74 protein-coding genes, 3 tRNA genes and 5 pseudogenes (1 of these 82 only partly in view) are annotated in these 85,323 nt (G+C 67.0%); 46 read left to right on the forward strand and 36 right to left on the reverse strand.

What is annotated here, in order from left to right; genetic code table 11:
* From J2X36_RS14810 to J2X36_RS14830, 5 genes are all read left to right on the forward strand, one after another.
* On the forward strand, positions 1-1,030 hold the 3' portion of the coding sequence (locus J2X36_RS14810; RefSeq protein ID WP_132255226.1) for a carbon starvation CstA family protein. Its footprint begins 1,028 nt before the window's first position; 1,030 of the gene's 2,058 nt are visible here — the last part of the coding sequence; its start codon lies off the left edge, out of view; the stop codon is at positions 1,028-1,030.
* 4 nt (positions 1,031-1,034) lie between these two features.
* On the forward strand, positions 1,035-1,259 hold the full coding sequence (locus tag J2X36_RS14815) for a YbdD/YjiX family protein (protein WP_132255227.1): 225 nt from the start codon (positions 1,035-1,037) through the stop codon (positions 1,257-1,259).
* A gap of 83 nt (positions 1,260-1,342) precedes the next feature.
* The gene (locus J2X36_RS14820; protein ID WP_310350982.1) at positions 1,343-1,540 is read left to right on the forward strand and encodes a DUF3606 domain-containing protein; all 198 of its coding nucleotides are present in this window, start codon (positions 1,343-1,345) and stop codon (positions 1,538-1,540) included.
* A gap of 80 nt (positions 1,541-1,620) precedes the next feature.
* Positions 1,621-2,082, forward strand: coding sequence for a Tellurite resistance protein TerB (locus J2X36_RS14825; RefSeq protein ID WP_132255229.1), 462 nt, complete (start codon positions 1,621-1,623; stop codon positions 2,080-2,082).
* A 222-nt stretch (positions 2,083-2,304) separates the two neighbouring features.
* Complete coding sequence (locus tag J2X36_RS14830) at positions 2,305-5,529, forward strand: efflux RND transporter permease subunit (RefSeq protein WP_310350986.1); 3,225 nt, start codon at positions 2,305-2,307, stop codon at positions 5,527-5,529.
* Between the two features lie 107 nt (positions 5,530-5,636).
* Here J2X36_RS14830 and J2X36_RS14835 read toward each other — a convergent pair whose 3' ends face one another.
* Entirely contained in the window at positions 5,637-6,332 is a 696-nt protein-coding gene (locus J2X36_RS14835; RefSeq protein ID WP_310350988.1) for an HAD family hydrolase, read from the reverse strand.
* A gap of 258 nt (positions 6,333-6,590) precedes the next feature.
* On the opposite strand from J2X36_RS14835, the gene J2X36_RS14840 reads away from it, so the two are divergent.
* The 9 genes from J2X36_RS14840 to J2X36_RS14880 all read left to right on the forward strand — a co-directional run bounded on the left by J2X36_RS14840 (position 6,591) and on the right by J2X36_RS14880 (position 14,294).
* A complete protein-coding gene (locus J2X36_RS14840; RefSeq protein WP_132255232.1) occupies positions 6,591-6,884 on the forward strand; it encodes a hypothetical protein in 294 nt (97 codons plus the stop codon).
* Between the two features lie 201 nt (positions 6,885-7,085).
* Complete coding sequence (locus tag J2X36_RS14845; protein ID WP_245516630.1) at positions 7,086-7,559, forward strand: hypothetical protein; 474 nt, start codon at positions 7,086-7,088, stop codon at positions 7,557-7,559.
* A 134-nt stretch (positions 7,560-7,693) separates the two neighbouring features.
* A complete protein-coding gene (rpiA, locus tag J2X36_RS14850) occupies positions 7,694-8,407 on the forward strand; it encodes a ribose-5-phosphate isomerase RpiA (protein WP_310350990.1) in 714 nt (237 codons plus the stop codon).
* A 50-nt stretch (positions 8,408-8,457) separates the two neighbouring features.
* The gene (locus J2X36_RS14855) at positions 8,458-9,021 is read left to right on the forward strand and encodes a DUF2059 domain-containing protein (RefSeq protein ID WP_132256048.1); all 564 of its coding nucleotides are present in this window, start codon (positions 8,458-8,460) and stop codon (positions 9,019-9,021) included.
* Between the two features lie 100 nt (positions 9,022-9,121).
* A complete protein-coding gene (gor, locus tag J2X36_RS14860; protein ID WP_310350993.1) occupies positions 9,122-10,507 on the forward strand; it encodes a glutathione-disulfide reductase in 1,386 nt (461 codons plus the stop codon).
* 56 nt (positions 10,508-10,563) lie between these two features.
* Complete coding sequence (locus tag J2X36_RS14865) at positions 10,564-10,863, forward strand: RNA polymerase sigma factor region1.1 domain-containing protein (RefSeq protein WP_132256046.1); 300 nt, start codon at positions 10,564-10,566, stop codon at positions 10,861-10,863.
* Between the two features lie 242 nt (positions 10,864-11,105).
* Positions 11,106-11,360 carry a hypothetical protein gene (locus tag J2X36_RS14870; protein WP_310350995.1) on the forward strand — a complete coding sequence of 85 codons (255 nt, stop codon included), beginning with the start codon at positions 11,106-11,108 and terminating at the stop codon, positions 11,358-11,360.
* A gap of 51 nt (positions 11,361-11,411) precedes the next feature.
* Positions 11,412-12,803: a HAMP domain-containing methyl-accepting chemotaxis protein gene (locus tag J2X36_RS14875; RefSeq protein ID WP_310350997.1), complete on the forward strand. Its 1,392-nt coding sequence runs from the start codon at positions 11,412-11,414 to the stop codon at positions 12,801-12,803.
* 108 nt (positions 12,804-12,911) lie between these two features.
* The gene (locus J2X36_RS14880; protein ID WP_132256044.1) at positions 12,912-14,294 is read left to right on the forward strand and encodes a class II 3-deoxy-7-phosphoheptulonate synthase; all 1,383 of its coding nucleotides are present in this window, start codon (positions 12,912-12,914) and stop codon (positions 14,292-14,294) included.
* A gap of 250 nt (positions 14,295-14,544) precedes the next feature.
* Here the strand turns inward: J2X36_RS14880 and J2X36_RS14885 are convergent, their stop codons facing one another.
* Complete coding sequence (locus J2X36_RS14885) at positions 14,545-17,355, reverse strand: EAL domain-containing protein (protein ID WP_310351000.1); 2,811 nt, start codon at positions 17,353-17,355, stop codon at positions 14,545-14,547.
* Positions 17,356-17,615: 260 nt separating this feature from the next.
* Between J2X36_RS14885 and J2X36_RS14890 the strand changes: the two genes are divergently transcribed.
* A complete protein-coding gene (locus tag J2X36_RS14890; RefSeq protein WP_310351003.1) occupies positions 17,616-17,996 on the forward strand; it encodes a plastocyanin in 381 nt (126 codons plus the stop codon).
* A gap of 9 nt (positions 17,997-18,005) precedes the next feature.
* Here the strand turns inward: J2X36_RS14890 and J2X36_RS14895 are convergent, their stop codons facing one another.
* On the reverse strand, positions 18,006-19,274 hold the full coding sequence (locus J2X36_RS14895) for an efflux RND transporter periplasmic adaptor subunit (RefSeq protein ID WP_310351006.1): 1,269 nt from the start codon (positions 19,272-19,274) through the stop codon (positions 18,006-18,008).
* Positions 19,275-19,407: 133 nt separating this feature from the next.
* Positions 19,408-19,482: transfer RNA gene (locus tag J2X36_RS14900), tRNA-Val, on the reverse strand.
* Positions 19,483-19,620: 138 nt separating this feature from the next.
* Between J2X36_RS14900 and gltX the strand changes: the two genes are divergently transcribed.
* The gene (gene gltX / locus J2X36_RS14905) at positions 19,621-20,961 is read left to right on the forward strand and encodes a glutamate--tRNA ligase (RefSeq protein WP_310351008.1); all 1,341 of its coding nucleotides are present in this window, start codon (positions 19,621-19,623) and stop codon (positions 20,959-20,961) included.
* Between the two features lie 84 nt (positions 20,962-21,045).
* On the opposite strand, the gene J2X36_RS14910 is transcribed toward gltX, so the two are convergent.
* The 4 genes from J2X36_RS14910 to J2X36_RS14925 form a co-directional block, all read right to left on the reverse strand.
* Entirely contained in the window at positions 21,046-22,335 is a 1,290-nt protein-coding gene (locus J2X36_RS14910) for a hemolysin family protein (RefSeq protein ID WP_310351010.1), read from the reverse strand.
* A gap of 154 nt (positions 22,336-22,489) precedes the next feature.
* A complete protein-coding gene (locus J2X36_RS14915; protein ID WP_310351012.1) occupies positions 22,490-23,698 on the reverse strand; it encodes an MFS transporter in 1,209 nt (402 codons plus the stop codon).
* Positions 23,699-23,911: 213 nt separating this feature from the next.
* Complete coding sequence (locus J2X36_RS14920) at positions 23,912-26,137, reverse strand: OmpA family protein (protein ID WP_310351014.1); 2,226 nt, start codon at positions 26,135-26,137, stop codon at positions 23,912-23,914.
* Between the two features lie 173 nt (positions 26,138-26,310).
* Positions 26,311-27,321, reverse strand: a complete 1,011-nt coding sequence (locus tag J2X36_RS14925; protein ID WP_310351017.1) for a DUF2865 domain-containing protein — start codon at positions 27,319-27,321, stop codon at positions 26,311-26,313.
* A 143-nt stretch (positions 27,322-27,464) separates the two neighbouring features.
* Between J2X36_RS14925 and J2X36_RS14930 the strand changes: the two genes are divergently transcribed.
* The gene (locus J2X36_RS14930) at positions 27,465-27,986 is read left to right on the forward strand and encodes a CreA family protein (protein WP_310351019.1); all 522 of its coding nucleotides are present in this window, start codon (positions 27,465-27,467) and stop codon (positions 27,984-27,986) included.
* Between the two features lie 19 nt (positions 27,987-28,005).
* On the opposite strand, the gene J2X36_RS14935 is transcribed toward J2X36_RS14930, so the two are convergent.
* Positions 28,006-28,341 (reverse strand): hypothetical protein, encoded by a 336-nt coding sequence (locus tag J2X36_RS14935; protein WP_310351021.1) that lies wholly within the window; start codon positions 28,339-28,341, stop codon positions 28,006-28,008.
* Positions 28,342-28,574: 233 nt separating this feature from the next.
* Between J2X36_RS14935 and cysS the strand changes: the two genes are divergently transcribed.
* Together cysS and J2X36_RS14945 are read left to right on the forward strand one after the other, a co-directional pair.
* Positions 28,575-29,957 carry a cysteine--tRNA ligase gene (cysS, locus tag J2X36_RS14940; protein ID WP_310351023.1) on the forward strand — a complete coding sequence of 461 codons (1,383 nt, stop codon included), beginning with the start codon at positions 28,575-28,577 and terminating at the stop codon, positions 29,955-29,957.
* On the forward strand, positions 29,954-30,130 hold the full coding sequence (locus tag J2X36_RS14945; RefSeq protein WP_165937819.1) for a hypothetical protein: 177 nt from the start codon (positions 29,954-29,956) through the stop codon (positions 30,128-30,130). The genes cysS and J2X36_RS14945 overlap by 4 nt, the downstream gene beginning before the upstream one ends.
* A gap of 67 nt (positions 30,131-30,197) precedes the next feature.
* Here the strand turns inward: J2X36_RS14945 and J2X36_RS14950 are convergent, their stop codons facing one another.
* A complete protein-coding gene (locus J2X36_RS14950) occupies positions 30,198-30,800 on the reverse strand; it encodes a TIGR00730 family Rossman fold protein (protein WP_132252327.1) in 603 nt (200 codons plus the stop codon).
* Between the two features lie 231 nt (positions 30,801-31,031).
* On the opposite strand from J2X36_RS14950, the gene J2X36_RS14955 reads away from it, so the two are divergent.
* From J2X36_RS14955 to mscL, 5 genes are all read left to right on the forward strand, one after another.
* Positions 31,032-32,660 carry a LysM peptidoglycan-binding domain-containing protein gene (locus J2X36_RS14955; RefSeq protein WP_310351028.1) on the forward strand — a complete coding sequence of 543 codons (1,629 nt, stop codon included), beginning with the start codon at positions 31,032-31,034 and terminating at the stop codon, positions 32,658-32,660.
* A gap of 119 nt (positions 32,661-32,779) precedes the next feature.
* Positions 32,780-34,699 carry an ABC transporter ATP-binding protein/permease gene (locus J2X36_RS14960; protein WP_310351031.1) on the forward strand — a complete coding sequence of 640 codons (1,920 nt, stop codon included), beginning with the start codon at positions 32,780-32,782 and terminating at the stop codon, positions 34,697-34,699.
* 105 nt (positions 34,700-34,804) lie between these two features.
* Positions 34,805-35,515: a phosphatidylserine decarboxylase gene (locus J2X36_RS14965; protein WP_132252333.1), complete on the forward strand. Its 711-nt coding sequence runs from the start codon at positions 34,805-34,807 to the stop codon at positions 35,513-35,515.
* Positions 35,516-35,528: 13 nt separating this feature from the next.
* Positions 35,529-36,368 carry a phosphatidylcholine/phosphatidylserine synthase gene (locus tag J2X36_RS14970; protein ID WP_310351035.1) on the forward strand — a complete coding sequence of 280 codons (840 nt, stop codon included), beginning with the start codon at positions 35,529-35,531 and terminating at the stop codon, positions 36,366-36,368.
* Positions 36,369-36,508: 140 nt separating this feature from the next.
* Positions 36,509-36,937 carry a large conductance mechanosensitive channel protein MscL gene (gene mscL, locus J2X36_RS14975; RefSeq protein ID WP_132252337.1) on the forward strand — a complete coding sequence of 143 codons (429 nt, stop codon included), beginning with the start codon at positions 36,509-36,511 and terminating at the stop codon, positions 36,935-36,937.
* On the opposite strand, the gene J2X36_RS14980 is transcribed toward mscL, so the two are convergent.
* From J2X36_RS14980 to J2X36_RS14995, 4 genes are all read right to left on the reverse strand, one after another.
* Positions 36,911-37,198 carry a hypothetical protein gene (locus tag J2X36_RS14980; protein WP_132252339.1) on the reverse strand — a complete coding sequence of 96 codons (288 nt, stop codon included), beginning with the start codon at positions 37,196-37,198 and terminating at the stop codon, positions 36,911-36,913. The genes mscL and J2X36_RS14980 overlap by 27 nt on opposite strands.
* Before the next feature lie 177 nt (positions 37,199-37,375).
* A complete protein-coding gene (locus J2X36_RS14985) occupies positions 37,376-37,789 on the reverse strand; it encodes a DUF1236 domain-containing protein (protein WP_132252341.1) in 414 nt (137 codons plus the stop codon).
* Positions 37,790-37,928: 139 nt separating this feature from the next.
* Positions 37,929-38,669 (reverse strand): NepR family anti-sigma factor, encoded by a 741-nt coding sequence (locus J2X36_RS14990; protein ID WP_132252344.1) that lies wholly within the window; start codon positions 38,667-38,669, stop codon positions 37,929-37,931.
* Between the two features lie 126 nt (positions 38,670-38,795).
* Positions 38,796-39,620, reverse strand: coding sequence for a class II glutamine amidotransferase (locus J2X36_RS14995; protein WP_132252346.1), 825 nt, complete (start codon positions 39,618-39,620; stop codon positions 38,796-38,798).
* A gap of 314 nt (positions 39,621-39,934) precedes the next feature.
* On the opposite strand from J2X36_RS14995, the gene J2X36_RS15000 reads away from it, so the two are divergent.
* The 3 genes from J2X36_RS15000 (at position 39,935) to J2X36_RS15010 (ending at position 44,959) form a co-directional block, all read left to right on the forward strand.
* Entirely contained in the window at positions 39,935-42,496 is a 2,562-nt protein-coding gene (locus tag J2X36_RS15000; protein WP_310351043.1) for an ABC transporter ATP-binding protein, read from the forward strand.
* A 128-nt stretch (positions 42,497-42,624) separates the two neighbouring features.
* Entirely contained in the window at positions 42,625-43,851 is a 1,227-nt protein-coding gene (locus J2X36_RS15005; RefSeq protein WP_310351044.1) for a murein L,D-transpeptidase family protein, read from the forward strand.
* Positions 43,852-44,059: 208 nt separating this feature from the next.
* Positions 44,060-44,959: an MBL fold metallo-hydrolase gene (locus J2X36_RS15010; protein WP_405029792.1), complete on the forward strand. Its 900-nt coding sequence runs from the start codon at positions 44,060-44,062 to the stop codon at positions 44,957-44,959.
* Positions 44,960-44,975: 16 nt separating this feature from the next.
* Here the strand turns inward: J2X36_RS15010 and J2X36_RS15015 are convergent, their stop codons facing one another.
* The 4 genes from J2X36_RS15015 to J2X36_RS15030 all read right to left on the reverse strand — a co-directional run bounded on the left by J2X36_RS15015 (position 44,976) and on the right by J2X36_RS15030 (position 49,474).
* Positions 44,976-46,454: an amino acid permease gene (locus tag J2X36_RS15015; RefSeq protein WP_132252351.1), complete on the reverse strand. Its 1,479-nt coding sequence runs from the start codon at positions 46,452-46,454 to the stop codon at positions 44,976-44,978.
* Between the two features lie 152 nt (positions 46,455-46,606).
* On the reverse strand, positions 46,607-47,290 hold the full coding sequence (gene tenA / locus J2X36_RS15020; protein ID WP_310351048.1) for a thiaminase II: 684 nt from the start codon (positions 47,288-47,290) through the stop codon (positions 46,607-46,609).
* A 76-nt stretch (positions 47,291-47,366) separates the two neighbouring features.
* Positions 47,367-48,041, reverse strand: coding sequence for a response regulator transcription factor (locus tag J2X36_RS15025; RefSeq protein WP_132252353.1), 675 nt, complete (start codon positions 48,039-48,041; stop codon positions 47,367-47,369).
* Positions 48,038-49,474: an ATP-binding protein gene (locus J2X36_RS15030; protein ID WP_310351051.1), complete on the reverse strand. Its 1,437-nt coding sequence runs from the start codon at positions 49,472-49,474 to the stop codon at positions 48,038-48,040. The genes J2X36_RS15025 and J2X36_RS15030 overlap by 4 nt, the downstream gene beginning before the upstream one ends.
* A 146-nt stretch (positions 49,475-49,620) precedes the next feature.
* Between J2X36_RS15030 and J2X36_RS15035 the strand changes: the two genes are divergently transcribed.
* A complete protein-coding gene (locus J2X36_RS15035) occupies positions 49,621-50,523 on the forward strand; it encodes a DUF6925 family protein (RefSeq protein ID WP_310351053.1) in 903 nt (300 codons plus the stop codon).
* A gap of 289 nt (positions 50,524-50,812) precedes the next feature.
* Positions 50,813-51,667 (forward strand): hypothetical protein, encoded by an 855-nt coding sequence (locus J2X36_RS15040; RefSeq protein WP_310351056.1) that lies wholly within the window; start codon positions 50,813-50,815, stop codon positions 51,665-51,667.
* Between the two features lie 42 nt (positions 51,668-51,709).
* Here the strand turns inward: J2X36_RS15040 and J2X36_RS15045 are convergent, their stop codons facing one another.
* Positions 51,710-53,419 (reverse strand): DEAD/DEAH box helicase, encoded by a 1,710-nt coding sequence (locus J2X36_RS15045; protein ID WP_310351059.1) that lies wholly within the window; start codon positions 53,417-53,419, stop codon positions 51,710-51,712.
* Between the two features lie 294 nt (positions 53,420-53,713).
* Here J2X36_RS15045 and J2X36_RS15050 point away from each other — a divergent pair, with 294 nt between their 5' ends.
* Positions 53,714-54,817, forward strand: coding sequence for a calcium:proton antiporter (locus J2X36_RS15050; RefSeq protein WP_132252365.1), 1,104 nt, complete (start codon positions 53,714-53,716; stop codon positions 54,815-54,817).
* Here the strand turns inward: J2X36_RS15050 and J2X36_RS15055 are convergent.
* Together J2X36_RS15055 and J2X36_RS15060 are read right to left on the reverse strand one after the other, a co-directional pair.
* Positions 54,807-55,538, reverse strand: coding sequence for an FAD-binding oxidoreductase (locus J2X36_RS15055; protein WP_310351063.1), 732 nt, complete (start codon positions 55,536-55,538; stop codon positions 54,807-54,809). The genes J2X36_RS15050 and J2X36_RS15055 overlap by 11 nt on opposite strands.
* A complete protein-coding gene (locus tag J2X36_RS15060) occupies positions 55,531-56,136 on the reverse strand; it encodes a sulfite oxidase-like oxidoreductase (RefSeq protein ID WP_310351066.1) in 606 nt (201 codons plus the stop codon). The genes J2X36_RS15055 and J2X36_RS15060 overlap by 8 nt, the downstream gene beginning before the upstream one ends.
* A gap of 161 nt (positions 56,137-56,297) precedes the next feature.
* Between J2X36_RS15060 and J2X36_RS15065 the strand changes: the two genes are divergently transcribed.
* The 5 genes from J2X36_RS15065 to J2X36_RS15085 all read left to right on the forward strand — a co-directional run bounded on the left by J2X36_RS15065 (position 56,298) and on the right by J2X36_RS15085 (position 60,719).
* Entirely contained in the window at positions 56,298-57,050 is a 753-nt protein-coding gene (locus tag J2X36_RS15065; protein WP_310351069.1) for a class I SAM-dependent methyltransferase, read from the forward strand.
* Between the two features lie 154 nt (positions 57,051-57,204).
* A complete protein-coding gene (locus J2X36_RS15070; RefSeq protein WP_132252374.1) occupies positions 57,205-57,507 on the forward strand; it encodes a hypothetical protein in 303 nt (100 codons plus the stop codon).
* A 185-nt stretch (positions 57,508-57,692) separates the two neighbouring features.
* Entirely contained in the window at positions 57,693-58,865 is a 1,173-nt protein-coding gene (locus J2X36_RS15075; protein ID WP_310351072.1) for a glycosyltransferase family 61 protein, read from the forward strand.
* Entirely contained in the window at positions 58,862-60,106 is a 1,245-nt protein-coding gene (locus tag J2X36_RS15080; RefSeq protein WP_310351074.1) for a lytic murein transglycosylase, read from the forward strand. Before J2X36_RS15075 ends, J2X36_RS15080 begins: the two co-directional genes overlap by 4 nt.
* Before the next feature lie 25 nt (positions 60,107-60,131).
* Positions 60,132-60,719 (forward strand): NAD(P)H-dependent oxidoreductase, encoded by a 588-nt coding sequence (locus J2X36_RS15085; protein WP_310351077.1) that lies wholly within the window; start codon positions 60,132-60,134, stop codon positions 60,717-60,719.
* A gap of 182 nt (positions 60,720-60,901) precedes the next feature.
* Here J2X36_RS15085 and J2X36_RS15090 read toward each other — a convergent pair whose 3' ends face one another.
* Positions 60,902-62,041: a glycosyltransferase family 61 protein gene (locus tag J2X36_RS15090; RefSeq protein ID WP_310351080.1), complete on the reverse strand. Its 1,140-nt coding sequence runs from the start codon at positions 62,039-62,041 to the stop codon at positions 60,902-60,904.
* Between the two features lie 94 nt (positions 62,042-62,135).
* Positions 62,136-63,206 (reverse strand): methyltransferase domain-containing protein, encoded by a 1,071-nt coding sequence (locus J2X36_RS15095; protein WP_310351085.1) that lies wholly within the window; start codon positions 63,204-63,206, stop codon positions 62,136-62,138.
* A 329-nt stretch (positions 63,207-63,535) separates the two neighbouring features.
* Between J2X36_RS15095 and J2X36_RS15100 the strand changes: the two genes are divergently transcribed.
* Complete coding sequence (locus tag J2X36_RS15100) at positions 63,536-64,099, forward strand: MucR family transcriptional regulator (RefSeq protein ID WP_310351088.1); 564 nt, start codon at positions 63,536-63,538, stop codon at positions 64,097-64,099.
* Between the two features lie 702 nt (positions 64,100-64,801).
* On the opposite strand, the gene J2X36_RS15105 is transcribed toward J2X36_RS15100, so the two are convergent.
* Positions 64,802-65,257 carry a hypothetical protein gene (locus J2X36_RS15105; protein WP_310351090.1) on the reverse strand — a complete coding sequence of 152 codons (456 nt, stop codon included), beginning with the start codon at positions 65,255-65,257 and terminating at the stop codon, positions 64,802-64,804.
* Positions 65,258-65,911: 654 nt separating this feature from the next.
* On the opposite strand from J2X36_RS15105, the gene J2X36_RS15110 reads away from it, so the two are divergent.
* A complete protein-coding gene (locus tag J2X36_RS15110) occupies positions 65,912-66,628 on the forward strand; it encodes a class I SAM-dependent methyltransferase (RefSeq protein WP_310351092.1) in 717 nt (238 codons plus the stop codon).
* Between the two features lie 293 nt (positions 66,629-66,921).
* On the opposite strand, the pseudogene J2X36_RS15115 reads toward J2X36_RS15110, so the two are convergent.
* The 7 genes and pseudogenes from J2X36_RS15115 to J2X36_RS15145 form a co-directional block, all read right to left on the reverse strand.
* A pseudogene (locus J2X36_RS15115) lies at positions 66,922-67,036 on the reverse strand (IS5/IS1182 family transposase); the annotation flags it as partial.
* A gap of 105 nt (positions 67,037-67,141) precedes the next feature.
* A pseudogene (locus tag J2X36_RS15120) lies at positions 67,142-67,951 on the reverse strand (IS3 family transposase); the annotation flags it as partial.
* The gene (locus tag J2X36_RS15125; RefSeq protein WP_310351094.1) at positions 67,939-68,289 is read right to left on the reverse strand and encodes a transposase; all 351 of its coding nucleotides are present in this window, start codon (positions 68,287-68,289) and stop codon (positions 67,939-67,941) included. The pseudogene J2X36_RS15120 and the gene J2X36_RS15125, both read right to left, overlap by 13 nt.
* Positions 68,290-68,425: 136 nt before the next feature.
* On the reverse strand, positions 68,426-69,157 hold the full coding sequence (istB, locus tag J2X36_RS15130; RefSeq protein WP_310351097.1) for an IS21-like element helper ATPase IstB: 732 nt from the start codon (positions 69,155-69,157) through the stop codon (positions 68,426-68,428).
* Positions 69,157-70,458 (reverse strand): annotated as a pseudogene (gene istA / locus J2X36_RS15135) (IS21 family transposase); the annotation flags it as partial. The gene istB and the pseudogene istA, both read right to left, overlap by 1 nt.
* A gap of 154 nt (positions 70,459-70,612) precedes the next feature.
* Positions 70,613-71,407 (reverse strand): ABC transporter permease, encoded by a 795-nt coding sequence (locus J2X36_RS15140; RefSeq protein WP_310351098.1) that lies wholly within the window; start codon positions 71,405-71,407, stop codon positions 70,613-70,615.
* Positions 71,408-71,663: 256 nt separating this feature from the next.
* Positions 71,664-72,158, reverse strand: a pseudogene (locus J2X36_RS15145) (integrase core domain-containing protein); the annotation flags it as partial.
* Positions 72,159-72,865: 707 nt separating this feature from the next.
* Here J2X36_RS15145 and J2X36_RS15155 point away from each other — a divergent pair.
* The 5 genes and pseudogenes from J2X36_RS15155 (at position 72,866) to J2X36_RS15175 (ending at position 78,978) form a co-directional block, all read left to right on the forward strand.
* Positions 72,866-73,336 carry a hypothetical protein gene (locus tag J2X36_RS15155; RefSeq protein WP_310351104.1) on the forward strand — a complete coding sequence of 157 codons (471 nt, stop codon included), beginning with the start codon at positions 72,866-72,868 and terminating at the stop codon, positions 73,334-73,336.
* 71 nt (positions 73,337-73,407) lie between these two features.
* Positions 73,408-74,514 carry a hypothetical protein gene (locus J2X36_RS15160; RefSeq protein WP_310351106.1) on the forward strand — a complete coding sequence of 369 codons (1,107 nt, stop codon included), beginning with the start codon at positions 73,408-73,410 and terminating at the stop codon, positions 74,512-74,514.
* Positions 74,515-74,525: 11 nt separating this feature from the next.
* Positions 74,526-76,790 (forward strand): glycosyltransferase, encoded by a 2,265-nt coding sequence (locus J2X36_RS15165; protein WP_310351107.1) that lies wholly within the window; start codon positions 74,526-74,528, stop codon positions 76,788-76,790.
* The gene (locus J2X36_RS15170) at positions 76,787-77,839 is read left to right on the forward strand and encodes a class I SAM-dependent methyltransferase (protein WP_310351109.1); all 1,053 of its coding nucleotides are present in this window, start codon (positions 76,787-76,789) and stop codon (positions 77,837-77,839) included. Before J2X36_RS15165 ends, J2X36_RS15170 begins: the two co-directional genes overlap by 4 nt.
* A gap of 190 nt (positions 77,840-78,029) precedes the next feature.
* Positions 78,030-78,978 (forward strand): annotated as a pseudogene (locus J2X36_RS15175) (IS481 family transposase).
* A gap of 136 nt (positions 78,979-79,114) precedes the next feature.
* On the opposite strand, the gene J2X36_RS15180 reads toward J2X36_RS15175, so the two are convergent.
* The 5 genes from J2X36_RS15180 to J2X36_RS15200 form a co-directional block, all read right to left on the reverse strand.
* On the reverse strand, positions 79,115-79,609 hold the full coding sequence (locus tag J2X36_RS15180) for an acyltransferase (protein WP_310351111.1): 495 nt from the start codon (positions 79,607-79,609) through the stop codon (positions 79,115-79,117).
* Between the two features lie 172 nt (positions 79,610-79,781).
* Positions 79,782-80,054: a hypothetical protein gene (locus tag J2X36_RS15185; protein WP_310351113.1), complete on the reverse strand. Its 273-nt coding sequence runs from the start codon at positions 80,052-80,054 to the stop codon at positions 79,782-79,784.
* Positions 80,055-80,717: 663 nt separating this feature from the next.
* Positions 80,718-80,793: transfer RNA gene (locus tag J2X36_RS15190), tRNA-Phe, on the reverse strand.
* Between the two features lie 112 nt (positions 80,794-80,905).
* Complete coding sequence (gene yacG / locus J2X36_RS15195; RefSeq protein ID WP_310351116.1) at positions 80,906-81,106, reverse strand: DNA gyrase inhibitor YacG; 201 nt, start codon at positions 81,104-81,106, stop codon at positions 80,906-80,908.
* A complete protein-coding gene (locus J2X36_RS15200; RefSeq protein ID WP_310351119.1) occupies positions 81,088-81,762 on the reverse strand; it encodes a Maf-like protein in 675 nt (224 codons plus the stop codon). The genes yacG and J2X36_RS15200 overlap by 19 nt, the downstream gene beginning before the upstream one ends.
* A 201-nt stretch (positions 81,763-81,963) precedes the next feature.
* On the opposite strand from J2X36_RS15200, the gene J2X36_RS15205 reads away from it, so the two are divergent.
* The 4 genes from J2X36_RS15205 to J2X36_RS15220 all read left to right on the forward strand — a co-directional run.
* Positions 81,964-82,038 (forward strand) — tRNA-Gly (locus tag J2X36_RS15205).
* A 497-nt stretch (positions 82,039-82,535) separates the two neighbouring features.
* Positions 82,536-83,525, forward strand: a complete 990-nt coding sequence (gmd, locus tag J2X36_RS15210) for a GDP-mannose 4,6-dehydratase (RefSeq protein WP_310351127.1) — start codon at positions 82,536-82,538, stop codon at positions 83,523-83,525.
* Entirely contained in the window at positions 83,525-84,499 is a 975-nt protein-coding gene (locus tag J2X36_RS15215; RefSeq protein WP_310351121.1) for an NAD-dependent epimerase/dehydratase family protein, read from the forward strand. The genes gmd and J2X36_RS15215 overlap by 1 nt, the downstream gene beginning before the upstream one ends.
* 6 nt (positions 84,500-84,505) lie before the next feature.
* On the forward strand, positions 84,506-85,323 hold an 818-nt coding region (locus J2X36_RS15220), incomplete at its 3' end, for a sugar phosphate nucleotidyltransferase (RefSeq protein ID WP_310351125.1).

The raw sequence follows: 85,323 nt of genomic DNA on the forward strand, positions 1-85,323 counted from the left end.
CCTGATCTCGTCGGGCACCACGCCGAAGCTGATCGCGAACGAGGCGGACGCGCGCATGATCGGCTACGGCGGCATGCTCATGGAGAGCTTCGTCGCCGTGATGGCGCTGGTCTCGGCCTGCGTGATCGATCCGGGCGTGTACTTCACCATGAACTCGCCGGCGGCCCTCCTCGGCACCTCGCCGGAGACGGCCGCGGCGGCGGTGACGAAGCTCGGCTTCGCCATCACGCCCGACGCCATCACCGCGGCGGCCAAGGACGTCGGCGAGACGACGATCATCTCGCGGGCGGGCGGCGCCCCGACGCTCGCAGTCGGCATGGCGCACATCATCTCCTCCGCCATCGGCGGCAAGGCGATGATGGCCTTCTGGTACCATTTCGCGATCCTGTTCGAGGCCCTGTTCATCCTCACCGCCGTGGACGCGGGCACCCGCGCCTGCCGCTTCATGGTGCAGGACCTCGTCGGCCTCGCGGTGCCCGCCTTCAAGGACACCACCTCGTGGGCGGCCAACATCGTGGCGACCGCGCTCTGCGTCTCGGCCTGGGGCTACTTCCTCTACCAGGGCGTCACCGACCCGCTCGGCGGCATCAACACCCTGTGGCCGCTCTTCGGCATCTCGAACCAGATGCTGGCCGCGGTGGCGCTGACGCTCTGCACGGTGGTGATCTTCAAGATGAAGCGCGAGCGCTACGCCTTCGTCACGATCATCCCGACCGTGTGGCTCTGCATCTGCACGCTGACCGCCGGCTGGCAGAAGATCTTCCACGCCGACCCGCGGATCGGCTTCCTCTCGCACGCGGACCGCTACAGCACCGCGCTCGCCGAGGGGAAGGTGCTGCCGCCGGCCAAGAACGTCGAGCAGATGAGCCAGATCATCTTCAACGACCGCATCGACGCGGCGCTGGCCGTGGTCTTCGTCGGGCTCGTCGTCTCGATCGCCGTGTTCGGCGTCATCGCCTGCATCCGCGCCTTCCGCACCGACCGCTGGACGGCGCTGGAATCGGATGCCCGCGCCGTTCCGGCGGAGTGAGGCGATGGCCGTGTCGTCGCAGAATCTCCGCGAGCGCTGGCAGACGCTCACGAAATGCGTCTGCGACGGCGCGCGGCTGATGGTGGGGCAGGGCGATTACGAGGCCTATGCCAGCCACATCCGCAAGACGCATCCGGACCAGGCGCCGATGACGGAGCTGGAATTCTTCCGCAACCGGGAGAATGCCCGCTTCGGCGTCGGCAACCGCAACGGCTTCCGCTGCTGCTGACGCTCCGGGCACGAAGCGTCGGCTCGGGCGTTCTCGCTGGGTCGCGGCTCTCCGTTTCGGGCCGCCCCAGCCGAGGAGCCGCCATGGCCGAGGACAGCGCCGCCCCGCCCGAGCCGAGGATCGTCAACGTCGCCGAGCCCTGGGAGCGGGCCTACTGGGCCCGCCGCTTCATGGTGCCGGTGGAGAAGGTGCAGGCGGCCGTCGAGGCGGTGGGCGACGATCCCGCCCGCGTGGCGGCCCATCTCGGCCGCGACTGGCCGGGCCACGAGCCGATCGTCTGAGGATCAGACCCGGTGTGTTGCCGCGAAACCCTTGACTGGACGAGGGGATTTCGAGCCTCCTTGAGGTTCAGGAGGCAGGCATGAGCATCTTTCAGGACGCGATCCTTCGCTTCGGCCGGACCATCATGTCCTATGCGGGCGACGCCGTGTTCCTCGAATCCGCCGTCTCGGCCGCCGCCAACGTGACGCTGGCGGATGGCGAGATCGACGAGGAGGAGATCGAATCGGCGATCACCGGCATGCGCGCGAACCCCATCCTGGAGAAATCCTACGACACCCTGCGCATCGAGCAGGCGCTCTACGAGGCCATCGCCCGCGCCAAGACCCGGGCCGGCCGCGTCGAGAACATCCGCCTCGTCCAGGCCGTCGCCGAGCGGCCCCTCGACCAGCGGGAGGACATCTTCCTGATCGCTGCGGACGTGGCCGATTTCGGCGGCATCAGCGAGGTCGAGCACCGGGCGCTGGAAGAGATCGCCCGCGCCCTGGTGGTCGACAAGGACGCGCTCCTCGGCGCCGGGAACGCGAGACCTTCCGGCCACTGAACCGATCCCCTGCGGCGATGCGCCAGCGGACGACGGATCGCGCGGACACAATCCGGAAACGTTGATCGCGACTTGTGGCCGGACGGGTGCGGCCATGCGGGTGGACGGGCGACCTCCTCCCACCCCATCTCTCCTTCCGAACGAGGAGGGGATCCGCGCCGGACGACCCATCGGCATCGGTCGCGATGCGCGGTGCCCTGATCGACCCGAGCCGACGACGATATGGGCCTTGTCCTCTACGCTCTGAAATACCGGGTCACGGTCTACGTCCTGGCCGTGCTGATGACGCTCGCCGGCGTCGCGGCGATCGTGACGACGCCGAAGGACGTGCTGCCGACCGTCGACATCCCGGTCGTCGTGATCGTCTGGACCTATAACGGCCTGTCCGCGCCGGAGATGGAGCGGCGCATCACGACCTATTCCGAGTACGGAATCTCGAACAACGTCAATAACATCGCCCGGATGGAATCGACGAGCCTGCAGGGCACGTCGGTGATGAAGGTCTATTTCGACCCGAGCGTCAGCATCGATCTCGCCATCGCGCAGGTGGTTTCGTCCACGAACTCGATCCGCGCCACGATGCCCCCCGGCGTACAGCCGCCGGTGATCCTGCGCTTCTCGGCCTCGTCCGTGCCGGTGATCCAGCTCTCGCTGGCCTCCACGAAGGAGAGCCTCACCAAGGTCTACGATTATGCGCAGTACCGCATCCGCCAGCGGCTCGTGCAGGTGCCGGGCTCGACGCTGCCCTCGCCCTTCGGCGGCACGCCCCGGCAGATCATGGTCGATCTCGACCTGCACGCCCTGCAGGCGCTGGGCCTGACGCCCGTCGACGTGACGAACGCGATGTCGGCCCAGAACCTGACGGTCCCCTCCGGCCTCGCCAAGATCGGCGAGCAGCAATACCCAATCCGCCTGAACGCCACGCCCGAGGCGATCGAGGCGCTCAACGAGATCCCGATCAAGACCGTGAACGGCCAGCCCGTGCTCGTGCGCGACGTCGCCTACGTGCGCGACGGCGGCCCGCCGCAGGTCAACATCGTGCGCGCCGACGGCCTGCACTCGGTGCTGATGCGGATCTTCAAGAACGGCACCGCCTCGACCCTCGACGTCGTCAACAACGTCAAGAAGGCGCTGCCCGACATCCGCGCCGCCGCGCCCGAGGGCATGTCGCTGAAGCCGCTCTTCGACCAGTCGGTCTTCGTCTCGGCGGCGATCGAGGGGGTGATGCACGAGGCGGCCATCGCCGCCTGCCTCACCGGCCTGACGATCCTGCTCTTTCTCGGCTCGTGGCGCTCCACCATCGTGGTGCTGATCTCGATCCCGCTCTCGATCCTCACCTCGCTCGCGGTGCTGGGGGCGCTCGGCGAGACCATCAACGTGATGACGCTGGGCGGTCTTGCGCTCGCCGTCGGCATCCTCGTCGACGACGCGACGGTCGCGATCGAGAACACCTATCGGCTCTTCGAGGAGGGCGAGCCCTTCCGCAAGTCGGTGGCGGAGGGCGCGGCCAGCATCGCCAAGCCGACGCTGATCTCGACGCTCTCGATCTGCGCGGCCTTCACCTCGGTCTTCGCGCTCACCGACACCCCGAAATACCTGTTCACCCCGCAGGCGCTCGCGGTCGTCTTCGCGATGCTGGCCTCCTACCTGCTGTCGCGCACCCTGGTCCCGGTGCTGATCGACGTGCTGGTGGCTCGCGAATACGCCCTGCATCACGGCGAGGCGCCGCCGGCCCGGCAGGGGCGCGTCGCCCGCGCGCTCGCCCTCCTCGGCCGCCCGTTCTTCTCGGTGGCCGGCCGGTTCCGGCACGGCTTCGAGGCGCGCTTCGCCCGCTTCCACCGGGGCTATCTCGGGCTCCTCCATGCCGTGATCCGCCATCCCGTGGCGACGGTCGGCGTCGTCGCCATGGTCTTCGCGGGCACCGCCGGGCTGTTCAGCTTCGTCGGGCAGGATTACTTCCCGCAGGTCGCCTCGAGCCAGATGACGCTCCACCTGCGCACCCGCCCCGGCATGCGCATCGAGACCGCGGAGCAGGTCTTCGCGGAGGTCGAGAAGACCGTCCGCGAGGTCATCCCCGAGCACGAGATCGACCAGATCCTCGACAATATCGGCCTGCCCTCGAACAACTACAATTTCGCGTTCTCGGACGGCTCCTTCGTCGCCTACAACGACGGCCAGATGCTCATCAACCTGAAGGAGGGGCACGGCTCGGTCGCGGCCTACACGAAGCGGCTGCGCGAGGTGCTGCGCGAGCGCTTCCCCGACGTGACCTTCTATTTCCAGCCCTCGGACATCATCACCCAGATCCTGAATTTCGGCACGCTCGCGCAGATCGACATCCAGGTGTCGGGCCGGAACGCCGAGAAGGACCTCGCGGTCGCGCAGACCATCGTCCGGCGGGTGAGCGAGATCCGCGGCGCGGTCGACGTGCATCTCCACCAGATCGTCAACACGCCGCAATTCTTCGTGGACGTCGACCGCCGCCTCGCCTCCGAATTCGGCCTGACGCAGCTGCAGGTGGCGCAGGGCCTCAACGTCTCGCTCTCGGGCTCCTTCCAGGTCACGCCGAACTTCTGGACGGACCCGAAGACCGGCATCCCCTACCAGCTCTGGGTGCAGACGCCGGAATACCGCAACGATTCGCTCACCGCCCTCCAGAACACGCCGCTCCTCGTGCAGGGCGGATCCGACCAGCCCGGCGTCCTGACGCTCCTCTCCAGCGTCTCGTCATTCCGGCGGGAGGGCACGCAAACGGTGATCAACCACGTCAACACGACGCCGACCTACAACATCTACGCGGCGGTGCAGGATTCCGACCTCGGCTCGGTGGCCCGCGAGATCCGCAGGATCGTGGACGAGGAGCAGAAGACGCTGCCCGCGCCGGACAAGATCACCCTGCGGGGCCAGATCGAGAACATGGATTCGGCCTTCTTGCGCCTCGGCATCGGCCTCGCCATCGCGCTCGTGGCCGTCTACCTCCTGATGGCGGTGAACTATCAGAGCTGGGGAGACCCGTTCGTCGTCCTGGCTGCCCTGCCGCTCGCGTTCTGCGGCATCGTCGCGAGCCTGTTCATCACGGGCACGACCTTCTCGATCCCCTCGCTCTTCGGCGCGATCATGTCGGTCGGCATCGCCTCGGCGAACTCGATCCTGCTCGTCACCTTCGCCAAGGAGCACCGGGAGGCCACGGGCTGCAGCGCCGTCGAGGCGGCGGTGCTGGCCGGCGAGACCCGGCTGCGGCCGGTGCTGATGACGGCGGGCGCCATGTTCCTCGGCCTGATCCCGATGGCGCTCGGCACGGGCGAGGGCGGCGAGCAGAACGCGGCCCTCGCGCGCGCCGTGATGGGCGGCATCGCCTTCGGCACGCCCTCGACGCTGCTCTTCGTGCCCTTCCTCTACACGCTGCTGCGGCGCGGCGCCGTCAGGCCGCCGCAGGATTACGTGTGAGCGGCAGCCGCCGTGCCTCTCCACCTCTCCCGTTCGGGAGAGGGGGCGCGGCGCGCCGAGGCGGCGTTCGAGGAAACGCGGAGCTTAGCGTGACGGAGCGAGCGCGCTCACTCCGCCGCGCGGACCCGGGCTCCGGGGACCAGCGCCTCGACGGCGCCGGGAAGCTCGCTGAAATGGGAGATCACCCGGTCGGGCCCGAGATCCTGCACCGGCGTGTCGGTGTAGCCGAAGGTGACCGCGACGACGGGGATGCCCGCGGCCTTCGCCGCGTCGACGTCGGAGCGGGAATCACCGACCATCACCGAGCGCGCGGGATCGCCCTTCGCCCGCTCGATCGTCGAGGTGATGTGGCGCGGGTCGGGCTTGAAGTAGGGGAAGGTCGCGCGCCCGCAGATCGCGGCGAATCGATCGCCGATGCCGAGCCTGTCGAGGAGGTCGACCGCGTGCTCCTCCACCTTGTTCGTGCAGACCGCGAGGAGGAAGCCATCGGATTGCAGGCTGTCCAGCGCCTCGACGAGGCCTTCGTAGAGGTGCGAGTGGTCGCAGAGATGCGCCCCGTAATGCTCCAGGAACTCGCCGAACAGGCGCTCCAGGCGCTCGGCCGAGAGCGGTTCTCCGGCCGCCGTGAAGCCCCGCTGGATCAGTGCCTTGGCGCCGGCGCCGATCATGTCGCGGGCCTCCTCCAGAGGCAGCGGCGGCAGGCCCTCCCGCCCGAGGAGCACGTTGAGCGTGCCGACGAGGTCGCCCGCGGTCTCGGCGAGCGTGCCGTCGAGGTCGAATACGGCGATCGGCGGCAGGGACATCGGCTCTCTCGTCTTCCTTGCAAGGACGCACCTCGCTAGCGGCCCCGGCTCTGAGCCGCAACCCGACGCGGCGGCGCAGGATCTTTGCGGCACCTCCCCAGAAGTGAGGAAGCGGACGAGGTGCGGGCATGCGACGGTGCGCCGGCAAACGGAGGGATGCGCGGCAGCCGGGGCGCCCCGCCATGCCGATTGCCGACGGACGAGGCGGCTTCCCGCGACATCGACCGGCGTCCTCCCACGTCACCAGGAGCGATCGTCATGCGGACCCGTCTCAGCGTCTCTCGCCTTGCCGCCGGTGCGGCGCTCGCGTCCGGTGTCCTGCTCCTGCCGGTTGCGGCGCAGGCGGCCTGCGTCGGCTTCGCGAGCTGCCAGACCTCAGGCAACAAGTTCGCTGCCGGGGGCGCGGCTCAGAAGGTCGGCACGCCCGCCTTCAAGCCCGCGACCGGGGTGAACCCGCAGAAGCTGATCGGCAACGACGGCAGCACCCTCATGGGCAAGGGCGGCAACATCCTCAGTCCCGGCAACGTGAATCCGGGCTTCAGGGCGCGCTGAATCAAGCGGATGACGGGCGTTCCCCGTCGTCCCTTTCTGCCCAACGCAGCGACGCGGGCCGTATCCCCCGCGCTGGCCCTGGGGCACGGCAGAGAGGCGGAGGCGGGCCGCGAAGCGCGCGTCGGCGAGCCGCTCCGCCCAAGACTCGCCTGAAAGCTCGCGGATGGGACGTGCGACACCCATCCGCGAGAGCGAGCCCCCATGCTTCGGCGCTTCCCGTTTCTTCGTCCGGCCTGCCTCACGCTCGGCGTCCTCGCCGCTGGCCCTGTGCTCGCCGCCTCCTTCGAGTTCGTGCCGGCCCCCCAGATCGACCTGAACCGCGTCTACCGGGTCGACCGGGTGACGGGCGAGGTCACCTCCTGCCAGTACGGCCTGCGTGAGGGCGGCGGCATCGGCCAGACCCTCTGCTTCGGGCCGGGCGAGGGCGCGACGGCGCAGGCGCCTGGCGAGTACGGGCTCGTCGCCTCCCGCCATACCCGTGAGGCCGGTGTGTTCCGGGTGAATTACCGCAGCGGCGAGATGAGCATCTGCTACGTGCAGGTGAAGGAAGAGGTGGTCGTCTGCACGCAACAGGCGAATCCGACCGTCGGCGGCGCGGGCGAGGCCCCGACCACCGGGCCGGCGCCGGGCCGCGCGGGCCCGAGCGTGACGCCGCCGCAGGGCGGCCGGCCCTGAAGGATCGGGGCGTCGCGACCGAACATCGTCTTTTGCCCGGGCGGCGCGCGTGCTAACGGCGCCTCCGTTCCCGCCGAGGTCGACCCCGTGGCAAACATGCGTTCCCCTCATCTCCCGCTTCCCCGAGGCTCCCGGTGAGCGCGCCGGATCTCCGCAGGGCGGCGGCCGCGCGCGCGCTCGAACTCGTCGAGCCCGGCATGCGCCTCGGCATCGGCACCGGCTCGACCGCGAATGCCTTCGTGGAGCTTCTGGGCGAGCGCGTTCGGGCGGGGCTCGATCTCGTCGGGGTGCCGACCTCCGAGGCGACGCATGCAGCCGCCACGCGCGCCGGCATCCGCCTCGCGACCCTTGAGGAGGTTCCCGAGCTCGATCTGACGATCGACGGGGCCGACGAGGTCGACGACAGGCTGCGCCTCATCAAGGGCGGCGGCGCGGCCCTTTTGCGCGAGAAGATCGTGGCCTTCGCGAGCCGCCGGATGGTGGTGATCGCGGACGCGGCCAAGCGCGTCGAGACGCTCGGGGCTTTCCCGCTGCCGATCGAGGTGAACCCGTTCGGGCTCGCCGCGACGCGCCGCGCCGTCGAGGCGGCAATCCTGCGCGCCGGATGCGCAGGCGAGGTCGCCCTGCGCCGGACGGCCGAGTGCGCCCCGCTCCTGACGGATGGCGGCCACCACATCCTCGACGCCTGCCTCGGCCGGATCCCCGATCCGGAAAGCCTGTCCGCCGCGCTTTGGGCCGTGCCCGGCGTGGTCGAGCACGGCCTGTTCCTCGGCATCGCCTCCGCCGCGATCCTCGCGGCCGACGTGGACGGGACGGCCGAGGTGACCCTCCTCGGCAGCCTGGATTGATCCCGCCTCTCCCTCATCGCCGCAGACAGACGAATCCCGGAGCGCCCGCCATGTCCCGCCCCATCCTCGCCTACGCCCTGGCGAGCCTCCTCCTCGCCGGCCCGAGCGCGGCCCTCGCGCAGGCGAACAAGCCCGCGCCCGCGCCGCAGCAGAAGCCCCCGGCGAAGCCCGCCGCCGCCCCTGCGGCCCCCGCGATCTCGCCGAATCACCTCGCGCTCGCGCGGGAGGTGATGCTGGGCTCCGGCATCGCCCGCTCGTTCGACTCGATCATCCCGGCCTTCGCCGAGCAGATCCGCAAGCAGGCGGTGACCCGGCCGGAGCTGCAGAAGGATCTGGAAGAGGTGCTCGCGAGCCTCGAGCCCGAGATGGAGCTGCAGAAGCAGCGGATGATCAGCACCGCCGCGGGCATCTACGCCAAGCAGCTCAACGAGGCGGAGCTACAGGAGATCGCGAACTTCTTCCGCTCGCCCGCCGGCAAGCGCTACGTGCAGACGCAGCCGCAGGTGCTCGACGACATGGTCGCCGCGATGCAGACCTGGACGCAGGACGTCTCGGAATACGTGATGGTCCGGGTCCGGGCCGAGATGGGCAAGCGCGGCCACCAGTTGCAGTGAGGCGGGCGCAGCGCCCGCGCGGGCGCGGTGGACCTCACGCGCCCGCGACGCCATCTCCCCTCGCGAGGCCGATCGATCCGGCCGGCCACAGGATGAGCGCATGAGCGAACATTTCGACGTCGACCTCTTCGTGATCGGCGGCGGCTCGGGCGGCGTGCGCGCGGCGCGGATCGCGGCGGGCTACGGGGCGCGCGTCACGCTCGCGGAGGAGTACCGGGTCGGCGGCACCTGCGTCATCCGCGGCTGCGTGCCGAAGAAGCTGATGGTCTATGCCGGCCGCTTCGCCGACGAGTTCGAGGACGCGGCGGGCTTCGGCTGGTCGGTGCCCGAGCCCCGCTTCGACTGGTCCGTGCTGAAGCGCCGCCGCGACGCCGAGGTGGCGCGGCTGGAGGGCATCTACGACACCAACCTGATGCGCGCGGGCGTCGAGATCGTGCCGCAGCGCGCCGTGATCGAGGACGCGCACACGGTCCGGCTCGTCGGCAGCGGCGAGCGGGTCCGTGCCCGCTTCATCCTCGTGGCGGTCGGCGCCTCGCCGGTGAAGGAGCCGGTGATCCCGGGCGCCGATCTCGCCATCACCTCGAACGAGGTGTTCGATCTGGAGGCGCTGCCCGAGCGGATCCTCGTCGTCGGCGGCGGCTACATCGCCGTCGAGTTCGCGGGCGTCTTTGCCGCCCTCGGCTCGCGCACGACGCTGCTCCACCGGGGCGACCGGCTGCTGCGCGGCTTCGACGACGAGATCCGCGACGCGCTGGGGGACGCCTACGCCAAGCGCATGGACCTGCGGCTCGGCCGCACGGTTCAGAGCCTGGAGCGGCGAGGGGAGGGCATCGCGGCCCGGCTCGACGACGGCTCGGAGATCGAGGTCGACCAAGTTCTCGTCGCGACGGGGCGCCGCCCGAACGTCGCCGGGCTCGGGCTGGAGCGCGTCGGCATCGCCCTCGACCGCGCGGGCGCCATTCCTGTCGACGCCACCTCCCGCACTACCATCCCCTCGATCTACGCGGTCGGCGACGTCACGAACCGGGCGAACCTCACGCCCATCGCCATCCGAGAGGGGCACGCCTTCGCCGACACGGTGTTCGGCAACAAGCCCTGGTGCGTCGATCACCGCCTGATCCCGACCGCCGTGTTCTCGACGCCGGAGATCGGCGTCGTCGGCCACAACGAGGACGTGGCCCGGGAGATCTACGGCGCGATCGACGTCTACAAGGCGAGCTTCCGGCCCATGAAGGCGACGCTCTCCGGCCGCGACGAGAAGGTGCTGATGAAGGTCGTCGTCGATTGCGCGAGCGACAAGGTGGTCGGCGTGCACCTGTTCGGCCACGACGCGGGCGAGATCATCCAGGCCGTGGGCATCGCCGTGACCATGGGCGCCACGAAGGCCGATTTCGACCGGACCATCGCGGTCCACCCCACGGCGAGCGAGGAACTCGTGACCATGCGCGTGCCCGCGGTCACGAAACGCCCGGTCGCGGTCGGGTGATCGCGGGAACGCTTTCGCACCCTCGACGGCGGAGCGGCCCGGTCCATATTGCCCTTATGGGCAAGCGAGACGACGCGCAGGCGAGGCGGCAGGCCATCATTGACGGGATGCTGGCCGACGCCCTGCGTCCCGCCTTCACCTACCGGCTCCCCAGCCACCACGCCCTGCCGCCGGATATCCGCCAAGCGGTCGACCGGCTGCTCGCCAAGGCCGAGACGCAGCGCACCCGCTGCCTGACCTACGACGACCTCGAAGAGGCGCTTCCGCCGCGCGACGTCACAGCCGAGGATCTGGAGGCGATCTTCTGGATCCTGGCCGAGCACGGGATCGAGGTCGAGGACGGGGAGACAGGCTGAGTCGGCAGGGCTTCGGGCGGCCAATTCCGCTGAGCGAGAGCCGGTCACAGGGCCGTTCGCGGAGGCGCGTGACCGCTGGCAATTGGCCGAAATTCTTTCAAATCCGATCCAGAGGCTGATTAATCGACAGTTTTCATTCCAATATGAAAATTGAGGCCGTTCGCTGATATTACAATTTAACTGATTATTAACTGTAAGAGCCAATACTAAATCGGAATTCATCGAGATTTCCGAGGCCGACCATGCGCAAATTCAATAATCTGAGGTTCATTACAAAAATCTGCATTCCGGTGTCGATCATGATCGTGATCGCCGTCTCCCTCGTCACCTACGCGCGTTCGCAGATGACGGGACTGGCCTCCGATATGCGCACGATCGTCGACGTGGAGGCCGCACGTCTCGAATCGGTTCTCAAGGTTGGTCTCAATATCAACGAGGCGGCGGTTCAGATCCGCAACATGATCGTCGATGAACGCCGTGGTGAGATCGACAAGTAGAGGCGCCGCTACGACGCCGCGACCAAGGCGACCATCGAGGCCGCCGATCGGATGATCGCACTCGCCGACACGGCTGAGCGGCGGGAGGCTGGCCAATTGCTGAGGCAGAAGATCGCCGACTATTTCGTCAGTGCTGAGGAATCCATTGCGTTCACCATGCGCGACGAGCTCGCCGCCGGATCCCGCGTCGTCATGACGACGAGCACGGCCATCCGCACCAAGGTCAACGAGATCGTCAAGGCGCAGGTTGATCAGCACACCCGGGAGTTTCAGGGGGCGCGCGATGCTGCGGATGCGCGGGCTCGTGACGCAACCACGCTGCTGATCGCTGCCGCGGCCGGCGGATTGTCGGTGGCGGTGTTGCTGACCGTTGCCATCGTCGTGTTCGGCGTCACGCGCCCGCTCTCGAGCCTCGTCGCCGTCCTGGAGCGCATGGCGCGGGGCGAGACGGACGCCGCCATCCGCGAGATCGCCCGCGGCGACGAGATCGGCGCCGTCGCGCGCGCTGTGGACGGGATCAAGGACATGGTCGCCCGGAAGGCCGCCGACGAGGCGGAGCAGCGCCGCCACACCGACGAGGCCGCTGCCGCCGAGCGCAAGCGCACCATGGTGGACTTGGCGGGCCGTTTCGAGGCGGCCGTGGGAGGGATCGTCAGCCTCGTATCATCGTCCGCGACGCAGCTTCAGGCCACCGCACAGCAAATGACCGCGACGGCCACCGAGACCGCCAGCCAGTCGACGACCGTCGCGGCCGCAGCCGAGCAGGCGGCGACCAATGTCGGCACCGTCGCGGCAGCCGCGGAGGAGCTCGGGACGTCGGTCGGCGAGATCGGGCGTCAGGTCGCCGGGTCCGCGGATCTCGCCGCCACCGCCGTTCGCGAGGCGGACGCCACCGCGCATCTCGTGCAGGACCTCAGCGAGGCGGCAGGGCGCATCGGAAACATCGTCAGCCTGATCTCGAACATCGCCGACCAGACCAATCTGCTGGCGCTGAACGCGACGATCGAGGCGGCTCGCGCCGGCGAGGCGGGCCGCGGCTTCGCGGTGGTCGCGAGCGAGGTCAAGGCGCTCGCTGCACAGACCGGCAAAGCGACCAGTGAGATCGACGGTCAGGTCTCGCAGATCCAGAGCTCGATGCAGGAAGCCGTTCGGGCGATCGGGGCGATCTCCGGCCGCATCCAGGAGATCAGCACGGTCGCGACGTCGATCTCGGCCGCCGTCGAGGAGCAGGGCGCCGCCACCCGCGAGATCGTCCGCAATGTGGCGCAGGCCGCCACCGGCACGAAGGAGGTGACGAGAAACATCGCGGGCGTCGCCGGCGCGGCGGATGAGACCGGAGCGGCGGCAAGCCAGGTTCTCGCTTCCGCCTCCGAGCTATCGCGCCAATCCGAGCGCCTCGGCTCGGAAGTCGGTACATTCCTCGCCACGGTCCGCGCCGCCTGAGCACGGCCCGGCCTCTCGCTTCTGCGGGCAAACCCTCCTATAAGCCGCGCTCGCGCGCGGCTTTTTCGCGCGCGCAATCAGGCGGACGAGGTGCCTGGGAGACGGGACATGGGCGAGCGTTGGACACCGAAGACATGGCGCGACCTGCCGATCCAGCAGGTGCCGTCCTATCCGGATGCCGCCGCGCTCCAGGGCGTGGAGGCGCAGCTCGCGAGCTTCCCGCCCCTCGTCTTCGCCGGTGAGGCGCGCAAGCTGAAGGCATCGCTCGCCCGCGTCGCGGCCGGCGAGGCGTTTCTCCTCCAGGGCGGCGACTGCGCCGAGAGCTTCGACGAGCATTCCGCCGACAACATCCGCGACTTCTTCCGCGTCTTCCTGCAGATGGCGCTCGTCCTCACCTTCGCGGGCGGATCGCCCGTGGTGAAGGTCGGCCGCATCGCGGGTCAGTTCGCCAAGCCCCGCTCCTCGCCGACCGAGACGATGGACGGGGTGGCCCTGCCGAGCTACCGCGGCGACATCATCAACGGGCTGACCTTCTCGGAGGAGGCGCGCGTTCCCGATCCGCGCCGGCAGCTCGAGGCCTATCGGCAATCGGCCGCGACGCTGAACCTGCTGCGCGCCTTCGCGACCGGCGGCTACGCAAATCTCGAGAACGCGCACCGCTGGATGCTGGGCTTCGTGAAGGATTCGCCGCAATCCTCCCGCTACCAGGACGTGGCGGAGCGGATGGGCGACGCGCTCGACTTCATGCGGGCGATCGGCATCAATCCGGAGACGCACCAGGAGGTGCGCACCACAGATTTCTTTACGAGCCACGAGGCCCTGCTCCTCGGCTACGAGGAGGCGCTGACACGCGTCGATTCGACGAGCGGCGACTGGTACGCGACCTCGGGGCACATGCTCTGGGTCGGGGACCGCACCCGCCAGCCGGACCACGCCCATATCGAGTACGCCCGCGGGATCAAGAACCCGATCGGCCTGAAATGCGGGCCCTCGATGAGCGCCGACGGGCTGATCCGCCTCGCCGACCTCCTCAATCCCGACAACGAGGCCGGGCGCCTGACCCTGATCTGCCGCTTCGGCGCGGACAAGGTGGGCGAGCACCTGCCGGGGCTGATCCGGGCGGTCGAGCGGGAAGGCCGCAAGGTGGTGTGGGCCTGCGATCCGATGCACGGCAACACCGTCGCCGCCGGGCGCTACAAGACGCGCCCCTTCGAGCGGGTGATGCAGGAGATCGAGGGCTTCTTCGGCGTTCACCGTGCCGAGGGGACGATCGCCGGTGGCATCCACCTCGAGATGACGGGCAAGGACGTCACGGAATGCACGGGCGGCGCGCGCGCGCTGACCGCGGACGACCTGCAGGACCGCTACCACACCTACTGCGACCCGCGCCTCAACGCGGAGCAGGCGCTGGAGGTGGCTTTCCTGACGGCCGAGCTCGTCAAGCGCGAGCGCGCGGCGTTCGAGCGTCCGCACCTCGACGCGGCCGAGTGAGACACGGTTTTGCGCGCCGCGGAGGAAACCGCGACGCGCTCCGCTTCTAGTGAAGCCAGTTCGTGAAGAAGTAGATCAGCAGGATGATCGGAAGCGGGATACCGATCAGCCAGAGCAAGCCGCCTTTCAGCATTACAACTCTCCGTTGAAACTCAGCACGCTTCAACGATTGGGAGAGATTTCGGGTTCCTGAGAGACCTCGCGCATCCTGTGGAATGCGCGCGAGCGCGGCGGTGACGCTTGAGACCGACTACGCGATGGCGCGCTGTGCGCCGTTGAAGCGCCGCAGCAGGGCCGCGAGCTCGGCGCCGGGAACGGGCCGGCTGATCAGGTAGCCCTGCACCTCGTCGCAGCCCTCGTCCCGCAGCCGCTGCAGCTGATCCACCGTCTCGACGCCTTCCGCGGTCGTCGTCATGCCGAGGCTCGCGCCGAGGCCGATGACGGCCCGTACGATGAAGCCGGATCCGTCCGAATCGCCGAGGCCGCGGACGAAGGACTGGTCGATCTTGATCTTGTCGAAGGGGAAGGAGCGCAGGTAGCTCAGCGAGGAATACCCCGTGCCGAAATCGTCCATCGAGACGCGGACGCCCATGCTCTTGAGGCTGTGCAGGATCGCCGTGGTCGAGCCGGGATTGGCGACGAGGACGGATTCGGTGATCTCCAGTTCGAGCCGGCGCCCCGGCAGGCCCGCCGCGTGCAGCGCGTCGCGGACCGCGTTGATGAGGCGCGCGGAGGTGAACTGGACCGCCGAGACGTTCACCGCGACCTTGATGTCGCCCGGCCAGCCGCTCGCCTCGCGGCAGGCCTGCCGGATCACCCACTCGCCGAGCGGCACGATGAGGCCGAGTTCCTCCGCGAGCGGGATGAACTCCACGGGGGACACGGAGCCTCGCTTCGGGTGTCGCCAGCGCAGCAGCGCCTCGAAACCGGAGATCCGCTCGGCGTTGAGGTCGTAGATCGGCTGGTAGTGCAGCTCGAAGGCTTCCTCGGCGACGGCCTCGCGCAGATCGCGCTCGAGCTCCCGCCGCGCCTGCAGGCGGGCATCCATCTCCGGCTCGAAGAAGCGGAACGAGCCGCGCGCCTCGGCCTTCGCGCGGTCGAGGGCGACATCGGCGTGCTTGAGCAGCTTCTCGCAGCTCATCCCGTCCCCGGGTGCGAGCGAGATGCCGATGCTGACGCCGATCTCGACGGAATGGTCGGTGAGCGCGTAGGGCGCGCTCAGCACGTCGGCGATCCGGCGCGCCAGCACGGCCACGTCCTCGGGCCGCTCGATCCCGCGCTGAACGACGGCGAACTCGTCCCCGCCCAGGCGGGCCACGCTGTCGATCTCGCGGACGCAGGCCGAGAGGCGGTTGGCGACGGCGCGGATCAGTTCGTCGCCGACCGCGTGACCCAGCGCGTCGTTGACCGGCTTGAAGTCGTCGAGGTCGAGGCAGAGCACCGCGAAGCCGCCCTCGCGCCCGGCCTGGGCGATGGCGGCCTCGATCTGCTCGCCGAGGAGGACCCGGTTCGGCAATTCCGTCAGCGCGTCGTGCCGCGCCATGAAGGCGATGCGCTCCTCCGCCATCCGCCGTTCCGTGACGTCCTCGTAGGTGGCGACGAGGCCGCCATTGGCGGTGGGGCAGGTCTCGATCGCGATGAGGCGGCCGTCGCCGAGTTCCTGCAGCAGGCGGTTGCGCAGCTGCCCGTAGGCGTCGGCACTCTCGGCGATCAGGTCCGCGACGCTGCGGCCCGGGTGATTGCCGGCGGCGATGCAGGCGCCGAGGACCTCCGTCGCGCTCATCCCGACCGTCAGGGAGCCCGGAGCGAGGCCGTAGATCTCGCCATAGCGCCGGTTCGCCACCATCAGGCGCTGCTCGGCATCGTAGAGGCAGAGACCCTGGGACATGTTGTCGAGGGCCGCATCGAGGCGCAGGTTCGTCTGCGTCAGGCGGGTCTCCTGCTCCTTCGTGACGCTGATGTCGCTGCACACGGCGACGAAACCGCCCTCCCGCGTCGCGCTGCGGCTGACCCGGAGCCAGCGGTCGTCGGCGAGGCGGATCTCGCCGTCGCGGGCAAGGCTCAGGGCGGGGTCGAGCACGGAGGAGGCCGGGTCGGCGCCGGCAGCCGCCAGACCTGCGACGGGGCGGCCGCAGGCGATCTGACCGGAGCCTGCGTCGAAGAAATCCACGGCCTGCGCGTTGGCGAGGGCGATCCGGCCCTCGGGATCCACCACGACCACGCCCTCGTGCGAGCTCTCCAGAGCGTCCGCGAGCAGGGCCTGAGCCGAGCGGCGCTGGCTCACCTCGCGCTCCATCATGGCGCGGATGTTGTCGCGCATGGTCGCCATCGCGCGCAGGAGGGCCCCGAGCTCGTCGCGCCCGCCCACGGGCACCGCGTCGTCGAGCCGGCCCGCCGCGATCCGCTCGGCCACCGCCGAGGCCGCCGCGACCGGGCCGATGATGCGCCGGTTGAGAAGCCACGCGACGAGCGCCGAGAGCAGCAGGGCGACCACCGTCGCGACGGCGTAGAATCGGATCTCCTCGGCGACGATGGTGCGGGCGGTCTGCCGGTAGGTGAAGCCGTCGCCCGCCGTGTAGTTCACGAGCATGTCGATCTGCCCGTCGACGATCCCGGCCTGCCGGTCGAGACCCTCCCAGGCCGAGCCCGAAGCGGCCGCCGTCTCGAGGCTTCGGCGCATCTCGTCCCAGGCCTGCACGGCCGCCTGGACGCCGACGCCGGCACGGATCGCCCGGTCCGATTGCGAGCGCTCGACCGCGATGGTGAGGTCCTCGAGCAGCGTCGTGGCGAGCTCGGCGATCTCCTCGTCGAGCTTCGTCCGCGCTGCGGCATCGGCCGTGAGGGACCGGCGCGCGAAGGCCGCCCGCATCTTCGCGAAGTCCGCCGCCGCGGCCCGCGCGTAGTTGATCGACATCAGGGACTGGTCGTAGGTGCGCTGGACGAGATCGCCCGCCTTGCGGATCCCCAACGTCGCGTAGAGCCCGAGCGCGCCGGTGATCAGGCTCATGATCAGGAACGCGACGAAGATGCGCCCGCGGATCGTCGCGACCTCGGCTGACATGCGCCGCGGCAGATTCGCCGTCGCGGATGACGGCTCCTGCCACGGAAATGTGCGGTCCCGTCGCATCGGATCGAAAACGCTCTCCCTCGAACGAACCCTAAGTTAGGGCTGCACATGTTAAGAGCCGCTTAGCCCGGCCTTGGGTCCGCGGCCCGAAACCTCGGCCCAGGCTCGACAAATCGACCCGTCTCCTGCGGTGCCCGAAGATTCGTTAAGTTTTTTGAGGCTCTCTTCTCCGACGGCTCGCGCCGGAGATCGTGATGCTCGCCACCCTTGCACTGCCCTGCCGCCTCGCCGTTCCGCGGCGCCTTGCTGCAACTCTCGGTTTAATTTTGGGGGCGGCCCTCGTCGGCGGCATCCTCGACGTGGGCGGGGTCCAGGCCACCGGGCACCTCGTCTCGCAGAAGGGCCGCGCCTTCCAGCCGGGCAGCGTGGCGATCCAGCGCGGCGAGACGATCGTGATCGTCAACGACGACAGCGACCTCCTGCACCACCTCTACGTCGAGTCGGAGATCTTCAGTTTCGATTCCGGCGATCAGGCGCCCGGCAGCCGCACGGCGGTCACCTTTCCGGCCGCCGGCACGTTCCAGGTCCTGTGCGGCATCCACCCCAAGATGAAGCTCAACGTGCGGGTGAACTGAGCGCCGCGCTCAGCGCGCGGCCGCCTGCACCGGCGTGCGCCCCTCCGGCTCGCGCTCGATCGCCTGTCCGTCGCGCAGGTCGGCGGGCGGGCTCAGCACGACCCGCTCGTCGCCGGACAAGCCTTGGTCCAGCTCGACGCTGCGCCCGAAATCGCGGCGGATATGCACCTTGCGCCACTCGGCCCGGCCGTCGTCGCGGGCGACCGCCACCTGCGTCCCGCCCTGGTTGAACACGAGGGCCTCGGCGGGCACGGTCATCGCCGGCTCCAGCCGCGGGATCTTCAGGGTCACGTAGACGTAGAGGCCGGCCCGCAGCGCCCCTTCCGGATTCGGCACGTCCACCTGTGTCGTCAGGGTGCGCGAGGCGCTGAGCAGCGCGACGGAACTGCGCTCGACGCGGCCGACGAAGGTCCGCTCGGGCATCTGAGGCACGCGGATCGCGGCCTCGACGCCGGGACCGACCCCGACGGCCGCGTTCTGCGGCACGTTCACCGAGATGCGCAGGATGTCGTCCCGGTCCATCGTCAGGAGAGGCGTGCCGCCGCCATCGGCCTTCACGAGGTCGCCGACATCGACGCTGCGGGTGGTGACGACGCCGTCGAAGGGCGCGACCACGTCCTTGAAGCCCGTGAGCGCCTTGAGACGGTCGACGGTGGCGCCCTGCGCCTTGATGTTGGCCTCCGCCACCTTCACGCCCGCCTCCGCCGAGGCGAGGTTCGCGCCCTGACTGAGCACGCCGGCCTGCGAGGTGTCCGCGTTCTGCTTCGAGGCCCAGCCCTGGACAGCGAGGGTCGAGGTGCGGCTGTTGGTGACGTTGGCGAGGTTCACGTTGGCGCGGGCCTGATCCCCCATCGCGCGGGCCTGGAGAAGCTGGGCCTGCAGCTGGCCGAGCTGCGCCTCGGCCTGGGCGAGCTGCTGGTCGAGGTCTGGCGCGGCGACCCGGAGCAGGATGTCGCCGGCCTTCACGCTCGTCCCGATATCCACCCGGCGCTCGGCGATGTACCCGGTCGCGCGCGCCGAGATCGCCGCCTTCGCGAAGGCCTGCGTCTCGCCGGGCAGCGTCAGATCGATGGGCTTGTCGGTGCGTTCCACCGCGATGGTGCGCAGGCGCGGCACGAAATCCTTCGTCCGGCGCTGCGTCTCCGTGGCGGCGGCCCGCTGCTGGCAGTGCCCGTAGCCGCCCCAGCCGAGAAGGCCGAGACCCACCAACCCGACCAGCAGGAACGGGCCCTTGCGCGGCGGCGGCGGGATCTCGTTCGCGTCACCGTGCGCCTTCATGGGACCCGTACTCTCCGGCCGGCACCGAAATCTGGCAGACCATATACCGCGGGACTGCGCGCGTCACAGGCCACCGAAACGACGCAGGGCGACGCGGGGGGAACAGGTGTGCAGCGATGTTCGTGAGGTGGGATGGTGGGCGCGACAGGGATCGAACCTGTGACCCTTCGCGTGTGAAGCGAATGCTCTCCCGCTGAGCTACGCACCCGGACCGAGGGCCTTCTAGGGCGGCGCGCGCCGTCGCGTCAAGGCCCCTCGCATGGAGGCGGCGGCCGGCACCGGAAAACACGGGCGCCCGGTCCCTCATCGTTCACAAGAGCCGGCATTATCCATTAGGAGGGCGGTCATGTCTCCACTCGTCCGCTTCGCGCCGTCCCCGACCGGCTACCTCCACATCGGCAATGCCCGGCCCGCGCTCCTCAACGCGCTCTTCGCCCGCGCGCGGGGCGGGCGCTTCCTGCTGCGCCTCGACGACACCGACCGCGAGCGCTCGACGCCGGAATTCGCCGCGGCGATCGAGGAGGATCTCGCCTGGCTCGGCATCGTGCCGGACCTGTTCGCCCGCCAGTCGGATCGCGCGGAGCGACACAATGCTGCCGCGGAACGGCTCCGGGGCCTGGGGCGCCTCTATCCCTGCTACGAGACGCCCGAGGAGCTGGAGCGGCGGCGCAAGCGCCAGCTCGGCCGGGGTCTTCCGCCGATCTACGACCGGGCGGCGCTGAGCCTGACGGCCGAGCAGCGGGCGTCCCTCGAGGCGGAAGGGCGGCGTCCGCACTGGCGCTTCAAGCTCGACCATCGCACGGTGAGCTGGAACGACCTCGTCCGCGGAGAGGCGCATGTCGATTGCGCCTCCCTCTCGGACCCCGTGCTGGTGCGGGCCGACGGGACCTACCTCTACACGCTGCCCTCCGTCGTCGACGATGCGGAGCTCGGCGTCACCCACGTCATCCGGGGCGAGGACCACGTCACCAACACCGGCGTGCAGGTGCAGATCTTCGAGGCTCTGGGGCACCCGCTGCCCGTCTTCGGGCATCACAACCTCCTCACCACGGCGGACGGGGAGGGGCTCTCGAAGCGCCTCGGACACCTCTCGCTGCGGGGCCTTCGCGAGGCGGGCTACGAGCCGGCTTCCGTCCGCTCGCTCGCGGTGCTGACCGGCTCGGCGGAAGCGGTGCGGGCCATCGCCGGCCTCGACGAGCTCGCAGCCCTCGTGGATCTCGCCCACATCTCTCGGGCGCCGGCGAAGTTCGACCCGCACGAACTCGACGGCCTCAACGCCCGCCTCGTCCACGAGATGCCGGCGGTCGCGGTGCTGGATCGCCTCGCGGGCCTCGGCGTCCCTGCGGAGGCGGCGGAGGCGTTCTGGCTCGCGGTGCGCGCAAACCTCGTGAAGGTCGAGGATGCCCGGGATTGGTGGCACGTCGTGACGGGTCCCATCGAGCCCGTCACCACCGACGCGAGCCTCGTCTCGGCGGCCATCGCGACGCTGCCGGCCGAGCCCTGGGGGCCGGAGACCTGGAAGGCGTGGACCACGGCCGTGAAGGACCGCACGGGCGCCAAGGGCAAGGCCCTCTTCATGCCGCTGCGCCTCGCGCTCACCGGCCTCGACCATGGGCCGGACCTCTCCGCGTTGCTGCCGCTGATCGGCCGGGAGCGGGCGGCCGAGCGGTTGCGGGCGGTGGCCTGACAAGGCTCCCGAAAGCGGCTGGCCCGGGACGGGCTCGCCGCTCCGCAAGGGCGTCGGGGGACGCGCCAGAACTCCCGGAGCCGGTCACGCCGCCGGGACGTCCTCCGTCAGGCGCGTCACCAGGATCTTGTCGACGCGCCGACCGTCGAGATCCACCACCTCGAAGCGCCAGCCCGAGATGTCGCAGGTCTCGCCCGTCTCGGGCAGGCGCTGCAGGCGCTCGATGACGAGGCCGGCCGCGGTCTCGTAGTCGCGGGAGGCTTCGAGCTTGATGCCGAGCTGGTCGGCCATCTCGTCCACGGGCATCCAGCCGGCGATCAGCCAGGACCCGTCCGCCCGCTGCACCGCCTCGGGCTCGGGATCCTCGGAGTGGAAGGCGCCCGCGATGGCATCGAGGATGTCGGCCGGCGTCACGAGCCCGTCGAAATGCCCGTACTCGTCGTGGACGAGAGCCATCGGCACCTCCGCCGCCTGCAGCGCGTTCAACGCATCGAGTGCGTCGAGGGTGTCGGGCAGGACGGGTGCACGGCGCACGTGACGGCGCAGGTCGATGCCTTCGCCCGCCATCAGCGGCTTCACGAGGTCGCGCACCTGCACCACGCCGATCATGTTGTCCGCGCCGCCCTCCGCGACCGGAAGGCGCGAGTGCGGGCTGGCCAGAATGGCGGCCCGGATCTCCTCCTCGTCCCGGTGCAGGTCGATCCAGTCGACGTCGGTGCGCGGGGTCATGACGCCGCGCACGGCGCGGTCGCCCAGGCGGAGAACGCCCGCGATCATCTTGCGCTCGCCGGTCTCGATCACGCCCGCCGTCTCGGCCTCGGCGACGAGGTGGCGGATCTCCTCCTCGGTCACGGCGCTCGCGCTCTCGGTCTCCTGTCCGATCAGGCGGAACACCGCCCGCGTCGAGGCGTCGAGGAGCCAGACAGCGGGCTTCGCCACCCGGGAGACGAGGCGCATCGAGGGGCTGACGAGGCAGGCGACGCCTTCGGGATCCCGCAGGGCGAGGTGCTTCGGCACCAATTCGCCGATGATCACCGACAGGTAGGTGATGATCGCGATCACGAGGCCGTAGCCGATGGTGTCGGCCCAGACCTTGGCGAGCCCCACATCGACCAGGATGCCGGTCAGCCGCTCGCCGAGCGCCGCGCCGGACACGGCGCCGGAGAGGATGCCGACGAGGGTGATGCCGATCTGGACGGTGGAGAGGAAGCGGCCCGGCTCCTCCGCCAGCGCGAGGGCGGCGTGGGCGCCGCGGCGGCGTTCCTCCACCATCGAGCGCAGGCGGCTCTTGCGGGACGAGACGACGGCGAGTTCGGAGAGAGCGAACACGCCGTTGAGGGCGATCAGGGCAACGGCGACGGCGAGCTCGAGCACGGCTGCGGAACATCAAGCCGGAGCCGCCGATCGGGCGCGCCGGGCTTCCTCTGATGATGACGGGCGGCGCTCTTGATGGAGGTCGCGCCCTGCCGGGTCAACCGGCCGAGCCGCGTTCCGATCCGCGGCGGAGCCGGAAACCGGATGCGCCCGCTCAGGGGCGCGTCAGCGGAGGCAGGCGCGCGAGGCGGATCGCGATGGCCAGGGCGATGCCGTAGAGCGCACCGAAATAGGCGACGACGCCCGGCCAGCCCGCATGGGCGAAGAACCACCCGCCGGCCGTGCCGAGCACCGAGGAGCCGAGATAGTAGAGGGAGAGATACACCGAGGACGCCTGGGCGCGGTCGCGCAGCGCGCGCCGGCCGATCCAGCTGCTGGCGACGGAATGGGCGCCGAAGAAGCCGATCGTGACCACCGCGATGCCGCCGATGATGACGACGAGGTTGTCCGACAGCGTCATCACGATCCCGACGAGACCCAGCGTGATGGCGAGCCACAGCACCTTGCGCCGCCCCAGCCGGCTCGCGATCTCGCCCGTCGCCGCCGAGCTCGCGGTACCCGCGAGATAGACGGCGAAGATCGCGCCGATCGCCGCCTGGCTGAGGGAGAAGGGCGGATCGAGCAGGCGGAAGCCGATATAATTGTAGACGCAAACGAAGCCGCCCATGAGCAGGAAGGCTTCCGCGAACAGCCAGGGCAGCCCCGCGTCGCGGAAATGCTGGGTGAAGGTGCCGGGCACCTCCCGCCATCGCATCCGATGCGCGGTGAAATGCCGGGATTCGGGCAGTGCCCGCCAGAAGGTGACGGCGGCAAGCAGCGCCAGCACGCCGATCGTCCCGAGGCCGAGCCGCCAGGAGCCGTAATCGGCGATCACGCCCGCGATCAGCCGCCCGACCATGCCGCCGAGCGCGTTTCCGCCGATCAGAAGCCCCATCGACAGGCCGATCGCGCGCCCGTGCATCTCCTCGCTGAGATAGGCCATCGCGACGGCCGGGAGGCCGCTCGCGGTCAACCCGGTCAGCGCCCGCAAGGCCAGGAAGCCGTGCCAGCTCGGAACGAGGCAGGCGACGATGGTGAGGATCGCCGATGCGAACAGCGAGATCGTCATCGCGGGCTTGCGCCCCCAGACCTCCGAGAGCGGGCTGACGACGAGGAGCGCGATGGCGAGCGTCGCGCAGGGAAGCGAGAGGGCGAGGCTGCTCTCGGCCGGCGAGACGTGGAAATCGTCGGCGTAGACCGGCAGCAGGGGCTGCACGCCGTAGAGCACGGCGAAGGTCGAGAAGCCGGCGGCCGCGAGGGCGACAGTCGTGCGGCGAAAGACCGGCGTGCCGGCCTCGATCAACCGGTCATCCGCCTCCGACATGAATCCTCGCTGCGGCCGTCCTGATAGCCGCCCGTTTGGCCGCGGTGGACCGGGGCGTCAACACCGGCGACGGTACGCTGAGTGATCTCCATGCCCCGTGCGTGGATCGTTTCGGGGATGATCGCTGGGGCCGAGGCGCGAGCGCCGCGGCGCGAACGCCCGCAACACCACCCCGGGCCCTCCCCCCGGGGAGGGGGGAGGGCGGTCGCTTCCTCAGCGCGGGGGCTCGCCCTGGGCCTGACCCTGCTGGATGAGCGGCGTGATCCGGCGGACCGTCACGCGCCGGTTCTCCCGCGAGGGACCTTGCGTGTTCACCTTCAGGTACTGCTCGCCGTAGCCTTGCGTCGTCAGGTTCTCCGGCGGCACCTGGAATTGCTGGGTGAGCACGGTCGCCACCGACTGGGCCCGACGATCCGACAGGGAGAGGTTGTCGACGTCGGCCCCCACCGCGTCGGTGTAACCCTCGATCAGGAACACCTCCTGCGGATTGTTGCGGATCGCCTGGTTGATCGCCTGGGCGATGGTGGAGAGCCGCGCCGCCTGATCCGGCGTGACCGTGAACGAGCCCGTGTCGAAGTTGATCGTGTCGATGTCGACGCTGCGCATGCGGGCCCGCAATTGCGGGCTGTAGCGCACCTGATCGAGCGTGTAGCGGCCCTCGATCGGCACCACCGGCGGCGCGGTCAGCGCCTCGTAGACGGTGCGCTCGTCGGCGCCCTCGTAATCCACGACGTAGCGGTCGCGCGGGATGCGGATATCCGGCGGCGGCAGCACGACCACGTCCTCGTAGATCGGGCGCGGGCGCCCGCCGAAGGCATTGTCGATGATCACGACCTCGCGGCCGTCGCGGAAGCGGCGGGAGCGGCGCAGGAGCCGCCCGTCGTCGTCGACGACCGTGACGATCTGCTCGCCGCCGGGCCGGTCGAGATAGGTCACCGTTTCGCTGCCGCGCCGCTCGCTGCGATAGCGCCCGCGGTCGAGATCGCGGAAGCGCTCGTTCTCGTCGTGGCGGATGAAGTAGCCGTCCCGATCGCGCACGATGATGCGGCCGGGCTCGCGGATGTAGGTGCGACCGCCCTCGCTGAACTCGCGCCGGTCGCGCCGGATGCGCTCGTAGTCGCGGACGTCCTCGTCCTCCTGGCGGAAGCCGCCGGGCACGTAGCCGGGGCGGCCCGGCGTATTGAAGCTGTCGCGGCGGTCGCGGTCGCGGTCACGGTCGCGCTCGTCGAAACGACCATTCGGCCGTTGATCGGGCGCCGCGCCCTGGGGCTCGACGGGCCGGCCCGGAACGCCCGGCTGGGCGTTCGGAGCCGTGGCGGGCGCGCCCTGGTTCCGCGTGCCGGCCGGTTGCGGGGCGCCGGGTTGCGCGTTGGGGGCCGGGGGCTGCGCACCGGCGGGCGGTCCGCCCGGTTGGCCGGGCGCCGGTTGGACGGGCCGGCCCGGGACGCCGGGCTGGGCGTTCGGCGCCGCGCCTGGACCGCCGGGAGGCGGTGCACCGGGCTGTCCGGGTGCCGGGGCTGCGGTCCCGGGCTGAACCGGGCGTCCCGGCACGCCGGGCTGGGCATTGGGCGCGGCGCCCGGCCCACCTTCGCGGCGTCCGCCGGGCTGAGCCGGCGCATCCGGCGCGGCGTTCGGCTGAACCGGCCGGCCGGGCACGCCGGGCTGCGCGATCGGCGCGGCCGCCGGCGGCTGGCCGGGCGCGGTGCGCTGCGTCGGCGGCGTCTCGGCCCCCGGCGCGCGGCGACCGGGCTCCGGGGCCTCGCGCCGCTCCTCGTTCCTGTCCTGGCGACGCTCCGCGGGGGCGGCCGGGCGCTCCGGCGCCCGCTCGCGGGATGCGGGCGGCGCGGCGCGCTCGGCGGGCTGGCGGTCCGGCGTTCTCTCGGGAGCGCGCTCGCGGGCGCCGGGCGCCTCGCGCGGCTCGGACCTCTCCGGGCGCGGCTGCTCGCGCGGCTCCGGCTTCTCCTGGCGCTGTGCCGGCTCTTGGCGCTGTGCCGGCCGTTCCGGCCGCTCGGCCGGGGCTCGCTCGGGCGCGCGCTGAGGAGCCCGCTCCTCGCGCGGCTCGGGCCGCGGCTGCGGCCGCTCCGGCGCGGCCCGTTCCGGCCGCTCGGGGCGCTCCGGCCGTTCCGGACGGGGTTCGGGGCGTTCCGGCCGCTCGCGTGCGGAGGGGGGAGGGGCGGCGCGCTCGGGAGGCCCGCGCTCGGGCCGGCTGCCGCCGGGCGGGCCGCCGCGCGGTCCCTCACCGCCGCCGCGGGGGCCTCCCTCACCGCCGCCGCGGGGACCGCCCTCGCCGCCGCCGCGCGGGCCGCCCTCGCCGAGGCCGGGCGGGCCGCCCTGGGCGAGCAGAAGGATCCCGTCCGCCGCCCGCGAGACTTCCGGACCCGACAGGAGCAGGCCCGGCAAAACGGTGCCGGTCAGGAGCAGGAGTCGGGTCTTCCGCATCGGAACAATCTCGCGCTTCGGGTTCGGACGGGGCCGAACGGGGTCGGGCGCGATATGGTTCCCGAGCGCGCGAGGTCAAATTTCCGAGGCGCGCGGGCGCGGCTTGAAACAGGCCTTTCGCCTGTGATCACAATGTCTTGTGTAAGGCTGAATCCGCCTCCCGCGCCGCAACGCTACGGCGTCCCGGTCCGGGTCGGAACCGCGATCACGTTCGGGGCGATCACCCGGATGGCGGGCTTGGAATCCGCACCGGCCGCATCCGTCGAGGCGGTGGTCGCGGGCACCCCTTCGGCGGCGCTCGCCTCGGCGCCGGTGCGCCCGGCCGCATCCGCTGCGAGGCCGGCCGCGGTCTTGTCGGCGCGGCCGACCAGTGTGAGGCGAACCTTCGGCCGGGAGAGAGCCTCGGCCTGCATCGGGGTGACGAAGATGTCGCCCTTGTGCCGCACGAGCATGCTCTCGGCCTTCACGAGGCTCTGTGCCCAGCTCTGCCCCTCCTTCTTGCAGGAGCAGTTCGGCACGAAGGCCTTCTGGAACTTGAAGGCGTTCGGCAGCGAGGCGTAGGAGCGCCGGCCCTGGACGGTGGCGGCATGCTTCAGGGCATCGTCACCGTGGGGCATCGAGTAGGCGGCCGATTCGGTGCCGGGGCAGAGCGCCTGGCACATCTCGTTCGCGCCCTCGCGGCCGTCCGGCAGGTTCGGCATCGGGAAATAGGCGCCGTCGCAGGTGCGCACGCAGATCACCTGCGCGCCGCCGCGGGCAAACTGCCCGGTGGGCGAGCCGTCCGGATTCGTCGGCAGGTCGCCGCAGGAACTCGCCACCGCCGCCTGGAGCTGGCGCCGCCGCGCGGCCACGACCTCGCCGTTCTCGCTGCCGTAGCCGGCATTGAGCGCGCGGATGCGCTGCTCGACGGCGCCGCATTGCGGGGGGCGCGTGTCGAAGAACAGGAACCGGCCGCCCTCGCAGTTCAGGGTGCGGTAATAGGCTTCGAGCCGTGAGATCTCGCCCTGCAGGGCGCGCGCGACGTTGGCATTGTTGCTCAGGCTCGACAGCTCGGCGCGGTAGCGCTGGCAGGCCGGATTCGGCGTCTGCTGCTGCGCGAGCGCGGCCGGCGCGAGCAGCACGGCGAGGGCGCCGGCCGCGAGCGTGCGGGCGAGCTGACGAATCTGAGATCGGATCAGCGGCATGGCTCTGTCGATGACGGGTCCGGCCTGAACGCGGGATACGGAACGCGGGCGGTCGAGGCTTAACTTATTTTTACGCGGCCTCGCGCCTCAGGGACACCCTCCCTACATGCGCCACGTCGCATCAGCGGGGGAAAGGTTGAACTATGTGGCTTCGGAGTCTCACAGGAGCGGTCGGCGCGGGCCTCGTCGCGCTCGCGGCGCTCTCCGCGCCGGCCGCTGCGGCCGACGATCCGGACCGGATCTTCGACAAGTCGACGGTGTGGCGGCCGCTGACGCCGAACGACAAGCTCGTCGTTTACGGCATCGACGATCCGATCGTGGGCGGCGTCGCCTGCCACTACACGCAACCCGAGAAGGGCGGCATCAAGGGTACGCTCGGCCTCGCCGAGGACGTCTCGGACATCTCGCTCGCGTGCCGGCAGGTCGGCCCTGTCCAGTTCAAGGACAAGTTCAAGCAGGGCGAGGTCGTGTTCAGCGAGCGGCGCTCGCTGATCTTCAAGTCGATGCAGATCGTGCGCGGCTGCGACGCGAAGCGCAACACGCTGATCTACATGGTCTACTCGGACAAGGTGATCCAGGGATCGCCGAAGAACTCGACCTCGACGGTCCCGCTGATGCCCTGGGGCACGGAGCCGCCGCCGAAATGCGCCGACTTCCTGAAGTGAGGCGCCGCCTCGCGAATCCTCAATCCTGGCAGGTGATGCGGATCGGGCGCTCGTCGCGCTTCGGAGAGGGCACGGTGTCGATGGCGCCGGTGTAGTCCTCCTGCGCGGCGATGCCATAGGAGGCGGCCGAGGCGAAGCCCTGCGACTCGCACCACGCGTTGGCGACCACTTGCCCGCACTCGCTCTGGCCGCCGGTCAGGCAGTCGCCGACGCCGTAGCCCTCGCTCGAGGGGATCAGGAAGGTGCGCTCGATCGCGGCGGGCGCCGCCTCGGTTCCGGCGCGGGTGGGCTGCACGGCAGCGGTGAGAAGTAGAACGCCGAGAAAAGCGCTGAGGCCGGCAGCCGTACGACGCATGAAGGTCTCTCCTGACCAAACCATTGACGATTGCGCTGAAGGTCCGACGCGACGGTAAACAAAGGCTTTAGAACGTCGGACGCGCACCTCTTCGAGCGGTCGGGCGCATGGCCCGTCGTCGTTCTCGAAAAGCTCACCGTTTTGGGTTAGCGCAGGAGAGCCGGCGGGGCCGTCGCCTCCGCGCAACAGGGGCTGGAGACCGGCCGGCAGCCAAAGGGACGAGAGTGGGTTTCATGGCGCCAATGTTGCGGCTCTACAACACGCTGACCCGGGAGAAGGCGCCCTTCGTGCCGATCGACCCCAGCCATGTGCGCATGTACGCCTGCGGACCCACGGTCTACGACGCGGCCCATATCGGCAACGCGCGCCCGATCATCGTCTTCGATCTGCTCTTCCGCCTGCTGCGCCACCTCTACGGCGCGGCGCAGGTCACCTACGCCCGCAACGTCACGGACGTGGACGACAAGATCAACGCGCGCGCGCTTGAGCGCGGCATCACCATCCGCGAGCTGACGGACGGCACGCTCGCTGCCTTCCACGCGGACATCCGTGCCCTCGGCGTCCTGATGCCGGAGGACGTGAACCGGCCGGGCGAGCGCCCGCGCTTCGTCGAGCCGCGCGCGACCGATCACATCGTCGAGATGGTGAACTTGATCGAGGGGCTGGTCGCGGCCGGCCACGCCTACGTGGCGGAGGATCACGTCCTGTTCGACGTACCCTCGATGCCCGATTACGGTGCTCTCTCGAAGCGCCCCCTCGACGAGATGGAGGCCGGGGCCCGCGTCGAGGTCGCGCCCTACAAGCGCTCACCCCTCGACTTCGTTCTCTGGAAGCCGTCGAAGCCCGGCGAGCCGTCCTGGCCCTCGCCCTCGGGCATCGCGGCGCCGGGCCGGCCCGGCTGGCACATCGAGTGCTCAGCGATGTCGTGGAAGCATCTCGGCACCACGTTCGACATCCATGCCGGCGGCATCGACCTCATCTTCCCGCACCATGAGAACGAGGTCGCGCAGTCCCGCTGCTGCTTCGGCACGGAGGTGATGGCCAACGTCTGGCTGCACAACGGCTTCCTGCAGGTCGAGGGCGAGAAGATGTCGAAGTCGCTCGGCAACTTCGTGACGCTCCGCGAGGTGCTGAACGACTGGCCCGGCGACGTCGTGCGGCTCGCCATGCTCAAGACGCATTACCGCCAGCCGATCGACTGGACGCTGCGGGGATTGGACGACGCGAGCCGCATGCTGGAGCGCTGGTACGGCCATGTCGGCGACGCGGCCCCGTCCGCCGATGCGCCGGAGAGTGTCCTCGAGCCGCTGCTGGACGATCTGAACACCGCCGCGGCGCTCGCCGAGATCCACCGGCTCGACGATCCGGCTGCCCTGAAGGCTGGCGCGAACCTCCTCGGCTTTCTCTGCCAGACGCGCTCGGAGCGGGACGCCGCGAGCGTGCGGGCCTCCGGCGTCGATGTCGCCGCGGTCGAGGCGCTGATCGAAGCGCGCCGCGTCGCCCGCGCGGCCAAGGACTGGCCGGAATCCGACCGCGTGCGCGCCGCGCTCGCGGCCATCGGCGTGACCGTCAAGGACAACAAGGACGGCACGACGACATGGAGCGTCGCGCCGTGACGGACGCGGCCGGTTGCCAGCCCGTCGTCGTGATCGATGCCGGCCGTTACGAGCTGAAACCGGCCCTGGTCGGCACGATCGATCCGTCGGTGGGCGCCGATTCGCGCCAACATCCGCAGGCGCTGCAGGAGATTCGACAGGGTCAGGGACAGGGGCGCGAGCGCACAGGATAAGCCTGACCCTCCGGCCCGGTTCGCGGACCCGAACGAGGACGCTTGGCGGAGGGCGCGTTGCCGGCCCTCAGAACCGCTCCTTGATGAACTCGTCCGCCTCCGGCGCCGGCTCCCGGTGGGAGGCTTCACGGCGCAGCATCGGCACGACCTCGGATGCGTCCCGGGCCACGAGGTAGTTCAGGTCGAGGCCGTCGCGGATGAAGCCGTGGCCGCGCATGTGGTCGAACAGGGTCAGAAGCGGGCGCCAGAAATCCGCGACCGAGACGAGCAGGATCGGCTTGGCATGCTGGCCGAGCTGAGCCCACGTCAATTGCTCGACGAGCTCCTCCAGCGTGCCGATGCCGCCGGGCAGCGCCACGAAGGCATCCGAGCGATCGAACATCATGCGCTTGCGGGTGTGCATGTCACCCACCACGACCGTCTCCTGGATGTCGTCGAGCATGCGCTCGCGCGACTTCAGGAAGTCCGGGATGATGCCGGTGACGTGGCCTCCGCCGTCGAGGACGGCGCGCGCCACCGTTCCCATCAGGCCGACATTCCCGCCGCCGTAGACGAGCCCGATTCCGGCCGCGGCCAGCGAGCGCCCGAGGGTCTCGGCGGCTTGGCGGAACGCCGGATTCTCCCCGAACCCGGAGCCGCAATACACGCAGACCGTCTTCACCGGCGCCATCCGGCGTCCTCCTGTCTCGCTTCGCCGCACCGCCGCGGGTCCGGGCGCATGCACCGCGTCGGACTGTGCCAAACTGCTGAATTCGCGCGGGATTCGCCCCAACGAGGGCGTCGGCGGCTTGGTGTCTCGGTCATGTACGTTAATATGCCGGGACCAGTCGACGGTTTTATCCGCGGACCGGCCGCTTCGGAGGGCGGTCCGGCCCCGTCGACATGCGGGGAGTAGGACGCCATGACGGCGGAGTTGCGGCGGAGCCTCGGACTAGCCGGCATCGGCCTGCTGTGCGGGTTCCTGCTCGTGGTCGGGCTGTTCGGTGCCGGCGAGTACATGAAGCGCGCTTCCGAGCCCGCGCGACCGGGCGAGGCGCGCGCGCCTGCAGGCGTCCTCGACGCGCCTTCAGGGCGCGGGACGGACGCGCGGCCCGAATCCTCGGCCGGCGATCCGGGCAAGGCCCGGGCCGGGTCGGATCCCTCACCCGCGGAGAAGCCGCAGGCGACTCTCGCACCCGCACCGGGCCAGCCTGCGGCGCGGCCGAGCGCCGAGCCCGAGGCCAGGCCGCCCGCCGCTCTTCCCGAGGCCGGGCCGACCTTCGACGTGATCCGCGTGGAGCCGGACGGCGAGTCCGTGATCGCGGGGCGCGGCGCGCCCAACACGACCGTCGAGCTGCTGGTGAACGGCAAGCCCGTCGCCCGCGCGCTTGCCGACCCATCGGGACAATTCGCCATCGTGCCGCCGACCCTGGCGCCGGGCAGCAGCGACATCGTGCTGCGCTCGGCCGGCCCCGACGGGCGCGAGCAGCGCTCGAAGCAGAGCGTTGCGGTCGTGATCGCGCCGAAGCGGGATGCGAAGCCCCTCGTCGCCCTGACCTCTCCCGATCAGCCCACCGTCGTCCTCTCCCAGCCGGAATCGGGCCCGCAGATGGCTGGGATGCGCCCCGGCGCGACAGCGACCGGAGAGCCCCAAGCGGGTGGCCCTGGTGCGCCCTCGAAGGCCGAGGCCGGTGCGAAGCCCGAGGCGCAGGCGGCGGCTCCGGTGAAGATCGTCAGCGTGGACGCGCAGGAGGGCGGCCGCCTTTACATCACGAGCCAGGCCGCGCCCGGCGCGACGGTGCGCCTCTACCTCAACGACACGCTGGTGGCGCCGGGCAGCGTCGGCGCCGACGGCAAGGTGACCTTCACGATCGGCCGGGGCGTGCGCCCAGGCGACTACAAGGTCCGCGTCGATCAGGTGGACCCGGTCTCCGGCAAGGTGCGAGCGCGCTCCGAGGTCCCGTTCAGCTACCCGACGCCCGCACGGGTGGCGAGCCGCGAGCGTCCGGAGGCCCCTCCTTCACCCACGAGCCGCGCCGAGGGTCAGGCGCCAGCCCAGGCGCCACGGCCTTCCTCCGCCTCACCGATGCCCGGGGCGGCTCAGGCGAGACCGCACCCCGCGCCCGAGGGCGCCCCGCTTGCGGCGCCCGCGCAGCCTGAGGCGAGGCCCGAGATCGCGCCCCGTTCGCCGCCGACCCGGCCGCCCGAGATCGCGAGCGAGGGCACGAAGCCGGCGGCTGCTGCGGCACCGCCCGAGGTCGCCCTCGAGGCTTCGGCGAGGGCCGAGACGCCGGCGGCCCAGACCAGCGCGGCCCCTGCGCCGGGCGAGGGGAAGGGCGTCTTCGTCGCCGAGATCAACACCGCCAAGATCACGCGCGGCGACAGCCTGTGGCAGATCAGCCGGCGCACCTACGGCAAGGGCGACCGCTACACGGTGATCTACGACGCCAACCAGGGGCAGATCCGCGATCCCGACCTGATCTATCCCGGCCAGATCTTCGTGCTCCCGACTGACGAGGGCGCGGCGCAGCGGCAGAAGAAGCGCGGCTGATCGCGGGCGGGATGCTGCCCCCGCCTGCTCGCAGGGCCGCCCTGCCCGGGCCGGGCGTGCACGCGGGACCCGCCGCGCCTATATGCGGGCCCGAACCCGCATTCCCGGACACGTCGCCCATGAGTTCCGAACCCGGCCCGGCCGCGCCCACCGAGCGCCCCGGCCTCGTCGCCACCTATCGCCGGCTCTGGCCCTACCTCTGGCCCCACGGCCGGCCGGACCTGCAGCGGCGCGTCTTCCTGGCCTTCGGTCTCCTGCTCGTCGCCAAGGTCGCGACGATGGTGACGCCGTTCACCTTCAAATGGGCCACGGACGCCCTCGTCGCGGCCGTCAGCGCGAAGCCCGGCGAGAGCCTCCCCACCGGCCTCTTCGCGGCGCCGATGCTGATGATCGCGCTCTACGGATTGTCGCGCATCATCATGAGCGCACTCACCCAAGTACGCGACGGGCTCTTCGCCAAGGTCGCGATGCACGCCGTGCGCCGCCTCGCGCTCCGGACCTTCGAGCACATGCACCGCCTGTCGCTGCGCTTCCACCTGGAGCGCAAGACCGGCGGCCTCACCCGCGTCCTGGAGCGGGGCCGGGCCGGCATCGAGGAATTGTCGCGCCTGATGGTGCTGACCCTGGTGCCAACGATCGTCGAGTTCGCACTCGTCATCGGCGTCCTCGCCTACGAATTCGACTGGATCTACTCGGTCGTCGTGCTGCTGACGGTGCTCGCCTATCTCGCCTTCACCTACAAGGCGACGGAGTGGCGGATCGCGATCCGGCGCCGGATGAACAATTCCGACACCGAGGCCAACACCAAGGCCGTCGACTCGCTGTTGAACTACGAGACGGTCAAGTATTTCGGTGCGGAAGGGCGCGAGACCGAGCGCTACGACGCCTCGATGGCGAAGTACGAGAAGGCGTCGACCCAGACTTACGTCTCGCTCGCCGTGCTGAACGCCGGGCAGGCCGTGATCTTCACCATCGGCATGACGATCGTGATGTGGCTGTCCGCGCGCGACATCCTGGCGGGCCGAACCACGATCGGCGGCTTCGTGCTCGTGAACACGATGCTGATCCAACTCTCGATGCCGCTGAACTTCATGGGCATGATCTACCGCGAGATCAAACAGGCGTTGATCGACATCGACGACATGTTCCGCATCCTCCACCGCAACCCGGAGATCGCGGACAGGCCGGGCGCCGCGCCGTTGCGCGTCGAGCAGGCGGCCTTGCGCTTCGAGGATGTCCGCTTCGCCTACAATCCGGATCGGCCGATCCTGCGGGGCGTCTCCTTCGCGGTGCCTCCCGGCCGGACGGTGGCGATCGTCGGTCCCTCGGGCGCTGGCAAGTCGACCCTGTCGCGCCTGTTGTTCCGCTTCTACGAGCCGCAGGCCGGCCGCATCACGATCGACGGGCAGGACATCGCGCAGGTTCGCCAGGACAGCCTGCGGGCCGCGATCGGCATGGTCCCTCAGGACACGGTGCTGTTCAACGACACGATCGGCTACAACATCCGCTATGGCCGCTGGGACGCCAGCCCGGAGGAGATCCGCGAGGCGGCCCGCCTTGCCCAGATCGACCGCTTCATTTCGAGCCTGCCGGAGGGATACGACACGCCGGTTGGCGAGCGTGGCCTGAAGCTGTCGGGAGGCGAGAAGCAGCGCGTGGCGATCGCCCGGACCATCCTGAAGGGGCCGCCGATCCTCGTCCTCGACGAGGCAACCTCCGCCCTCGATTCCTTCACCGAGCGCGAGATCCAGGACGCCCTCGACCGCGTGTCGCGGGGCCGCACCACCCTCGTCATCGCGCACCGTCTCTCGACCGTCGTCAACGCCGACGAGATCCTCGTGCTCGACCGCGGGCTCATCGCGGAGCGGGGCGACCATGCGAGCCTGCTCGCGCAGGACGGCATCTACGCGGCGATGTGGAACCGCCAGCGCGAGGCGGATGAGGCCCGCGAGGCCCTGAAGCGCGCGGAGGACGAAGACGATCTCCCGGCCGTCGCGCCGCCCCGCCGGGGCGCCGCCGAGCCGGTACCGGCCGAGTGAGGCGGCCCCTCCCGGCCCGACGACTGTTGACGGAAATCCCTAGGACTGCCATCCGGCCCCGCCGGAGCGCGTGAAGCGGCCGACCGCAGGAGTGCCTGAACCTCCATGACCGACCTCTTCGAGACAATCCGCCGCGTTCTGGTCCCGATTCACAAGGAGGGCTACCCCTTCATCCTGATCGGCATCGTGCTGACGGTGGTGGCGGGCTACTTCTCGCAGTTCTTCGGCTGGATCTTCCTGATCCTCACACTCTGGGTCTGCTACTTCTTCCGCGATCCCGAGCGCATCACCCCGGTGGGGGAGGGCCTCGTCGTCTCGCCGGCGGACGGCCGCGTCAACCTCATCGCCACGGTGCTGCCGCCTCCGGAACTCGACCTGCCGCAGGTGCCGATGACGCGCATCTCGGTCTTCATGAACGTGTTCGACTGTCACGTGAACCGCGTGCCGGTGACGGGCCGGATCGGGCAGATCCATTACACGCCGGGCCTGTTCCTCAACGCCGAGCTCGACAAGGCGAGCGAGGACAACGAGCGCAACGGTCTCGTGATGGAGACGCTGCACAAGGGCGCCCCCCTTCGTGTCGGCGTCGTGCAGATCGCCGGTCTCGTCGCGCGCCGCATCGTCGGCTTCGTGGCGGCGGGCGACTCCCTGCAGGTCGGCGAGCGGTTCGGCCTGATCCGCTTCGGCTCCCGCGTCGACGTATACCTGCCGGCGGGCACCCGCGTCCTCGTCGGCCTCGGACAGAAGGCCGTGGCCGGCGAGACGGTGCTTGCCGACCTCTCGGGCGGTCCCGAGCGCAGCTTCCGCCGGATCTGAGGGGAGGGGATCGATGGACGAGCTCTTCCCACCCTTCGCCCCGGACCCGAACGAGCCGAAGCCGCGCCGCTTCAAGCCGGTGCCGTTCCGGGTAATCGCCCCGAACATGATCACCCTGATGGCCCTGTGCCTCGGGCTCACCGCGATCCGTCTCGCCTTCGAGGGCAAGTTCGAGCCTGCGGTGATCGCGATCGTCGTGGCCGCCCTCCTCGACGGCGTCGACGGGCGGGTTGCGCGCCTCCTCAAAGGCACCTCCCGCTTCGGGGCGGAGCTCGATTCGCTGGCCGATTTCGTGAATTTCGGCTGCGCGCCGGCCCTCATCCTCTACGGCTTCGCGCTGTTCCATCTGCGCTCGGTCGGGTGGATCGTGGCCCTCATCTTCGCCATCGCGATGGGCCTGCGCCTTGCCCGCTTCAACGCGATGCTGGACGACCCCAACCGGCCCGAGTGGAAGAAGGACTTCTTCGTCGGGATGCCCGCACCCGCCGGGGCGCTCACGGCGATGCTGCCGCTCTACCTCCACTTTCTCGGCTTCTCCTTCGAGAAATGGGCGGCGCCCCTGGTGTTGGTCTACGTCCTCTGCATCGCGCTCCTCGTCGTCTCGACCGTACCCACCTTCTCGGGCAAGACGATCGGGAAGCGGGTGCCGCGTGCCTGGGTGCTGCCGATCTTTCTCCTCGGCGTCGCGATCTTCGGCGTGGCGATCAGCTTCCCGTTCGAGGTCATGGTCGCGATCAGCCTCGCCTATCTGGCTGTGATTCCGATCGGCGCGATGCAGTACCGACGCCGCGTGAGGCGGGAGGCCGCGGTTCGGGCGCCTCTGACGGACGAGCCCGGAGCACCGCGGACCTGACGCCCCGGGGCCGGTGCTCTCCGCGATCCCGGAGCCCGCTTCCGCCGTGGATAGGTGCCGCCCGGTCTGTCTCGGCGCAACGTCTTTCCCTAAGCTTCGCGGGGGCCGCGTGCGGCGGCCTGTCCTAGCGGAGGGCTGCGATGCTCGAGGAATTCAAAAAATTCGCGCTGCGCGGCAACGTGGTCGACCTCGCCGTCGGCGTCATCATCGGCGCGGCCTTCGGCGCCATCGTGACCTCGGCGGTGCAGGACGTCTTCATGCCGATGATTGGCGCCGTGACCGGCGGCCTCGACTTCTCAAATTACTACATCCCCCTCTCGTCGAAGGTGCAGACCGGCCTCGCCTACGCGGAGGCCAAGAAGCAGGGCGCCGTGCTCGGTTACGGGCAGTTCATCACCGTGGCGCTGAATTTCATGATCGTCGCCTTCGTGCTCTTCCTCGTGATCCGCGCCATGAACAAGCTGCAGACCCGCGAGGAAAAGAAGCCCGAGGCCGTGGCCGAGGTGCCGGCGGACGTGAGGATCCTGGGAGAGATCCGCGACCTACTTGCCGTTCGCCCGCGCGTCTGACGGGCCCTCGCCCGGCTCCAGACCGAAGGCGTCGAGAATGCGGTCCAGCGCATCTCCCACGGCGGCGGTGCCCTCCTCGTGCGTCTTCAGGCGCGTCTCAAGGCGTTTGATCTGCGGCTCGAAGGCCTTAGGCACCGCCTCGTCGCCGAGGAATTCCGGCTTGCCGGCGTCCACATGGTAGACGGTTCGAAGCTGCTGGCCGAGATGGTCCCGGACCGGCTCGGGGAGGACAGGATCGGACTCGGTGTCGTCGTTCTGCATTGTCGCGATCTCCGTTACTCGATCACGCTAACGTGTCGGCAAGGTCAGCGTTGCGCGGCAATGGCAGAGAAAAGGTGAGGTTCCGAACGCGCTCACCGTCTTGTGTAAACGACGAAGGCCCCGACGCGGCGCGTCGGGGCCTTGTCCTGTACGGCGCCGCAGGGCGCCGCGCCGAGCTTAGTCGATCACTTCGACGATGCGGTGGCTACGGTCGACCAGCACCGGGCGATCGTTCACCACCGTGTAGCGGTAGCCGGGCTTCACGCGGTAATCGTCCGGCACCTCGTAGTAGGTCACGCCGCTGCTCGGCAGCGTGGTGCCGACGGCGACGCGGCCGTCGTAATCGTAGGAGCGCACGCGACGCTCGGTGACGTAGCTGCGGAAGCGCGGGCGATCATCGACGCCGAGGATGCCGCCGACCGTGCCCGTGGCCGCGCCGACCGCGCCGCCGACGATCGCGCCGACCGGGCCCGCCGCATCGGCGCCGTCGCGAGCGCCCTGCTCGGCACCGCGCACGAGGCCCTGGGCCTGGGCGGCCATCGGGAGGGCGAGAGCGATCGCGGAAGCCGCGAGGAGGGTCTTGATCTTCATAGAGAAATCTCCGGTTTCAAGGGACCGATGCGCTCAAGGTGCACAGCGGAGCTTGGGCCGGTAACGCGCGATATCCCGAAAGGGATGCGTCGAAATTTCCTATGCCTATAATTTGTTCAACGCCGATTCGACGGTGCGATCAGGCCTCCTTCGGCATGGCCGACTGGATGAAGCGGTCCGAGCCGAGATCCTCCTCGTCATAGCCGAGAAGCTCGGCGAGGCGCCCGCGGGCGCGGCTGACGCGGCTCTTCACGGTGCCGACCTTGCAGCCCATGATCGTGGCGGCCTCCTCGTAGGACACGCCTTCGGCGCCCACGAGAACGAGGGCCTCGCGCTGGTCCGGCGGCAGCTTGGCGAGGGCGCTCTGCAGGTCCTCGACGTCGAGGCGGTCGCCCTGATGGGGAGCGGTGGCGAGGCGGGCCGCGTAGGAGCCGTCCTGATCCTCGACCTCGCGGACGCGCTTGCGGTGGTCCGAGTAGAAGATGTTCCGCAGGATCGTGAACAGCCAGGCATTGAGGTTGGTGCCCGGCTGGAAGCGGGCTCGGTGCTGCCAGCCCTTCAGGAGCGTGTCCTGCACGAGGTCGTCGGAGCGGGCGGGATTGGAGGTCAGCGAGAGGGCGAAGGCGCGCAGGCTGGGTACGGCCGCGAGCAGACCGTCACGGAAATCCGGCTCGACGGCCTCGCCCTGTGCGCGCAGGGCCGCTTCCAGCTTCTCGATCAGCTCGGCGAAACGGTTCGGCATCTCGGCCTGGCCGATCGCCTCGTAGGCGTTGCGAAGGTGATCGCCGAGATGCGTGCGGATACTGGCGCTCAGGTTCGGCCGCGCGTCCGAATCGCCGTCGTGGCGGTCTGGGAGGGTCTGGATCTCGTCGCTCTGCATGGCTCGTCTTGATATGTTCTTGCTGCGCAGGCCGGCGGTCCTCTTCCGGCAGGCGGCATGGTTTGACGAGGGTTGTAGCGCATCAAGCTCCCGTGCGCACCCTGCGGCGCCGTGTCGGGACGCCGATCAACAGGCGTGGGAGGCGCTCACGGGCGCCGCGAGCGTCCGGGCCGCGCGGCTCGGCTTCAGGAGGCGGATGCCCCCGTCGCGCAGGACGAGCACGTCCCCCCGCTCGAGGTCGGTCCAGGTCTCGTCGCGGGTCAGGGCCTGGGTGGCGATCACGGTGACGACATCGCGCTCCGTGGTCTCCTGCGCGAAATCGACGTGCCAATCCTCGTCGATCAGCGTCGCCGTGCCGAAGGGCGCCGAGCGGGTCAGGTAGCAGAGTCGCTTGCCGCAATGCGCGTAGAGGGAGCGGCTGTCCGACAGGAGCATGTTGAACACGCCCCGGCCGTGCAATTCGGCGCAGAGGTCGGCCACCGCGCGATCGAGGGCCCCGGGCTTCGGCAGGCCGCGCCAGCGCGCCTGGAGCTGCCCCATCATCCAGCAGAAGGCGTGCTCGCTGTCGGTGGTGCCGACGGGGTGGAAGCCGGTGAGCGGCAGCCGCTTCACGCCCTTCAGCTGGCCGTTATGCGCGAAGGTCCAGCGCCGTCCCCACAATTCGCGGGAGAAGGGATGGGTATTCTCAAGCGACACGCGCCCGCGATTGGCCTTGCGGACATGCGCCACGACGATGCGGCTCTTGATCGGGTAGTTCCGCAGGAGCTTGGCGAGTTCGGAGCGCGCGCTCGGCTCGGGATCGTGGAAGGTCCTGCAGCCCCGGCCCTCGTAGAAGCTGATGCCCCACCCGTCCGCGTGGGGGCCGGTCTCGCCGCCCCTGCGGGCCAGGGCGGCGAAGGAGAAGCGGATATCGGTGGGCACGTTCGCGCTCATGCCGAGCAGTTCGCACATCGTTGGATTTTCGACGCTGACGGGAGACCGGGAGCCGAGATGTAGAAGCCTCGCGCCGCTCGAACAACCGTCACGCTCGCGCTCGCCGATGTATTCGGCGCGTGTCTTGCCTTGCAGGCTGCAGCAGCTGGCTGCCTCACATGCTCCGAATGAACCGCGCACCCGAAAAGCGGGGGAGCCCCGATTATCCATCCGCGCGATGTGCACTGCGACCCGTCATATCCTCCACGTCGGCCGGGTGCGCGGTCGCGCTTTGCGCGCGCCCCGACGCGCCGTAAGACCGCGCCAAGCCCGCACTCGAGCCCGGGACTGCGATGGAACGCGATCCGATCCTCTTCGCGTGGCGCGCTGCGAAAAGCCGGCACGCTGCGGCGGTGGGACTAGCACTGGGCGTGGGTGCGCCGCTCGCCGCGCTCGCGCTCCTTTGCCTGCGCGACCTCGCCGACACGCTCGGCCGGGACACCGCGACAATCCTGCCCTTCCTACGCCTGTCCGTTGCGTCCTTAGACGGCGAGATCGTGCTGGCGGAGGGCTGGCCCCTCTCCCCGGTCGCCCTCGAACTTGCGGGGTTCCTCACGCTCGCCGCCGTCGCGCTCCTCCTCGCCGCCCTCGGCTGGGTGGTGGCGCGACTGTGCTTCTCCGCCGAGGCGCGGGCCGTGTGGCAGCTTCGGCGGGCGACGACCGACGCGATTCTCAATGCGCCGCTCGGAGCGCGCGACGAAGCGCGCAGCCTCGCGCATCTCGTCGGGGGGTTGCTGGGGCGCGTGGACGGTTTGCTGGCCGTCGGCATCCTCGTGCCCGCATTGACGATTGCGGCGATCCTGATGGCAGCCCTCGCCTCCGCTGTCGCGGCGCCGCGGCTCCTGCCCGTCGCCGTCGTGGGCCTGCTCGCCTCCGGATTGGCGGGCACACTCATCCTGCGCGGCGGCCGAGCCCGGGCGTCTCTGCGCCGCAATGTCAGCGGGCTGGTCGAGCGTACGCTCGTCGATCTGGTGCGCCGCCTGCCGGCCGTGCGGGCCCACGGTGCCGCCGCGCAGGAGCGCGCCCGGCTCCGCGCGAAGGCCGTCGCGAGTCGCGGCGCACTCGGTCACGCCGAGGCGCGCCTGGCCTATGCCCGTGCCCCGGCGGTGGCGCTCGCCGTGCTCGTACCGGCGCTGGCGCTCGGTGCGGCCCTGTGGCGGGGCGGAACCGTGCCGGGGGCACCGCCCGCCGCACCCGTCTCGCCGGGCGCGCTCGCCGCGGCGGCGGGCGCCTTCGTCCTCGCCGCCCTGCTGCTCGCCGTGACGCTGCGCCTCTACGTCCTGCGCGCCGACATCGCCCCCACTTTCCGCGAAATCGTCCGGTCTCTCGATGAGCTCGAGCGGCGACGCCCGCGCAGGAGCACCCACGCCGTCCCCGTGCCCCGGGCGGGTCTTCTCACGCTCGCGACGGTCGGCGCCTACGATCCGGCTTCCGGCGAGCGCCTCGTCGCGGCCGACCTCGTGCTGCCGATGCCGGGGCACGTGGCCATCGCGGGCGGGCGCGGCAGCGGCGCCCGCGTGCTGGCGGGTGTCCTGGCCGGCCAGATCGAGCCGACCGCAGGGTCCGCGACCTTCGACGGGCACGACATGCGGACCTTCGAGCCGGCCGAGCGCGCCCGGCGGATCGCCTTCGCCGCGGGCGAAGCCATCCTGATCGAGGGGACGTTGCGCCAGAACCTGCTCTACGGCACCGAGCCCGCCGCAACGATTCCGGAAGCGACCTTCGTCGAGACGCTCCGCCTGACGGGGCTCGACGGCTTCGTCTACGCCCGAGGTCTCGTCGGGCGCGTCGATCCGGCGGCCGATCCCGAACTCGCGGGCGCCGTGGTCGCGGCCCGTCAGGCGGTGCGCGCGGCCCTGGCGGCGGACAGTGCCGAGCGGCTCGTCGAGGCCTTCGATCCCGACCGCTACAACCATCAGGCGACGGTCGGAGAAAACATCCTGTTCGGCGAGTCGATCGGCACGGCCTTCGCGCCGGCCAATCTCGGCCGGCACCCCTATCTGCGTGCGGTGCTGGAGGCGGAGGATCTCACACGCGCCCTCACCGAGATCGGCCTGCAGGTCGCACGGAGCACGGTCGAGATCTTCGCCGACCTCCCGAACGATCATCCGCTCTTCGACGCGTTCTCGCTCTTCCCGGCCGCTGAGCGGGCCTATTTCGAGGATCTCGTCGCCCGCCAGTCCGAGGCCAGTGGCTGGCGCCGGGGGGCGCCCGGGCAACGCGACCGCGAGCGGCTGATCGGCCTCTCGCTCCGCTACAGCGAGACACGGCACCGCTTCGGCCTGATCGACGCCGCTTTCGAGGAGCGGCTCGTGGCCGCCCGCCGATCCTTCGCCGCGATGCTGCCGACGCACCTGCGGGGACAGGTCGAGTTCTACGATCCCGCTCGGGTCAACGCCGCGGCGAGCCTTGAGGAGAACCTGCTCTTCGGCCGCATTGCCTACGGCGAGGCCGGGGCCGAGGCGCGGGTGCGTGCGCTGGTGCGCCGCGTGCTCTCCGACGAAGGGCTGGAGCGCACCGTGTACCGTCTCGGCCTCGAGAGCCGCGTGGAGCCCGCGGGCGGGGGCAGCGGGCTCGGCGAAGGCGCGATCGGCCCGAGGGAGCGCATTGCCATCGATCTTGCCCGCTGCATCATCCGCGACCCCGACATCCTCGTCGTCGCGATCCTCATGGAGGAGCGCAAGAGCGACGAGTTCCGCGAGCGCCTTGCCCGCCTCCGGTCGGCCCGCGCCGGGTGCGGCCTGATCGTCTGCCTGCCGGATTCCGCCGACCTCGAGGCGCTGCCGCCCTTCGACGCCGTGGTCCAGATCGCCCGCAACACGGTCGTTGCGCGCGAGGAAGCTGTGCCGGCCTGAGGGGACGAGAGGTCCCGGGCGCGATACCAGCCTCACCCCCGCCGCAATGGCTCGCCACCGTCTCGAATCGTGCGTGCTCCGTGCCGCACCGGCGGGCCGACCGGCGCCGTCGATTTCCCGGGCCGCTCATGCTCCCTGCCATTGCCGGACAGCTCTCGCGGGGCGCGATCCTCGCCGTCGCTCTCGGCGTATCGCTGCTGCCTGGCGCCGCGGGCGCGCAGAATGCCAAGGCCGAGGCGCCGATCCCGGCCGCGACCCTGTCGCTGATGGCATCCAAGGGCACGAGCGCCTCCGCACCCGTTCTGTTTCGCGCCTACAAGAAGGAATCCGAGATCGAGGTCTGGAAGAAGGCGGCCGGCGGACGTTTCGTCCACGTCAAGACCTTCCCGATCTGCCGCTGGTCCGGCCAGCTCGGGCCGAAGCGCAAGAACGGCGACCGGCAGACGCCGGAAGGGTTCTACAGCGTGGCCAAGAGCCAGATGAACCCGAACTCGCGCTACTATCTCTCCTTCGACGTCGGCTACCCGAACGCCTTCGACCGCGCCCATGGCGGCACGGGCTCCGCCGTGATGGTCCACGGCGTGTGCTCGTCGATGGGCTGCTTCGCCATGACCGATCAGGTCGTCGGCGAGATCTACGCCATCGCCCGGGACGCGCTGGCGGGCGGGCAGGCGGCCTTCCAGTTCCAGTCCTATCCGTTCCGGATGACGGCCGCGAATATGGCGCGCCACCGGACGGACCCGAACATCGCCTTCTGGCGGCAGCTGAAGGAGGGCTCCGACCGCTTCGAGGCGACGGGCGAGGAGGTGCAGGTGACCGTCGAGGCGGGCCGCTACGCCTTCACCCCCGCGAAGGAGCCGGCCAAGGAGCGCGCGGTCGCGATCCGGCGCGCGGCCGAGGAGGCGCGCATCGCGGCCCTCGTGGACGACGGGGCGGCCGCGGTGCGCACCACCTATTCCGACGGCGGCCAGAACGCGTTCTGGGCGGCGCTCGCCTCGAAGGGCGTCTCGCTCGGGGAGGTCAGCCGACCGGAGGCCCTGGCCTATGCCGGGCAGGAGGTCGTGGTGATCCCGGCGCGCCGGGCGCCCGCGCCCGTGCCGGAGGCGATCTGGGCCGGCTGGATCGCGCCGGGCAGCGGCCTCTCCTTCGATCCGGTCTCCGCGCGCTTCGTGGCGGCCTACGAGCGGGTGCCCGACCCGTTCTCCGATTCCCCCGCGACCTACGCCGACACGCTGCCGAGGCTCGTGCGGATCGCACTGGCCGGGCAGGGCTCGGACCCGGCTGCCCGCGGGGTCGCTCATTGGGCTTACGCCGCCGACCCGGCCACCCAGCCGGGCCGGCTGGCGCAGCGCTGACGCGCGGCGGAGCGAGCATCGTGGAGGTCCCGCGGCGTGTGCGCGCACGCACATCAGAAACGCATCGCAACGACCACCTCACAGAGCGTGGAGAGCGCGAGGCGCCTCTTGCCCACCGGCCGAGCGGCGCGGATGCATTGACGCCGCCGCGGCGAAAGGGTCCTGATCGTGAGCGATCAGGTCAGTTGGTATAACGACCCCGATGATGATGTCGAAAAGTCTTGCCCCGGACGGCGGCCTGACGCTGCGCTTCTGGGGCGTCCGCGGCTCAACCCCGGTCAGCGGACCCGATTACGTCGAGTTCGGCGGCAGTACCCCGTGTCTGGAGGTTCGCTGCGGCGAGCGCATGTTCCTGATCGATGCCGGATCGGGCCTCTATAATTGCGGCCAGTTCCACCGGGAGACGCTGCCGAAATCGGTCGATCTCCTGTTCAGCCACCTGCATCTCGACCACACCGGCGGCCTCCCCTTCTTCAAGCCCGCGGTGTTCGATCCCGAGCGGACGGTCCACACGTATTGCGGAAACCTCGACGGTGCCTCCGCCGAGGAGGCCCTCGGTCGCTTGTTCGCGCCGCCGCTGTTCCCGGTTACGCTCGACGTCCTGCCCTGCACGCTCCAGCACCACGGCTTCAAGGCCGGCGAGACGCTGACCTTCCCGGACGGGATGCGGGTCGACACGATCCTCCTCAACCACCCGCAGGGCTCGGTCGGGTATCGCTTCGAGCACGGGGGCAAGCGCCTCTGCGTGATCAGCGACATCGAGCACAGCGATCCGTGGCCGGATCCGGCGCTCAAGGATTTCGTCGCGGGTGCCGACCTGATGATCTACGACGGCATGTTCACGGATTGCGAGTATCCGACCTGCCGCGGCTGGGGGCACTCGACCTGGCAGAAGGGCGTCGAACTCGCCCGCGCGGCCGGGGTCAAGGCGCTCGGGATCATCCACCTGCATCCCTGCCACTCGGACGCGCGCCTGCGCAGCCTCGAGGCGGAGATGCAGGCCGAGATGCCGACCGCCTTCGTCGCCCGGGAGCGGCAGGTGGTCGAGGTCGGAGCCCCGGTGCGGAAGGCCCGCAGCAAGGGGCTCGCCCTCGCCGCGATGGCCTGACGCGGCCGGGCCGCCGTCAGGCCTTGGCCCGTTCTTCCTCTCGGCCGATGCGGCTGTGTCGGCGGCTCCAGGCGAAGTAGATCACCAGTCCGATCGCCAGCCAGACAACGAGGCGGATCCAGGTCTCGCCGTCGAGGGAGACCATCATGGCTCCGCAGCTGACGATGCCGAGGATCGGCACCAGCGGAACCAGCGGCGTCCGGTACTCGCGCTTCGCGTCGGGCTGCGTGCGCCGCAGGATGATCACGCCGAGGCAGACGAGGACGAAGGCGAGCAGGGTGCCGATGCTCGTCATGTGGCCGAGCTGGCTGATCGGCAGGAAGCCGCCGAGGGCGCCGGTGAAGACCATGAAGAACAGGTTCGAGCGGTAGGGCGTCTTCCACTCGGGGTGGATGCGGGAGAACAGGCCGGGCAGCAGCCGGTCCTGGGACATCGTGTAGAACACCCGGCTCTGGCCGAGCAGGAGCACGAGGATCACGGTCGAGAAGCCGGCGATGATGCCGAGCGTCACGAGGCTCTTCAGCCAGGGGAAGGGCGTCTGCGCGATCGCGGTGTTCACAGGCGCGGCGTCGCCGCGCATGGCGTCGTAGTGGACGAGGCCGGTCAGCACGCCGGCGAACAGGATGTAGATGATCGTGCAGATCGCCAGCGATCCGAGGATGCCGATCATCATGTTCCGCTGCGGGTTCTTGGCTTCCTGCGCCGCCGTCGAGACCGCATCGAAGCCGATATAGGCGAAGAACACGACGCCGGCGGCGCGCATGATCCCGCTCCAGCCGTACTCGCCGAACGTGCCGGTGTTCTCGGGGATGAAAGGCACGTAGTTGGCGGGCTTGATGTAGAACACGCCGACGCCGATGACCGCCGCCACGACGGCGAGCTTCACCATCACCACCGCGGCGTTCACCCGGGCCGATTCCCGGATGCCGATCATCAGCAGGTACGAGGCGGCGCAGATGATGAGGATCGCCGGCAGGTTCACGAGGCCGTGTGCGGTCGTGCCGTCGGCGAGCTGGTAGGTCTCGAAGGGCGAGTGCACGAGGTTTCCGGGCAGGTCGATCCCGAATTCGTGCAGGAACCGGACGACGTATTTCGACCAGCTCACGGAAACGGTGGCCGCGCCGACCGCATATTCGAGCACGAGGTCCCAGCCGATGATCCAGGCGACGAACTCGCCCATCGTGGCGTAGGCATAGGTGTAGGCCGAGCCCGCGACCGGGATCATGCCCGCGAGCTCGCTGTAGCACATGCCGGCGAACGCGCAGCCGATCGCCGCGATGGCGAAGGAGATCACGACTGCCGGACCCGCATGCTCGGCCGCGGCGATGCCGGTGAGCGAGAACAGACCCGCACCGATGACCGCTCCGATGCCGAGGCCGATCAGGCTCCAGGGGCCGAGGGTCCGTTGCAGCCTGTGCTCGCCGGCTTCCGCATCCGCGTTGAGGCGCTCCAGCGATTTCGTGCGCAGGAGGTCGCTCGTCAGGCCGGCCGTCATACAATCTGTCCTCTGGTTCCGTTCGGGCCGCGTCACGAACCGCCCGCCTCCGCGCCGAGGCGCACCTGTCCTCGTCTAGCTAGCAGCGCGGGACGCGGCGGCCACCCCGAGGCAAGAGGCCCGCCACGGATTCGATCGCCGGGGGCGCTCGGTCAGAGCGGCCAATCCGCTTCGCGGTAGGCTCCGTCCCAGAACATCCATTCGAGGCGGGTGGCATGGGTGAAGGCGCGGTGCATGCGCGCGCGCAGGCCGGGCGCCGCGGAGGCGGCCGCCTCGTCCGTCGCCGCGATCATCTCGGCGACGGCGCGGGCGAATTCCTCGCCGGCATAGGTGTCGATCCAGGCTTGGTAGGGGTTGTTCGGCGCGGCGCGCGCGTGGATGTCGCGGCCGATCTCGGCGTAGATCCAGAAGCAGGGCAGAAGGGCCGCGAGCAGAACCTCGTAGGGTTCGGCGTAGGCCGCGGCGAGGAGATAGGCGACGTAGTGGTCGCAGGGCGGGGAGAGCGGCGTCCGCGCGAAAGTCTCGGCGTCGATCCCGTAATCCCGGAAGAAGCCGCCGTGCAGGGCCCGCTCGACCACGACCGCCGTCTCGGCCGCCCGCGCGAACTGCACCATCCGGTCCGGATCGGGCGCCTTGGCGGCGGCGAGGCTGAGAGCGCGGCCGAAACCGAGAAGGTAATGCGCGTCCTGCAGGATGTAGTGCCGGAAACGCGAGCGCCCGAGGGTTCCGGCGGCAAGCTCGACGTTGAAGGGCATCGTGCGGATCGCCGCGTAGATGTCCGCGTTGCGCGTCCAGGCTTCCGCGGAGAAGGTTGCCGGTCGTCCTTCTGCCGTCACGATCCGCCTCGCCCGATGTCCCGCAGCGCCCCGCCGGGAGCGCTCGCGCCTTCGTGTCGCCGTCGCGTGGCGCCGGTCAGCCCTGTCGCTGAGCCTGGGTCACCGCGACGTGGATGAGTTCGGCCAGGGTGCGGACGCCGAGCTTCTGGCGCATCTGCGAGCAGGCGTTGGTGATGGTCTTGTAGCTCACCGACAGATCCGTCGCGATGGCGCCGTAGGATTTGCCCTGGGCGAGGCGAGCGAGGATCTGCTGCTCGCGCGGGGTCAGCTGCGATTCGGGCGTGCGCCGCGCGTCCGAGCGCAGCATCGCGACCTCGGTCGCGAGACGGCGGTCGAGGTAGACCTCTCCCACGCGCACGCGCTCGAACGCGTCGTAGAGCTCGGCCGAGGCATGATCCTTCAGAACGTAGCCGAGGGCGCCCGCCTCGAGGGCACGCGAGACGATGACCGGATCGTTGTGCATGCTGAAGACGAGGATACGCGTCTTCGGCTCGACCGCCTTCATGCGTCGGATCAGGCCCAGGCCCGCGAGCCCGCTTCCCTGGAAGGTGAGGTCGCAGATCACGACCGGAGGGCGAAGCCGATGGAACAGGCGGTAGCCTGTCACCACGTTCGTCGCTTCCGCGACGGTTTCGATACCGGCATCCTCCAGCACCCGGCGGCAGCCCTGCAGCACGATCGGGTGATCGTCGATCACCAGGACCGGCAGGCGGGTCGTGACCGCGGTGGCGTTCGTCGCGATGGCGTTCATAGCGGCACGCTGGCCCCTGTCTCTTCGCCCCGCTCGGCATCCGCGGGGATGGTGATCCGGACAACCGTGCCCGGTGCGGCGTTGTCAAGCTCAAATGTACCACCGAGAGCGCCGACGCGCTCGCGCATCCCCGAGAGTCCGAGCCCGACCGTGTGATCCGGCTTCACCCCGGTGCCGTCGTCCCGCACGCTGATCTCGATGCTGCGGCTCTCCGTCTCCCGTGCGACCGCGCTCACATGGGCCGCTTGGCCGTGACGCACGGCATTCGTCATGCTCTCTTGGATGCAGCGGAACACGGTGAGGTCGACGAGGTCGCCGTAGCCCCGCGCCAGCCCATCGAAATCTCCGGAGAAGCCGGTCGCGGGATGGCGGCGCGCGAAATCGCGCAGGAGCAGGTTGAGGCACTCGGTCAGCGGAACCTGCCCGAGCGCGTGCGGTCGCAGACGGTTCAGGAGATCCCTGTTCAGCGTCTGGACCTGCCCGACGATCATGCTGATGTCGGCCGCCCGCGCCGCGAGCTTCTCGCGGTCCGGCCCGCTCGGCGCCAGAGCGATGCGGCTGACCGAGGCGGCATTCGCCTCCAGCGCGAACAGGCAGGGCCCGAACTCGTCGTGAAGCTCGAGGGCCGTGCGGCGCCGCTCGTCGTCCTGGGCGGTGAGAAGCTGGCGGTTCAGGCGGCCGTTCGCCGCCCGGACCTCGGTTAGGGCCTCGGCGACTCCGTTGAAGCGCTCCGCGATGACGGCGAGTTCGCGGGACCGCGGGGGCTCGAGGCGCGCGGTGTAATCGTGGCGCTCCAGCTGCGTCAGCCCGTCCGCGAGGCTGCCGAGCGGGGCAAGTACGCGGCCGAGCGCGAGGTAGAGGGCCACCAGCATCGCGACGTTGATGCAGAAGGTCGTCACCGAGAGGGCGACCGCGTAGCCCCAGACCTCGTCGATCTCGTCCAAGGGTTCGGTCACGATCTGCGCCGTGCCGATGCGCCGGCCGGAGGCCACAATGGGCAGCACGTGCTGCTGGATCCCGGGCGCGATCATCTGCGCGAACCAGCGCGGTGCGATGTGCCTGTCGGACCGGAACCGGGTCAGCCCGACGCCGACCTTGCGGCCTGACTCGTCGAGCACCGAGACGCGGACATGGCGCAGGGCCTGGAAGCGCAGGTCCAGGGTCTGCAGGAGGCGGTCCGGCGGTGAATCCTCGGCGAGCCGGATCGTGTCGGCGACGAGGAGTTCGACGGTGGCGAGGGAGGCCTGCGTCTCCACCGTCACCGCCGCGCGGGCGTTCAGCACGATGACGGCGCAGGACACGAGGGCGGCGACGACGTCGATCGCCAGCACAACGGCGATCAAGCGGGTGCGCGTCGACAGGCCCGCCCAGAGCGAGGCGAGCCGCGATTCGCGCGGGGAGATCGTCGGGGCCGTGCCGGCGGATGGCGTCATCGTGATCGGGCAGGGCACCTCCGCCCACGGACCCAACGTCGCAAAGCCCGCCGCCGAAGTCCACGCACGGCGCGCAAGCCTCCACAGGGACCGGCGCGTCCAGCCCGCTTGCCGCGAACCTCGGCCGGGCGTAGCGGAGACGGGTTATGGCCGACGCGGGCGCGATCACAGACCTTCTCCGTGCAAGGCTCGCCGACACGGACACGGCCTGGAGCCTCGGCACGTTCGGTGCCGCGGCGGAGTTCCGGCGCTTGCCGGAAGAGCCGACGGTACCCCTCGATGATGGACGCCTCGGGCTGGTGACGCCGCGCGGCGGCATCGCGTTGAGTCCGCCCGCCGAGACCGTCCCCGTCGCCTACGAGACGGCGCTCGGAGAGAGCTGGAGCCATGCCGTCGCTCTGTGCCTGCCCGAGGAATTCGGGTCGGCCACGGCGCATCCGGGGGTCACAGGACTGGGGCCCGATACGGCGGCCCTCTCGCCGGAGGATCGAGACGCGACCCTGTTCGATCTCGGCTTCGGCCTGCCGCAATGCGCGGTCTGCCTGCGCACGCGCGACTCCGAGGCGCTGGACATCCTCGGATCGGCCATCGGCACGCCCGCGCTCGACCCGCAGGATCCGCGCCTGTCGCGCGTGCCCAGGGGCGCCCTGACGCTCGTCTTCGCCGGCCCGCTCGGGCGGATCGAGGTGTCCGTCGATGCAGGACCGGACGGTCCCCGCGCTCACGTCGTGACGAGCGTCCTGCGTCTGCAGCGCACGCACGCGGCGACGGCGCCGATCCCGGCCGGGCTCGTGCCGCACGCGCACATGCTGCCGCCCCATCCCTGCAAGGACGCTTCCGGTGCGGCGCTGCCTTTCCGGATGGAGCGCCACGCTGCCTTCCAGGCGCTCCTCGCGCGCTGGGGCGACCCACAGCTCTTCGCCCTGAAGGAGCATTGCCTCGGACGCGGCGAGCGTCCCGACCGGATCCCGGACCGGTGGACTCGCAGCGTCGAGAAGGTGGCCCGTGCCCAGGCAGCGCTGCTGGCCGAGAATTGTCCACAGCCGTAAGACGTGGCCGAGTCGCACGCCCCTGGCTCCCAAGTCATGCGCAGACACGAAGCCTTAATCGTACCGTGGTTAATCCGCAGGCGGTGTCCCAGACCACGGTTATGATTGACGTGGGGCTTGCGGACATCTTTGCGCCGTATTGTCACGATGAGTTCGTTTACCAAGGCCGACGTCCCGCGTGTTCCGGCATGCGCGGCTTGGCCGGCGGCGCGGTTGACGCGCCGGGGTCGGTGAAGGGGAGCGCCGGTCCGTTCACCATGCGTCGCGTATCAGGAAGAGACCCCGCCCGATGATGAACGTCTCGATCGATCCGTCGGAAACCCGCGACACGCGGCCTTCGGCCAAGGTCCGGTCGGCCCCGCGGAGCAAGTTCCGCGTCGCGCTGCTCGGCGGCCTCGCCATCGGTGCCGTGGCCGCCTTCTCGGCGGCGTCGATGTCCCTGCTCGGCGGCCTCGCCGCCCCGCCGAAGCCGGCCGGGGTCAAGCAGATTGCCGCGAACTGGCCCGATCTCAAGGACGGTGTCCCGGCGCTCGTCACGGGCAGCCTGAGCGTAGAGCCCGCCCCCGTGTCCACGCCGGTCGTGCCGACAGCCGCGCCGGAGACTCCGATGCCGCTTCGCGCAGCCATCGATGCCGAGGCGAAGCCGATCGAGCCGCAGGCCGCGCCGCAGCCGGCCCCGACCGCTCCGAAAACGGCGAGCGCCCCCGCGAAGCGCGCACCGATGATCGAGAATGCGGCGACCGTCGCCCCCGTCCGGGAAGCGGCGCTGCTCGCGCCACCGGCCCGGACCGCCCACGTGGTCGCCCCGTCGAAGAACGAGACGGTCAAGGCGCGCACAGCGGACGTCGCCTTCGCGGCCTTGCCGGCTGCGCCGGCGCGCGAGGCTGCGCCCGAAGCGCCGAAGGATGTCGCGAAGGAGGCGGCGAAACCCCGCCCGAAGATTGCAGCGCCGAAGCCGCCGGCCGCCAAGAGGAGCGAGGTCGCCTCTGCCGAGGCTGCGCCAGCGCCTACGGCCGCCGAGGAGCCCGAGACCACCGAGGTCTTCGGCATGAAGGTGCCTTCGCTCGCACCCGCGGGCCGCAAGATCCGCGAGAGCGTCGAAGCGCTCGGCGAGGCCGTGAAGGGCCTGCCCGAGAAGTTCTGACCGGACGACCGGATCGGGAGAGCGGCCGTCCGGCCGGCCGCCTCAGCCGTTGCGCGGCTTCTTGCCCATCACGCGGGCATGCTTGTCCCCACGCGGGCTCTTGAAGCCCTTCGGGCCGCGGCGCTCCGCGGGCGCGCCCTCGGCGGCGAGCGGCTCGACCTGGATCTCGGGCGAACCGTTCCGTGCGAAAGCCGCCGCGAAGCGTGAGGCCGCGCCTCCCCGGACCTCGAACTTCGTCTCGCGCTCGAAGATGCGGATCGCGCCGATCTCCTGACGATCGACCCCACCGCGCCTTGTCAGCAGCGGCAGCAGGCGCCGTGGGTCGGCATTGTCGCGCCGCCCGAGGTTGAGCCGGAACCACACGGCCGGTCCCATGGCGGCGATGCGCTCCGCCGCGAGCGGATCGAAGCGCGGGTTCGCCGAACCGCGCCCCGGCGCCTCGCCCGGATCGGTCACGTCTTCGGGGGAGGGTAGGCGGGTGCGGTAGACGCGCGCGAGCGCCGCGGCGATGTCGCGGGGCGACATCTGCGTCAGCAATTGGTCCGCGAGGGCGAGATCCTCCTCCGCGGGCGGTTCCGAGAAGAGCGGGTCCGCCATCATGCGCTCGCCGTCGAGGCGGCGGATCTCGTCCGCCGTCGGCGGCCCGCTCCAGATCGGTGCGACCTTCGCGATCGCGAGGAGCTGCTCAGCGCGGCGGCGGCGGGAATTCGGGACGAGCAGCACGCTCGTGCCCTTGCGTCCGGCGCGGCCGGTGCGCCCGCTCCGGTGCTGCAGGACCTCCGCATCGTGCGGAAGGTCGGCATGGATGACGAGGCTCAGCGTCGGCAGGTCGATGCCGCGCGCGGCGACATCGGTCGCGACGCAGACGCGGGCGCGCCCGTCGCGCAGCGCTTGGAGCGCGGCGTTGCGCTCGCCCTGGCCGAGCTCGCCCGACAGGGCAACCGCCGAGAAGCCACGCTCGGTCAGCACCGCCTGGAGGTGGCGCACGGCATTGCGGGTGTTGCAGAAGACGATCGCGGTCGGAGCATCCGCCTCCCGCAGGACGTTGAGCACCACGTGCTCGATCTCGCGGGGAACGACCCGGATTGCGCGGTAGGCGATGTCGGCGTGGCCCTGCTCCTGGCCCTTCACCGCGATGCGCAGGGCATCGCGCTGGTAGCGCTCGGCCAGCGTCCCGATGGCCTTCGGCAGCGTCGCCGAGAACAGGAGCGTGCTGCGCTCGCCCGGCGTCGCCGACAGGATGAACTCAAGGTCGTCCCGGAAGCCGAGATCGAGCATCTCGTCGGCCTCGTCGAGGATCACGGCGCGCAGCGACTGGGTGGCGAGGTTCCCGCGCTCCAGATGGTCGCGCAGACGTCCGGGCGTGCCGACGACGATGTGCGTCCCGTCCATCAGGAAACGCGCTTCCCGGCGCGGGTCCATGCCGCCGACGCAGGCGACGATGCGGGCGCCGGCGGCGGCGTAGAGCCACGACAATTCGCGGTGCACCTGGAGCGCGAGCTCGCGCGTCGGCGCGATCACGAGGGCGAGCGGAGCCCCTGCCTGCCCGAACGTCTCGGCCTCGCCGAGCAGGGTGCCGGCGATGGCGAGCCCGTAGGCGACGGTCTTGCCGGAGCCGGTCTGCGCGGAGACGAGAAGATCGCGGCCGAGGGCGTCGGGCTCCAGCACGGCAGCCTGAACGGGCGTCGGCTCCTCGTAGGCGCGCTCGGAAAGCGCCCGCGCGATGGGGGCGGGCATGGTCGGGAAAGGCAAGGGCGGACTTTCAGCGGCGGCGCTCGTCCGCTCCCGCACGGGGGCGCGGATCGAAGCGGAGGGCCGGTCTCGAATCGGTTACGGAGCCTGGATGTCTACCGCGCGCGGGCGCCCGGCACCACAGCACACGCTGCATGGGCCGGTTGCAACGCGCAAGCACGGTTTCGTGAGCGGAACGGCACCCGCCGCCTTTTCCCGCCGCCGCACCTGTCGTCCCCGACCGCCCGATGGCAGAAGGGGACCGGCCCCTGCGAGCCGGCCCGCGGCGGGCGGCGGGGCGAAACGGACGGGTCGATGAGCGGCATCCTGCGTTTGGCAGTGGCCTGGGCGACGGTCGGCGCCTTCGCGTGGTTCGGCAAGGAGTGGCTGGGCGATCTCGGCTCTCCGCTCTGGGCGTGCGGCCTGTTCGCCTGGCTCCTCGGCGCGATCATGTGGTCCGCCTTCGGCGTGGTGCACGAGGCGGAGGAACTCGCCGAGATGCTCGGCGAACCGCTCGGCACCCTGATCCTGACGCTCGCCATCGTGGTCATCGAGGTCGCCCTCGTCTCCGCCGTGATGCTCTCGGCCAAGGACGCGCCGACGCTCGGGCGCGACACCATGTTCGCGGTGCTGATGATCGTGCTCAACGGCGTCGTCGGGATCGGGCTGCTGATCGGCGGCCTCAGGCACCATCAGCAATCCTACAACCTTCAGGGGGCCTCCGCCTTCCTGTCGGTGCTGATCCCGCTCAGCACGATCGCGCTCATCATCCCGAACTTCACCACCTCGACCAGCGACGGCACGCTGACCCGCCTGCAGGCGATCACCTTCTCGACCTTCACGGTCGCCCTCTACGCGGTGTTCCTGCTGATCCAGACCGGGCGGCACCGGGACTTCTTCATGGAATCGAGCCACGAGGCGACCTCGGGCCCCGAACCCACCGAGGCGGGAGAGCGGCCGGCGGCGGGGACGATCCTGCGCCACACCGCGCTCCTCATCGCCAACATCCTGCCGATCGTGCTGCTGTCGAAGAGCCTCGCCACGATCCTCGACCACGGGATCGCGGCGCTGGGGGCGCCCTCGGCGCTCGGCGGCGTCCTCATCGCGGCGATCGTCTTCACGCCGGAGGCCATCTCCTCCCTGAAGGCGGTGGCCCGCAATGATCTCCAGCGCGCGATCAACCTCTGCCTCGGCGCGGCGACCTCGACGATCGGCCTGACCGTTCCGGCGATCCTCGCCGTTGGCCTGATCACCGGTCAGACCGTCGTGCTCGGCCTGAAGCCGACCGAGATGGCGCTCCTGACGGTCACGCTGATCCTCAGCACGCTCACCTTCTCGGGCCTCCGGACCACGGTGCTCGAGGGCGCGGTCCACCTGATCGTGTTCCTCGTCTACCTCGTCCTGATCTTCAGCCCGTGAGCGAACCGCCGAATCGCTCGGTCCTGATCGTGCGCGGCGGAACGCCGGCATCGACGAGGAGGTCGGAGGCGGCCGAGACGAAGGCGTTGCTGCCGCAGACGAAGGCGTGGGCCGGTCGCCCGAGCCGGGCGAGCGCCTCGTCCATCGTCGCGCGGTCGATCCGCCGGCCGCCCGGCTCCCGGGTGAGGGCGAGCCTCAGCGTGAAGCCGGGCTCGTCACGGGTGCGGGCCTGCAACTCATCGGCGGCGATGATGTCCGAGCGCGTGCGGGCGGAGTAAAGGAGGAGGGCCGGCACGTCCGGCGCGGCCACCGCCCGGTGCCGGAGCATCGCGAGGAGCGGCACCACGCCCGATCCGCCGCCGACGAGGAGGAGCGGCCCGCCGTCCCGCTTCGTCCAGACGAACGCGCCGCCGATCGGCCCACGCAGTTCGATCCGGTCGCCGATCGCGGCGACGTTCGCGAAGAATCCCGAGACCTCGCCCTCGTCGAGGCGCTCGATCATCAGTTCGATCGTCCCGGACTCCTCGGGCGCCGAGGCGATGGAGTAGCTGCGCTGTGCCTGATAGCCGTCCGGCGCGGTGAGCCGCACGTCGACATGCTGCCCGGGCACGAACCTGTCGGCGAAATCGACCCGGAAGCGGAAGCTCTTCACGCGTTCGGTGACAGGGGTGATGCCGACGACCTCGGCTTCCTGCCAGCGGATCGAGCTGCGGTCAGTCACCGGTGAAGCGCTGCTCGCGCCACGGATCGCCGTACATGTGATAGCCCCGCAATTCCCAGAACCCCGCCTCGTCCTTGCGGGTAAAGCGCAGGCCGCTCACCCATTTGGCGCTCTTCCAGAAGTAGAGATGGGGCACGAGGAGGCGTGCCGGGCCGCCATGATCGGGCGGGATCAGCGCGCCGGCGTAGCGGGTCGCGACCATGGCCTTGCCATTCGCGAGATCCGCGACGGGCACGTTCGTCGTGTAGTCGTCGTAGCCCTCAGCGAGCGCGAAGGCGGTCGGCGCGGCGACGCCCGCATCGGCCAGGATATCGTCGAAGGTCACGCCCTCCCAGACGGTGTCGAACTTCGACCACTTCGTGACGCAATGGATGTCCCCGCCCCAGCGCGTGCGCGGCATGGCCTCGAACTGATCCCAGGTCCAGCTCTTCAGAGGCTTTGCGCCATCGCGCAGCGTGAAGCGCCAGGTCGCGAGGTCGAGCCGCGGCGTCGGTCCGAGCTGCAGGACCGGAAAATCCTCGGTGAGATACTGCCCCGGAGGCAGCCGCTCCCGCGTCGCCTCGGGCGGCCTGCGTCCCGTGAAGCCTCGTGTCGCCATGGGTGCCTCTCAGGTGACTCTCAGGTGCCTTTCGCCGGCAGCCGCGTCCTCAGCGCGAACGCCCGACGCGATCCCGGGTTCGAGCCGGCGCCGGCCTTTTCGTCAAGCTCGCATCGGCTGTGAACGTCGCTATTCTCACGATCCACCGGGGAGCGGACGCCATGACGGAGCACGGCTTCAAGGACCATTTCTCGACCGGCTCCGCGGACTATGCCGCCCACCGGCCGACCTATCCGGGGGCCCTCGTCGAGCATCTCTCCTCCCTCACATTGCGCCACGAGAAAGCGCTCGATTGCGGCTGCGGCACCGGGCAGCTCTCGACCTTGCTGGCCGCGCGCTACGGCGAGGTCGTCGCGACCGATGCGAGCGCCGCCCAGATCGCGGCCGCGAGCCCGCACCGACGCGTGCGCTACAAGGTCGCTCCTGCGGAGGCGAGCGGGTTGCCCGCCTCCAGCGTCGACCTCGTCACCGTCGCCCAGGCCGCCCATTGGTTCGATCTGCCGCGCTTCTACGCGGAGGTGCGCCGGGTCGTGCGACCGGGCGGGGTCCTCTCCCTGATCAGCTACGGCGTGCTCGAGATCGAGGGCGCGGCCGGCGCTGTCGTTCAGCACTTCTACGGCGCCGTTCTCAAGCCTTACTGGCCGCCGGAGCGCCGCCATGTGGAGGAGGGCTATGCGGGCCTCCCGTTTCCCTTCGCCGAAATGCCGGCGCCTGCTCTGGCGATGGTGGCGTCGTGGACGCTCGCGGATCTCATCGGCTACGTCGAGACTTGGTCGGCCGTTCGAGTGGCCGAGCGTGATCGCGGGCGAGCCCCGCTCATCGCGTTCCGCGAGGCGCTTGCCGAGAGTTGGGGCGAGCCTGAGCTTCGCCGGGATGTGCGCTGGCGCCTATCCGCACGGAACGGGCGCCTGTAGGACCGTTCAGCCAAGGTTGATGTCGGGCGGCAGACGGCTTGGCCCGTCATTTTCATCCCGTGCCGAACTCTCGCCCCAATACCGTTGCTGTTCTGTTCAGTCTTCGCGACTCTCCGGCGCTGCCCGGTGGTCGCTTCACAGGAGAGATCGAACCATGATCAGGCTTCTCACCACGGCGCTTGTGGCCGGTGGCCTCGCCGTCGCCGCGGTGCCGGCCGCGCAGGCCCGCGACGGAATCAGCCCGGGCGGCGCCGCCGCCCTCGGCGTGCTCGGCGGCCTCGCTGTCGGCGGAGCCATCGCGTCCTCCCAGAACGGTTACTATCCCGGCCGCCCGGTCTACCGCGCTCCGCCGCCGGTCTACGTCGAGGATGAGGGCCCGGTCTGCCACTTCGAGCGCCGCCGCTACGTGGACGGCTACGGCGACGTGTTCTTCCGCCGCGTCCGCGTCTGCGAGTAGGGCGGGCGCGGCTTCGCGCTGTGGCGGCGCCTCCGCGCGCCTTATCCGAGAGAGAGTTTTGAGACCTGTCGACCGCCGAACGCCCATCGCGGCGCGTTCCGGCGGTCGCTTGCTGTTGCGTGCGAGGGCAGAAAGCGGCCAAGAGGGCGTCTCGCGGGCTGCCGCATGCAGGGGAAGTCACATCGTTGTCGGAGCCGATCGAAGATCTGATCGTCCAACCACCGGATTCCGCACGGATCGCTGCGATCCCCAGTACGAACTCGTACTACGCCTATCCGCGACTGACCTGCCTCGCTCCGATCCCGGAGACGATCCGTCCAACACTGGAGACTATCTGGCGCAAGGCCATCCATCGGGGCCGGGACGTCGTCGCCTACCGATTCACCGACGTGTACGTCGCCGAGGAAGGTCTCGCTTTCGACCAATCCGGCAAGCTACTCGCACCGACACGGACCTATCACGACGACGAGCAGATCCGGCGCGCGCGTGCCGCCGTCCTTGCGGCAATCGGATCCGGTTCGGCGCGAACCCTCGAGCGCGGCATTCTCGCCAAGAGCCGCGGGGCTGACAATTACGGCCATTTCCTCGTCGAGATGCTGCCCCGCGCCTGGCTCGCGCGGACGCGCTTCGGCTTTCCGGACTGGCCGGCCATCATCTTCGACGAGCCGGCCCCGGTCCGGGACGTCGCGCGGGCAGCCTTGCAGGTTGCCGGGTTCGCGCCCGAGGAGATCGTCGTCACCGGGCGAGAGCCCGTGCTGGTGCGCGACCTCGTCGCGATCGACGGTCTCACCTCGCACAGCACCTACCTGTCGCCCCACGTGATGCAGTGTTTCGACACGATCACCGCCGGGATTGCGCCGGCGCCCGAAGCAGACCTCTACGCGACGCGGCGCCCTGCGCGGATCCGCGAGTTCGTGGAAGAGCCAGCGATCGCCGAACGCTTGCGTGCCATGGGCTATCGTGAGGTCGAGGCAGCAGCGCTGAGTTTCGAGGACCAGGTCGCAACCTTCAAGGGCGCGCGCAGCGTCGTCGGCTGCATGGGCGCCGCCATCACGAACATCGTGTTTTGCCGCCCCGGCACGGAAGTCGTGGTGTTCACGCCGAGCAGCGCCGGTGAGACGTTCTTCTGGATGTTGGCGCAGGCACGCCGCCTGCGGTATCGCGAGATCCGCTGTCCGGAAATCGGGCCGCAACTCTGGGCGATGCCCTGGGATCGGCTGATCGATGTCTCACCGGCCGAGCTCGAACGATTGCTGACACGCTCGGCGCCCTCCGAGCCCCCAGCCGACCGGAAGCCGTCGCGCCTGCACAGGGGAGTCTCCGCTTTCCGTGCGGCCTTGGCGCGGGTGTGGCGATGAGATTCCTACCCGCTGCCGCGATTCTTCTCGTCCTCGGTGCTGTATCGCTCCGCGCCGAGGTCGAGCCATCGTCAGGAAGCCCTTCGGAGGCCGGTGCGAATGACACCTTCGCGGGTTGCCTGCGCGAGATCACGACGTTTGCCGCGAGCCGCGGCCTCGACCGGGGCTTCGTGGAAACTCAACTGGCGGCCGTTGCACCCGATCCGGCAACTCTCGCAGCGGCGAACCGGCAGGCCGAGTTCGTTCGCCCGATCTGGGACTACATCGAGGCCACCGTCACTGAGGCCCGTATCTCCGCGGGCCGTGAGAAGCTGGCGGAGTGGGGGCCGACACTGGCAGCCATCGAGCGCGACTATGGGGTCGACCGTCACATTCTCGTAGCGATCTGGGGCGTCGAGTCGACCTATGGGGCGGTTCTCGACGATCCATCGATCGTGAAGCCCGTCCTGCGCTCGCTCGCGACGCTGAGCTGCGGAGAGCCGACGCGCGCCGCGTATTGGCGGGACGAATTGGTTGCGGCTCTGCAGATTCTGGCCGAGGGCGCTGTCCCAGCAGAGCGGATGACGGGGTCCTGGGCCGGCGCGATGAGCCACACCCAGTTCATGCCGAAGACGTTCCGAGAGCACGCGGTCGATTTCGACGGCGATGGCCGCCGCGACATCTGGAGCTCAATTCCCGACGCGCTCGCCTCCACGACGAATTACCTGCGCCATTCCGGCTGGCAAGCCGGAGAGGGGTGGGGCTTCGAGGTGACGCTTCCCGAGGGGTTCGACTATCGTCTCGCCGACGAGACGACGGAGCGCACCCTGTCGGAATGGCAGGAGCGCGGCCTGCGCCCCGCCGACGGGCGTCCCATCGCCGACCTGCAGCAGCGCGCGAGCCTCGCGCTGCCAGCGGGGGCCGGGGGGCCGGCCTTCCTGCTTCAACCGAACTTCCGGGTGATCCTGCGCTACAACACGGCGCTGTCCTACGCGCTGACGGTTGCCCACCTTTCCGATCGTCTGCGCGGTGCGGGCGGCTTCCTCCGCGACTGGCCGCGGTCGAAGCGCCCGCTCACGCCGGACGAGATCCGGGATCTCCAGGCGAGGCTGTCGGCCTTCGGCCACGATCCCGGTGGCATCGACGGCAAGATCGGCCCGAAGACGCGCGCGGCGATCCGGTCGTTTCAGGGCTCGGCTGGTCTGACGCCGGATGGGTTCGCTGATCCGGACCTTCTCCAGCGCGTCACGGATCGCCCCTGAGACCAATAGGGCGCGGGAGCTCCGCATGCGCGTGCTGATGATCTATTGCCACCCGCGTGCCGACAGCTTCTCGGCGAGCGTGCGCGACGCGGCACGGCGCGGCCTTGAGGCGGCCGGGCATGCGGTGGTTCTGCGGGACCTCTACGCCGAGGGCTTCGACCCCGTTCTCTCCGACAGGGAGCGCGGGTGCTACTACGACGAGAGGGCTGATCGGTCTGACCTTGCCGATCACATCGCGGCGCTCCGCGGCGCCGAGGCGCTGGTCTTCGTCTACCCAACCTGGTGGTTCGGGATGCCGGCCATGCTGAAGGGCTGGATCGACCGCGTCTGGCTTCCCGGCGTCGCTTTCCGGCTCGCCGGCCCGGGCGACCTGCAGCCCCAACTCACGGGGATCCGCCGGATCGGCGTGATCACAACCTACGGATCGCCGCGCTGGCTGCTGTGGCTGATCGGCTGGCCGGACTGGCGGGTGTTTCGCTTCGGCATTCGCCCGCTCTGTGCGCCGCGTTGCCGCCTCGATTGGATCTCGCTGACGGGCCTAGACTCGTGCAATGAGGGAAGGTGCGCGCGTTTCCTGGCAAAGGTTGAAGCCGAGCTCGCTCGGTGGCGTTGAAGCTTCTCGCGTCGCAACGACGAAGCGGAACCCAATCCTTCCGCACAAGGACTTGGTTTGCGAGAATGCAGAATCCAGGTCCGATAAATCTTCGCCCGCGAGCAAGGCGATGAGTGCGCATTCCTACGCTTCGATGTAAAAATATCAACCAGGTCCGGTGCGGGATTAAGTCAATTTAGAACTTAGTTCCACACGCCAGGCTCGATGAGCCGGACAACTTCATCCGGTGAAACATCGAGCAAACGATCCCAGGAAAATGCCCCTCGTTGTGGGCCGATCTCGCGGCATCGAATTTCGTGATAATTCAAGTTACGGGCCTCCGCCAACATCCAGAAGAAAACTTCGGCAGCGCCACTCGGCATGAAAATGAAAACGTCGGTGCCCGGTCGGCAAAACGCAATGTTCGTGAGAGCTGCTCCGGCGCATCCAACCACCCGCGACGCACCTTTGAACGCTGCGACTTGTTCGTGGAAAGGTAGCGCCGCTGTCTCAACTTCCTGGAATCCGAGCCCCTGCAGCCGCTCGGCGACCAGATGCTCGTCGTTGAAATCGCGGCTCATCGACGGTCTGCGTGGCACATAGATCGAATCGTTCTTAGCGGCTGCGATCGTCTCAGTGATCGTGTCCAAGCATTCCATGACCAGCGGCGACAGGTACACCGCATGGCCGGTAAGCCGGTCGACGACGATCAGGTCGCCGACAAAAACCGGAGCCCGCCCCATGGGCAGCACATACTCGTTCGAGAAACCCGCGCAATGCAGCGCCGCCGTCGCCGATCGCGTCACCGCTGTCGGCTCATCGAAGATGATGACGGGCCAATCGTTCAGGGACAGGATTCTTCTGGCAAGCCAAGCGCGCGGAAGCATCTCCACGAGGAAGTGCCCATAATTGTCGGCACCGCGGCTCTTCCCGAGGATGCCTTTATCAATCTTATTTGCAAGCCCACGCTCGATCGCATCCAGTACGCGTTGGCGGCCGGCGAGCACTTCCTCGTCCGTGTGGTAGGTGCGCGTAACCGAGATCAGATTCCCGGCAAGATCGAAAACCAGCCCCTCTTCGGCAACGATAACATCTTTCAGATGGTAAAATGTGACGTCCTCTCCCGGATGGACAGATCTTCTCCAGAGACCGTCGAGCAGTGACGCAATATGTGATGAAGCTAGGTGAAGGTTTTTTACTTTGGGATATGCGTAATACGAATTGGTGCAAGGCATGGACGCGACTTCGGCGCCGGCTGGAGGAGGGATGGTAAATTCCTCGACGGCTTTCTTGTCCACCATTGTGATCCAGTCCGTCCCGAGGAGAGAACCGGCGCTCTCCATCCTCGAAAACTCATTGATAATCGAAGATAGTCAGATCGACGTATCGTGCCGCACAATCGAGTTTGTGCTGCACTCCGCGCTTCAAGCGAGACGTTCAAGCAAGAAGCCTGTTCACGTACGTCTCGGAACTGTCCTTGAACCCGACGAGGCAGCGTCGTGTACCATCCGAATACAGTTCTATGCTGGAGGTGGGTGCCTCGAGTTCGATGATGTCCTGGAAGCCGGCCGCGCGCATCGTGTCGATGATGCCGCGATAGGTCGGCTGCAGCTCGAAAGACAGGTCGCCCTCGATCGGACTACTCGTGTCCTTCGATCTGACGAAGTAAGCCGAGAAGGGTTCCGTATGGGTGATGGTGTCGACCACGCAGAATTTCTTGCTGATGTTGTAGCAATCCAGCATGACTTCGAAGGGCGTGGACAAATGGTACATCAATCCGAGATTGAGCACCACATCAAATGTCTTGTTAGTGTCGAGGGCATCTTTCACATTGCCGACTTCAAAATTGGCATTTTCCACACCGTAGAGGGATTTTAGGAAGTTCGCTTGCGCAATATTCTCTGCTCTCAGGTCGAGCCCGGATGTGCTTCCCACCCCGTGCACAGCCGCGTCGAGTGTGAAGAAACCGCAGTTGCAGCCGAGGTCTAGCAGAGTCGATGAGGCAGCCTCAGGTCCAAGCATGCCCGCAACGGCCCGCGTGATCAGGTTCGTTCGATAGCGGTGGAAAGCGACCGTCCGCTGGTTGTAGGCGCCGAGGGCCTCCGTCGACACGCCAGCCGGCTCCAGGTGGTAGGTCCAGGGTGCGAGCGAGCTGATGCCGGCCTCGATTTCGGGCTTCGACAGCTGCAGCGGTCGGCTGAGAAACGCGAAATCCTCCTCCGACGGAGCACACACGAGCCTGGGAACTAGGTACTCGCGGTGGAGATCGCCCCGTTCTCCCGCGATGGCCTTCCACGGCGCGAGAATGTCCTCGTGGTGATGGATTGCGGGATGGTGGTAGCCCGTGGCGCGGTACTCATACCCGGCCTGGGGCGGCGGCGCCTCGCTCGCCGGAGGATTGAACAGCAGATGAGACCGCTCAGGTGCGCTCGGAGCGGGAGCCGGCGCCGGAGCGGCCGCCCCCTTCTGGATGATCCGGCGGACTGCCGAGGAGATGAATCGCTGCATCAGCTGCTCGTATGTGAAGGCGTTTCCGACGTGGGGTCAGAGCTCAGTTCAACCTCCGAGGGCGTATGCCATCTCCGGGACGGCGCGGCAACGCAGCTAGGCTTGCTGGCTCTATGGGCGGACCGATTTGAGAGTTGAGCGCGATTGTGCCGGTTCGCACGGCATCGGTTAGCGAAAGTTGTCCAATCGTTTCCGCCAATCGGTCTGTCGCGACGGCGAAACAGTGTCGCTGAATTTGTGTTGTCAAACGATCTTTTCCCAACGCGTTGGGATTGCCAAGAGTGTCTGAAGTTGCAGAAGTGCGAGCGAGCATCAAGAAGGATCTCGCTATGGCAGACACTGAAGAACTGAACAGCAACCACATCGACCTGACGGTCAACATCGTCTCGGCCTATCTATCGAACAATCACGCCGCGGTAGCGGACCTGCCGAGCCTGATCGCAAGCGTGCATGCGGCAGTGTCGGGCTTGAATCAGAGTGCCGAAGTGACCGAGCCTGAGATCAAGGCGACCCCGGCCCAGATCCGGAAATCGATCACCGCCGACGCGCTGATCAGCTTCGAGGATGGCAAGCCCTACAAGACGCTGCGCCGCCATCTGACGATCCGCGGGCTGACGCCGGAGAGTTATCGGGAGAAGTGGGGCTTGCCGCGCGACTACCCGATGGTGTCATCCTCCTACTCGGCGGCGCGGTCATCGCTCGCTAAGAGTTTGGGGCTCGGGCAACAGCGTCGCAAATCTGCACCCCCAGCCGCTCTCGCGCGTGAGACGGGCACCAAGGTAGCTCCGCCTTCCGTATCCTCGAAGGGCCGTGGTGCTCGGACGAAGGCGGCTGAACCGGCTCCTAAGCCACGCAGTCGGCGCAAAACAGCCGAGCCGGCCGCGGCGGAGTGAAAGCAGGCGAGGTTCGGCCTGTGATCGGCCACTCACGCCTCGATTGTTGAGATAATGCCGTATGAAGCGCAAGGCCCGCCCGGTCCGCCGCGGCGGGCTTTTCGTTGCGCGCGCATCCCCTGCTCGCTGCTCCTCAGTCGTGACAGTTCCTTCAAGAACCTCGCTTCGGGCCTGCGCGAGCGCTCACCGCCTGAGCGAAAAGGGGCTTTGAGCGTCAGCTTCTGGACCCGAGCCGCGAGTGACATCGTTCGATCGGCGCGTCGCCGAAGACCGTCCTATAGCCCGAACGTGATTGCGCGGTTCTCATCAGCAGGGCGCGGGAACGGGCCAGCAGTTCTTGCGAGCGCCTTAGACACTCAGATGTTTCGTCCCAGGATCGCTGCGTAGCCCGCACGCGCTCGCGCGCCTGGGCGAGGGCTATGTCAAGCTCCGCTCGCGTCACTGTCCGGCTCTGCTCGACGAGAAAGGGGCCTTAACTTAAGTTAGGCAAGGGCGGCATCGAGGGCAATGGTCGTGGTCATAATCTGGAGTTCTGTACTCACGCACGGGGGCCGCAATGGATGGGTAGGCTGCGTTCAGCCAAGCAGCTGCGACGGGTCGCATCGCCCTCGGGAGCGGACCTTCGCCGGTTGGGTGTTAGGGAGCTGCCCATCTCATGTAAGCGGCATTATGCGGCTGCCGCCCAGCCATCGCGGCGCGCCATCAGTGCTGGTAGATCTCCAGCGTGTCGGCAGTGAACGACGCCTCGGCGCCCAAGGAGGCGCTGCTGGAGGAGCCGTCGATTATCGAGATCGCGTCCGGGTAGACGGTGCCGCGGCGGCCGTAGGCACGCCTGGCCTCCTCACACCAGCCGTCGGCGGGCTCCGGCATGGTCAGGCGCTGGCGGTTGATCTCGGTGCGGACGAGCGCCTTGAGCCGCGCCTGATCCTGCTCCCAGCGCTCCTGCGCGGAGCCGTAGGCCGCCCGGAGGGCGAGCCAGGGCGCCTGAGCGTTGCGGCCGGGCTTGACCGCCTTGCACTTCTCCAGGGTGATCGCGTAGCCGACGAGCTTCGAGACGAGTGCCGGCGCGCGGCTCGGAACCGGCGCCTCGACCATCTCAGCGGCGCAGGTGCCGGTCGCGGCGAGGACGAGGGCTATCGGGATCACGTAGCGACGCATGCTCCGGCTCCGTCGTGATAGGGTGAACGCTGGTAAAACGCCGTGTTCGGCTACGGCGAACCAGGATCCACTGCAGGTGCGATGTATGCATTATTTGGCATGCCAGCCTTTGTGGCAAGCAGAATAATTCTCCCGCTGGGCTTGGAGCGTACGCCGATGCTGTTGCACTAGGGCTTGCCCTAGCAGAACGTTTCAGACGGCCAACCAACCCATTCCAAAAGAATGGCCAAGGGTTCTAGAACGCCTTGCTCGTCGAGGTTTCGGAACTTAATGGAATAGCCAAGCTCCCTGCCGTTGCTAGCAGATTGGCCTTTAAGGTTCGCCATGCCTTCGTCAGCGGCCGTCTATCGTTGACGGACCGCATAGCTTCTCAGGGTCGCCGGCAGACCCGAGTTCGCGGGTACCAGCGTCCGTTCCGGATCACTCGGTGGCGAGTAACCCACCTGTTCACTCGATTGCGGCATGGCTCAGCGGCAGCCTCTCGTCCCTCGTCGAGAAAATAATCGCGATGTCGGCAGGCGGCCATAGGTGTCATGAACTTGTGGAGAGTGGCGTAGGCTGCTTTTTGCAGGACACTCAGCTTCGAAGGCGCCTTGCGGCTCGGGTCATGCTACACGCGTGGCAGGCCCGGATTGAGAGTAGGAAATCCAAGGAATGCATTACGAGCGAATCAACCGCTTAGCGCGCATCGCGAACGCTAAGCGTTATCTGGAAATTGGAGTGTTCAATGGATCGACTTTCTCGGGTGTAGATGTTGATTTCCGAGTCGGCGTCGATCCAACGTTTCACTTTGACTACGCAGCTATCGCGAATGATCGAACGCATTTTCATCCCCTTCCGAGTGATGAGTTCTTCCGCACCGCGCGCTACGAGCCATTCGACCTGATCTTTCTCGACGGCCTACATACCTATGAGCAAACTCTGAGGGACTTCATCAGCTCGCTTGCCTTCGCACACGACAGAACGATCTGGCTCATTGATGATACGGTGCCGAACGACAGCTTCTCAGCGCTGCCGGACCAAGAGCGCTGCTACCGCCTGCGCAGGTCGATCGGCAACGGTGATTGGTCTTGGATGGGCGACGTGTTCAAAGTCGTCTACTTCATCCGTACGATGATGAAGTTCTACCATTTCCGGACCTTCGGTGGCCATGGACAAACCGTAGTATGGAGCGATCCTCGCATTGTCGAAGATTTCGTCGGAACACCTGTGGCAGAAATCGGCAGGATGTCTTATGAAGATTTCATCGAAACCCACCGCGAGACTATGAACCTGGTGGAGGATGAAAAGATTTTCGCCGATGTCCAAAGCTTTATTTCCAGTTCGAGCCCCGCCTCGGGGCTGATGGCCATCTTTAAATCGCGGTCATAAAACAATCTTGGGAGGGTAGTAATAAAATAAGACTATCCTCTTCGCCGGAGGACTTGAGACTCAATTAAGCGGTAAGCTACATTTGAGCAGTCGGGTGCTCTACATGACGGTTGCCCAGTCCGGTCTGGATGAGGGCTGCTTGCATTCGCCGGTAGTGTAGGTGCGACCAGCCAGCCCAACTCTGAACCAAGCATCCAGTAAACGGCGGGCCTGGATTTGCCGGCTGCGGGAATCAGACCGCTTAGGCAGAACTCAATTTCAGGAATGACGCCGCACCATCCACAGGATTCAGGCATGTTCTTGAAGGCCTGACGGTGATCCTCCGCGGGCCGGCCCGTGTGCGGCTTCTGCGGAGGCAGGGGGGGCGAGGTGCTTCCACCGTGCGTCAATCCGTTCGAAGCGTCGCATGTGCCTTTTAACTGGGGCTACTCAACGCCCGTGTGAACCCCTTTATTGTCAATCGGCGTTCAAACGGGACCCGGCATTAGAGTGGGCCCTTGAAGGTGGACGTTGTCAGGCGGCAGTTTTGACCGTCTGTCGGGCGTGGTGCTCCTCGAACTGAGCAGGGCTGAGATAGCCGAGTGCCGAATGCAGCCGGCGCGTGTTGTAGATCTCCTCGATGAAGCGCGGCAACTCGGCTGCGACCTCGGCGAAGCTCTCGAACGCCAGCGGGTACACACCCTCGACCTTGAGCGTCTTCATGAAGCTCTCGGCCTTGGCGTTGTCGTAGGGATTGCCGCGTCGGCCCATCGAGCCGACGAGACCGTGCTCGGCCAGCACCGCACGGTACGCCTCGGCCGCGTACTGGCTGCCACGATCCGTGTGGTGGATCAGCCCAGGCGGCGGCCGACGCTGCATGATCGCCGCGCGCAGGGCCGCGACGGTCAGGCGGGCGTCGACGGAGCGGCCGAGAGCGTAGCCCACGACGCGCCGCGACCAAGCATCCAGGATGATCGCGACGTAGACGAAGCCGCCCGCCACCGCGACGTAGGTCAGGTCCGCGACCCAGAGTTGGTTCGGGCCATCCGGCACGACGTCCTTGGCGCGGTTGGGGAAGATCGGGCCGCCGTGATCGCTGTCGGTCGTGGCGACGTAGCGGCGTCGGACGCGCGGCTGCAGGGCGTGCTCGCGCATGAGGCGGCGGACCTTCTTGTGGTTCACCACCAGACCCTGCTGGCGCAGCGCCGCCTGGACGCGGCGCCAGCCATAGGCCTCGAAGGCGTCGCAGATCGCGGCCATGGCCTCGACGAGGGCGGTCTCGTCCACGGCCTGGGTCGGGGCGTCGTAGAAGGTGGAGCGCGCCAGCCTCATCAGCCGGCATCCCGCGGCGAGGCTGAGGCCGCCGGGCCGGTGATCACGGACGTAGGCTCGCTTCTCGGCAGCGGTCCGTTGCGCAGTGCCCCCTTTAGAAACTCAAGCTCAAGCGCCTGCCGGCCGACGAGCCGTTCGAGGGCTGCGATGCGCGCCTCGTAAGCCTGGATCGTGTCCGCCGCCGCCGCGTCCTCGTCGAGGGCGCCGGCCTCGTACTTCTGTACCCAGACCCGCACGAGGTTGCGCGAGAGATCGTGGCGCTTGGCCAGACCGTGCAGCGTCTCGCCGGACAGATACTCCTGCGCCACCTGACGCTTGAACGCGACGCTGTGGGAACGGTGCCGTGCCATGGTCTTCATCCTCCGAAGACCCGTCAGACCGGTCAATCAGCCTTCCTCAATCCGTCCACCCCAAGGGGCCCACTCCAGATCGGCGTCCAAAAGGGACCCACGCAGCGATCCGGCGACGCTCTGCCAAGGCTGCCGCTCAGCCGCGGGTCTTCAGCCGCCAGCTGACGTTGCCCGTCTCCAGGATATCGCAGTGATGCGTCAGACGGTCGAGCAAGGCCGTCGTCATCTTCGCGTCGCCGAACACGCTCGGCCACTCGGCAAAGGGCAGGTTGGTGGTCACGATCATGGAGGTGCGCTCGTAGAGCCGGCTGATCAGGTGGAACAGCATCTGCCCGCCCGCTCGCGGGAACGGCAGGTAGCCCAGCTCATCCAGGATCACGAGATCCGCGCGCGCGAGCTGCGACGCCAGCCGGCCAGCCTTGCCGGCACGTGCCTCCGCCTCGAGCTGATTGACGAGGTCGACCGTGTTGAAGAAGCGCACCCGCGCCTCGCGCTCCCGCACGCAGTTCGCCCCGATGGCAATCGCCAGATGCGTCTTGCCCGAGCCCGTGCCGCCGATCAGCACGGCGTTGCGGCTGTCGGTCAGGAAGTTGCCCTGATGCAGGTCGCGCACGAGCGCGGCATTGATCGGCGTGGACGCCAGGTCGAACTCGCTCAGCGTCTTCAAGACGGGGAACTTGGCGTTGGCCATGCGGTAGGCCGTGGCTCGGCTCTGCACATCCGCAAGTTGCACGGCCAGGAGGTCGCCCACGACCCGCTCAGGCGCGTGCCCGCGCTTGGCAGCGGCCGTGATCACCTCATCGTAGGCCGCGCGCATGCCCCGCAGCTTCAGCTTGACCATGAGCTCGAGGACGGTGTGCCGCTCCATCACAGGCGTCCTGCCTGGCGCAAGCTGTCGTAGCGGGCACAATCGGCCGTCGGCTCCAGACCAAGGGTCAGGGAGGCCGGCGTCAGCACCGGCTCAGGCAGGTCAGGCTCACGGCTCCGAGCGAGAAGGTTGAGCACGGCGTCAGCGCTGAACAGGCGAGCCGCCAGCGCAGCGATGCAGGCTCGCTCGACTGCCTCCAAGCCCGCCTCTGGCACTGCCGAGAGGATCTCGACGAACTGCCGGTCGCCATCAGCATGCAGCTTCAGGCGCTGCCGGATCTCGGCCAGACCGGCAGGCAGGTCCCAGTTGCGGAACGGCTCGCCATTGCGCAGGGCCCCGGGCTTGCGAGCCAGCACCGGCAGGTAGTGCCAGGGATCGAAGATGGTCTGATTGCGGCCAAAGCAGCGGGGATGCTCGGCGACGAGCTCGCCATGGAGGAAGACGGCGATCCGGTCAGCGTAGGCACGCAGTTGCACGCGCCGGTTCGCGGCTCGGGCTGCCACCGAGTAGCGGTTGTGGTCGTGGCGCACGAGGCAGGTCTTGGAGGCGGCCACCTCGATTTCGTGGAAGCCGTCGAAGGCGCCGCGGTAGGGGATCAGGGCCGGCTGATCCTCGGCCTCGAACACCGCGTAGACCGTGCGCTCCTTCTGCACGGGGTGAGCTGAGGTCCGAGCCCAGGCCAGGCAGCGCTCCTCCAGCCAGTGGTTCAGTTCGGCCAGCGTCTCGAAGCGCAGGATCGGCTTGAAGAAGCGGCCACGCGCGGTGCGCACCTGGCTCTCGACCTGTCCCTTCTCCCAACCCGCGCACGGATTGCAGGCGGTCGGCTCGACGAGGTGGTGCGAGCACAGCTGCTGGAAGCGGCGATTGAAGGTGCGCTGCCGGCCGACGAAGATCGCCGACACGGCCGTGCGCATGTTGTCGTAGATGCCACGACGACAGGAGCCCCCGAAGAACCGGAAGGCGTGCTCGTGGGCATCGAACACCATCTCCTGGGTCTCACGCGGATAGGCGCGAAGCAGGAACAGGCGGCTGTGGCAGAGCCGGACATGGGCGACCTTGACCTGGACAGTCGTGCCCGCGAGCCGGACGGTCTCATGGCTCCAGTCGAACTGGTAGGCCTCGCCCGGCGCGAAGGAGAGTGGGACGAACACGCCCTGAGCCCCTGCTGATCGCTCGGTGAAGAAGCGCTGAGCGTAGCGGCGCACCGCATCGTAGCCGCCGGCATAACCCTCCTCGCGCAAGGCTTCGAACAGGCGCAGGTAGCTGAGGCGTTCGCGCTGCTCTTGCCTTGGGCTGTCTGCACCTCGATCCGGCGCAGCGTCAGCAGCACCTGCTCGGTACTCGGCCTCTGTCCTCCCCTCATCTCCAGCTCCTCCGGTCCTGGCTGATCCTCGCAATCAGCCCGGTCCAAAACCAGCCGGTCAGGTCAAGGTCATTTAAGCCAAAAAACACCGCCTACACGCGTTTACGTACTACCACGCGTTCCAATAGAAGTCCTAAAGAGAGAGTTGTCAAAGAAAAAAGCATTACATACATATAATCAACATGCATGTTTGAATTAGGGTAGTATCCTAAGCGGACCCACTCTACTATTTGCATAGCTGGATTATATTTCAATATGTCGTATATTTGTTTCGGTAGATAATGGGGTAAAAAAATAACTCCGCTGGCGATATACATAAGAATATTAAAAAGTTGATACCCAATTAACCATCCCGGAAAAAAGGCAACAATACCGATGTTGATCGTGCCGATGCCAATACCCAGTGCAATCGCCGCGCAGTAACCAGCAATGGCAACTATCGGGTCTGCAGGTATGGGATTAACGCCGAGCACAACAAGGGCGGACATTACTGTCAAAAGCCCAAGGAAGCCAGTGATAATTTCGACGAGAACGCGAGCAAGTACAACATCAAAGTTTTTAACTTGCGGATAATAAGTTAGCGGCTTATTCATTAGAACAGCCTTCATAACTTCCTTCGATATATACTGAAATATCAGGACTGTTACCGCACCAGTAGAAAAAAATAAAGCTCGGCTTTCTCCAAGGGGTGCGGGAACCTTGCGAAAAACATAAATTGACACAAGAACAAACACATGAACAACTGGCCATAGGACCACGACCGCGTAGCCGAGATGCGATCCGCCGAATCTGGTGCGCATGTCACGCAGCATTAGTGCGTGAAGCACGCGCAAGTAGGCTTCTGTCGGTCTTTTGGTCGAACTGGCGACGCTTTGGCCAGCGCTCATGTGCTTCTCGCGAGGGCTTCAGAGGCAAGCCGCTGGATCGCCTAAAATCGCGACCGAAATGTGAACTGTCCGCGGCTGGACGGGTGCATTTTAATGAGAGCGGCGCCAATGAGTGCACAGGACAGAGCTGGCTAGCGACTGAGGCATTGACCGTCGATCAGCAAAGCGCCGAAGCCTGATGGTCCGCCGGATCTTGGTCCTACCGAACGGCGTGCCTCCGGGTCTCATGGAGCTGCTCCGGTTTGTGGTCCAAGGCCTATGCAAGTTCTCGAGCACTGACAGCTTGGTTGGCGAAGGCTCGACGCGTCAAGCCGCCCAGAGCCGTGTGGGGTCGGTCCTCGTTGTAGTGGCACCTCCAGTCCTCGATACGCTCGCGCGCATCGGCCAGCGACAGGAACCATGAGGCGTTCAGGCACTCTGCCCGCAGGCGGCCATTGAACGCCTCGATGTAGGCATTGTCGGTTGGCTTGCCGAGTCGCGAGAAGTCCCGCGTGACATCGTTCTCGTAGGCCCGGCGGTCGAGCGCCCTCGAGATGAACTCACGCCCGTGATCGACCTGGATTGCACCTGGCGCTCCGCGCAGGAGTACCACGCGGGCAAGCACGGCCACCACCTGCTCACCCTTGATGCCCTGATCTACCTCAATCGCCCAAGCCTCGCGCGCGAAGGCGTCGACGACCGTCAGGGACCGCAACCGGCGGCCGTCGAAGAGCACGTCGGAGTCGAAGTCGGTCGACCAGCGCTCGTTCGGCTCGGAATCGGCAAAGCAAAAGGACCCGGCTGTGCAGTGGGCCCGTGAGGGAGGTAGGTTCCGGCGGGGCGGATAGACCGGTTCGCTGGGTTTTCAGAGGATGAAGACCACGGCCCAACATCGTTCCCCCAGCATCGCGTTTAAGTGTGAGGTCGTACAGGAGTATCTGTCTGGCGAGACGCTGCGCGGCCTGGCCGAGCGCCACGACCTTCCGCGCAGCCTCGTACGCGTCTGGGTGCAGGACCTCGGCCTTCCAGAAAGCCATACCTAAGGGCAAACACCTCGCTGGGAAAGAGTCGCGAAAGGTGCTCAAAGCTCGTAGATAGACACCATGTTTGCGCTCGATGAAACGACAAGATCAGGTCGGTCAAAGCCTCAATCCTGTGCGAAGATTGTAACTCACCTCTACACTCAGGTACAACCTAAACATCGAGGGCATACTGCCTGCAAAGCCGTCCGCAACTGGTCACCCTGGTCTCATAACGTGCGACCACTCGATGCCAGAATGCGCTGGCTGCGTCTGGGAAGGCGGTGCCATGCCGTACATCAATGGAAAGGGCCAACTACATAAGCCCTTTCCTACGACCCACCGACACCGGGCACTGGCCCCCTTTCGATCGCCTGGATGGCGTCTAGTGCCCGCCTCAATCCTAGGATATACGCGTCAGCAATCGCACGCCTCCCCGCACGTGCGGCGCCGAATACACATGGGCGGGGAAGCCGCCATAAGTCAAAAACTGCTCTTGTTACAAAAGGGAAGTCACGTGCGCTCCTACATGAAAGTAAACGCCAGCGCTCTTCCTTCATTGGCAGGAATTAATCAGCCAGATGGGTCCCGAATAACGAATGGGACCGCCGGTTTTATTTGTCACGGGCCATATACTTCCCTTGCGTCTGGCGAGTACACAGCGGGTTTGTATATACGCCGCCTCGGCAGCATAGATGTTGGAACGCTGACGATGGATGTCGTTTCTGATTATGGAAATCACGAGATCAGCAAGCAGTCAATCCCAGCTTCGGAATTGATGACACGAATAGCAGGACTAGTTTCGATTGACTTTGAAATCGTGAACGACGCTTACGATGTCGAAGTCCGTCTTTGGGTGCCCGATCGAGTTGAGGTGCAATTGCGAGAATTAGTAATATTTCGCCGGAACTCTCTCGATTGGTGCCTGTGATGTTGAGCCGATTGCTGTCGCGCCTGCTCAGACGGCCCAAGCTCGACAACACTGCTCGGTTGAGCGACCGCATGGAAGCTGCAATCAGGCAAAATTTTCATGCCTGGTCCGAACTTCAGGAGCAACGTAGGCAGGATAATCTCCATCAAACGAGTGCATTAATCTCGCAAGCTGTCAATGCTGCCGGTGAGCGGTGGGAGGCGCGGATACAGACCGCACTACTCGAGGCCAAAGCTCACTCTGATGAAGCCGCTCAAGTCCTCGCCTCTGGCCTTCGTTCGCAGGGGCGCATCTTAGCTAAGCATACAACTTCTTTAACAGCAATAGATCCTGCGGTGTTAATGGCCGAGGTTCGCAGACTGCAACAGGAATTGAACCAGTCACAGATAGAGATTGATGGAGTCGGCCAGAAGACTGCGAGGTCGTTGAGAGAACTGGATACACTTCATCAAGAAGTAGCCAGTGCTTCAAGGCACGCTGAGAGCGGCCTTACAGCGCTCAACGAACAATTGAGATCCGACTACAATCAGCAGCTCAGGAACGTAGAAGGTCGCCTCGAGTTTGTGCGTCGCGAAATATTCTACGAGTTGCAAGCCACCGTGCTAAAATCTCGAGGCTCCGAGAACGCTCCGGATCGCTTTGAGCCTAAGATACGATCCCCTGAAAAGATTCGAGATCAACTTGCACAAGGCTTTCGATTAAATATCGGCTGCGGACATATACCGCTGGACGGCTACATTAACGTCGATCGTCGCGATTTGCCTGGTGTCGACATTGTCGCCGAGGCTACTAATATTCCGGTGGATCCAGGCAGTGCGATTGAAATTTTTGCGTCTCACATTGTCGAGCACTTCAGCCTACGGAACTTGGAGGATGTCATTCTGCCATATTGGCGGAGCTTGCTAGCCCCAGGCGGCCGGCTGGTGATTATCGCGCCGGACGGTGCTGCCATGCTCAAGGCGGTCTCAGATCGCACCATGTCGTTTGAAGCATTCAGAGAAGTGCTATTCGGAGCGCAAGAATACGAAGGCGATTTTCATTTGAATCTTGTCACGACTGATACAACCACTGTTTCGCTACAGCGCAGCGGATTTGCCAGTGTTGCCGTAGACTATCATTCACGGCCTAACGGACTCTGCTATGAGTTTCGTATAACCGCCGAGCAGGTGAAGACCTAATGCGTTCACCCTTGATCTCAGTTGTAATCAACACCAATGGACGAGTCAACTTCATCAAGCGCACGTTGAGGAGCCTTCGTTTTCAAACCTACGATCGGTTCGAAGTCTGCGTGATTTGCGGCCCGACGCAGGACGGGACGGTCGAATGGGTTTCGCGCTTCGCTGATATCAAGATCGCGTTATGCCCCGACCGCAACCTATCTAAGTCACGCAACATTGGCATCGCGCTCGCGTCCGGCGAGGTTGTCGCATTCATCGATGATGACGCGGTGCCTGAGCCAGAGTGGTTGTCCGATCTCGCGCACGCCTACCGCGATTCAGACGTCGCCGCGGCGGGCGGGCACGTTTACGACCACACGGGCATTGGCTTTCAAGCAAGATATGTGACGACTGATCGTCTCGCTCGCCCTCGGGAGAATTGGGCTGGCCCGGCACAACACCTCAACTTTCCATTTTCGCCGGCGCACCCGCATCTTCTGGGTACAAATTGCTCATTCCGTCGAGAGGCCCTCCTTTCTATTGGGGGATTCGATGAGGAATACGAGTATTTTCTTGATGAAACGGATGTCTGCTGCCGCCTGAATGACGCGGGCGGTACGATCGCGCAATTATCGAACGCCTTCGTACATCACAAGTACGCACCAAGCGAGAGTAGGGACGTCAAGCGTATCGTTCGTAATTGGTATCCTCTGATCAAAAATCGCGTTTATTTCGCTATCAAAAATGCGCAGTGTCATCACAGCTTGCGGGACGCTGTTTCGGCGGGGCTTGCAGATGCGTCCAGCTGGGAAAGAGGCATCAAAGCCGCGATCGCCGAAGGGCATTACTCTCAGGAAGATTTAGAAAGGTTTCGGCAGGAGGCCGACGCAGCGATCGCCGACGGACTCGAGCGTGCCAGAGCAGAACGCAAAATTTTATCATCCGAAACCCTGGCGAGCCATGCAGCAGATTTTGTTCCGTTTGCGACTATACTCCCGCCGGCCAAGCGGCGTAAGATCTGCTTCGTTACGCAGGATTACCCTCCTGGTCAGAATGGCGGGATTGCGCGCTACGTGCATCAACTTGCCAGGTCACTCGGCGCGGCTGGCCATCACGTCCACGTCTTGACAAAGGCACGCGGTATCGAGTCCGTGGACTTTGAGGACGATGTCTGGGTTCACCGCTTGGCCATCAAGCACCATTCACATACTGGTGCCAACTTAATCGGAAGCCTGCCGATACCGGGGCATATCTGGAGCTATTCCCGTACGATGCTCGACGCTGTTACGGCGATAAACGCACGTTCAAGTGTGGATGCGGTATACTGCCCTCTGTGGGATTGTGAAGCTATAGCCTTTGTGACTGAGAGCTCCTTCCCAACCATCGTAGCGCTGCAGACAACGATGAAGTTTTGGCTCGAAAGCCAGCCCCAACGCCGTGCCGATCCAGCTTGGATGGCTACCTTTGGGGATCCAATCATAGCTATGGAGCGCTTGCTTCTCGACCGCGCAACGATTCTGCACTCAATTAGTCGGGCAATCGCGCGCGATATTGAGGGCGCCTACGATATCAGCCTTCCGGCTGACCGGGTTGGCTTTGTGCCTCTCGGATTGGAGGATTGGAGCGCGGAGGTTCGTGCTGAAAGATCGGATGCGTCCCCACAACTCCGTATCCTTTTTGTCGGACGCCTTGAGTCTCGCAAAGGCGTTGATGTTCTGCTGAAAACGGTACCGAGGCTGCTTGCGCGTTTTCCGGACATAAGGATCGACATCGTGGGAGACGACACAATCCCCCGTTCGGATGGCACAACTTATAAGGACGAGTTTCTGGCCAACGGTCTCGATCCTACAAGCAAGGGCAGAATCGTGTTCCACGGCAGGGTGGATGAGGATGAACTGCGGCGGAAGTATCGCTCGTGCGATATTTTCGTTGCACCATCAAAGTACGAGTCCTTCGGCCTGATCTTCTTGGAAGCCATGATGTTCGGCAAGCCGGTGGTCGGGTGCGACGTTGGGGGCATCCCGGAGGTGGTAACGCATGACGAATCCGGTATCTTGGTCCAAGTCGGTGATACGGCCGCCCTGGAGGAAGCTATCGCTCGCCTCATCAACGATCCTGATTTGAGAGCACGTATGGGTGCAGCCGCCCGGCGAGACTACGAGCGACGTTTTTCAGACGCCGCCATGAGGGATGGCGTCCTAGCAATGATTGACGCAATCAGCATTAAGACCGATCCAGGTGCCGATGTTGCTTCTGATGGTCTTGGCTATCAGCAATATTTAGCGGGTGAGCGATGACCAATACGACAGATCGTGATACGTTCGGTGTGCGTCAGGCGGAGATGACTGCGCGATGGTTCGAGAACGTCAAGCGGCAGCATGGTGATGTAGATGCCTACATTCGCACGCGGTTTTCCGCTTATATTGACCGCTGGAAAGAGGCCGCGCGATTTATTCCCAACGGATCGCGCGTTCTAGACATCGGCGGTGGTAATCTTTTCGAAGATCTGGTGCGTTTTCTTGCGGATCGGAAATACGTTTACCAGTACATAGACGTCGACCCGAGTAGCGTGGCATCGTCGCAAGCGCTTGCGCGATCACTTGGCATTGACTCCTTCACTTTCCAACATGGTTTCAATGACGTTCTTCCTTTTCAGGATAGCGGCTTCGATGCCGTATTCTCGTCCCACTGTATCGAGCACAGCTTCAATCTTCCAGCGACTTTCTCGGAGATCCGGAGAGTACTAGCTGGAGGTGGAAATTTATGTATGGCTGTGCCGTTTGGCTGGGAGGTCAATCCAGAACATCCGTATTTCTTTGGACCGAATGAATGGCTTGCTTTGCTCAGACAGGCTGGCTTCCGCATCCGCACCGCGCAGATTGGTTCGGAGTATCCTGAGAATGGTTACGATTTCTTCATTAGCGCCCAGAGACTAGATTCCTTACCGAATGGGCCACTTCTCGACCCCGAAGATTTTCGAAAGACAAATTTCAATTTTATCGCGTTCGATAGCGACCAAATCAAAGCTCGTGAAACTCCTATAATCAAAGATGATCATTTCATCTGTCAAGGCGATAATTGGGAAATCAATGTACTTGTGCCGAAAGGTGCACGGGAGATCTGCCCTATCATGCTGCGGCACGAGTGGTCGGGATCTGTTCAACTGTCTTGCGAAAATGTCGCTTCGGTTGAGGATCTATATTCTTGGTTCAGTTACGTCCAGCCAATTCGCCTTCGATTCGAAGCGCCGCTTGCTCAGGATAGTTTCGCGACGTTGCGGCCAATAGGGCGCAATTTAGCGAGCGCTTCGTCTGAAGGTGTGTTATATGGGGTGCTGTATCGTTAGGCGCTTACCAGCCACTATTTGCTCTTTACCTTCCGTGATGTAGGTAAGTTATAGCGCGCTGCGCGGGGGGGGCAGGGCTCTCGGCACCTTGTTCTTAGAATTCTAGACGTCTCGGTGCCATCCGAGGCGTCCATTGTCTTTTTGGGCCTGCGAGCGGTCAGTTCAGAGATACAAGGCAGTCCGTCGGGCAATCCAAGCTCGTCAAGAGAGCGTAGAGCGGCCGCTCAGCGGTACGGCATCAGCCCCACGACGGTGCAGAAGTGGCGCTCACGCCAGACCAGCACGGATGCGCGGATGGGACCGAAGGAGCCCCGCTCCAGCGTGCTGAGCGTCGAGGATGAGGCAGTCGTCGTCGCCTTCCGGCGGCATACCCTGCTGCCGCTGGACGACTGCCTCTACGCACTGCAGCCCACGATCCCGCATCTAACCCGCTCGTCGCTGCATCGCTGCCTGCAGCGTCACGGCATCAGCCGCCTGGCGGATGTGGACGGCGACAAGCCCAAGCGCTCGCGCTTCAAGGCTTATCCGATCGGCTACTTCCACATTGACATCGCACGGGTCAGCACGGAACAGGGCAAGCTCCACCTGTTCGTGGCCATCGGCCGGACAAGCAAGTTCGCTTTCGTCCAGCTGCACGAGAAGGCAACCCAGCGGATCACGGCAGCCTTTCTGCACGATCTCGTTGCCGCCGTGCCGTACACGATCCAAACGGTGCTGACTGATAACGGCATTCAGTTCACCGACAACCACCCGGTGGACGAGGAGGCCGAGGCGAAAGCGGCAGCCTATTGGGCCGAGCGTGACGAGCCGCGCATCTACCGCTGGCACTCTTTCGAGCGGGCCTGCGAGCAGACCAGGATCAGCATCGCCTGACCAGGCCGCGCTGCCCGTGGACGAACGGTCAAGCCGAGAGGATGAACCGCACCATCAAGGACGCCACGGTCAAGCGCTACCATTACACCAGCCATGACGAATTGCGGTAGCACCTGCAGCTGTTCGTCGACGCCTACAACTCCGGCCGCCGGCTCAAGACCCTGCGCGGCCTCACGCCCTTCGAGTTCATCTGCCAGACTTGGACGAAAGAGCCTGAACGCTTCAGGTTCGATCGGTCACACCACACGCCGGGACCGAACATCTAGTTTTAGGTCTGGGCCCGGAATGGCTTGGGCAAACCGGCTGGGCGGGCCAGGTGCATTCTAGAGCCTAGATCTGGCTCTTCTCGTTGACGGATGGCGCGCCCGCTTCGCCAAATCTTCCGTCTCGTGTACGCATTGGCTAAAGCCGTTCGGCAAAATTAAGCAGCATTTCGCGCAATCTGCTAGAGATGCTACGCCGGGTACCTTGATGATTGTCACTCGAGTATTCTGGGCCGACGGGTTTGATCGGGCGCGCCGGTACTCCTGCATAGAACCAGCCAGCCTTCACATCGCCAATTACAACACTTCCGACGCCAATCACGGCATTATCACCGATGCGGCAGGGGCCAATAACCGTTGCGTTCGATGCGACCCAGACCCCGGTGCCAATATGAATATCCCTCCCGGAGCCCGGCACAGCCTTCTGACGAGCCTCTCCGTATTCAGAAATTTGGTGAGTTCCAGTGAGAAGCGATACGTTATGCCCAAAGAAGGTGAAATCTCCGATGTAGATGTCCCCACAGGATGCGTTGCATAGCGTATTCACCATGCTCACCGACTTGCCAATATGCACTTTTTCCCAGCCGCCCCAACTTGTCGGGGCCGCCATCATTCTTTCAGAGATATATGGCATGAGCTCGTCAACGAGCTGTCTCGCCTCATCGGCTGAAAATTTTGACACAATATTGAAACCAGCTTGAACTCAGTCGCAGCATGCTTATCGCCGAACCGGGCCGACGTCCACTTAAGTTGCACGCGCGGCTATATGAGGGGCTTCGCTCGGCTCAGGCAGCACGGTTCACTGTTCAGGCTGCTGCCTGAGAACAGGTATGGTAGACGAGCGGGATATAACCGTCGCCGGCCGAGCCGCGGGGCTTCCTGGCCGGCAGCAGCCCGCCGTCCTTCGGATCGGAAATCTCCATCTTGCCGCCAGGGCGGTCGAGCTCGACCCATTTCACGGGAAGGCCCGCGGGGCTGACGATCGCGCCGACCTTGGCCGGGCCGCTGTGCAGGATGGCAGAACCATCCGTTGCGTCCAAGAGAAGGGATGATTGCACACGCATCTCATGCCGCGCCATCCGGCAGGATCAGCCCGCGCAGCGCCAGTTAGGCAGCGGCCGGCGTTCCCGCAACCGCAGGTCCGCCTCCCAGATCTCCCAGCGCCGCCGCTGCTCTCGCTCGCGGAACCGCTCGCACTCGCGAGCCATAGCCTCGCTGTACATCACTCGCGGTGCGGCGCGCTTGGCCAGGGCGGCCACGCGAGCGGCCCGCGCCTCCGCGGTCTCGCGGGAGGCCCGTCCTGGCGGCGGTCGCCCGTTCAGGATCTACCCGGACGTTTTGCCGAGCTGCCGCGCGCCGTGGGCCCGCTCGTCCTCGACGAGCCCTCCGGCCAACCGTCGAAGAAGGCGTACTTCTCCCGAACCTTCCGCAAGACCGCGCGCGCCCGGCTGACCCAACGCGGTCTGGAGCATGGACAGCCGTGCAGGGGCTGTCTCCGAAACGTTCGAGAAGGGGCCGCGCCGGCCAATGTGATGCGCACCGCGATTCACACCCAGATGGCGACGACTATGCTCTGCAACCGGAGCGCGGTCGTGGAGTGGGGCCGCGTCGCCGAGCTCCGCTCAGTCCATCGCAAACGCGCGGAATAGGCTGCCACCGACTCGCGGTAACTGACAGCCGAGGCCGCAGTAAGAGCTCAGGATGAAGCGATCCTAAGCTGCTGATCTCTAGAGGATATAGAATGGTGCCCAGGGGCGGAATCGAACCACCGACACTGCGATTTTCAGTCGCATGCTCTACCAACTGAGCTACCTGGGCGACCGCCGTGCCGCTTGGCGGCATCGGCTGAGGCGGGGGTATAGTGAGTGCCGACGGTGCTGTCCAGCCTCCTTGTGCGGCCAGCTATGGGTTTTTCGATGGCTTGAAACGCCTACTCCGTTCGCTGCTGCGAGCGATCATCGTCCTCGTCCGCATATCCTGGCATCACGTAACGGTCGCTGAGCCAGTGCCCGAGATCTATGTCGGCGCACTGTTCTGAGCAGAAGGGCTTGTAGACGGTCATAGACGGCCGCCCGCAAATCGGGCAGCGGCATGCCTCCCTCGAACTTTCCTTCACGCCAGCGCGCTCCATCGCTCCCGGATGGGAAAGCCCTCTCCCTCCAGGAGGTTGCTTGTCTCGTAAAGCGGAAGCCCGATGACCGCACTATGCGAGCCGACGAGTTTGACCACGAAGGAGCCGGCAAGGCCCTGTATCGCGTACCCGCCTGCCTTGCCGCGCCATTCGCCGGAAGCGAGATACGCCTGTATCTCTCGGCCGGAAAGTCTCTTAAAGCGAACGCGACTCTCCACAATCCGCTCGCGCCGTCCCTCCTTAGGGGACAAAAGCGCTACTGCGGTATAGACGCGATGCTGCCTGCCTGAGAGCAGACGCAAGCAGTCAGCGGCTTCATCTGGAACTTCGGGTTTGGGAAGAATGCGGCGGCCGACTGCGACGATCGTGTCGGCCGAGAGGATCCAAGCTCCGCGCATATCCTCCCTCCGGCGCACCGCCTCCTGCGCGGCAGCTAGCTTCTCGCGAGCAAGGCGACGCGCGCACTCACGCGGTGATTCCGCTTTGCGAGGCGCTTCGTCGATGTCGGCAGGCAGCAGGGCATCTGGCTCAATCCCAATTTGCTGAAGCAGGCCGAGGCGGCGTGGCGACGCGGAGGCTAGGATTAATCGCGTAACCCGGGAAGTGTCGGCGGGAGCCTGAGGGGCTGACGCTTCAAGCAAAGATGTCGCGTCCATGATTTCCTCTTGCTGCCCTCTCACGTGAGCCATGCACCCACAGTTGATGCCCGGAGCCCTACTGCAATGGCTGCACAAAGTGAACGCGCCATGGCCGATCCAAACGGAGGTCGGAACGTAGCCGTGGACAAACGTCTCCACTCTGATATGGTTCGCTCAAGCCGCTGAAAAAGCGGCCGCGCAGTATGCAGTACCGCGCTGGCGGGCGTAGTTCAGTGGTAGAACGTCAGCTTCCCAAGCTGAATGTCGTCGGTTCGATCCCGATCGCCCGCTCCACGATTAGATAGAAGTTCGCCGGCTAAAAACTTGATTTGCATAACATAAAGAATAATGAGATTCGGCATCAGTAGCTGGCTAATTTGAAGAGTCTGGCGCTTTTCGTTTTCTCGACTGATATTCACTTCCGAACTTTTGCAAAAACCCATTGCGAAACGCGAAGTGACTCCAGCGAAATTTGAAGTTAGTGCGCTGGTCCGCTGATCTCGCAATTATTCTGGCTGCCTTATAAAATGTAGATAGCGCAGACGCGCCGATAGCTTGCTGCAAGCTGAGAACTCGTCTTGCATCAGATTGAATCCGAGCCGTCAAACTTGCATAAAGAGCGCTAAATAAAAGTTGGCTCATCCCGATTTCTGTCACTGCCCCTCTGGTCGATAACTCGCACTTGCAAATTGGCGGACAGCATTGGGGCAATTACTTTCGCCGCGATGTGGCCTTGACGAGGATGCGGCATCAATCGTAGCAGCCTTCCAACTCAGAAAGCAGGCATGACGATGAGCAAAAAGCGAGCGTTGATCACAGGAGTGACAGGGCAGGATGGGGCTTACCTTGCCCAACTTCTGCTTCAGGAAGGATATTCCGTCCACGGGATCGTGCGCCGCTCCAGCCACGCGGGTGTATTCGATCATCGACTTAGATGGCTAAAAATCGCCGAAGCGATCGAGTTGCACGACGGAAACCTTCTTGACCTGTCGAGCTTAGCTCGAATTGTGCAGGAGGTTCAGCCAGACGAAGTTTATAACCTCGCAGCTCAGTCGTTTGTGACCGCTTCCTGGCAGCAGCCGATCCTCACCGGCGAGATCACAGGTCTTGGGGCAGTGAATATGCTGGAATGCGTACGTACGCTTCGGCCTCAGGCTCGCTATTATCAGGCTTCGTCTTCAGAGATGTTCGGGTTAATTCAAGAGGACGTGCAGAGCGAAAGTACCCCGTTCTATCCCAGGTCGCCATACGGTGCAGCTAAGCTTTACGCTCACTGGATGACCATTAATTACCGCGAGAGTTTCGGGCTGCACGCTTCTAACGGAATTTTGTTCAATCATGAAAGCCCACTTCGGGGCGTCGAATTCGTTACACGCAAGGTCACGGACGGGGTCGCCCGCATCAAGCTTGGACTTGCACGTGAGCTCCGCCTTGGCAATATTGACGCTAAACGCGACTGGGGCCACGCTCGCGATTACGTTAAAGCGATGTGGATGATGTTACAGCAGGAAAAGCCCGGTGACTACGTTATCGCGACCGGACGAACTTCTACGGTCCGCGCTATGTGCGAAATCGCCTTCAGACACGTAGGCTTGAACATCGATGAGCATTTGGTGATAGATCCAAAACTTTTCCGTCCTGCGGAAGTAGACGTGCTTCTTGGAGACCCGTCGAAAGCCTGTGCTGCGTTCGGCTGGAAGGCGGAAATTTCTCTCGAATCGATGATTGAAGAGATGGTGGAGGCGGACATCGCTCGCTTACGCATTACAGGCGCAAATTGATGTTAAATGGTGCCTCCCGTGTGCTCGTCACCGGGGCGGCGGGCTTCGTAGGACGCCACGTGCTCTGCAAACTCGCGGAGTCAGGCAAGCTTGATGTGCTGGGAGTCGGCCGAGGAGCGGTGTCCAACTTACCTGCACGTGTGAAGTTTTTTCCCTTAGATCTGGGCAATCAAGCTGATCTTCGTTCGCAGCTTGCCGACTTCCAGCCAACCCATATTCTTCACCTTGCGGCTCAAGCCTCAGTAGGGCGGGCCGCGGACGAGGCTGCGGCGACGTGGAAATCAAATGTTGTTGATTTATTTCATTTCGTAGAAGCTCTTCTTGCAACAGTCATCAGTACTACGTTTATTTTTATAAGCTCAAGTGAAGTTTATGGGCGTGCTTTCCTTTCGGGTGAGCCTCTCACGGAAGATGCTGCTCTCGAGCCGGTTGGAAGCTATGCGCGAACGAAGCGCGTGGGCGAGGAAATGCTGGCGGATATTTTCGCAGGGGGCCGCATCCGTCTCATTGTTCTGCGTCCCTTCAATCACATTGGTCCAAATCAAGACGAGCGATTCGTCGTTGCTTCTTTCGCAGCGCAGATAGCCCGGATCGAAGCTGGCTTAGTGCCGCCCCGACTAGAAACCGGAAATCTCGATGCTAGGCGTGACTTCCTGGACGTTCGTGATGTGGCTCGCGCCTATTCGAATATTATTGAAAGATCTAATTTCATTGAACACGGAGCGGTATTCAACGTAGCAAGCGGTATTCCGAGGACAATTTGCAGCGTTTTGCAGGACCTAAGATGTATGGCCCGTGTGCAATTCGAAGTAGTAAAAGCGCCAGACCGCCAACGCCCATCGGAAGTCCTAACCGCCCGAGGCGACTCAGAAAGGTTGAGAAAAAGTACTGGCTGGTCACCTTCCATCGCATGGGAACAGACTCTCTCGGATACATTGGCGGCCGCTAGGCGTAGTTATGGAATGGACGGCTAAGGTCGGATGACGAATGTAACAACTTTGACGTTCCCCGTGGTCCTGTGCGGCGGCTCAGGCACGCGCCTGTGGCCGGCCTCGCGCGAGAGCATGCCCAAGCAGTTCTCCCGCCTCGTCAGCGAGCACGCCTCCACCTTCCAGGACACCGCGGCCCGCGTCGCCGACGGCACCCGCTTCGGCCGCCTCGCCGTGCTCACCCACGCGGATGCCCGCTTCATCGTCGCCGAGCAGCTCGCCGAGGCCCGCATCCCCGCCGACATCCTGCTCGAACCCGAGCGGCGCGACTCCGCCGCCGCCGTCGCGGTCGCGGCGCTGCACGCCGCCCGCACCGACCCGCAGGCTGTCGTTCTGATCCTGGCCGCCGACCACGTCATCGGCGACACGCAGGCCTTCGTCGCGGCCGTCGAGGCGGCAGCCGTCGGCGCGCGCGCCGGCCACATCATGACGCTCGGCATCGAGCCGACCCATCCGGCCACGGCCTACGGCTACATCCACCCGGGCCCGCCGATCGAGGCGGCGCCGGGCACCTATCGCGTCGCCCGCTTCGTCGAGAAACCGGACCGGGCCGGCGCCGAGCGCCTGATCGCGGAGAGGGCGGTCTGGAATTCGGGCTACTTCCTGTTCCGCGCCGACGTGATGATCGGCGAACTCGAGGCGCACGCGCCCGCCGTCCTCGCTGCAGCCCGAGCCGCTCTCGAGACCGCATTGCGCGACCTCGACTTCGTGCGTCTCGACGCGGAGGCCTTCGGACGCGCGCCCAAGACCTCGATCGACTACGCGGTCATGGAGCGGACGCGGCACGCGGGCGTGCTGCCGGTCTCCTT

This window comes from Methylobacterium sp. BE186, from assembly GCF_031457035.1.
Lineage (GTDB): Bacteria > Pseudomonadota > Alphaproteobacteria > Rhizobiales > Beijerinckiaceae > Methylobacterium > Methylobacterium segetis.

Coding starts and splice junctions, on each gene's coding strand:
- J2X36_RS14815 (WP_132255227.1), top strand. CDS start 1,035: ATGGCCGTGTCGTCGCAGAATCTCCGCGAGCGCTGGCAGACGCTCACG.
- J2X36_RS14820 (WP_310350982.1), top strand. CDS start 1,343: ATGGCCGAGGACAGCGCCGCCCCGCCCGAGCCGAGGATCGTCAACGTC.
- J2X36_RS14825 (WP_132255229.1), top strand. CDS start 1,621: ATGAGCATCTTTCAGGACGCGATCCTTCGCTTCGGCCGGACCATCATG.
- J2X36_RS14830 (WP_310350986.1), top strand. CDS start 2,305: ATGGGCCTTGTCCTCTACGCTCTGAAATACCGGGTCACGGTCTACGTC.
- J2X36_RS14835 (WP_310350988.1), bottom strand. CDS start 6,332: ATGTCCCTGCCGCCGATCGCCGTATTCGACCTCGACGGCACGCTCGCC.
- J2X36_RS14840 (WP_132255232.1), top strand. CDS start 6,591: ATGCGGACCCGTCTCAGCGTCTCTCGCCTTGCCGCCGGTGCGGCGCTC.
- J2X36_RS14845 (WP_245516630.1), top strand. CDS start 7,086: ATGCTTCGGCGCTTCCCGTTTCTTCGTCCGGCCTGCCTCACGCTCGGC.
- J2X36_RS14855 (WP_132256048.1), top strand. CDS start 8,458: ATGTCCCGCCCCATCCTCGCCTACGCCCTGGCGAGCCTCCTCCTCGCC.
- gor (WP_310350993.1), top strand. CDS start 9,122: ATGAGCGAACATTTCGACGTCGACCTCTTCGTGATCGGCGGCGGCTCG.
- J2X36_RS14865 (WP_132256046.1), top strand. CDS start 10,564: ATGGGCAAGCGAGACGACGCGCAGGCGAGGCGGCAGGCCATCATTGAC.
- J2X36_RS14870 (WP_310350995.1), top strand. CDS start 11,106: ATGCGCAAATTCAATAATCTGAGGTTCATTACAAAAATCTGCATTCCG.
- J2X36_RS14875 (WP_310350997.1), top strand. CDS start 11,412: ATGATCGCACTCGCCGACACGGCTGAGCGGCGGGAGGCTGGCCAATTG.
- J2X36_RS14880 (WP_132256044.1), top strand. CDS start 12,912: ATGGGCGAGCGTTGGACACCGAAGACATGGCGCGACCTGCCGATCCAG.
- J2X36_RS14885 (WP_310351000.1), bottom strand. CDS start 17,355: ATGTCAGCCGAGGTCGCGACGATCCGCGGGCGCATCTTCGTCGCGTTC.
- J2X36_RS14890 (WP_310351003.1), top strand. CDS start 17,616: ATGCTCGCCACCCTTGCACTGCCCTGCCGCCTCGCCGTTCCGCGGCGC.
- J2X36_RS14895 (WP_310351006.1), bottom strand. CDS start 19,274: ATGAAGGCGCACGGTGACGCGAACGAGATCCCGCCGCCGCCGCGCAAG.
- gltX (WP_310351008.1), top strand. CDS start 19,621: ATGTCTCCACTCGTCCGCTTCGCGCCGTCCCCGACCGGCTACCTCCAC.
- J2X36_RS14915 (WP_310351012.1), bottom strand. CDS start 23,698: ATGTCGGAGGCGGATGACCGGTTGATCGAGGCCGGCACGCCGGTCTTT.
- J2X36_RS14920 (WP_310351014.1), bottom strand. CDS start 26,137: ATGCGGAAGACCCGACTCCTGCTCCTGACCGGCACCGTTTTGCCGGGC.
- J2X36_RS14925 (WP_310351017.1), bottom strand. CDS start 27,321: ATGCCGCTGATCCGATCTCAGATTCGTCAGCTCGCCCGCACGCTCGCG.
- J2X36_RS14930 (WP_310351019.1), top strand. CDS start 27,465: ATGTGGCTTCGGAGTCTCACAGGAGCGGTCGGCGCGGGCCTCGTCGCG.
- J2X36_RS14935 (WP_310351021.1), bottom strand. CDS start 28,341: ATGCGTCGTACGGCTGCCGGCCTCAGCGCTTTTCTCGGCGTTCTACTT.
- cysS (WP_310351023.1), top strand. CDS start 28,575: ATGGCGCCAATGTTGCGGCTCTACAACACGCTGACCCGGGAGAAGGCG.
- J2X36_RS14950 (WP_132252327.1), bottom strand. CDS start 30,800: ATGGCGCCGGTGAAGACGGTCTGCGTGTATTGCGGCTCCGGGTTCGGG.
- J2X36_RS14955 (WP_310351028.1), top strand. CDS start 31,032: ATGACGGCGGAGTTGCGGCGGAGCCTCGGACTAGCCGGCATCGGCCTG.
- J2X36_RS14960 (WP_310351031.1), top strand. CDS start 32,780: ATGAGTTCCGAACCCGGCCCGGCCGCGCCCACCGAGCGCCCCGGCCTC.
- J2X36_RS14965 (WP_132252333.1), top strand. CDS start 34,805: ATGACCGACCTCTTCGAGACAATCCGCCGCGTTCTGGTCCCGATTCAC.
- J2X36_RS14970 (WP_310351035.1), top strand. CDS start 35,529: ATGGACGAGCTCTTCCCACCCTTCGCCCCGGACCCGAACGAGCCGAAG.
- mscL (WP_132252337.1), top strand. CDS start 36,509: ATGCTCGAGGAATTCAAAAAATTCGCGCTGCGCGGCAACGTGGTCGAC.
- J2X36_RS14980 (WP_132252339.1), bottom strand. CDS start 37,198: ATGCAGAACGACGACACCGAGTCCGATCCTGTCCTCCCCGAGCCGGTC.
- J2X36_RS14985 (WP_132252341.1), bottom strand. CDS start 37,789: ATGAAGATCAAGACCCTCCTCGCGGCTTCCGCGATCGCTCTCGCCCTC.
- J2X36_RS14990 (WP_132252344.1), bottom strand. CDS start 38,669: ATGCAGAGCGACGAGATCCAGACCCTCCCAGACCGCCACGACGGCGAT.
- J2X36_RS14995 (WP_132252346.1), bottom strand. CDS start 39,620: ATGTGCGAACTGCTCGGCATGAGCGCGAACGTGCCCACCGATATCCGC.
- J2X36_RS15000 (WP_310351043.1), top strand. CDS start 39,935: ATGGAACGCGATCCGATCCTCTTCGCGTGGCGCGCTGCGAAAAGCCGG.
- J2X36_RS15005 (WP_310351044.1), top strand. CDS start 42,625: ATGCTCCCTGCCATTGCCGGACAGCTCTCGCGGGGCGCGATCCTCGCC.
- J2X36_RS15010 (WP_405029792.1), top strand. CDS start 44,060: ATGTCGAAAAGTCTTGCCCCGGACGGCGGCCTGACGCTGCGCTTCTGG.
- J2X36_RS15015 (WP_132252351.1), bottom strand. CDS start 46,454: ATGACGGCCGGCCTGACGAGCGACCTCCTGCGCACGAAATCGCTGGAG.
- J2X36_RS15025 (WP_132252353.1), bottom strand. CDS start 48,041: ATGAACGCCATCGCGACGAACGCCACCGCGGTCACGACCCGCCTGCCG.
- J2X36_RS15030 (WP_310351051.1), bottom strand. CDS start 49,474: ATGACGCCATCCGCCGGCACGGCCCCGACGATCTCCCCGCGCGAATCG.
- J2X36_RS15035 (WP_310351053.1), top strand. CDS start 49,621: ATGGCCGACGCGGGCGCGATCACAGACCTTCTCCGTGCAAGGCTCGCC.
- J2X36_RS15040 (WP_310351056.1), top strand. CDS start 50,813: ATGATGAACGTCTCGATCGATCCGTCGGAAACCCGCGACACGCGGCCT.
- J2X36_RS15050 (WP_132252365.1), top strand. CDS start 53,714: ATGAGCGGCATCCTGCGTTTGGCAGTGGCCTGGGCGACGGTCGGCGCC.
- J2X36_RS15060 (WP_310351066.1), bottom strand. CDS start 56,136: ATGGCGACACGAGGCTTCACGGGACGCAGGCCGCCCGAGGCGACGCGG.
- J2X36_RS15065 (WP_310351069.1), top strand. CDS start 56,298: ATGACGGAGCACGGCTTCAAGGACCATTTCTCGACCGGCTCCGCGGAC.
- J2X36_RS15070 (WP_132252374.1), top strand. CDS start 57,205: ATGATCAGGCTTCTCACCACGGCGCTTGTGGCCGGTGGCCTCGCCGTC.
- J2X36_RS15080 (WP_310351074.1), top strand. CDS start 58,862: ATGAGATTCCTACCCGCTGCCGCGATTCTTCTCGTCCTCGGTGCTGTA.
- J2X36_RS15085 (WP_310351077.1), top strand. CDS start 60,132: ATGCGCGTGCTGATGATCTATTGCCACCCGCGTGCCGACAGCTTCTCG.
- J2X36_RS15090 (WP_310351080.1), bottom strand. CDS start 62,041: ATGGAGAGCGCCGGTTCTCTCCTCGGGACGGACTGGATCACAATGGTG.
- J2X36_RS15095 (WP_310351085.1), bottom strand. CDS start 63,206: ATGCAGCGATTCATCTCCTCGGCAGTCCGCCGGATCATCCAGAAGGGG.
- J2X36_RS15100 (WP_310351088.1), top strand. CDS start 63,536: ATGGCAGACACTGAAGAACTGAACAGCAACCACATCGACCTGACGGTC.
- J2X36_RS15105 (WP_310351090.1), bottom strand. CDS start 65,257: ATGCGTCGCTACGTGATCCCGATAGCCCTCGTCCTCGCCGCGACCGGC.
- J2X36_RS15110 (WP_310351092.1), top strand. CDS start 65,912: ATGCATTACGAGCGAATCAACCGCTTAGCGCGCATCGCGAACGCTAAG.
- J2X36_RS15125 (WP_310351094.1), bottom strand. CDS start 68,289: ATGGCACGGCACCGTTCCCACAGCGTCGCGTTCAAGCGTCAGGTGGCG.
- istB (WP_310351097.1), bottom strand. CDS start 69,157: ATGGAGCGGCACACCGTCCTCGAGCTCATGGTCAAGCTGAAGCTGCGG.
- J2X36_RS15140 (WP_310351098.1), bottom strand. CDS start 71,407: ATGAGCGCTGGCCAAAGCGTCGCCAGTTCGACCAAAAGACCGACAGAA.
- J2X36_RS15155 (WP_310351104.1), top strand. CDS start 72,866: ATGGGCGGGGAAGCCGCCATAAGTCAAAAACTGCTCTTGTTACAAAAG.
- J2X36_RS15160 (WP_310351106.1), top strand. CDS start 73,408: ATGGAAGCTGCAATCAGGCAAAATTTTCATGCCTGGTCCGAACTTCAG.
- J2X36_RS15170 (WP_310351109.1), top strand. CDS start 76,787: ATGACCAATACGACAGATCGTGATACGTTCGGTGTGCGTCAGGCGGAG.
- J2X36_RS15180 (WP_310351111.1), bottom strand. CDS start 79,609: ATGCCATATATCTCTGAAAGAATGATGGCGGCCCCGACAAGTTGGGGC.
- J2X36_RS15185 (WP_310351113.1), bottom strand. CDS start 80,054: ATGGCGCGGCATGAGATGCGTGTGCAATCATCCCTTCTCTTGGACGCA.
- yacG (WP_310351116.1), bottom strand. CDS start 81,106: ATGGAGCGCGCTGGCGTGAAGGAAAGTTCGAGGGAGGCATGCCGCTGC.
- J2X36_RS15200 (WP_310351119.1), bottom strand. CDS start 81,762: ATGGACGCGACATCTTTGCTTGAAGCGTCAGCCCCTCAGGCTCCCGCC.
- gmd (WP_310351127.1), top strand. CDS start 82,536: ATGAGCAAAAAGCGAGCGTTGATCACAGGAGTGACAGGGCAGGATGGG.
- J2X36_RS15215 (WP_310351121.1), top strand. CDS start 83,525: ATGTTAAATGGTGCCTCCCGTGTGCTCGTCACCGGGGCGGCGGGCTTC.